Annotated in this window: 108 protein-coding genes and 1 pseudogene; 75 read left to right on the top strand and 34 right to left on the bottom strand. The window is 63.7% G+C overall.

Annotation, left to right across the window (positions count from 1 at the left end; genetic code table 11):
- Positions 1 to 20: 20 nt before the first annotated feature.
- The gene (locus AC1DX4_RS23380; RefSeq protein WP_477222654.1) at positions 21 to 881 is read left to right on the top strand and encodes a phosphorylase family protein; all 861 of its coding nucleotides are present in this window, start codon (positions 21 to 23) and stop codon (positions 879 to 881) included.
- Positions 882 to 1,261: 380 nt separating this feature from the next.
- Here the strand turns inward: AC1DX4_RS23380 and AC1DX4_RS23375 are convergent, their stop codons facing one another.
- Positions 1,262 to 2,104 carry a LysR substrate-binding domain-containing protein gene (locus AC1DX4_RS23375; protein ID WP_477222536.1) on the bottom strand — a complete coding sequence of 281 codons (843 nt, stop codon included), beginning with the start codon at positions 2,102 to 2,104 and terminating at the stop codon, positions 1,262 to 1,264.
- A gap of 48 nt (positions 2,105 to 2,152) precedes the next feature.
- Between AC1DX4_RS23375 and AC1DX4_RS23370 the strand changes: the two genes are divergently transcribed.
- On the top strand, positions 2,153 to 3,196 hold the full coding sequence (locus AC1DX4_RS23370) for a bile acid:sodium symporter family protein (protein ID WP_477222535.1): 1,044 nt from the start codon (positions 2,153 to 2,155) through the stop codon (positions 3,194 to 3,196).
- On the opposite strand, the gene AC1DX4_RS23365 is transcribed toward AC1DX4_RS23370, so the two are convergent.
- Positions 3,193 to 4,737, bottom strand: coding sequence for a GMC family oxidoreductase (locus tag AC1DX4_RS23365; RefSeq protein ID WP_477222653.1), 1,545 nt, complete (start codon positions 4,735 to 4,737; stop codon positions 3,193 to 3,195). The two genes, AC1DX4_RS23370 and AC1DX4_RS23365, sit on opposite strands and share 4 nt — an antisense overlap.
- A gap of 160 nt (positions 4,738 to 4,897) precedes the next feature.
- Positions 4,898 to 5,686, bottom strand: coding sequence for a GntR family transcriptional regulator (locus AC1DX4_RS23360; protein ID WP_477222534.1), 789 nt, complete (start codon positions 5,684 to 5,686; stop codon positions 4,898 to 4,900).
- Between the two features lie 65 nt (positions 5,687 to 5,751).
- Here AC1DX4_RS23360 and AC1DX4_RS23355 point away from each other — a divergent pair, with 65 nt between their 5' ends.
- The 10 genes from AC1DX4_RS23355 (at position 5,752) to AC1DX4_RS23310 (ending at position 15,081) form a co-directional block, all read left to right on the top strand.
- The gene (locus AC1DX4_RS23355; RefSeq protein WP_477222533.1) at positions 5,752 to 6,588 is read left to right on the top strand and encodes a 2-(acetamidomethylene)succinate hydrolase; all 837 of its coding nucleotides are present in this window, start codon (positions 5,752 to 5,754) and stop codon (positions 6,586 to 6,588) included.
- 41 nt (positions 6,589 to 6,629) lie between these two features.
- The gene (locus tag AC1DX4_RS23350; protein WP_477222532.1) at positions 6,630 to 7,769 is read left to right on the top strand and encodes an FAD-dependent oxidoreductase; all 1,140 of its coding nucleotides are present in this window, start codon (positions 6,630 to 6,632) and stop codon (positions 7,767 to 7,769) included.
- A gap of 67 nt (positions 7,770 to 7,836) precedes the next feature.
- Positions 7,837 to 8,427 (top strand): amino acid synthesis family protein, encoded by a 591-nt coding sequence (locus AC1DX4_RS23345; protein ID WP_477222531.1) that lies wholly within the window; start codon positions 7,837 to 7,839, stop codon positions 8,425 to 8,427.
- Positions 8,428 to 8,458: 31 nt separating this feature from the next.
- The gene (locus AC1DX4_RS23340; RefSeq protein ID WP_477222530.1) at positions 8,459 to 8,917 is read left to right on the top strand and encodes a YbhB/YbcL family Raf kinase inhibitor-like protein; all 459 of its coding nucleotides are present in this window, start codon (positions 8,459 to 8,461) and stop codon (positions 8,915 to 8,917) included.
- 70 nt (positions 8,918 to 8,987) lie between these two features.
- Positions 8,988 to 9,710, top strand: coding sequence for a class II aldolase/adducin family protein (locus AC1DX4_RS23335; protein ID WP_477222529.1), 723 nt, complete (start codon positions 8,988 to 8,990; stop codon positions 9,708 to 9,710).
- A gap of 116 nt (positions 9,711 to 9,826) precedes the next feature.
- Complete coding sequence (locus tag AC1DX4_RS23330) at positions 9,827 to 11,458, top strand: GMC family oxidoreductase (protein WP_477222652.1); 1,632 nt, start codon at positions 9,827 to 9,829, stop codon at positions 11,456 to 11,458.
- A complete protein-coding gene (gene fhmpcd1, locus AC1DX4_RS23325) occupies positions 11,455 to 12,384 on the top strand; it encodes a 5-formyl-3-hydroxy-2-methylpyridine 4-carboxylate 5-dehydrogenase (protein WP_477222528.1) in 930 nt (309 codons plus the stop codon). Before AC1DX4_RS23330 ends, fhmpcd1 begins: the two co-directional genes overlap by 4 nt.
- A 2-nt stretch (positions 12,385 to 12,386) precedes the next feature.
- The gene (locus tag AC1DX4_RS23320; RefSeq protein ID WP_477222527.1) at positions 12,387 to 13,220 is read left to right on the top strand and encodes an ABC transporter ATP-binding protein; all 834 of its coding nucleotides are present in this window, start codon (positions 12,387 to 12,389) and stop codon (positions 13,218 to 13,220) included.
- Entirely contained in the window at positions 13,217 to 14,032 is an 816-nt protein-coding gene (locus tag AC1DX4_RS23315) for an ABC transporter permease (protein WP_477222526.1), read from the top strand. Before AC1DX4_RS23320 ends, AC1DX4_RS23315 begins: the two co-directional genes overlap by 4 nt.
- A 38-nt stretch (positions 14,033 to 14,070) precedes the next feature.
- The gene (locus AC1DX4_RS23310; RefSeq protein WP_477222525.1) at positions 14,071 to 15,081 is read left to right on the top strand and encodes an ABC transporter substrate-binding protein; all 1,011 of its coding nucleotides are present in this window, start codon (positions 14,071 to 14,073) and stop codon (positions 15,079 to 15,081) included.
- A 38-nt stretch (positions 15,082 to 15,119) separates the two neighbouring features.
- Here AC1DX4_RS23310 and AC1DX4_RS23305 read toward each other — a convergent pair whose 3' ends face one another.
- Complete coding sequence (locus AC1DX4_RS23305) at positions 15,120 to 15,545, bottom strand: hypothetical protein (protein WP_477222524.1); 426 nt, start codon at positions 15,543 to 15,545, stop codon at positions 15,120 to 15,122.
- Between the two features lie 139 nt (positions 15,546 to 15,684).
- On the opposite strand from AC1DX4_RS23305, the gene AC1DX4_RS23300 reads away from it, so the two are divergent.
- The 7 genes from AC1DX4_RS23300 (at position 15,685) to pldH (ending at position 23,196) form a co-directional block, all read left to right on the top strand.
- Positions 15,685 to 16,674: a putative B6 ABC transporter substrate-binding protein gene (locus AC1DX4_RS23300; RefSeq protein WP_477222523.1), complete on the top strand. Its 990-nt coding sequence runs from the start codon at positions 15,685 to 15,687 to the stop codon at positions 16,672 to 16,674.
- A 77-nt stretch (positions 16,675 to 16,751) separates the two neighbouring features.
- Positions 16,752 to 18,320 (top strand): putative B6 ABC transporter ATP-binding protein, encoded by a 1,569-nt coding sequence (locus tag AC1DX4_RS23295; protein ID WP_477222522.1) that lies wholly within the window; start codon positions 16,752 to 16,754, stop codon positions 18,318 to 18,320.
- A complete protein-coding gene (locus AC1DX4_RS23290; protein ID WP_477222521.1) occupies positions 18,317 to 19,414 on the top strand; it encodes a putative B6 ABC transporter permease subunit 2 in 1,098 nt (365 codons plus the stop codon). The genes AC1DX4_RS23295 and AC1DX4_RS23290 overlap by 4 nt, the downstream gene beginning before the upstream one ends.
- Positions 19,415 to 19,417: 3 nt before the next feature.
- Positions 19,418 to 20,353, top strand: coding sequence for a putative B6 ABC transporter permease subunit 1 (locus AC1DX4_RS23285; protein WP_172233674.1), 936 nt, complete (start codon positions 19,418 to 19,420; stop codon positions 20,351 to 20,353).
- A 46-nt stretch (positions 20,354 to 20,399) separates the two neighbouring features.
- Positions 20,400 to 21,206 carry a 4-pyridoxolactonase gene (gene pldA, locus AC1DX4_RS23280; protein WP_477222520.1) on the top strand — a complete coding sequence of 269 codons (807 nt, stop codon included), beginning with the start codon at positions 20,400 to 20,402 and terminating at the stop codon, positions 21,204 to 21,206.
- A gap of 26 nt (positions 21,207 to 21,232) precedes the next feature.
- Entirely contained in the window at positions 21,233 to 22,411 is a 1,179-nt protein-coding gene (ppaT, locus tag AC1DX4_RS23275) for a pyridoxamine--pyruvate transaminase (RefSeq protein WP_477222651.1), read from the top strand.
- A 38-nt stretch (positions 22,412 to 22,449) separates the two neighbouring features.
- Positions 22,450 to 23,196 (top strand): pyridoxal 4-dehydrogenase, SDR-type, encoded by a 747-nt coding sequence (gene pldH / locus AC1DX4_RS23270; RefSeq protein WP_477222519.1) that lies wholly within the window; start codon positions 22,450 to 22,452, stop codon positions 23,194 to 23,196.
- 74 nt (positions 23,197 to 23,270) lie between these two features.
- Here pldH and AC1DX4_RS23265 read toward each other — a convergent pair whose 3' ends face one another.
- Positions 23,271 to 24,233, bottom strand: coding sequence for a dihydrodipicolinate synthase family protein (locus tag AC1DX4_RS23265; protein WP_477222518.1), 963 nt, complete (start codon positions 24,231 to 24,233; stop codon positions 23,271 to 23,273).
- A 107-nt stretch (positions 24,234 to 24,340) separates the two neighbouring features.
- On the opposite strand from AC1DX4_RS23265, the gene AC1DX4_RS23260 reads away from it, so the two are divergent.
- The 11 genes from AC1DX4_RS23260 to AC1DX4_RS23210 all read left to right on the top strand — a co-directional run bounded on the left by AC1DX4_RS23260 (position 24,341) and on the right by AC1DX4_RS23210 (position 34,594).
- The gene (locus AC1DX4_RS23260) at positions 24,341 to 25,381 is read left to right on the top strand and encodes a proline racemase family protein (RefSeq protein WP_477222517.1); all 1,041 of its coding nucleotides are present in this window, start codon (positions 24,341 to 24,343) and stop codon (positions 25,379 to 25,381) included.
- Positions 25,382 to 25,495: 114 nt separating this feature from the next.
- The gene (locus AC1DX4_RS23255; RefSeq protein ID WP_477222516.1) at positions 25,496 to 26,623 is read left to right on the top strand and encodes a serine hydrolase domain-containing protein; all 1,128 of its coding nucleotides are present in this window, start codon (positions 25,496 to 25,498) and stop codon (positions 26,621 to 26,623) included.
- A 440-nt stretch (positions 26,624 to 27,063) separates the two neighbouring features.
- Positions 27,064 to 28,113: a PilN domain-containing protein gene (locus tag AC1DX4_RS23250; protein WP_477222515.1), complete on the top strand. Its 1,050-nt coding sequence runs from the start codon at positions 27,064 to 27,066 to the stop codon at positions 28,111 to 28,113.
- Positions 28,114 to 28,115: 2 nt separating this feature from the next.
- On the top strand, positions 28,116 to 28,709 hold the full coding sequence (gene gspM / locus AC1DX4_RS23245) for a type II secretion system protein GspM (protein ID WP_477222514.1): 594 nt from the start codon (positions 28,116 to 28,118) through the stop codon (positions 28,707 to 28,709).
- Complete coding sequence (locus tag AC1DX4_RS23240) at positions 28,706 to 29,260, top strand: hypothetical protein (protein WP_477222513.1); 555 nt, start codon at positions 28,706 to 28,708, stop codon at positions 29,258 to 29,260. The genes gspM and AC1DX4_RS23240 overlap by 4 nt, the downstream gene beginning before the upstream one ends.
- Positions 29,257 to 30,183, top strand: a complete 927-nt coding sequence (locus AC1DX4_RS23235) for a hypothetical protein (protein WP_477222512.1) — start codon at positions 29,257 to 29,259, stop codon at positions 30,181 to 30,183. The genes AC1DX4_RS23240 and AC1DX4_RS23235 overlap by 4 nt, the downstream gene beginning before the upstream one ends.
- Positions 30,180 to 31,823, top strand: a complete 1,644-nt coding sequence (locus AC1DX4_RS23230; protein ID WP_477222511.1) for a GspE/PulE family protein — start codon at positions 30,180 to 30,182, stop codon at positions 31,821 to 31,823. The genes AC1DX4_RS23235 and AC1DX4_RS23230 overlap by 4 nt, the downstream gene beginning before the upstream one ends.
- Complete coding sequence (locus AC1DX4_RS23225; protein WP_477222510.1) at positions 31,823 to 33,040, top strand: type II secretion system F family protein; 1,218 nt, start codon at positions 31,823 to 31,825, stop codon at positions 33,038 to 33,040. The genes AC1DX4_RS23230 and AC1DX4_RS23225 overlap by 1 nt, the downstream gene beginning before the upstream one ends.
- Positions 33,037 to 33,507, top strand: a complete 471-nt coding sequence (locus AC1DX4_RS23220) for a GspH/FimT family pseudopilin (protein ID WP_477222509.1) — start codon at positions 33,037 to 33,039, stop codon at positions 33,505 to 33,507. Before AC1DX4_RS23225 ends, AC1DX4_RS23220 begins: the two co-directional genes overlap by 4 nt.
- Positions 33,504 to 33,878: a PulJ/GspJ family protein gene (locus tag AC1DX4_RS23215; protein WP_477222508.1), complete on the top strand. Its 375-nt coding sequence runs from the start codon at positions 33,504 to 33,506 to the stop codon at positions 33,876 to 33,878. Before AC1DX4_RS23220 ends, AC1DX4_RS23215 begins: the two co-directional genes overlap by 4 nt.
- A 68-nt stretch (positions 33,879 to 33,946) precedes the next feature.
- On the top strand, positions 33,947 to 34,594 hold the full coding sequence (locus AC1DX4_RS23210) for a hypothetical protein (protein ID WP_477222507.1): 648 nt from the start codon (positions 33,947 to 33,949) through the stop codon (positions 34,592 to 34,594).
- A 32-nt stretch (positions 34,595 to 34,626) separates the two neighbouring features.
- On the opposite strand, the gene gspG is transcribed toward AC1DX4_RS23210, so the two are convergent.
- From gspG to AC1DX4_RS23190, 4 genes are all read right to left on the bottom strand, one after another.
- Complete coding sequence (gene gspG, locus AC1DX4_RS23205) at positions 34,627 to 35,097, bottom strand: type II secretion system major pseudopilin GspG (protein ID WP_477222506.1); 471 nt, start codon at positions 35,095 to 35,097, stop codon at positions 34,627 to 34,629.
- On the bottom strand, positions 35,097 to 35,591 hold the full coding sequence (locus AC1DX4_RS23200) for a prepilin peptidase (protein WP_477222505.1): 495 nt from the start codon (positions 35,589 to 35,591) through the stop codon (positions 35,097 to 35,099). The genes gspG and AC1DX4_RS23200 overlap by 1 nt, the downstream gene beginning before the upstream one ends.
- A 2-nt stretch (positions 35,592 to 35,593) precedes the next feature.
- On the bottom strand, positions 35,594 to 37,717 hold the full coding sequence (gene gspD / locus AC1DX4_RS23195) for a type II secretion system secretin GspD (protein WP_477222504.1): 2,124 nt from the start codon (positions 37,715 to 37,717) through the stop codon (positions 35,594 to 35,596).
- A 141-nt stretch (positions 37,718 to 37,858) separates the two neighbouring features.
- The gene (locus AC1DX4_RS23190) at positions 37,859 to 38,443 is read right to left on the bottom strand and encodes a MarR family winged helix-turn-helix transcriptional regulator (protein WP_477222503.1); all 585 of its coding nucleotides are present in this window, start codon (positions 38,441 to 38,443) and stop codon (positions 37,859 to 37,861) included.
- Between the two features lie 166 nt (positions 38,444 to 38,609).
- Here AC1DX4_RS23190 and AC1DX4_RS23185 point away from each other — a divergent pair, with 166 nt between their 5' ends.
- Positions 38,610 to 40,139: an MDR family MFS transporter gene (locus AC1DX4_RS23185; RefSeq protein WP_477222502.1), complete on the top strand. Its 1,530-nt coding sequence runs from the start codon at positions 38,610 to 38,612 to the stop codon at positions 40,137 to 40,139.
- 64 nt (positions 40,140 to 40,203) lie between these two features.
- Here AC1DX4_RS23185 and AC1DX4_RS23180 read toward each other — a convergent pair whose 3' ends face one another.
- Entirely contained in the window at positions 40,204 to 41,004 is an 801-nt protein-coding gene (locus AC1DX4_RS23180; protein ID WP_477222501.1) for an IclR family transcriptional regulator, read from the bottom strand.
- A 234-nt stretch (positions 41,005 to 41,238) separates the two neighbouring features.
- Between AC1DX4_RS23180 and AC1DX4_RS23175 the strand changes: the two genes are divergently transcribed.
- The 4 genes from AC1DX4_RS23175 to AC1DX4_RS23160 are packed head-to-tail and all read left to right on the top strand — an operon-like array spanning position 41,239 to position 45,748.
- Positions 41,239 to 42,291, top strand: coding sequence for a substrate-binding domain-containing protein (locus AC1DX4_RS23175; RefSeq protein ID WP_477222500.1), 1,053 nt, complete (start codon positions 41,239 to 41,241; stop codon positions 42,289 to 42,291).
- Positions 42,292 to 42,312: 21 nt separating this feature from the next.
- Positions 42,313 to 43,818 carry a sugar ABC transporter ATP-binding protein gene (locus AC1DX4_RS23170; protein WP_477222499.1) on the top strand — a complete coding sequence of 502 codons (1,506 nt, stop codon included), beginning with the start codon at positions 42,313 to 42,315 and terminating at the stop codon, positions 43,816 to 43,818.
- The gene (locus tag AC1DX4_RS23165; protein WP_477222498.1) at positions 43,815 to 44,780 is read left to right on the top strand and encodes an ABC transporter permease; all 966 of its coding nucleotides are present in this window, start codon (positions 43,815 to 43,817) and stop codon (positions 44,778 to 44,780) included. Before AC1DX4_RS23170 ends, AC1DX4_RS23165 begins: the two co-directional genes overlap by 4 nt.
- Positions 44,777 to 45,748 carry an ABC transporter permease gene (locus AC1DX4_RS23160; protein ID WP_477222497.1) on the top strand — a complete coding sequence of 324 codons (972 nt, stop codon included), beginning with the start codon at positions 44,777 to 44,779 and terminating at the stop codon, positions 45,746 to 45,748. The genes AC1DX4_RS23165 and AC1DX4_RS23160 overlap by 4 nt, the downstream gene beginning before the upstream one ends.
- On the opposite strand, the gene AC1DX4_RS23155 is transcribed toward AC1DX4_RS23160, so the two are convergent.
- A complete protein-coding gene (locus tag AC1DX4_RS23155; protein WP_477222496.1) occupies positions 45,722 to 46,663 on the bottom strand; it encodes an amidohydrolase family protein in 942 nt (313 codons plus the stop codon). The two genes, AC1DX4_RS23160 and AC1DX4_RS23155, sit on opposite strands and share 27 nt — an antisense overlap.
- A 77-nt stretch (positions 46,664 to 46,740) precedes the next feature.
- Between AC1DX4_RS23155 and AC1DX4_RS23150 the strand changes: the two genes are divergently transcribed.
- From AC1DX4_RS23150 to AC1DX4_RS23125, 6 genes are all read left to right on the top strand, one after another.
- Entirely contained in the window at positions 46,741 to 48,066 is a 1,326-nt protein-coding gene (locus AC1DX4_RS23150) for an alanine racemase (RefSeq protein ID WP_477222495.1), read from the top strand.
- Positions 48,067 to 48,110: 44 nt separating this feature from the next.
- Entirely contained in the window at positions 48,111 to 48,455 is a 345-nt protein-coding gene (locus tag AC1DX4_RS23145) for a RidA family protein (protein ID WP_095198060.1), read from the top strand.
- Positions 48,456 to 48,458: 3 nt separating this feature from the next.
- Positions 48,459 to 49,469 (top strand): succinylglutamate desuccinylase/aspartoacylase family protein, encoded by a 1,011-nt coding sequence (locus tag AC1DX4_RS23140; protein ID WP_477222494.1) that lies wholly within the window; start codon positions 48,459 to 48,461, stop codon positions 49,467 to 49,469.
- A gap of 36 nt (positions 49,470 to 49,505) precedes the next feature.
- A complete protein-coding gene (locus AC1DX4_RS23135; RefSeq protein WP_477222493.1) occupies positions 49,506 to 50,687 on the top strand; it encodes a hypothetical protein in 1,182 nt (393 codons plus the stop codon).
- 56 nt (positions 50,688 to 50,743) lie between these two features.
- Complete coding sequence (locus AC1DX4_RS23130) at positions 50,744 to 51,763, top strand: NADP-dependent oxidoreductase (protein WP_477222492.1); 1,020 nt, start codon at positions 50,744 to 50,746, stop codon at positions 51,761 to 51,763.
- 302 nt (positions 51,764 to 52,065) lie between these two features.
- Complete coding sequence (locus AC1DX4_RS23125; RefSeq protein WP_477222491.1) at positions 52,066 to 52,449, top strand: hypothetical protein; 384 nt, start codon at positions 52,066 to 52,068, stop codon at positions 52,447 to 52,449.
- Positions 52,450 to 52,501: 52 nt separating this feature from the next.
- Here the strand turns inward: AC1DX4_RS23125 and AC1DX4_RS23120 are convergent, their stop codons facing one another.
- From AC1DX4_RS23120 to AC1DX4_RS23110, 3 genes are all read right to left on the bottom strand, one after another.
- Positions 52,502 to 53,122, bottom strand: a complete 621-nt coding sequence (locus AC1DX4_RS23120; RefSeq protein WP_477222490.1) for a helix-turn-helix domain-containing protein — start codon at positions 53,120 to 53,122, stop codon at positions 52,502 to 52,504.
- Between the two features lie 7 nt (positions 53,123 to 53,129).
- A complete protein-coding gene (locus AC1DX4_RS23115; RefSeq protein WP_477222489.1) occupies positions 53,130 to 53,309 on the bottom strand; it encodes a hypothetical protein in 180 nt (59 codons plus the stop codon).
- 201 nt (positions 53,310 to 53,510) lie between these two features.
- Positions 53,511 to 54,833 carry an MFS transporter gene (locus AC1DX4_RS23110; protein ID WP_477222488.1) on the bottom strand — a complete coding sequence of 441 codons (1,323 nt, stop codon included), beginning with the start codon at positions 54,831 to 54,833 and terminating at the stop codon, positions 53,511 to 53,513.
- A 214-nt stretch (positions 54,834 to 55,047) separates the two neighbouring features.
- Here AC1DX4_RS23110 and cyoA point away from each other — a divergent pair, with 214 nt between their 5' ends.
- The 8 genes from cyoA to AC1DX4_RS23070 all read left to right on the top strand — a co-directional run bounded on the left by cyoA (position 55,048) and on the right by AC1DX4_RS23070 (position 63,291).
- Positions 55,048 to 56,229 (top strand): ubiquinol oxidase subunit II, encoded by a 1,182-nt coding sequence (gene cyoA / locus AC1DX4_RS23105; RefSeq protein ID WP_477222487.1) that lies wholly within the window; start codon positions 55,048 to 55,050, stop codon positions 56,227 to 56,229.
- Between the two features lie 10 nt (positions 56,230 to 56,239).
- Positions 56,240 to 58,237 (top strand): cytochrome o ubiquinol oxidase subunit I, encoded by a 1,998-nt coding sequence (cyoB, locus tag AC1DX4_RS23100; protein WP_477222486.1) that lies wholly within the window; start codon positions 56,240 to 56,242, stop codon positions 58,235 to 58,237.
- Positions 58,238 to 58,246: 9 nt separating this feature from the next.
- Entirely contained in the window at positions 58,247 to 58,873 is a 627-nt protein-coding gene (gene cyoC, locus AC1DX4_RS23095; protein ID WP_183456568.1) for a cytochrome o ubiquinol oxidase subunit III, read from the top strand.
- Positions 58,870 to 59,247, top strand: a complete 378-nt coding sequence (gene cyoD, locus AC1DX4_RS23090) for a cytochrome o ubiquinol oxidase subunit IV (protein ID WP_477222485.1) — start codon at positions 58,870 to 58,872, stop codon at positions 59,245 to 59,247. Before cyoC ends, cyoD begins: the two co-directional genes overlap by 4 nt.
- Entirely contained in the window at positions 59,244 to 60,059 is an 816-nt protein-coding gene (locus AC1DX4_RS23085; protein ID WP_477222484.1) for an SURF1 family protein, read from the top strand. Before cyoD ends, AC1DX4_RS23085 begins: the two co-directional genes overlap by 4 nt.
- Entirely contained in the window at positions 60,056 to 61,402 is a 1,347-nt protein-coding gene (locus AC1DX4_RS23080) for an ATP-binding protein (RefSeq protein WP_477222483.1), read from the top strand. The genes AC1DX4_RS23085 and AC1DX4_RS23080 overlap by 4 nt, the downstream gene beginning before the upstream one ends.
- Complete coding sequence (locus AC1DX4_RS23075; RefSeq protein WP_258585623.1) at positions 61,392 to 61,928, top strand: response regulator transcription factor; 537 nt, start codon at positions 61,392 to 61,394, stop codon at positions 61,926 to 61,928. Before AC1DX4_RS23080 ends, AC1DX4_RS23075 begins: the two co-directional genes overlap by 11 nt.
- A gap of 100 nt (positions 61,929 to 62,028) precedes the next feature.
- Positions 62,029 to 63,291, top strand: coding sequence for a DUF763 domain-containing protein (locus AC1DX4_RS23070; protein ID WP_477222482.1), 1,263 nt, complete (start codon positions 62,029 to 62,031; stop codon positions 63,289 to 63,291).
- 25 nt (positions 63,292 to 63,316) lie between these two features.
- On the opposite strand, the gene AC1DX4_RS23065 is transcribed toward AC1DX4_RS23070, so the two are convergent.
- On the bottom strand, positions 63,317 to 63,517 hold the full coding sequence (locus AC1DX4_RS23065; protein WP_477222481.1) for a KTSC domain-containing protein: 201 nt from the start codon (positions 63,515 to 63,517) through the stop codon (positions 63,317 to 63,319).
- Between the two features lie 130 nt (positions 63,518 to 63,647).
- On the opposite strand from AC1DX4_RS23065, the gene AC1DX4_RS23060 reads away from it, so the two are divergent.
- Positions 63,648 to 64,262 (top strand): alpha-ketoglutarate-dependent dioxygenase AlkB, encoded by a 615-nt coding sequence (locus tag AC1DX4_RS23060; protein WP_477222480.1) that lies wholly within the window; start codon positions 63,648 to 63,650, stop codon positions 64,260 to 64,262.
- A 41-nt stretch (positions 64,263 to 64,303) separates the two neighbouring features.
- On the opposite strand, the gene AC1DX4_RS23055 is transcribed toward AC1DX4_RS23060, so the two are convergent.
- A complete protein-coding gene (locus AC1DX4_RS23055; RefSeq protein WP_477222479.1) occupies positions 64,304 to 65,089 on the bottom strand; it encodes an SDR family NAD(P)-dependent oxidoreductase in 786 nt (261 codons plus the stop codon).
- Between the two features lie 102 nt (positions 65,090 to 65,191).
- On the opposite strand from AC1DX4_RS23055, the gene uxuA reads away from it, so the two are divergent.
- Positions 65,192 to 66,376 (top strand): mannonate dehydratase, encoded by a 1,185-nt coding sequence (gene uxuA, locus AC1DX4_RS23050; RefSeq protein ID WP_477222478.1) that lies wholly within the window; start codon positions 65,192 to 65,194, stop codon positions 66,374 to 66,376.
- A gap of 3 nt (positions 66,377 to 66,379) precedes the next feature.
- Here the strand turns inward: uxuA and AC1DX4_RS23045 are convergent.
- Positions 66,380 to 67,235 (bottom strand): annotated as a pseudogene (locus AC1DX4_RS23045) (sigma-70 family RNA polymerase sigma factor).
- On the bottom strand, positions 67,235 to 67,711 hold the full coding sequence (locus AC1DX4_RS23040; RefSeq protein WP_477222477.1) for a carboxymuconolactone decarboxylase family protein: 477 nt from the start codon (positions 67,709 to 67,711) through the stop codon (positions 67,235 to 67,237). Before AC1DX4_RS23040 ends, AC1DX4_RS23045 begins: the two are co-directional and overlap by 1 nt.
- 382 nt (positions 67,712 to 68,093) lie before the next feature.
- On the opposite strand from AC1DX4_RS23040, the gene AC1DX4_RS23035 reads away from it, so the two are divergent.
- The 3 genes from AC1DX4_RS23035 (at position 68,094) to AC1DX4_RS23025 (ending at position 70,748) form a co-directional block, all read left to right on the top strand.
- Positions 68,094 to 69,113 (top strand): isopenicillin N synthase family dioxygenase, encoded by a 1,020-nt coding sequence (locus AC1DX4_RS23035; RefSeq protein WP_477222476.1) that lies wholly within the window; start codon positions 68,094 to 68,096, stop codon positions 69,111 to 69,113.
- Between the two features lie 295 nt (positions 69,114 to 69,408).
- Entirely contained in the window at positions 69,409 to 70,098 is a 690-nt protein-coding gene (locus AC1DX4_RS23030; RefSeq protein WP_477222475.1) for an SDR family NAD(P)-dependent oxidoreductase, read from the top strand.
- Positions 70,099 to 70,496: 398 nt separating this feature from the next.
- Positions 70,497 to 70,748 carry a DUF768 domain-containing protein gene (locus AC1DX4_RS23025; protein WP_172233607.1) on the top strand — a complete coding sequence of 84 codons (252 nt, stop codon included), beginning with the start codon at positions 70,497 to 70,499 and terminating at the stop codon, positions 70,746 to 70,748.
- Between the two features lie 55 nt (positions 70,749 to 70,803).
- Here the strand turns inward: AC1DX4_RS23025 and AC1DX4_RS23020 are convergent, their stop codons facing one another.
- Together AC1DX4_RS23020 and xseA are read right to left on the bottom strand one after the other, a co-directional pair.
- Entirely contained in the window at positions 70,804 to 71,922 is a 1,119-nt protein-coding gene (locus tag AC1DX4_RS23020) for a DmpA family aminopeptidase (RefSeq protein ID WP_477222474.1), read from the bottom strand.
- A 7-nt stretch (positions 71,923 to 71,929) separates the two neighbouring features.
- Positions 71,930 to 73,495, bottom strand: a complete 1,566-nt coding sequence (gene xseA, locus AC1DX4_RS23015) for an exodeoxyribonuclease VII large subunit (protein WP_477222473.1) — start codon at positions 73,493 to 73,495, stop codon at positions 71,930 to 71,932.
- A 118-nt stretch (positions 73,496 to 73,613) separates the two neighbouring features.
- Between xseA and AC1DX4_RS23010 the strand changes: the two genes are divergently transcribed.
- Positions 73,614 to 75,824, top strand: coding sequence for a bifunctional diguanylate cyclase/phosphodiesterase (locus AC1DX4_RS23010; protein ID WP_477222472.1), 2,211 nt, complete (start codon positions 73,614 to 73,616; stop codon positions 75,822 to 75,824).
- A 7-nt stretch (positions 75,825 to 75,831) separates the two neighbouring features.
- Here the strand turns inward: AC1DX4_RS23010 and AC1DX4_RS23005 are convergent, their stop codons facing one another.
- Complete coding sequence (locus tag AC1DX4_RS23005) at positions 75,832 to 76,788, bottom strand: LysR substrate-binding domain-containing protein (protein ID WP_477222471.1); 957 nt, start codon at positions 76,786 to 76,788, stop codon at positions 75,832 to 75,834.
- Positions 76,789 to 76,966: 178 nt separating this feature from the next.
- Between AC1DX4_RS23005 and AC1DX4_RS23000 the strand changes: the two genes are divergently transcribed.
- Entirely contained in the window at positions 76,967 to 77,257 is a 291-nt protein-coding gene (locus AC1DX4_RS23000; protein ID WP_172233599.1) for a DUF1127 domain-containing protein, read from the top strand.
- 156 nt (positions 77,258 to 77,413) lie between these two features.
- Here AC1DX4_RS23000 and AC1DX4_RS22995 read toward each other — a convergent pair whose 3' ends face one another.
- The 4 genes from AC1DX4_RS22995 to AC1DX4_RS22980 form a co-directional block, all read right to left on the bottom strand.
- Positions 77,414 to 78,430, bottom strand: coding sequence for a DUF937 domain-containing protein (locus AC1DX4_RS22995; RefSeq protein ID WP_477222470.1), 1,017 nt, complete (start codon positions 78,428 to 78,430; stop codon positions 77,414 to 77,416).
- Positions 78,431 to 78,518: 88 nt separating this feature from the next.
- Complete coding sequence (locus AC1DX4_RS22990) at positions 78,519 to 79,892, bottom strand: glutamate--cysteine ligase (protein WP_477222469.1); 1,374 nt, start codon at positions 79,890 to 79,892, stop codon at positions 78,519 to 78,521.
- A gap of 144 nt (positions 79,893 to 80,036) precedes the next feature.
- Positions 80,037 to 80,771, bottom strand: coding sequence for a 16S rRNA (uracil(1498)-N(3))-methyltransferase (locus AC1DX4_RS22985; RefSeq protein WP_477222468.1), 735 nt, complete (start codon positions 80,769 to 80,771; stop codon positions 80,037 to 80,039).
- 31 nt (positions 80,772 to 80,802) lie between these two features.
- Positions 80,803 to 81,450 carry a hypothetical protein gene (locus AC1DX4_RS22980; protein ID WP_477222467.1) on the bottom strand — a complete coding sequence of 216 codons (648 nt, stop codon included), beginning with the start codon at positions 81,448 to 81,450 and terminating at the stop codon, positions 80,803 to 80,805.
- An 88-nt stretch (positions 81,451 to 81,538) separates the two neighbouring features.
- Between AC1DX4_RS22980 and AC1DX4_RS22975 the strand changes: the two genes are divergently transcribed.
- Both AC1DX4_RS22975 and AC1DX4_RS22970 read left to right on the top strand, forming a co-directional pair.
- Complete coding sequence (locus tag AC1DX4_RS22975) at positions 81,539 to 82,237, top strand: type 1 glutamine amidotransferase (protein ID WP_477222650.1); 699 nt, start codon at positions 81,539 to 81,541, stop codon at positions 82,235 to 82,237.
- 294 nt (positions 82,238 to 82,531) lie between these two features.
- Positions 82,532 to 82,663, top strand: coding sequence for a hypothetical protein (locus AC1DX4_RS22970; protein WP_257784452.1), 132 nt, complete (start codon positions 82,532 to 82,534; stop codon positions 82,661 to 82,663).
- A gap of 42 nt (positions 82,664 to 82,705) precedes the next feature.
- Here the strand turns inward: AC1DX4_RS22970 and AC1DX4_RS22965 are convergent, their stop codons facing one another.
- The 3 genes from AC1DX4_RS22965 to AC1DX4_RS22955 all read right to left on the bottom strand — a co-directional run bounded on the left by AC1DX4_RS22965 (position 82,706) and on the right by AC1DX4_RS22955 (position 85,527).
- Entirely contained in the window at positions 82,706 to 83,473 is a 768-nt protein-coding gene (locus AC1DX4_RS22965) for a metallophosphoesterase family protein (RefSeq protein ID WP_477222466.1), read from the bottom strand.
- A 37-nt stretch (positions 83,474 to 83,510) separates the two neighbouring features.
- Positions 83,511 to 84,647: an alpha-hydroxy acid oxidase gene (locus AC1DX4_RS22960; RefSeq protein WP_095198017.1), complete on the bottom strand. Its 1,137-nt coding sequence runs from the start codon at positions 84,645 to 84,647 to the stop codon at positions 83,511 to 83,513.
- 76 nt (positions 84,648 to 84,723) lie between these two features.
- A complete protein-coding gene (locus AC1DX4_RS22955) occupies positions 84,724 to 85,527 on the bottom strand; it encodes a FadR/GntR family transcriptional regulator (protein WP_475452985.1) in 804 nt (267 codons plus the stop codon).
- Positions 85,528 to 85,737: 210 nt separating this feature from the next.
- Here AC1DX4_RS22955 and AC1DX4_RS22950 point away from each other — a divergent pair, with 210 nt between their 5' ends.
- The 7 genes from AC1DX4_RS22950 (at position 85,738) to AC1DX4_RS22920 (ending at position 93,567) form a co-directional block, all read left to right on the top strand.
- Complete coding sequence (locus AC1DX4_RS22950; protein ID WP_477222465.1) at positions 85,738 to 87,060, top strand: DUF3422 family protein; 1,323 nt, start codon at positions 85,738 to 85,740, stop codon at positions 87,058 to 87,060.
- A gap of 125 nt (positions 87,061 to 87,185) precedes the next feature.
- On the top strand, positions 87,186 to 88,682 hold the full coding sequence (locus AC1DX4_RS22945; protein WP_477222464.1) for an FAD-linked oxidase C-terminal domain-containing protein: 1,497 nt from the start codon (positions 87,186 to 87,188) through the stop codon (positions 88,680 to 88,682).
- A 4-nt stretch (positions 88,683 to 88,686) separates the two neighbouring features.
- On the top strand, positions 88,687 to 89,196 hold the full coding sequence (locus AC1DX4_RS22940) for an endonuclease domain-containing protein (protein ID WP_477222463.1): 510 nt from the start codon (positions 88,687 to 88,689) through the stop codon (positions 89,194 to 89,196).
- A 242-nt stretch (positions 89,197 to 89,438) separates the two neighbouring features.
- On the top strand, positions 89,439 to 90,020 hold the full coding sequence (locus AC1DX4_RS22935; protein WP_477222462.1) for an ASCH domain-containing protein: 582 nt from the start codon (positions 89,439 to 89,441) through the stop codon (positions 90,018 to 90,020).
- The gene (locus AC1DX4_RS22930) at positions 90,017 to 91,222 is read left to right on the top strand and encodes an FAD-binding protein (protein ID WP_477222461.1); all 1,206 of its coding nucleotides are present in this window, start codon (positions 90,017 to 90,019) and stop codon (positions 91,220 to 91,222) included. Before AC1DX4_RS22935 ends, AC1DX4_RS22930 begins: the two co-directional genes overlap by 4 nt.
- A 10-nt stretch (positions 91,223 to 91,232) precedes the next feature.
- Positions 91,233 to 92,531, top strand: coding sequence for a glycolate oxidase subunit GlcF (gene glcF / locus AC1DX4_RS22925; RefSeq protein ID WP_477222460.1), 1,299 nt, complete (start codon positions 91,233 to 91,235; stop codon positions 92,529 to 92,531).
- A 31-nt stretch (positions 92,532 to 92,562) separates the two neighbouring features.
- The gene (locus AC1DX4_RS22920; protein ID WP_477222459.1) at positions 92,563 to 93,567 is read left to right on the top strand and encodes a hypothetical protein; all 1,005 of its coding nucleotides are present in this window, start codon (positions 92,563 to 92,565) and stop codon (positions 93,565 to 93,567) included.
- A 9-nt stretch (positions 93,568 to 93,576) separates the two neighbouring features.
- Here the strand turns inward: AC1DX4_RS22920 and AC1DX4_RS22915 are convergent, their stop codons facing one another.
- Both AC1DX4_RS22915 and AC1DX4_RS22910 read right to left on the bottom strand, forming a co-directional pair.
- Positions 93,577 to 94,497, bottom strand: coding sequence for a bifunctional 5,10-methylenetetrahydrofolate dehydrogenase/5,10-methenyltetrahydrofolate cyclohydrolase (locus tag AC1DX4_RS22915; protein ID WP_477222458.1), 921 nt, complete (start codon positions 94,495 to 94,497; stop codon positions 93,577 to 93,579).
- 268 nt (positions 94,498 to 94,765) lie between these two features.
- Entirely contained in the window at positions 94,766 to 95,506 is a 741-nt protein-coding gene (locus tag AC1DX4_RS22910; protein WP_477222457.1) for a L,D-transpeptidase, read from the bottom strand.
- A 214-nt stretch (positions 95,507 to 95,720) separates the two neighbouring features.
- Here AC1DX4_RS22910 and AC1DX4_RS22905 point away from each other — a divergent pair, with 214 nt between their 5' ends.
- Positions 95,721 to 96,359, top strand: a complete 639-nt coding sequence (locus tag AC1DX4_RS22905) for a DNA-3-methyladenine glycosylase I (RefSeq protein ID WP_477222456.1) — start codon at positions 95,721 to 95,723, stop codon at positions 96,357 to 96,359.
- A 3-nt stretch (positions 96,360 to 96,362) separates the two neighbouring features.
- Here the strand turns inward: AC1DX4_RS22905 and AC1DX4_RS22900 are convergent, their stop codons facing one another.
- A complete protein-coding gene (locus AC1DX4_RS22900; protein ID WP_477222455.1) occupies positions 96,363 to 96,614 on the bottom strand; it encodes a hypothetical protein in 252 nt (83 codons plus the stop codon).
- 252 nt (positions 96,615 to 96,866) lie between these two features.
- On the opposite strand from AC1DX4_RS22900, the gene hisS reads away from it, so the two are divergent.
- The 5 genes from hisS (at position 96,867) to AC1DX4_RS22875 (ending at position 103,761) form a co-directional block, all read left to right on the top strand.
- Entirely contained in the window at positions 96,867 to 98,372 is a 1,506-nt protein-coding gene (gene hisS, locus AC1DX4_RS22895) for a histidine--tRNA ligase (protein ID WP_477222454.1), read from the top strand.
- Between the two features lie 178 nt (positions 98,373 to 98,550).
- Positions 98,551 to 99,672 carry an ATP phosphoribosyltransferase regulatory subunit gene (locus AC1DX4_RS22890; RefSeq protein WP_477222453.1) on the top strand — a complete coding sequence of 374 codons (1,122 nt, stop codon included), beginning with the start codon at positions 98,551 to 98,553 and terminating at the stop codon, positions 99,670 to 99,672.
- Positions 99,669 to 100,367 (top strand): ATP phosphoribosyltransferase, encoded by a 699-nt coding sequence (gene hisG, locus AC1DX4_RS22885; RefSeq protein ID WP_477222452.1) that lies wholly within the window; start codon positions 99,669 to 99,671, stop codon positions 100,365 to 100,367. Before AC1DX4_RS22890 ends, hisG begins: the two co-directional genes overlap by 4 nt.
- Before the next feature lie 319 nt (positions 100,368 to 100,686).
- Positions 100,687 to 102,459: an AMP-binding protein gene (locus AC1DX4_RS22880; protein WP_477222451.1), complete on the top strand. Its 1,773-nt coding sequence runs from the start codon at positions 100,687 to 100,689 to the stop codon at positions 102,457 to 102,459.
- Between the two features lie 198 nt (positions 102,460 to 102,657).
- Positions 102,658 to 103,761, top strand: a complete 1,104-nt coding sequence (locus AC1DX4_RS22875) for a calcium:cation antiporter (protein WP_477222450.1) — start codon at positions 102,658 to 102,660, stop codon at positions 103,759 to 103,761.
- Between the two features lie 46 nt (positions 103,762 to 103,807).
- On the opposite strand, the gene AC1DX4_RS22870 is transcribed toward AC1DX4_RS22875, so the two are convergent.
- Positions 103,808 to 104,716 (bottom strand): LysR family transcriptional regulator, encoded by a 909-nt coding sequence (locus AC1DX4_RS22870; RefSeq protein ID WP_477222449.1) that lies wholly within the window; start codon positions 104,714 to 104,716, stop codon positions 103,808 to 103,810.
- 99 nt (positions 104,717 to 104,815) lie between these two features.
- Here AC1DX4_RS22870 and AC1DX4_RS22865 point away from each other — a divergent pair, with 99 nt between their 5' ends.
- The gene (locus tag AC1DX4_RS22865; RefSeq protein WP_477222448.1) at positions 104,816 to 105,337 is read left to right on the top strand and encodes a hypothetical protein; all 522 of its coding nucleotides are present in this window, start codon (positions 104,816 to 104,818) and stop codon (positions 105,335 to 105,337) included.
- A gap of 94 nt (positions 105,338 to 105,431) precedes the next feature.
- On the opposite strand, the gene AC1DX4_RS22860 is transcribed toward AC1DX4_RS22865, so the two are convergent.
- Positions 105,432 to 106,340 carry a hydrogen peroxide-inducible genes activator gene (locus tag AC1DX4_RS22860; protein ID WP_475452946.1) on the bottom strand — a complete coding sequence of 303 codons (909 nt, stop codon included), beginning with the start codon at positions 106,338 to 106,340 and terminating at the stop codon, positions 105,432 to 105,434.
- A 163-nt stretch (positions 106,341 to 106,503) separates the two neighbouring features.
- Here AC1DX4_RS22860 and katG point away from each other — a divergent pair, with 163 nt between their 5' ends.
- Entirely contained in the window at positions 106,504 to 108,693 is a 2,190-nt protein-coding gene (gene katG, locus AC1DX4_RS22855) for a catalase/peroxidase HPI (RefSeq protein WP_477222447.1), read from the top strand.
- 72 nt (positions 108,694 to 108,765) lie between these two features.
- On the opposite strand, the gene AC1DX4_RS22850 is transcribed toward katG, so the two are convergent.
- On the bottom strand, positions 108,766 to 109,443 hold the full coding sequence (locus AC1DX4_RS22850; RefSeq protein WP_477222446.1) for an MIP family channel protein: 678 nt from the start codon (positions 109,441 to 109,443) through the stop codon (positions 108,766 to 108,768).
- 310 nt (positions 109,444 to 109,753) lie between these two features.
- On the opposite strand from AC1DX4_RS22850, the gene AC1DX4_RS22845 reads away from it, so the two are divergent.
- Positions 109,754 to 111,043, top strand: coding sequence for an RsmB/NOP family class I SAM-dependent RNA methyltransferase (locus AC1DX4_RS22845; protein WP_477222445.1), 1,290 nt, complete (start codon positions 109,754 to 109,756; stop codon positions 111,041 to 111,043).
- A 73-nt stretch (positions 111,044 to 111,116) separates the two neighbouring features.
- The gene (locus tag AC1DX4_RS22840; RefSeq protein WP_477222444.1) at positions 111,117 to 111,569 is read left to right on the top strand and encodes a TspO/MBR family protein; all 453 of its coding nucleotides are present in this window, start codon (positions 111,117 to 111,119) and stop codon (positions 111,567 to 111,569) included.
- Positions 111,570 to 111,587: the final 18 nt, after the last annotated feature.

Below are 111,587 nucleotides of genomic sequence, written 5' to 3'. Positions count from 1 at the left end.
AATCAACGGAAATCCCTCAGGTGGGGTTGGCCATCATCACCGGCTCGGCAAACTGGGGGCTTGCCTTCCCGGAAGATGTCGAATTCGAGGGTGTGCGCACCTTGCAGCGCGACATGAGTTTTGAAACGCCTTTCGGTCGCAGCGACAACTGGAAGCTGCTCGAGTTCGATGCGTCGATTACCGTCGAGGGCAAAACGAAACGTGCCCTGTGCATGTATTCGCACGGCAATCCCCGCGACCATATCGACCATTCCTGCCATCGCCGCGCGTTCTGGGTCTTGATGAACGCGGGTGTAAGGCAAGTGCTGTCCTGCTCGACCATTGGCGCCGTCAACAAGGCGATCCAGCCCGGCGACATGGTGGTCAACGCCGATATCATCGAGCTGACGCAGACCCCGTTTTCACTGCTTCCCGGCCGCCAGAGCTTCGACTGCTCGGGCAAGCAGATCGTATGTCCAAGATGTGCGGCGGTTCTGGTCGAAACGGCCCGCCGTCATTGGCCGGCCGAATGCCGGGTCCATGGCATCGAACAGCAGTTGGTGGCTGCCCACTGTTACGGGCCGCGACTGACAAGTCCGGCCGAAGCCTTGGCGTTTCGAAGCATGGGAGCGGATGTGCTCAACCACTCGATTGCCCCCGAAGCCACCTTGTCGCGCGAGATTGGCGCGTGTTTCGTGCCTCTTGCATTCGTAACAGCAGGTTTCAACGACTATATGGACCGCAATCGCCAGGCGTTGCTGCAGGATGACGTGTTGCCGAACCTGTCCATGACAGCCTCGCGGGTTGCGCTGGAGACCGCGGCACGTCTTCCGGCCAATCCTGAATGCTCTTGCCAGGGTTTGAAATCGCCTCAACCATCAGAGCGCGCCAGCCGGTTCTAAGTCACGTTCAGCGCCGCTTTGGGTGCTTAGATCAGCCGATTGAAGCGTGGAGCGCTCCCGGTTCCACGACAGGCAACATAGCTCGATAAGGTATAGTGGCCTGCTCCGCCCATTCCTCTGGGCCTACCAATTTCATGTGGAATAATGAGCGTTCAACCAAGCGCAGGGGAGTGGATAGCAGGATGCCGAGGTCTCGATGTTGTGCGAGAATGGTGCCCTGGCTTCGACACTCGCCTGCGGTCCGTTAGTTCGCCGAAAATGTGCTACATATTGTGATGCAAATTTGGCCTTTTTGACGCAAAAAGTATAATTAAAACAATGACTTGTTGAAAATCGATCCCAGCTAAGGTACCATCGGCCGACATCCCTTGCGCAATGCGTCAGCGCAGGCCTCTCGCCTTGATCAGAATGTCGTCGGAAAGCGCTGAGACGAGTGCGCGGTCCGCTCCTTTGCTGGGGATCAGGACGAATTCCACATCCTCCAGCGGCGGCAGGCGGCTGATCTCTTTCAGGCCTGAAGGCGACATGCTTTGCGGTTGCACCAGAACCCCCATGCCGGCGCGGGCGGCGGCCGTCAGCCCGCTCAGGCTGCCGCAGGTGCAGACGATACGCCATGGCATGCGGTGCTGCTCGAGCACTTCCAGCGCGATGCTGCGCGTGACGCTCGGCGGCGGGAAGGCGATCAACGGCAAGGCCGCGAGCGACAAGACGTGTTCCGGATCGCGGGCGAGCCAGACAAGCGGCTCGCGATAGACGAGCCGGCCACGGCTGTCGCCCAGCCGGCGCTTTGCCAGGACGAGATCGAGTTCGCCATTGTCCTGCATCTGGTAGAGCACGCCGCTCAGCGCGACGGTCAGCTCAAGATCAACGGACGGGTGAGACCGGACGAAATCCTCCAGCACCAGCGGCAGACGGCTGGCAACCAGGTCCTCGGATACGCCGAGCCTCAAGGTGCCCCGCAGCCGCTGCGCGGTGAAAAGCGCCTGTACTTGCCCCTCTATGGACAACATGGTCCGGGCATGGCCGAGCAGGGCTTCGCCGTCAGGCGTCAGCACCACCTTGTGCGTATCGCGGGCCAGCAACTGCCTGCCGATCACGGCCTCCAGCTTGCTGATGTGCTGGCTGACGGTGGATTGTCCGAGCCCCAGCCTCTCGGCGGCGAAGGTAAAGCTTCCCATCTGCTGGACGGTGACGAAGCTGCGAAGTTGGACCAGATCGAGCATTGATATCTCAAATGACGATAACTGTTATTCATTGTATCCCATTTCGCAATGCGCCAAAAGACGACGCCGCCACTTTGGAGCGAACATGTCATGCGCCGCTTTCTGCCGGACTCCTTTCTGATCCTCCTGTTGTGCACCGTCGCGCTTGCGTCGGTCGCGCCGGCAACCGGGGCGTTTGCGGGATGGTTCGCGATCGCCACCAATCTTGCCGTGGCGCTGCTGTTCTTCCTGCACGGTGCGAGGCTCTCGCGCGATGTCGTTGTTGCCGGCCTGATGCATTGGCGCCTGCACCTGGTGATCCTTCTGACGACCTTTGGCCTGTTCCCGCTGCTGGGTCTGGCGCTTGGCTATCTGCCTGCGTCGATCCTGCCCAAGCCGCTCTATCTCGGCATTCTGTTTCTGTGTGTGCTGCCGTCGACGGTCCAATCCTCGATCGCGTTCACCTCGATGGCCGGTGGCAATGTCCCCGCTGCCATCTGCTCGGCGTCCGCCTCCAACATCTTCGGCATGTTCCTGACGCCCTTGCTCGTCGGGCTGCTCTTCTCCATGGGCGGGCATGGCGGATTTTCGTGGGATGCGGTGAGCCAGATCCTGGTGCAATTGCTCCTGCCCTTTGCACTCGGACAGGTGCTGGAACCCCGGATCGGCAACTGGATACGCTCTCGCAAGACACTGCTGATGCCTGTCGATCGCGGCTCGATCCTGATGGTCGTCTATCTGGCCTTCAGCACGGCGGTCGCCGAAGGGCTGTGGCACATGTTCACGCTGCGCGACATTGCCGTTGTCGTGGTCGCCGACATGGTGCTGCTCGGCCTGGTGCTTCTGTGCACGACCTATGGCAGCCGGCTTCTCGGCTTCAACAAGGCCGACCAGATCACGATCACCTTCTGCGGCTCGAAGAAAAGCCTGGCGAGCGGCGTGCCGATGGCCAACGTCATCTTTGCCGGCCAGGGCGTCGGCGCGATCGTTCTGCCGCTGATGCTGTTCCACCAGATACAGCTCATGGTCTGCGCCATGATCGCCCAGAAATATGCCAGAGCGGCGCGCCGGTCTTCCCTACCGCAAGCCGAGCCGACGGCCTCGGTGGCTTAGTGTCCTCGAGCGAAGGTCTCGGCGATGGCGAGGACCGCGGCATGAATCGGTCCTGCGGTGAGGTTGGGCATGATCGACGCGTCCACGACAAAGAGATTGTCGAGCGCCTTCAACCGTAGATCTGCATCGACGACGGCATCCGCGTCCTTGCCCATCCTGCAGGTACCGCAGGGATGATGGTGTGTGATGACCGACCGCGCGATGAAGTCGTCGATCTCGGCTGCATTGTTCAGGCTGCCTGGCAGAAGTTCGCGCTCTCGCCAGCCGGCGAATTCATCCCTATGTCCGATTGTCCGTGCCGCCTCGAGTGCCCTGCGGAACAGCTCCCGGTCGCGACCGGTTTGCAGGTAGGCCGGGTCGATGATCAGGGGATCACCGAGCTCAGGACCACTTATGCGCACGCTGCCGCGGCTCGTCGGATGTGTGATGCCGAACAGCAGCGAGTAGGCCGTGCCGGCGGCGGGTGCCTGGAAGCACTCGGACACGATCGGCGCGATGCCGCAACCGACGACTATCTCAGGCTGCCCGGTGGCGGTGAAGCTGTCGGCGCGCATATAGGCCATCGACTCTGAATGTTGGAGGCGTGAGGGAGGCACCGGCTTGCGGGCCGCATAAAGGTTGCCGGCGCCAAGCAGGTGGTCCTGAAGGTTTCGACCGATTTCAGGCATATCGATCAGGCAGCCAACGCCCGCTGCATCGAGCACATCGTGCGGACCAATCCCCGAACGCATCAGCAGAGCCGGACTTTCCAGTGCTCCGGCACAAAGGACAATTTGGTTCGCAAAGATTTCGACCGAACCCTGTCGCCCTGCGATCTCAAGGCTGCGGATTTGGTTGCCCCTGAGATTGAGCCGCCGCACCCGGGATCCGGTAAGGATGGTCAGGTTTTTGCGCTCTCGAACTGCCCTGGTAAGCCAGGCGTCCGCCGCCGTGACCCGCCGCCCGTCGCGGATGTTCAAGGAGTTCGGGGTGACACCGATCATCTCGCCGCTGTTGTGGCCCTCAAGGCGAGGCAGACCCAACGCTGCACCTGCCTCGATGAAGGCACGAGCAACCGGACTGACTTCGTCCCCTGGCAAATGGATAGGCAAAGGCCCGTCCTTGCCGTGGATACCGTCGCCGCCAAGCGGGTGGTTTTCGATCGACTGGAAAACCGGCAGCAGTTCATCCCAGCTCCAGCGGCGATCCCCAGTGGCATCGACCCAGGCCTGGAAGTCGGCAGGATGGCCGCGCATATAACCCATTGCGTGCAGGCAACTCGAGCCGCCGATCAACCGCCCGCGCGCCCAATGATGCACCCGGCCCGCGGTGCCGGCTTGCGGCTCCGTGCGATAGTCCCAATCGTAGCTGCGGCCCTGAAGCGCCGGCCAGGCAGCGGGGTTCCAGATGTCGGGATCCGTCGCCTCTTCGCCTGCCTCGATCAGCAGAACGCGGCGATCCGGCTCTTCACTCAGTCGCGCGGCAAGCAACGTGCCGGCCGACCCACCGCCGACGATGACGATATCGCAATCCGGCTTGCGCTCGACATTGGCCATGGTCATCATCACTCCATCTGCCACTTTGCTGGCTTCGATAACCGGCATGTCCGACACCGACACGGTGAAGACCCCGCGCACTGATCCGCATCAGGCAGATAAACCCGATCCGAAAAATCATGAAGGACTTCGAGTCTTCAGACGGAACTGCAGTCTTTCGAAGACCTCAAATTCCGTTGTCCATGGATACCTTCGCTGCCGCTTTCGCTCTCAAGACATGCTGCTTCGAGGCTTTGCGGGCGGCTTTCTCGTCGCCGGCGGCGATGGATTCGAATATCTCCCTCATCTCCGCCAGGCTGCTTTGTGCTCTGCCTTCCAGGGACATAGATCGTCCTCGAAAGAAGCTTATCCTGGCCACCAGACCGCGATGGACTTCCTCCAGGATCGGGTTCCCGCAATTCGCGAGAATGATCGAATAGAAGTCCGCAGCGGTCATGACCTGCGCCAGGCTGTCATTGCTGGATGCCGCTTCTTCGAATGCGGAAAGAGATTTCTCGAGTTCACGCAGCTGTTCAGGCGAAATTCTCAACGCACATCGTCCCGCCGCCTCGACTTCCAGCAGCTCTCGAACCTCGTAGATGGCGGTGGCCACCTCCCACGAAAGTGCCGGTACCGATGGCCCGCGATTGGGTACGATCTCGATCAGGCGCTCGGCCTCAAGACTGCGCAAAGCCTCCCTTAACGAGGGGCGGCTGATGCCGAGTTGTGTGCACAGTTGACTTTCGATGAGGCGGCTTCCCGGCTGAAACAAACCGGAGAAGATCGCGAGCCGTAACTTGTCGACGGTCTCCCGTTGCACCGTCCGTGGCGAAATTCGCAAATTCAAATCTGGGGGCATCGACAACGTCTCATGGGCTTTTGAGTCGCAAGCTGAAGCAGCATACGCCACGCCATGGAAATTTGACAGCATGATAGCCAGATTGTCAAATCTCAAGATTGCAAGAATGTCAGACAATCCGCTTGACGGCCCCCCGGCTGATATGATCCTTTTGCAGGAGAAGGGCAGCGGAGGCGAGGATCATGGACATGGCGGCGGACATACCTTCCGACCACATCATCTCGCGCCGCGTCGACATTGGCCGCATCACCTTGAACGTGCGCGAGAAGGGCAACGGCCCGTTGATGCTGTTCTTCCACGGCATCACCTCCAACTCCGCGGTCTTCGAGCCGTTGATGGCCCGGCTCTCGGATCGGTTTACGACCATAGCGGTTGACCAGAGGGGGCACGGCCTCAGCGACAAGCCGGAAACCGGCTACGAGGCGAACGACTATGCAGACGACATCGCCGGCCTGATACGCACGCTCGATCGCGGCCATGCCATCCTCGTCGGCCATTCGCTCGGTGCTAGAAATTCCGTCACCGCCGCGGCGAAATACCCGGATTTGGTGAGGTCGGTCATCGCAATCGACTTTACGCCGTATATCGAGACCGAAGCGCTGGACGCGCTGGAGGCGCGAGTGAATGCGGGGAGCCAGCTTTTCGAGGATGTAAAGGCCGTCGAAGCATATCTCGCTGGCCGCTATCCGAATATTCCCGCCGACGCCATCAGGATCAGGGCTGAAAGCGGCTATCAGTCGGTCGATGGCGGATTGCGTCCGTTGGCCTCGCCTGCGGCCATGGCGCAGACCGCCAGGGGCCTGCGAGCGGACCTGGTGCCCGCCTACCGCGACGTGACCAAGCCAGTCCTCATCGTTCGAGGCGAGACGAGCAAATTGGTGTCGGCGGCGGCGCTGGCGAAGACAAGCCGGCTGCGGCCCGATCTGCCTGTCGTCGTCGTTCCGGGCGCCGACCATTACGTCAACGAGGTGTCTCCCGAGATCACGTTGAAAGCCATCACCAACTTCATAGACGCCTGACGGCCAAGCGCCGTCTTCTTGTACGCAGCAGGATCCAGAAAATGGCCAACGTAAACAGAACTCCGGGCAAAACGCGTCGTGCCGAGGTCGCCGGCGGCGGCTTTGCCGGCCTGACAGCCGCCATCGCGCTCAGGCAGAACGGCTGGGATGTCAGGCTGCACGAAAAGAGCTCGGAGCTGCGGGCATTCGGCGCGGGCATCTATCTCTGGCACAATGGCCTTCGCGTGCTCGAAGGGCTGGGCGCCCTGGACGAGGTTCTCCATGGCTCGCACACGCCTCCGACCTACGAGACGTGGATGCACAACAAGTCGGTTTCCAAAGAGACGTTCAACGGTCTCCCTTGGCGCATCATGACCCGCAGCCACCTGCACGATGCCCTGGTCAATCGGGCCCGTGCCCTGGGTGTCGACATCCGCGTCAATTCCGAAGCAGTCGCCGCCGATCCGGAAGGCCGCCTGACCCTCCAGAGCGGTGAGGTTCTCGAAGCCGACCTGATCGTCGGCGCCGATGGCGTTGGCTCCAAGGTCAGGGATTCTATCGGCTTCAAACAGGATCGGTGGGTTTCGAAAGATGGTCTCATCCGACTGATTGTCCCGCGCATGAAGAAAGATCTCGGCCATGGCGAGTGGGACAATACCATCGACATGTGGAACTTCTGGCCGCGTGTTCAGCGCATTCTCTACTCGCCCTGCAATGAGAATGAGCTCTATCTGGGCTTGATGGCTCCGGCCGCCGATCCTCGCGGCTCAAGCGTTCCGATCGATCTCGAGGTTTGGGTCGAGATGTTTCCTTTCCTGGAGCCATGCCTGATCGAGGCGGCCAAGCTGAAAACCGCCAGATACGACAAGTACGAAACGACCAAGCTGGATAGCTGGACAAGAGGCAAGGTCGCGCTCGTGGGGGATGCCGCGCATGCAATGTGCCCGGCTCTTGCCCAGGGCGCCGGTTGCGCGATGGTCAATGCCTTCAGCCTGTCGCAGGACCTGGAGGAAGGCTCTTCGGTCGAAGATGCGCTCGTCGCGTGGGAGACGCGCATTCGCCCGATCACGGATCGCTGCCAGGCCCTGTCCGGCGACTATGCGGCGAACCGTTCGCTCTCGAAAGGAAACATGTTCACGCCAGCGGCGCTGGAAGCCGCCCGCTACGACCCTCTGCGCCGTGTCTTTTCATGGCCGCAGTAAACGTCGGGCAAGCCGGCCAACGAATTAATCGGTGCATGCGCAAGCGCGCGCCCTTCAGGAGATAAAGATGAACTATTCCAGTGAAGTCGAAAGAGACTATGATGTCAGGGGATGGTACTCTTCCGTCCAGGAAAGCCGGCATGACGGCGGCACACCTGGCGAGACCCTCGTCAAAGTCGCGACAGGCGTTGTCATACGCAATCCCTTCGCCGGAAAATTCGTCGCCGAACTGTCCGATCTGACAAATCCAAGTGCAGCGATCGGTCATGCGCTCGGCGAGCGTGCCGTGGCGCTGCTCGGCAACAGGCCGGTCGAAAGCTATGGCAAGGGCGGCATCGCGGGCACATCAGGCGAACAGGAACATGTCGTCGCTTGCATCACCACGGTATTCGGAGACCCGCTGCGGCAGCAGGTGGGTGGTGGCAAGGCCTGGATCTCGTCGGTCAGCAAGGTCGCGGTCGCCGGCACGACCATCGATATTCCGCTTGCCCACAAGGACGAGCTCTACATCCGTTCTCACTATGATGCCGTCACCTTTTCCGTGCCGGATGCCCCGCGCCCGGACGAGCTTTTGATCTGCATCGCAGTTGCTTCCGGTCCGCGCGTGCATCAGCGCGTCGGGGGCAAATCCGTCGCCGACCTGAAGGCCGGTGCCTAGTTCGATCGAAATTGCTGAAGGACGAAATTGCATGCCCCTGAACATCAAGGACCTCAAGATTACCTCAGCGGATTTCAAGCCGCTCGGGAAGCTGCGCGACGAACATGCCGGCGACAAGGGCAACGTATTGCCCAGGCTTACCGTCAGCGGCGTCCCGGCAGGGACGAAAGAACTCGCGGTCATCTGCCACGATCCGGACGCGCCGCTCGCCAACGGTTTCACGCATTGGGTGGTCTACGGCATCGATCCCTCGGCCACCGATCTTTCGGACGCGCAGGAGAAGTTCCGTGTCGGACCCAATGGCGCCGGCGGCAAGCAATATTACGGACCGCAGCCGCCCGCGGGCCATGGAGAACATCACTACTATTTCTGGGTCTATGCTCTCGACACGAAGGTCGAAGGCACGCCCACCCGGGAAGAGTTCCTGCAGAAATATGCCGGGAACATCATCGAGCAGAACCGGATCGTTGGCATCTACGAAAACAAGTGAAATCCGCGGCCCTGGCGACCGATAACAAAAACAAGAATGGCCGCCATCGCCGCAATGGGAGAATTTGGAAATGACAGACAACAGCCCAGCGCGCCAGAAGGTCTTCGAGGAGCTTGTTACAGCAACGAAGATCCTTCTGAACGAAGGTGTCCTGGATACGTTCGGGCACATCAGTGCCCGTGACCCCGAGGATCCTGAGAGCTTCTTCCTGGCGCAGAAGCTTGCTCCAAGCCTGATAACGGCCGGCGACATGCAGCGTTTCAACCTCGACGGCGAGACCTCGGACAACCGGCCGTCCTATCTGGAGCGCTATATCCACAGCGAGATCTACAAGGTACGGCCCGACGTCCAGTGCGTGCTCCACAGCCATTCGCCGGCTGTCCTGCCCTATTGCTTCACCGACCAGCCGCTGCGGCCCGTGACCCATATGGGGGCTTTCCTCGGCGACGCCGTCCCGGTCTACGAGATACGCGACAAGCAGGGAGACGCTACCGATCTCTTTGGCGGCAGCCGGAGCGTCTGTGCGGACATCGCTGAAAGCCTCGGGACCTATCCCGTAGTCCTCATGGCGCGGCACGGCGTCGTCAATGTCGGCAGTTCTGTCCGGCAGGTGGTGTTCCGGGCTTTCTATCTTGAACAGGAGGCGGCAGCGCAGACCGCCGGCCTGCGGATCGGCACGATCAAGTATCTGTCGCCGGGCGAAATCAAGGCCGCGGGAAATCTCGTCGGCGCCCAGATCGACCGTGGATGGGATCACTGGTCGCAGCGCCTCAGGGAGGCGGGCCTGGCCTAGGGTTCGCCGATGTTTGAACATACCCGGAAGACCTTGGTCCTGGCCCCGGTTTTCCAGGCTCGATCGCAATGGGTTCCCTGACGCCACGGCGTCAGACGAAGGCAATGAAACGCACCATGCCGCACGCTGAAAGCTACGACTACATCATTGTTGGGGCCGGATCGGCCGGTTGCGTGCTCGCCAACCGGCTGAGCGCCGACCCGAAATGTTCGGTGCTGTTGCTGGAAGCCGGCGGCTGGGACCGCGATCCCATGATCCATATACCGCTTGGCTGGGGCAAGATTCTGACCGAGCGGCGTCATGACTGGATGTATTTCTGCGAGCCGGAAGACAATGTCGGCGGACGCAAGGTCGAATGCGCGCGCGGCAAGGTTATCGGCGGATCATCGTCGACCAACGCCATGGCCTATGTGCGGGGAAATCGCGGCGACTATGATCGTTGGGCAGCCACGGGGCTCAGCGATTGGTCCTATGACAAGGTGCTGCCGTATTTCCGCAAGCAGGAAAGCTGGGAAGGCGGCGAGAACCAGTATCGTGGCGGCAACGGCCCGGTCAGCACCCAGTTCTGCCGCTACAAGGACACGCTGATCGACGCCTTTGCGCAAGCCAGCGTGCAGGCCGGTTACGAGCAGACGAAAGATTACAATGGCGAGCGGCAGGAAGGGTTCGGCCGCCTCCAGATGACGATTTCAAAGGGCCGGCGCGCCTCGACCGCGACAGCCTACCTGCGGCCGGTGCTGAAGCGGCCCAACCTGACCGTTCTGACGGAAGCGAGCGCTACGAAGATCGTGCTGGAGGGTGCGCGTGCCACTGGCGTCACCATCAACCATCGCGGCGGCGAACGCACGGTTCTCGCCCGCAAGGAAGTGCTGCTTTCCGGCGGTGTGATCAACACGCCGCAACTCATGATGCTGTCGGGCATAGGGGCGCAGGACGAGCTTGCCGCCTACGGCATCCAGACGCGGGTCAACCTGCCGGCGGTCGGCAAGAACCTGCAGGATCACGTCTCGGTCATCCTCATGTACCGTCGCCGGGCTCCGAGCGGCCCGTTCCTGCGCAACATGCGTGCCGATCGGATCGGGCTCGATTTCGTCAAGACCTACTTCACGGGACGCGGTTTTTCCGGCGATGTGCCCGGAGGCGTTGTCGCCTTCCTCAAGAGCGGTCCGTCGCGACCATTGCCGGATGTGCAACTGCTCTTCACGGCGGCGCCGCTCGCCGCATGGCCATATTTCAAGCCATTCAAGGCGCCGTTTGCGGACGGCTTCGCAACGCGCATCGTGGCCACGCAGCCTGAAAGCCGGGGCGCGGTGAAACTGGCGTCGGCCGATCCTTTGACGGCGCCCCTGATCCACCAGAATTTCCTGGCCTCGCCGAAGGATTGGGAGTCGCTGCGCGCCGGCTTCCGGGTGGCGCGGGATCTCGCGTCTCAGCCCTCCATGCAACCCTTCATCGAGGCGGAGTTTTTTCCCGGCCCGAATTGCCAGAGCGACGACGAGATCGACGAGCATATCCGCAAGACCTCCATCACCGTGCATCATCCGGCCGGGACTTGCCGGATGGGCACCGACGAAGCCTCGGTCGTCGACCCGCAATTGCGCGTTCGCGGCGTCCAGGGTCTCAGAGTGGTGGACGCTTCCGTCATGCCCGACCTGGTCTGCGGAAACATCAATGCGGCAGTGATCATGATCGCCGAGAAGGCCGCCGACCTCATCGCCAGTTCGAAGGAAAGCAGGGCAGTGTCATGATCCAGCGTATCGCCATCATCGGTATGGGCACGATGGGTCCGGGCATGGCCGCCCGGCTCGCCAGAGGCGGCCTTCAGGTGGTCGCCTACGATGTTGCCCCGGCAGCGATCGAGCGCGCGCGATCCATGCTGGGCGTGGCCGAGGGCGTTCTCGACGCCTTGGGCATCGCGCCACCGTCGGCCGGCGTTGGAACGGTTCGCTTCACGGATGATATCGGCGACGCGGTATCCGGCGCCGACCTCGTCATCGAGAACGTTCCTGAAAACATTTCGGTCAAGGCCGATGTCTATCGCACGATAGACGGCCTGATCGCCTCGGACACGATCGTCGCGTCCGACACGTCGGGTATCCCGATCACCAAGCTGCAGGCGCATATCTCGCATCCCGAGCGGATGGTGGGCATGCACTGGTCGAACCCGCCGCACATCATCCCGATGATCGAGGTGATCGCCGGCGAGAAGACTGCGCCGCAAACCGTGGCCACGATCCGCGATCTCATCCGGTCGATCGGCTTGCTGCCGGTGGTGGTGAAGAAGGATGTTCCGGGCTTCGTCGAAAACCGCGTGCTCTATGCGCTGCTGCGCGAGGCAGTCGACCTTGTCGAGCGCGGCGTCATCGATCCGGAGGATCTCGACACCTGCGTGTCGTGGGGCATCGGCTACAAGATCGCCGTCATCGGACCGATGGCGCTGCTCGATATGGCCGGCCTCGATATCTACAAATCCGTTTCTTCCTTCCTCAACGCGGATCTTTCCAATCGCGATGATGTCGCCCCTATGGTGCTGGAAAAGACCAACGCGTCGAAGCTCGGCATCAAGTCGGGCGAGGGCATGTTCTCCTATACGCCCGAACAGACCAAGGCGCTGCAAGGCGAACGGGCGCGCAAACTCGTCGCGGTGCGGCGTATCCTGGAGGGCCGGGAGTAGCCATGCGCATGGAACTCATTCGAGCAGCAGGTGGTCGGCCAGCCCATATCCGCCACGATGACGACCTGATCTCCGCCAAGGGTGTTTCGGTGGTCATGGCCAGCCAGCTGGTTCTGCAGAACATCGATCTTTCGGTACCGAAGGGGTCGTTTGTCTCCCTCATCGGTCCTTCTGGTTGCGGCAAGAGCACCTTGCTCAAGGTTCTGGCCGGGCTTGTAAATCCGACGAGCGGCAGCGTTTCGATCGCCGGACTTCCGCCGGTCGAGGCGGCACGCAAGCGCATGATCGGCCTCGTCTTCCAGGACGCCAATTTGCTTCCCTGGAAGAATGCCGTCGACAACGCATCGATGCTGCTTGGCATCGCCGACAGATCGCTCTCGCGCGCGGATTTGCGGGCGCGCGGGCAGGAGATGTTGGAACTGGTCGGGTTGGGCGACAGCGCCCACAAACGCCCCAATGAATTGTCCGGCGGCATGCGCCAGCGCGTCGCTATCGCCCGGGCCCTGGCGCTCGATCCGGCGGTGCTGCTGATGGACGAGCCATTCGGCGCGCTCGACGCCATTACCCGCGATTCGATGGGCCAGTCGCTGTTGGAGATCTGGCAGCGCACCGGCAAGACCATCGTCCTCGTCACCCATTCCATAGACGAGGCCATTCACCTGTCGCGCCATGTCCACGTGATGGGGATCAAGCCTGGCCGGATCACTGAGAGCCTCGATATTGGTCTGCCCTATCCGCGCGATCTGTCAGTTACGGAAGATCCGGAGTTCGTCCGGCTGGTGGTTCAACTGCGGATGATGCTGCGCGCCAGCCATCAACCGGGAGGCGCATCGTGAGCGATCAACCCATCACCAATCTCTCCGAGCAGCGGCTTGCCTCGAACTGGGCTGCGGCGACAGGCAGCTGGCTTCCAGCGGTCATCCTTCTGCTGGCGACGATCGTGGTGTGGGAAGCCGTGGTGCGGATTTTCGCCATATCCGCCTTCATCATTCCCGCCCCGACAGAGATCGCGCAATCGCTGGTCGCGCAATGGGCAACGCTGATGCAGGCGACGCTGGTGACGGCAGGCGAGATCCTTTTCGGCTTCCTCGTCTCTGTCGTGGTCGGCATTGCCATTGCGCTAATCATCGTGCGCTTCGACTGGCTGGGGCGAGCGCTTTATCCGCTGGTGGTGCTGTTCCAGAACGTGCCCAAGGTGGCACTGGCGCCGATCTTCATCCTCTGGTTCGGCTACGGGCTCGCGCCCAAGATCGGCCTGATCCTGGTCATCGCCTTCTTCCCGGTGACATTGTCGATGCTGGCGGGCATGCAGTCGGTCGATCGCTCGCTGCTGTCGCTGATGAATTCGGTCGGCGCCAGCCCGACCCAAATCTTGTTCAGGATCCGCGTCCCGCATTCGCTGCCGAACCTGATGGCCGGCACCAAGATCGCCGCGACGCTCAGCGTCATCGGCGCCATCGTCGGCGAATTCGCCGGCGCTTCGGATGGGCTCGGCTATGTCATCCAGTTCGCCTCGACCCAGCTCGACACCGCGCTGGTCTTCGCGGCCCTGCTCCTCGTTTCGGTGTTGGGCATCGCCTTCTACTACGCAGCCGAAATTCTCGAACGCATCATGGTGCCATGGGCACCGAAATTCAGCCACGCCTAGGCCCCTAGGACAAGTCAACGACAGGAAGGATCGAATCAATGCTGAGACGCTCACTCATCAAGGCGGCCACGCTCGCAGCGTTTGCCGGCGCGCTTGGCTTCTCCGGCGCGGCGCTCGCGGCAGACAAGGTCAGCGTCCAGCTCGACTGGGTGGTGCGCGGCAACCACGCCATGTTCTTCGTCGGCAAGGAGAAGGGCTTCTTCGCCAAGAACGACATTGACCTGGCCGAGATCCGTAAAGGCTCCGGCTCGCCGGACGCCATGCGGCTGGTCGGCAATGAGAACGCGGATTTCGGTTTCGGCGATCTTCCCACGCTTGCCGTCGCGCGGTCGCAGAATGTCCCGGTCGTGGCGCTGGCCGCCGTCAACCAGCACTCGCCGCTGGCGATCATCTCGCTGGCGAAGACGGTGAAGCTCACCAAGCCGGCTGATCTCAAGGGTCTCACCATCGGCATCCATCCTGCCGGTTCGACCTATATCTTCTTCAAGGGCTTCCTGGCGGCCAATGGCCTGACGGAGAAGGACATGACGCTGAACAGCGTCTCGCCGCCCTATGAAAGCTATCTGCTTCTGGGCCGGGTTCAGACGGTGGTCGGCTATGTCGACGCCGAGGTTCCCGAACTGGAGGCCAAAGCGGGCGGTCCCGGTTCACTCAGCATCATGATGGGCGCGGACCATGGCTGGCAGGCTTACGGCTCGGGCCTGTTCACCTCTCAGGCCATGATCAAGGACAAGCCCGAAATCGTCGCCCGCTTCGTCAAGGCATATAGCGAGGCATTCGACTATGTCGTGGCGCACCCCGAAGAGGCCGCCGAGATCACGGCCAAGGCTGCACCCGGTTACGCGGACAAGAAGGATGTGCTGCTGGCGCAGATCAACGCCGATATCGCGTCGACCTTCACCAGCCCCGACACCAAGGAACACGGCCTCGGCTGGATGACGAAGACGCAGTGGGAGGAAACGCTGAAGACGCTCACCGATCAGGGCGTGCTCAAGACGGCTCCCTCGGCGGATGATGTCTTCACCGACCAATTCCTGGCAAAGAAGTAAGAGGCGCGCGGTGTTGGGCGGGGCAAGTCGATGAGCGCCTACCGGCAGACCAGACTGTCCTGCTCCATGACGCAGGACACGGCGCGCTCGCCTTTCGCCGCGTCGGTGCGGTCGAGCGTGATCTGCACGCGGGTCGCATATGCGCGGCCGGCCAGGCCGCACCACAGCCGCTCGACGGGCAGGTTCTCGCGCTTGTCGTTGAGGATCGTGAACGTGCCCGTCTTGGGGTCGAACCAGAGTTCGAGGCGAGCGCTCTTGCCCGGCTCGACCGTCGCGATCCCGGCCGAATACCAGTGGGCGAAGTCGGCATTGCAGGACAAGCCTTCATTGCCCGCATTCGAAATCGTCAATGGCACCATGTCGAGTCCGTCAGTTCCGGTGCGGACGGTGACATGGTGCAACTCAACCGCATTGGCGAAAGACGTGAACGCCAGCATCACCGGGAGAATATAACGAATCTTCACTTTGCCTGAGCTCCGTAGGGTGGGTTTGTGCAGGCAGTCTATCTCGCTTCCGCGCAATAACAATAAGAATAATGATTGGCAGTCAACCAGAGAGGGTAAAATGTTAAAGCTCCTTAAAAGCAGTGTAAGCGCATTTATATTGAGCAGTGTCTTTCTTGGCGGCGCGTTTGCTGGCGAAGTTAAGTCGATCGCCATCCTGACGCCCGAAGAAGGCACCGACTACGGCTGGAATCAGCAAGGCATCGATGCCGCCAAGGCGGCGGGCAAGGCCGCCGGCGTCGAAGTGGTCGTGGCCCAGGGCCTCGGCTATGGCGATGTTCGTCCGACCTTGCGCGAGCTTGCGTCCGACGGTGCCAGCCTGTTGATCGCGCATGCCAGCGGCTACAACACCTCGGCGCCTGAAATCGCCAAGGAATTGAAGGTTCCGGTGGCGATCGTCGATACGCCGAACGGCCTGGAGAAGGGTCTCGTCGCCGACTACACGCTGAGCGGTCACCAGGGCGCCTATCTCGCCGGCCGTCTTGCCGCCAAGATGTCGCGTTCCAAGTCGGTCGGCATCGTCGTCTCGGGTGAACCGCCGTCATGGAACTCGCAGTCGGCGGCGTTCGCGCAAGGCGTGAAGGCCGAGAACCCAGCCGTCAAGATCACCTACGCGGTGATCGGGCCGGCTGCCTATAGCGACGCGGCTGGCGGCAAGCGCGTCACCGAAAGCGTGATCGCGTCGGGCGCCGACATCATCTTCGGCCAAGGCAACGGTTCGAGCTTCGGCATGCTGCAGGCGGTCGAGACGACCAAGGCAGCCGATGGCGGCAAGGTCTATTTCATCGATGTCATCGGTGACAAGTCGCCGATCGACAAGGGCTTCCTGCTGTCGTCGGTGGTGTGGAACATCGAGCCGGTCTATGCGGCAATGATCGCCGACCTGAAGGCCGACACGTTCGGCACCAAGCACTATACGATCGGCCTCAAGGACGACTCGGTGAAGCTGCTGAAGACCGCGGCCATTCCGGACAATGTCTGGACGGAAATCCAGGCACTGCGCGAAGACGTCATTTCCGGCAAGATCAAGGTCGATCCGGTGTTTGACGCGGCCGCCGTCAGGGCATTGATGACCAGCGTCGCCCAGTAAGGCGATCACGGTCGGCTGCCGGAGGGGTGATCCGTTCACCTCTCCGGCCGATTACCATTTTTTGGTGTTGGGCTTTCATGAGCAGTTCTTCTTCATCGTCCGTTGCCGGGCGCGACATCGTCGCGCTTGAAGGCGTGACCAAACGGTTTCCCGGCATCGTCGCGAATGACAGCGTCGATCTGTCGATCCGCCCGGGCGAGGTGCATGTTCTCCTGGGCGAGAACGGTGCCGGAAAATCGACATTGATCGGCATGCTGTCGGGACTGCAGCAGCCGGACGACGGCCGCATACTGGTCGATGGCAAACCGACCCCGATCACCTCGCCGCGCCATGCGCTGGCGCTGGGCATCGGCACCGTCTTCCAGCACATGATGCTGGTGCCGACGCTGACGGTGGCGGAAAACCTGTTGCTTGGCGGACCCTGGTGGCAGCGCCCCAGGACCGAAGAGCTGGAGGCGCGCGTCGCCGAGATCACCCGCAGCCTCGGCATCACGGTGAAGCTGCATGCCAAGGTGTCGGAGCTTTCGCTCGGCGAGCAGCAGCAGGTCGAAATCCTGCGCGCGATGGTGCGCAACAGCCGGTTGCTGATCCTCGACGAGTCCACCTCGATGCTGACGCCGAAAGGCATCGACGAACTGGGCGCGCTGATGCGCCGCCTTGTCGAGCAGGGCCTGGCGATCGTCTTCATCACCCATAAGCTCAAGGAGGCGGCGGCCTTCGGCGACCGCATCTCGGTGCTGAAGCTCGGCCGCAAGGTCGGCGAGATTCCGCCCGAGCGGTTTCGCGCGCTGGGTGAACAGGCGATCATCTCGGAGATCGTGGAATTGATGTTTGGCAAGCAGAAAGATGATCCGGAAGCGGTCGAGCGCCCGGTCCGTACAGTCCGCACGGATGCCGCTCCGCTGCTTCAGGTCGCGGATCTCGCGGTTGCGCCAACCGACAATGCGCCAGGCCTGTCGTCGATCTCCTTCGACATTCGCCCTGGCGAGATTCTGGGCATCGCCGGCATCGACGGCAACGGCCAGAAGCAGCTGGCGGAAGCGCTGGCCGGCCMGCGCGCGGCGACCGGCGGTTCGGTGCGGCTGGAGGGCGTTGCCATCGAGGCGCTGAGCGTCGGCGAACGCCGCCGGCGCGGTCTGCGCTACCTGACCGACGACCGGCTCGGCGAGGGCACTGTCGGCACCTTCCCGGTCTCGATCAACTTCTTCCTCAAACAGGTCGGCGCGGCCCCGTTCTGGCGCAACGGCGTCGAGCAGCGCGGCGAGATCGACAAGCGCGCCGCTGAGCTCGTGCGCGAATACGACGTGCGCACGCCAAGCCTGAAGACGCCGGTCGCCCGGCTGTCCGGCGGCAACATCCAGAAGGTGCTTCTGGCACGCGAACTGGCAGAGGGCGCCAAGGTGGTGATCTTCAACAAGCCGACCTATGGGCTCGATCTCGCCAACACATTGGCGTCGCGCCAGCGCATCCGCGACACGGCCGCTCGCGGCCTTGCCGTGCTGCTCATCTCCACCGACCTCGAGGAGTTGCTCAGCATGTGCGACCGCGTCGCCGTCATCGCCAATGGAGCGCTCGTCGGCACCGTAGAGAACACCGACGACGCCCGCACCAAGGTCGGTCGCCTGATGATCGGACTTGCCGCATGAGCATCGACACCGCACCCACAGCCAATGCCACCGCACTCGATGCCACGAGCGCGGCGGCAACGCGCCGCGACATCCTGCATCGGCTGCTGATGACGCTCGGCCCGATCCTCATCGCGCTCGTCTTAGCCGGCTGTATCCTGCTTGCCGTCGGCGTCGACCCGCTCGCCTATTACGGCTTCGTGCTGGAGAAAGGTCTGTTCTCGCCGCTTGGCATCCAGCAGACATTGACGCGCATGGCGCCGCTGCTGTTTCTTGCCGCCGGCCTGATCGTGGCCTTTCGCGCCGGCATGTGGAATCTCGGCGGCGACGGCCAGTTCCTGCTCGGCGCGGTGACGGCCGCGGCCAGCGCTCCGGTGTTGGTTCAGATCATGCCGTCCTGGCTGGCGCTGACCTGCGCGTTCCTCATCGCCATGGCAGTGGCGATGGTCTGGTCGTTGGTGCCGGCGCTGCTGCGGGCCTATCAGGGCGTCAACGAGATCATCACCACGCTGATGATGACGTTCCTCGGCACCTCGCTCGCCAATGTGCTGGTCAAGCTGGTGTTTCGCGATCCCAGCACCACCGTGCCGCAGACCCGCACGCTGCCGGTGGAAGACCGGCTGCCGCGCCTGTTCGAAACGACCATCACCAGCGGCCTGCTGCTTGGGTTGGCGGCGATCATCATCGTGCATCTGGTGATGACGCGCACGGCGTTCGGGCTGAAATTGCGGATCGTCGGCGCCAATCCACGCGCGGCGGTTCATGCGGGTCTGGGGGTGCCTGGCCTGACGGTTGCCGTCTTCGCCATTTCCGCCGGGCTGGCCGGCCTTGCCGGCGCCGTCGACATCATCGGCGTGCAGGGCAATGTCCGCGCCGACTGGAACCCTGCCTACGGGCTTGCCGTCATTCCCGCCGTGTTTCTCGCCCGCATGAACGGCTTTGCGGCCATCGGTTTCGTGTTCCTGCTCTCGGTGCTGTCGATTGGTGGCGAGAGCGCGGCTCGGCGGCTCGGCGTGCCCAATCATTTCACTCTGGTGCTGGTCTCCATCGTGCTGATCGTGCTCGCCCTCGCCGAATATTTCGATCATCGATACAACCAGTCGCGGAGGGCTTGAGCCATGACCGGCCTCTTCAGCGAAGTCTTTCTCAGCGCGCTGCTGTTCGGCGCCGTCACCGCGGCGATCCCGCTGCTGCTGGCCGGCCTCGGCGAGCAGATGTCGGAAAAAGCCGGCGTGCTCAACATCGGCATCGAAGGCATGATGCTGGCTGGTGCTTATCTTGGCTTTGTCGGCGCCTTCTATTCCGGGTCGCTGTGGCTGGGGTTCCTCACTGGTGCCGCCGGCGGCGTCGCGGTGGCGCTGATCATGGCGCTGCTCTGCGTGCGCATCGGGCTGAACCAGATCGTCATCGGCATCGCGCTGACGCTCGGTCTCGAAGGCCTGACGGCGCTGCTTCATCATTTCCAGTTCTCGCGCAGCTATCCCCGCCTGCCGGCGGCGGATGCCACCGTCATTCCGCTGCTGTCGGATATTCCTGTCATCGGGCCCGCCTTCTTCAAGCATCATTTGATCGTCTATCTGGCGGTCGCGCTGGTGTTCGCCATGGGCTACCTCTACCGGCGCACGCAGCTCGGCCTCAATTTGCAGGCAGCGGGCGACAAGCCGGCCGCGCTCGACGTCGCCGGTATCGACGTCATCAGGACCCGGACCATCGCGGTGCTGACGACCGGCGCGTTGGCCGGGCTCGGCGGCGCCTACCTCGCCAATGTCGGGGCCGGGCTGTTCATTCCGTTCATCACCAATGGCGCGGGCTTTCTCGGCATCGTGCTGGCCATGCTGGCGCGCGGTCGCCCGATCTGGGTGCTGTTCGGTGCGTTGCTGTTCGGCGTTTGCCTGTCGCTGACGACGGCCATGCAGGTGGCGGGCATCAACATACCGACCGACATCATCCAGATGCTGCCATTCCTGGCGGTGATGATCATGCTGGTGCTGTTCGGCCGGCGCGCCAGCCTGCCGGCGGCACTTGGCATTCCATACGAGCGCGGAGCGCGCTGACAAATCAGATGCGCGGAAGGGACCCGCGCCAAAACAGGAGGCAAGAATGTCGGATACCAAAGTCTACCTGCTCGACGGCGGCTCGCTCGTTCTCGACGGCTATCATGTGTTCTGGAACCGTGGTCCTGGCGGCGAAGTGCGCTTTCCCGTCTATTCGATCCTGGTCGAGCATGCCGAGGGCCGTTTCCTCATCGACACCGGCTACGACTACGACCATGTCATGAAGGTGCTGCCCTTCGAGAAGCCGATCCAGGAAAAGCACCAGACAATCCTCGGCGCGCTTGGCCTTCTCGGCCTCGAGCCCAGGGATATCGACGTCGTCGTCAACTCGCATTTCCATTTCGACCATTGCGGCGGCAACAAGTATTTTCCACACGCCAAGAAGATCTGCCACCGGACCGAGGTGCCGCAGGCGTGCAATCCGCAGCCTTTCGAGCATCTCGGCTATTCCGACCTGAGCTTCTCGGCGGAAGCGGCCGAAGCGCGTGGCGCGACCGCGCAATTGCTGGAAGGCACGACGCGCGCCAACTCGACCTTCGAAGGCGTTGACGGTGACATCGAGCTCGCCAAGGGGGTCAAGCTGATCTCGACGCCCGGCCATTCGATCGGCCACTACAGCCTGCTGGTCGAGTTCCCCAAGCGCAAGCCGATCATGTTCACCATCGACGCCGCCTACACGCAGAAGAGCCTTGAAACGCTCTGCCAGGCGGCCTTCCATATCGACCCGGTGGCGGGCGTCAATTCGATGCGCAAGGTGAAGAAGCTGGCCGAGGACCACGGCGCCGAGCTGATGTACTCGCACGACATGGACAACTTCAAGACCTACAAGACGGGCACGCAGTTCTACGGCTGAACCCAGCCCAATTCGGAGACAAGATGATGCGCTATCCCGAACACGCCGATCCGGTCATCACCCTGACCGCGGGCCCGGTGAACGCCTATCCAGAAGTGTTGCGCGGCCTCTCGCGCACGGTGCTCTATGACTATGATCCGGCATTCCAGCTCTTCTACGAGAGGGTGGTCGACAAGGCGCAGAAGGCGATGCGGCTGTCGAACAAGCCGGTCATCCTGCATGGCGAGCCGGTGCTCGGCCTCGAGGCGGCGGCGGCGTCGCTGATCACATCGGACGACGTCGTGCTCAACCTTGCCTCGGGTGTCTACGGCAAGGGCTTTGGCTACTGGGCGAAACGTTACTCACCGCATCTGCTCGAGATCGAAGTGCCCTACAATGAGGCGATCGATCCGCAGGCAGTCGCCGACATGCTCAAGGCGCACCCGGAGATCACCATCGTGTCCATCTGCCATCACGACACGCCGTCCGGCACCATCAATCCGATCGACGCCATCGGCGCGCTGGTTTCGGCGCATGGCGGTTATCTGATCGTCGACGCGGTCTCGTCCTTTGGCGGCATGAAGACGCATCCCGAGGACTGCAAGGCCGATATCTATGTCACCGGCCCCGGCAAGTGCCTTGGCGCGCCGCCGGCGCTGACGATCATGGGCGTCAGCGAACGCGCCTGGGCCAAGATGAAAGCCAACAAGGCAGCCCCGCGCGCATCGGTGCTTAGCATCGTCGATTGGGAAAACGCCTGGTCGCGGGACAAGCCGTTCCCGTTCACGCCCTCCGTGGCGGAAGTGAACGGCCTCGATGTCGCGCTCGATCTCTATCTCAACGAGGGACCTGAGGCTGTATGGGCGCGTCACGCGCTGACGGCAAAGGCCATGCGTGCGGGCGTCGTTGGCATGGGCCTGTCGATCTGGGCCGCGAGCGACGCAATCGCCTCGCCAAGCACCACGGCCGTGCGCACGCCCGACGGTGTCGACGAGAAGGCGCTTCGCCAGGGCGCGCGCGCCCGCTACGGCGTGGTGTTTTCGTCGGGCCGCGGCGAGACATTGGGAAAGCTGACACGCATCGGCCATATGGGGCCGACCGCCCAGCCGATCTACGCGATCGCGGCGCTGACGGCGCTTGGCGGCGCCATGAACGCGGCCGGCCAGAAACTGGCGATCGGCAAAGGCATCGAGGCGGCGCTGGCCGTCATCGACGCCGACGCCTGAACAGACACCATTGGATCACGGATTGAGGGAGTATTTTCATGACTGAGCGACTTGCGGGAAAGACGGCCCTGGTTACCGGCGCCGCGCAGGGTATCGGCAAGGCGATCGCCGCGCGGCTGGCCGCCGACGGGGCAACCGTCATCGTCAGCGACATCAACGCCGAAGGCGCCAAGGCGGCCGCCGCGGCGATCGGCGGAAAGGCCAGCGCGATCGCCGCCGACATTTCCAATCCGGCATCGGTCAAGGCGCTCTTCGCCGAAATCCAGGCGCTGACCGGGGGCATCGATATTCTGGTCAACAATGCCAGCATCGTGCCGTTCATCGCCTGGGACGATGTCGATCTCGACCATTGGCGCAAGATCATCGACGTCAACCTTACAGGCACCTTCATCGTCACCCGCGCCGGCACCGACCAGATGCGTGCGGCAGGCAAGGCCGGGCGGGTGATCAGCATCGCCTCCAACACCTTCTTTGCCGGCACGCCGAACATGGCCGCCTATGTCGCGGCCAAGGGCGGCGTCATCGGCTTCACCAGAGCGCTGGCCACCGAGCTCGGCAAATACAACATCACCGCCAATGCGGTGACGCCCGGCCTGATCGAGAGCGACGGCGTCAAGGCGAGCCCGCACAATGAGGCGTTCGGCTTCGTCGAAATGCTGCAGGCGATGAAGGGCAAGGGCCAGCCGGAACACATCGCCGATGTCGTGTCGTTCCTAGCGAGCGAGGACGCGCGCTGGATCACCGGCCAGACACTGAATGTCGACGCCGGGATGGTCAGGCACTGAATTAGATTGCCGCCTTCTCAGCCCCGCAATGCGACCGGCGGCCGTACCATGGCCGCCTTGTCGCACTTGCCGGGTCAGGCTGCGTATCTGGCAATCACGCCGGGTTGCCTCGACCACTGGGCATACCAGCTGTCGAACAATTTGAGCTGCGCCTCGGCATAACCGCGCTGGCTGTCGCTCAGGGCATCCGTCTCGTTGAAGTGCAGCTCGTATTCGGGAGCTCCCTTCAGCACCATCATGTGCTTGAAATAGAGCACCAGGTCAGGGCCTTCGTCGAAGGAGGACAGCACGGCGAGCGCGGCGTCCAGTTCCAGCGCGCTCTGGCGGGCCTCGACGTCGCCCTTGGCCGCCGCCTGGCTCAAGCCCACAAGGTGCAACACCTCCTTGGGCAGGACGTTGCCGATGCCGGTGATGGCGCCGGACGCACCGCAATTGACGAAGCCGTGGAAGACGGCGGTGTCGACACCGATCATCAGCGCCACCTCATCGTCGCGGCTGGTGATGTTTTCCGCCGCATAGCGCAGATCCGACGGGCCGCCGAACTCCTTGAAGCCGACCAGGTTAGGATGTTCGGCGCGCAGGGCAAAGAACAGCTCGGCGCGTGTGGCAAAGCCGTAATAGGGGCTGTTGTAGATGACCGCTGGCAGGTCGGGTGCGGCCGCCAGGATCGCCTTGAAATGATTGCGCTGCGCCGTCACCGAGGGCCCGCGCGACAGAACGCGCGGGATTACCATCAGGCCCCGGGCACCGACCTTCTGGGCGTGCGCCGCATGGGCCACGGCCTTGGCAGTGTTCACCGCGCCGGTTCCCACGATCACCGGCACGCCGGCTTTCACCAGGCGCTCGACGCCTTCCATGCGCTGCTCGTCGGTCAACAGCGGCCAGTCGCCCATCGAGCCGCAATAGACGACGGCCGACATGCCGGCCGCGATCAACTCGCGTCCCTTGCGCACCAGCGCGTCGAAGTCGGGTTGGCGGTCCTGCGTGCACGGGGTCATCAACGCCGGCATGCAGCCGGAAAAAACATTAGAGGTCATTTCGGATTCTCCTTGAGGCTGGCACGCAGATTGACCAGTTTGTCCCGAGCGGCATGGCTTGCCAAGCAAAATAGTTGTGGCCGCCAGGGACCAACGCAGGAACAACAATGCGCAGCAAAACCAGCATTCATGTCATCGGCTGCCATGCCGAAGGCGAAATCGGCGACGTCATCGTCGGCGGTGTCCTGCCGCCGGCGGGCCGCACGATGATGGAGAAGATGATCACGATGGAACGTGATCATGACCATATCAGGCGCATGCTGATCTGCGAGCCGCGCGGCAGCGTCGCGCGCCACGTCAACCTGCTCGTTCCCTCGACGCGCGAGGATTGCGTCGCCGGCGCCATCATCATGGAGCCGACGGAGTATCCGCCGATGTCCGGTTCCAACACCATATGCATCGCCACGGTGCTGCTCGAAACCGGCATGGTGCCGATGCAGGAGCCCGAGACGCGCTTCAAACTCGACATGCCGGGTGGCGTCATCGAGGTGCGTGCCGAATGCCGCGACGGCAAATGCGTCTCGATCACCTTCCGCAACGCGCCCGCCTTTGCCGAACGTCTCGACGCTGCCATCGAGGTCGAAGGGCTCGGCACGCTCATTGTCGACATCGCCTATGGCGGCATGTTCTACGCCATCGTCGATGCCAAGGCGCTCGGCTTCTCGGTCTCCCCCGACGAGGCGCGCGAGATCGCGGTGGCCGGTGAGAAGGTCCGCCGGGCCGCGCGCGAGCAACTCGACGTCGTCCATCCGGACTTCGAGCATGTGCGCGGCGTGTCGATCGTGCAGTTCGCCATGCCGTTCCAGGGGCCGGGCAACGTCACGCGCAACACCTGCATCGTCTCGCCGGGCCGCTCGGACCGCAGCCCGACGGGCACCGGCACATCGGCGCGCATGGCCGTGCTGCAAGCCCGGGGCTTGATGGACGTTGGCGACGTGTTGATCCATGAATCGATCATCGGCTCGCGCTTCACGGGTCGGATTGTGGATCTGGCGGAAATCGGCGCCCGCAAGGCGATCGTTCCGGAGATCACTGGCCGGGCCTGGATCACCGGTGAGCACAGCTACTATCTCGATCCGACCGATCCTTATCCCCAGGGCTACGTGCTGTCGGATACCTGGGGCACCTCCACTTCGGTGAAGCAGTAGTCAGAGCCGGCCTTCTCAAGCGTCGGGCAATTCGCTGGACTGGCGAGTTCCCGCCAGGCGAGAATGGTCTCAACGGCGGCATCCGTCGCGTTCGCACTTGGTGAGAATTCGCGCATGAACATAGATGGTATCTGCGATCCGCGCTTTGGCGCCGTGCGCGAGGCGTTCGCCGCGTGTTTCGCGCAAGGGCTGGAACATGGCGGTGGCGTAAGCGTCGTCGTTCACGACAAGACTGTCGTTGATCTGTGGGGCGGTCATGCGGATGCCGCTCGAACCCGCCCGTGGCGGCAGGACACGCTGATCAATGTCTGGTCCTCCACCAAAGGCGTCGTGGCGCTGGCGATCGCTATGTTGGTGGAGCGCGGCAAGCTGGATTATGCCGCACCCATTGCCCATTACTGGCCGGAATTCGCGGCCGGCGGCAAGGAACGCATCACGCTCGATCAGGTGATGTCGCACCAGGCTGGGTTGAATGGCCTTGCCGTGCCGATGGACGAAGCGGGTCTGCTCGCATGGACGCCCTTTGTCGACGCGCTTGCGGCCATGTCGCCCCTATGGGAGCCCGGCAGCCGCTCCATCTATCACGCGCTTACCTACGGCCATCTTGCTGGCGAAGTGCTGCGACGCGTGGACGGGCGAAGCATCGGCCGCTTCATCGCGGAAGAGATCGCAGGCCCGCTCGGAGCCGATTTTCATGTCGGTCTGCCGGACCGCGAGGATTACAGGGTGGCCGAGATGATCGAGGGGCCCAGGACTTCGGACTGGGTCGAGTTTGTCCGCGCCTCGCCATTTCCGCACGCAAGCGACAATCCGGTGCCGCGTGCATTGGCCCCCAATGACCGCGTCTGGCGCGCCGCCGAAGTGCCGGGCGGCAACGGCCAGTCGACGGCGCACGCACTGGCCCGCATTTACGGCATGATGGCAGCCGGCGGTGTCTGCGAGGGCAAGCCTCTGATCAGTCGCGCGGCAATCGAAGCGGCGGTGCGACCGCGGTTTCGCGGCATGGATGAAAGCTTTGCCGCACCGGCCGCCGTCGCCGCCGGCTATCAGATGGAGGATCCAGTCTATGCCGGCCGCGCATCGCCGCAAACGTTCGGCCACTCTGGCTGGGGCGGCGCCATCGGCTTTGCCGATCCCGGCGCCGGCGTCGGTTTCAGCTACGTCACCAACCGCATGCTGGGTTTCGACGACATCGACCCACGCCGCAAGGTGTTGATCGACGCCGTTTACGACTCGCTCTGACGGGAATAGAGACAGTGCACTTTGATCGCTATTCGCCTTTGCTGCGGCTGCGTGTAGATTGACCGAATGGCTCGCCTCGCTCACAGTATCGTTCCCGGACTGCCGCATCACGTGCCACAGCGCGGCAACGGGTGAGGAAAAATTAGTGCACTGTCACCGTAACTCCCAGCCGCGGCGAGATTGGGCGATAACTGCGAATTACGGTGACAGTGCACTTTTTGTCGTATTTACCCGGTCATCGCTGATCTGACGCCGGTGGAAAGGACCGGCTGCCGTCGTCGCGGCTTTCGATGCCCTGCGCAAGGCGGAACATCGGCCAACAAACCTGTGGCTAATCCCTCTCCCACACCCCCGCAAATCTCCGCATCGCACCACCATCTGTAGTAGTCTCACCCTGAAAACCCCGGTTGAGAATCAGCCGGGGTGGCGGGTGGTTGATTGTGGCGACACTCAACGCGCAATTTCTGGATTTTTTCGACTGGTGGCTCGGCGAGCTGCGAGGGGTCTGGGCGTGGCTTACACCCAGGCGGAAGCAATCTTCCACCGCCGACTGGATCGTCAGCCTGGCGGATGACGGCATTCGCGTGCGCGAGGCCAATGCGCCGGAATTCCAGTCGATCCCCTCGGCGCTCACGGCCTCCTCGGACGAGATCCTGGCGCTGCTCCAGGGCGGAGCTCGGCGCAGGCGGCCGAGCTTCGATATTGCGATCCAGCCCGGCCTGTTCCTGACCCGGCAACTGGCGCCGCGGCGCCTGCCTGTTCGACAGGCGCGCGACATGGCCGAACTCGACCTTCTGGCCGCGACGCCGATCGACCCGGCGCAGGTGCATGTCGTCTTCGCCGCGACGGCGGAAGAAGACAGTTCCTACCATGTCGTCAAGGCGAAGACGCTTGCCGCCGTGCTGGACGCGGTTCGCCGTGCCGGTGGCTCGGTCCGCAGCCTGTCGCTGTCGCAGCCGGCCGGCACGCTGCGTGCCGATCCGCTCAGCCTCGCCGCCATCTGGCCACTGAGCCGGCGTGACCGGCGCGCCAGGACCGCGTGGGTTACCGCCCTGTCGATCCTGGCCGGGGCAGTGCTGGTGACCTTCGCGCATGCGCATTGGCGCGCCTGGCAGGCGGAGGCCGAACTGGACACGCAGATCGCCGATGCGCAGGTGCTGGCCAAGGCGGCGCGCACCTCGCTGCAGAAGCGCCAGGCCGGCATCGAGCGTATCGAAAAGATCCGTCAGGAAAAGAAGACGACGGCATCGCTGGTGCGCGTATGGGCTGAGCTGACGCATCTGCTGCCCGACACCGCCTGGCTGACCGATCTCTCGGCCAAGGGCGACGACCTGACCATTTCAGGCTTCTCCACCTCGGCTGCCGAACTGATCCAGCCGATCGACGCCTCGCCGCTGTTTTCGGCGCCTGAATTCGCGTCACCGGTGGTCAAGGTCCCCGGTCAGGACGGCGAGCACTTCACCATTTCGGCCAAGATCGGAGCGCTCTGACGATGCTCTCCGCCATCCTCAACACAAGGCCGACGATCCGCCGCCTGATCGCGCTGGCACTGGCCGTGGTCGCAGCCTGTGTCCTCGCCTGGGTGGTGTTCGCGGCATTCGACAGCGTCGCCTCCGCACAGGCCGGGATCGAGGAAAAGCGTGAGCTTCTCGGCCAGCTGCAGAGCGTGGCCGCCTTGGCAAAGCGCCTCGACAGCGCCGCCAGTCCGGAAGCGGCGGCCAATCCCGAATTTCTCACCGGCGGGAGCGAAGCTATCATCCGCGGCGGGCTGCAGACCCGGCTCAACGCGATTGCCGCCGCCAATGGGGTCAGCGTGCTGTCGGCCGGCAATGCCCCGGTGCTGAGCGAAGCCGGCGTCGATTTCATCGGGCTGCGGGCCAATCTTTCAGGGCCGCTGGAGGGCATCCACAACGCCATCCTCGCCATCGAAACGTCGCTGCCGGTGCTGTTCATTCGCGAGGCCACCTTGCGCACCACCGATGTCGGACCCGCGGCGGGACGGACCGGGGATCCGGAGATCTTTGCCGAGCTCCTGTTTTACGGGCCGCTGCAAACGCAGATGGCGCCCGCCGGGGTCAAGCCATGACCGGGAAATTCGCTGGCCTGGCGATTGCGGCCGTGGTCGCGGCCCTCGCTTTGGTCAATGTCGCGCTCTACGATACGCCTGTCGACATCACGCCCGTCGCCTCCGGCAAGGGGCATGATGGTGGCCCGGCTTCCGCATCGGGGTCACTGCAATTTCCCGAAGCCGGCGATTTCAGCGAGACGTTCCAGCGTCCGCTGTTTACGCCGACACGCCGGAAATTCGTGCCGCCGCCGGTCGCGCCGCCGCCGCCGGTCGAGGTTGCTGTCGCACCCGTCGAACAAGCGCCGCCGCCACCTCCGCCCGAGGTGCCGGTCGTTGCGCCGTCGCTTCTGGGCATCAGCATTCACGGCGGAGCGGCCAAGGCGCTGCTGCGCGTCGCCGGCAGCGAGACCGCGCTCTGGTATGGCAGTGGCGAGACCGTCGACGGCTGGACGGTGTCGGCGATCGACAAGGATCAAGCCGTGCTGGAACGGGATGGCAAGGTAGCGCGTGTGCCGCTTTATCCGCCCTGGAAGAATGTCCAGCCACCCCCAAATGTCCCGCAATTATGAGCGACCGCGCACGCCATGACAGCGCGAATGCGAGCGCAGCGGACGAAGGCGCCAGCGCCGGCTTTTCGCTGGTCGCCGTGCTGGTGTTCATGCTCGTCGTTTCGGCGATCGTCGTTCCGTTTGCCGTCACGGCCAAAACGCGGCTGATGATCGCCAACAACGAGGTCGAGCAGGAGCGTCTGTCGCTGCTTGCCGAAGGCCTCGGCAATGTGGTTGCCAGCCAATTGAGCGGAGGCGAGGGCGCAAAAAAGTTTCCGCTGGATTCCACACCGACAGCCTGCCGGTCGGGGGCATTCAGTTTCAATGTGCGCGTCCAGGATCATGGCGGGCTGATCGATCTCAACGCTGCCGATGACCGTTTGCTGGGGCTTGGCTTTGCAGCGCTCGGCTTTCAGCAGCAGGCATCGGATGAACTGGCCAAGGCCGCGATCCGGTTTCGCGACAGCGCCAAGCTGTTCGCCGGCTTGCCGCAGTCCAGAAGCGCCGTCGGACCGCCGGAAGACAAGCAGGCGCCGTTCGAATCGGTGTCCGAACTGCAGGAGTTTTCGGCCCTGACGTCGATACCGCTGCAGACCCTGAATGGTGTTTTCACGGTCAACTCGAAGCGTGGCACGATCAGCGCCGACCGCGCGCCAAGCCGTCTTCGCGCGGCCCTTGCCGGCGGCTCCAGCGCTTCGGTCGTAGAGGCGTCGGCCGACGCATCGGCCTACACGGTCGACGTGGTGGTGAGACGCGACGGTTCCGGGATCACGGGCGAGGCCGGGTTCATCATCGAGAAATCTGCGACAGGCGCGGCATTCTCCCGCGTCGCCCGAAGCCCGGTCACCGAAGCCGACGCCCTGCCGCCAGTCGCCGATACCGCCGACTGCGAAGTGCTTTTCGGCACCGAGGCGGCGCAGATCCTGCGGGGATGGAGCTCATGAACGCTTCCGCCCAGACAAAGGGGATAGAGGCGTTTCTCACCTTTCTCGAGGGCGAGAAAGTACTGAGCGCGCATGCCGCCCAACGCGCGCTCGGGGCATCGCGAACATCGGGGCATCCGTTTGATACGGTGATGACCGAACTCGGGCTGATCGGCGAACAGGAGCTCGCCAACAGCCTCAGCCGTTATCTCGAGGCGCCGATGCCGGTCGAGATTCCCGAACAGATCAGCCCCGAAATGCTGGCAAGCGTGCCGCTGGCCTATCTCCGGGAAAACGCCATCCTGCCGCTGCAGATGGACGCCGAGCGGCTGGTCGTCGCCGTCGCCGATCCTTTCTCCTCGGCCACCATCGACGCACTGGCCTTCCACTATGAGCGGACACTGGCGCTGCGCATCTTGCCAAGACGCATGATCGCCGAACACATCGATCGCATCGAGCAATCGGCCATGGCTGCCGTTTCGAACGGCGGCGGCAGCGGTGAAACCCTGGATTTCGGCCCTGACGACCTCGATCGGTTGAAGGATTTCGCCCGTGAGGCGCCGATCGTGCGCTTCGTCGCCGAGACCATCCACAAGGCGGTCGACGCAAGGGCCACCGACATTCACATCGAGCCGCTCGAGGATCACGTCCGCATCCGCTTCAGGCATGACGGCATGCTGTCCACCGTCGATACCGCCTCGATCGCGATGCTGTCCGGTATCTCCACCCGCATCAAGATCCTGTCGCGGCTCAACATTGCCGAACGGCGCCTGCCGCAGGACGGTCGCATGCGCATTGCCGTGCGCGGCAGGGATGTCGACCTGCGCGTCTCGGTCATTCCCTCCATCCACGGCGAGGCCATCGTGCTTCGCATTCTCGACCGCTCCGGCGTTGAACTGAAGCTGGAGAAACTCGGCTTCGACGGCGCCGCGCAAGCGAAGATCCGCAACATGTCGCAAGCCGCCAACGGCATCGTGCTGATCACCGGGCCGACCGGCAGCGGCAAGACGACGACGCTCTATTCCATCCTGGCCGAGCGTTCGCGGCCGGATGTCAAGATTTTCACGGTCGAGGATCCGGTCGAGTACCGCATGGCGGGCATCACCCAGTTGCAGGTCAATCCGGCGATTGACCTCGACTTCGCCGCCGCCTTGCGCTCGATCCTGCGCCAGGATCCCGACATCATCCTGCTCGGCGAAATCCGCGATCGCGAGACGGCGCAGGTCGCGGTCCAGGCGGCGCTCACCGGCCATCTCGTGTTCTCGACGCTGCACACCAACAGTGCCGCCGGCGCGCTGACGCGCCTTCGCGACATGGGCATCGATGGCTATCTGCTCGGCGCGACCATCCGCGGCGTCATCGCGCAGCGGCTGTTGCGCCGCGTCTGCCCGACCTGCCACGGTGCGGTGCAGGCCGGCCCGGCCTGCCGCACCTGCAACGGCTCCGGCTACAGCGGCCGCACGGTGACCTATGAAATGCTGCAAGTGTCGCCGCGCATCGCCGAGCTTATCGACCAGGGCGCCGGCGAAATGGAGATCGGCCGCATCGCCGCCGAGGACGACCTCGTGCCGATGTCGGTCCACGCAACCGCCCTTGCCCGATCGCAGGTCACCACGATGGACGAAGTCCGGCGTGTTATCGACCTCGCGGGAGGTGGCTGATGCCGGCCTTTGCCTATCGCGCCTACCTGGCCGACGGCTCGACGGAGGCCGGCGTTCTCGATGCGTCGACCAAACAGGACGCCGCCCGCAAACTGGCGCAGCAGGGGCGCCGATCCTACCATCTTGCGCCCGTGAACAGCGAAAGGCCGCAGCTTCGCCTGCCGGGACGCAGCGCGCTGACTCTTACCAGAAAGGTCGACCTCAGCCGCTTGTTCTCCGAACTCTCGGTGCTTCTGAATGCCGGCTTCACGGTCGACCGCGCCCTGGGCGCGGTCATCTCCGGCGAAGCCAACCGGCAGCGGCGCCAGCAACTGCAATCGGTGCTCGATCTGACGACCGGCGGCCGGCCGATCGCCGAGGCCTTTGCCAGCCTGCCGGGCATCACCCCCGATATTGCCGCCCTGCTTGCCAGCGGCGAGCGCAGCGGCAAGATGGCCTATATCTGCCAGCGGCTGGCGGACACGTTCGAGGCGACGGCCGAGCGCCGCGCGGCAATCGGCGAGGCGCTGGCCTATCCGGCTTTCCTGCTGCTGGTGATGAGCGGGGCGCTGGTCATTCTGGCGACGGTCCTGGTGCCTGCGCTGGAGCCGATCTTCGAAGGGTCATCCGCCCCCAAGCCGTTCACCATGACAGTGCTGTCGGCCTTCGGCACGGTGTTTCGCGACTACCCCTTCGTTTTCCCGCTGGCGGCGGTCCTCGGCTTGCTTTGTTACCTTCTGGTGTCGCGGTCTGCTGGCGCCAGACGACAGCTTTCGCACTGGCTGTTGAAGATCCCGCTGATCGGCGCGCTGGTCAGGGATGCCGTGGTCGCGCGTTATCTCGAAACGCTTGCGCTGCTGCTCGGCAATGGCGTGGCGATGACCGAGGCGCTTGGCCTCGCCGCCAACGTTTCCCGGCAGAGTTCATTGGCCGCAAGCTTTGCCACGATCGAAGAAAACGTCGCCAATGGCGCGCGCCTGCACAGCGCGATCGTCAAGGCGGGGATTTTCGGCCACGCGACAATGTCGCTGGTCTCGCTTGGCGAAGAGGCCAATGCGCTTCCGGTGGTGCTGGATCGCGCCGCCAAGATGCTCCAGCTGACGCTGACGCGGCGGATCGACACCGTGCTGAAGCTGTTGACGCCGGCGCTGACGATCTCGCTCGGCTTTCTCGTCGGCAGCCTGGTCATTTCGGTGATGACGACGATCCTCAGCATCAACGATCTGGCGCTGCAATGACGGCCGCGCCTAAAGACACACAGGCGGGTGCAACGGCCGGATTCACCCTGGTCGAAATGCTGGTGGTGTTGGCGATCATGGCGCTTGTCGCCGCAATCGCTGCGCCAGGGCTGGTAAGCCACTATCGCACCAGGAGCCTGGAGACGGTGGCCGGCGAGATCACCATGCGGCTGCGCCTGTCGCGCACATCGGCCATCGCCACCGCCCGGCCGAGGCAGGTCGTTGTCGATCTCGGCGCCCGTCTCATCCGCTTCGGCGAACGAGACAATGTCGCCCTGCCGGACGATGTCAAAATGACCGTGACCACTGGTCGGGAAACTGTTGTCGCCGACCGGCAGACGGTCCTGACCTTCCTTCCCGACGGCAGCGCTTCCGGCATGGATATCGCCCTCGAGCAAAAAGGCCGGACCGCGCGCATCGCGGTCAACTGGCTGACCGGGCTTTCGACATGGCGGACACTGCCATGACCGGGTCATCTGTGACCGACCCATCGTCCCAGATTTCTTCCGAAGACGGATTCTCGATCCTGGAGATGATCGTCGCCATGACGATCCTGGCGCTCGTGCTTGGCGTCGCCAGCCAGTCGATCGTGCTGGCCAGCCGCAGCATTGCCGCGGCCAAACGCCAGGTCGAAACGGCCAGAACCGTCCGCGTGATGCTGGCCGACTACGAGGCCCGGGCGCAAACCGTGGCGCAGCCCGGCTGGACCCTGAAGACCCGCACGATAGACGTGGCGAAGGCGAGGGTGACCGCCGTTCTCATCGAGAAGCCGGGCGGGGCGTCCCCAGGCGGACCGTTTTTGACCTTTGTGCCGGCGCAAGGCCCGGCTGCGCCATGAGCTGGCTGTTCTCCTGGGCTTTGACGAAGGCCCGCGCCGTTTGCCGTCGTCTTGCAGGCGCTGCTTCGTTGGACGGCAAGTCGCGTCCGGAACCCTCGGCATCCGCAGCGGGGTTTGCGCTCATCGACGTGCTGGTGGGGCTGGCGCTCATCGGCGTCATCTCATCGCTGATGATGGTCTTTCTCGGCCAGGCGCGAACGATGATGCGCATCGAAAAGGCAACCGAGTTCCAGATGGAGGTCGACGCCGCATCGCGGTTCCTCGAGACGGCGATCAGCCACGCCGAACCTTTGCCTCTGTCGAAATCGTCGCCGGACCAGGTGCTTTATCTCAGCGGCGACGGCGCCCGGATCGAGTTCAATGCGGTTCAGGCGATCGGCTTCAAATCCTCGGCACTGCGCGAGATTGTCGTGTCGCTGGGCGGCCAGTCGGGAGGCGCTCTGGCCATCGTCCAGAAGACGCGGCGCGGCAGCAAACCCGGTGCCTCGATATCGAGCGAACCGGTGCGGCTGATCGGCGGCGTGAGCGCGATGAAATTCGAGTATCTCGACAGCACGCAGGCATCGCCATCCTGGCTGCCGGGTTGGAATGCGCCACGGCGGCTGCCTGCCGCCGTGCGGTTCACCGTCTCGGTTGTGCGCGATGGTGCGGCCTATTCATCGCGCGGTTTTGCCCGCCTCGATCTGGCGAATGCCCAGGTGCCGCGCACGAATTGAGCACCGATCCGCCGGCGGAGTTCCGATTGCCGTCAGTTGCTGACGTCCTGGTCTTCTCCGGTTCCGTCGGGCTTGCCGTCCTTGCCAAGGGTGCGGATGACCACGCCGCTGGCATCGGCCTTCACTTCGTAGGTGTAAGGCCTGCCCCACGGATCCTTCAGGCCGGTGCTTCCCTTGAGATACGGCCCGTTCCAGCGCGCCTCGCCGGCCGGCTGCGCGACCAGGGCATTGAGCCCCTCTTCACCGGTCGGATATTTCGCATTGTCGATATAGTAGAGCTCGAGCGCGCTTTCGATGTTTCGGATTTGCGCCTTGGCCGCATTGGTCCTGGCCGCGCCGAGATAGCGCAGCACCTGCGGTGCCGCGAGCGTGGCGATCAGCGCGATGATGGCGAGTACCACCAGCAGTTCGACCAGCGTGAAGCCGCTTTCGCTATCATCACGTTTGCGGCGCGATTCTTCGGAAGATTGAAGTCTTTCGGAGGGTTGAAGAAGGCGCATCATCAGAGCAGTCCCATGTCCAGACCTGCAAATTGCTCCAGCGCCCAGCTTGAGCCGAGGCCGATGGCGATAAACGGGCCGAAGGCGACGCGCGCCCGCGCTGCCGCCGGCCCTGTCGCCACCACCAGTCCGCCGACGAACAAAAGAGCGCTGGCGCTGGCGATGAACAGCAGCACCGGCAGCAGCAGCGGGCTGATCCAGCATGAAGCGGCCGCCAGCATCTTGACGTCGCCGAGGCCGAGTCCGATCCGGCCGGTCAACAGAAAATGGCCGCGCCGCAGCAGCCAGGCAGCGGTGAAAGTCACTGCGGCGAACAGCAGGTGCATCGGCAGACCGGCGGCGTCCGCCGCCGCCTGATAGGAAAGGCCGATGCCGGCCAGCGCCAAATTGAGCCCGTCCGGGATGATCTGCCGGCGGAAATCGGCGATCGCAATGGCGCAGAGAATGGCCGTCAGGGCGATCGTCGCAGCCAGCACGAGAGAAGGGTGCGCAGCCATCGTCAATACGCCAGCCTCTTCAGATCCTGCTGCAGCTTGGTGCCGCCGCGCCGCTTCTGGATCGGCGTCTGCAGGCTGATCTTGCCGCGGAATTCATCGGTCACTTCGCGGGCTTCGTTGATGTCGCGCACCACGCGCGGCCGGATGAAGATGATCAGTTCGGTGCGTCCAATGCTGTCCGTCTTCTGCTTGAACGCATTGCCGATAATCGGGATGTCGCCGAGGATGGGCACCTGGGTGCGGTCGACATTGTTGCGCGACTGGATCAGGCCGCCCAGCGCCAGGCTTTCACCGTCATTGACCAGCACCCGCGTCTGGATCTTGCGCTGCTGGATGGTCGGGGAATCGATGCCGGAGCTGGTCGTCTTCGTCACATTGCTGACCTCCTGCTCGATGTCGAGCATGACCCTGCCGGCAGCATTGATGCGTGGCGTCACCGTCAGGATGACGCCGGTGTCCTTCATCTCGACGGAGACGACCGGCGAACTGCCGAGCGTCTGGTCCACCACTTGCCGCGTGGCGATCGGCACCTGGTCGCCGACCTGCAAGACCGCTTTCTGGTTGTTGAGTGCCATGATGGTCGGGGCCGAGATGACATTGACGTCGGTGATGCTGGACAGCGCGTTCAGCGTCACCTGGATATTATCGGTCGCGTAGCTCCAGTTGAATCCGGGGAGTGCCGCCGCAGCCGCTCCCTTTGCTACGTCCGACAGCGAGATCTTCATGCCGCCATTCTCGAAGAACCAGCGCAGGCCGTATTTCAAATCGTCATTGAGCGTCACCTCGGCGATGACGGCTTCCAGCATGACTTGCGTCGGCAGCACGTCGACCTTGGCCAGGATCTGCTCGATGCGTTCATAGTCGCGCGCGGTGGTCTGGATCAGCAGCGCGTTGTTTTCGATATCGGCGACGACCGTGGCATGCGCGGGCGGCTGCCCGTCCTGCAAGGGCAGCGAAGGCGAGGGACCCGTCAACGGTGCCGGCGTCACGCCATCCGACTGCATGGCGATCGGCGTCTGGTCGGGCGACACGTTCGAGCCGCCGGATTCGCCTTCGGTCTTCACCGTGGTGCCGAGAACCGAGCTCAGCACCGCGGCCAGTTCCTTGGCCGGACGGTTCTGGATCTGATAGACGAAAAGCTGGTTCTCATTGGTCTCGGCCAGCCTGTCGAGCTTGTTGATCCAGGTCGAGGCGCGCGCCAGATAGGCCGGGCGCGAGGTGATCACCAGCACCGAGTTCAGCCGGTCGTTGGGGATGAACTGGATGAGCTTGGCGCCCGGCCCCTCCTTGGTGCCGAAGATCGAATCGAGCTCGGCGGCGACCGCTTCCGGCTTGGAGGTCTTCAGCGGATGCAGTGCCACCGACATGCCGCGCATCCAGTCGACATCGAACACCGAAACTGCTTCGCGGATGGCATTGAGGTCGCTGTCGCTGCCGGCGACGGTGATGATGTTGCGGGTGGAATCGACGCGCAGCACCGAGCCCTGGCGGGTGATCGGTTCGAGAATGGTCTTCATCTCGTCGGCGGCGATGAATTGCAGCTGCAGCACCTGCACCTTGACGCCGGGGCCGGACGGCGAGGTCGACGGCACGCTGACCGGCGGCGTCGAGGCCATGATCTCGGACAGCGGCACGATCTGGTAGGTGCCGCCGCGGCTGGTGATGCCGGCGGCGTTCACCGCCAGCGCCGATTGCAGGATGTCGACCAGCGCGTCCTGCGACACCGGCTGCGAGGTCTGCAGCGTCACCGTGCCTTGCACGCGCGGGTCGACGATGTAGTTGAGGTGCAGCGCGTCACCCAGCACCGCCTTGGCCGCGTCGGCGATAGGCGCATTGACCAGATTGAGCTCGAACTTGCCGGCGCCGTCGCTCGTCACCTTGGTGACGGGCGCGCCCGACGACACGAACTGGCCCGACCCCTGATACTGCGCGCCGTTGAAGCGCTGTGCGGCACTCTGCGCCGAGGTGACGGTGGCCGGCCCGGTATAGCCCGCCCGCAGCGGCGAGTTCTTGGCATGCAGGCTGTCGATGGTCTCGGTGAAAAAATCCTTGCCCGGCGAAGACGTGCAGCCGGCAACAGCCAGCAGCGTGCACAACACGACGCAATGACTAGGCTTGCTCGACATCCACCCGATTCCCCTAGGCTTTTACTCTAGGGCTTCTTGCAGGCCGATGTCGGGAATGATGGCGATGTTTAGGGTCTATCCACAGGGTAGGTGGTGGAGGGGTAGTAAACTGCTGGGTAAAAATGGGAGCGTCACGGATATCTACACCGGTTCCGTCTCGTCCATCATCTGCTTGACCGCATCCGCCGACTTGCGCATCTCCGCTTCGTCCGTGGCCCAACCCGCGAAGCGTTCCAACAGGGTGGCGAATGTCACCAATTCCTGTTCATCCCATTGCGCCAGTGATCCGGCGAAAATCCGCCATTTGGTCTGACGCACCGCCGTCACCAGGCGTTCGCTCCTGGTGGTGAGTTTGAGGCAAATGCGCCGGGCATCGAGTTGCGATGCGACGCGGACGGCGTAGCCGCGCTCAACGAGGTCGGCAGAGATGCGGCTGGCGCGGGAGGGGTCGATCCCCATGCGCTCGGCGATGATGCCGACCGTCACCTCGTCGCGTGAGGTGTCGCCGACGCCGGCGCTGAGTGCGATGATCGCATCGAGATGGCTTACTTCCAGCGAGGGATCGATGCGGGCCAGGATCAAACGGCCGAAGTCCCGGCGCTGGATCGAGCGGCGCACCTTGGTCATCACCGCATCGATGGCGGCGACGGCGTCGGCTGCCGCTTCGGACAGGCCACTGCTGCGCGCCAGGTCTGCGAGGTCCTGATCACCCTGTGTTTGACACAAGGAGGAAAATCGGTCCGGATTTCCTGGCTCGGTATGGTTGCTGCTCATACCCCAGCGCGCTAGCAAAAATATATGCTGGCGTCAACTATGTGCTACTAGCATATATTTGATATTGACATATATCTGCCCTGGGCACATAAACCGCGCCCAGTCTACGGAGATAGCAATGAGCCTCGACTCGACCCTTCCAGATGCAGCGCCGTTAGAGGCCGAAGCCGGACCCGACTTGACGACATTGATCGTCTATTTCGGCGCGCTGATCGCCATGTTCATGGCCACCATCGACATGCAGATCGTTGTCACCGCCTTGCCGACCATTGCCGGCGAATTGGGCAATCTGCACCTGTTCGGCTGGGTCGGCGCCGCCTATCTGCTGTCGACGGCCGCCGTCTCGCCCTTCTACGGCAAGCTCGGCGACATGTATGGCCGCAAGAACGTGGTGTTGACGGCGATCACCTTGTTCCTGATGGGGTCGCTGGTCTGCGGCATGGCATGGTCGATGGAGAGCCTGATCGCGGCGCGTGTCCTGCAAGGTCTTGGCGGCGGCGGCCTGATGGTCTCGGCCTTCGCCATGATCGGCGAACTGTTCGGGCCGCGCGACCGCGCCAAATATCAAGGCTACAGTTCGGCGGTGTTCGCGCTGTCGTCGGTCCTCGGTCCGCTGGCCGGGGGCTATATCACCAGCCTGTTCGGCTGGCGCTGGGTGTTCCTGGTCAATCTGCCGATCGGCATCGTCGTGCTGGCAGTGCTGGCGTTCGCCATGCGCAGCCGGTTCAATGAGAAGAGGCACCGCATCGATTATCTCGGCGGCTTGCTGCTGGCCATCGGCACCACGGCAATCGTCTATTGGGGCTATCATCTGCTCGACCCGGCCGGGCTGGATCTGCTCACTTTCGTGCTGCCGATAGTCGCGCTCGCCGCCATCGTCTCGTTCATCATGGTCGAGCGGCGAGCCGAGGAGCCGATCGTGCCCTTGCGGCTGTTCGACATTTCGACGGTCCGCGTCGTCACCGGCGTGTCGGTGGTCGCCGGATCGGTGACGCTGGGCATGTTCTTCTATTTCGCGCTTTACATGCAGACGCTGACGGGCTTGAGCCCGGCCGAAGTCGGCTTCCTGTTCCTGCCGGCTTCCATCACCTCGATGATCATCTCGATCGTGGCCGGACGGGTCATTGCCGCAACCGGTCGCTACAAATGGATGCCGGTGGTGGCGATGGGGATTGGCGGGCTGTTGATGATAGGTTTTGTCCTCATCACGTCGCACACGCCGATCTGGGTGCTGGCGGCGATGATGGCGGTGTTTGGCATCAGCATGGGCCTGCAGTTCCAGGTGCTGATCGTGGCGATCCAGGCCGCTGCACCACTGCAGGACATCGGCGCGGTGACGTCGCTGATCACCCAGGCGCGGACGATAGGAGCATCGCTGGGGCTGGCGTTGAACGGCGCGGTGATGACCTGGGCCCTGAACCGGCAGACGGCAGAACTCCCGGCCGACGCCGCAGCTTTGTTGCCGGACGGCTTGACCGGGCTGAACCCGCATCTGGCGTCGAGCCTGCCGCCGACGATCCGCGACGTGGTGCTCGGCCACTATTCCAGTGGCTTCAACGTGATGTTCATCTGGGTGGCGGCGCTCTACTTCGTCGCCATGGCGCTGACGCTTCTGCTCGAAGACATACAAATCCCGAAGCGGGGCTGAGGCCGAGCAAGTCGAGCTGATCGGTCCGGCAGGCTGACGGTATCCTGGCGTGACGGCGGCTCGTTCAGCTGTCGGTCAGCGACAGCGCGCGGGCGCGTTCACGCAGCAGGTCGAGCAGATGGTTGCGCCGCGGCTCCGGCGTGTCGATGGGCAGCACGAAGCAAAGCGTCTTGCTGATGGCGCCGTTTCCATCGCGGATGGGCGCGGCCATGCACCAGGTGAAGCGGTCGGCCAGAGCCGCGGTCTCGCTGTAACCCTGCCGGTGTGCCGCAGCGACGTCGGCGAAGAATTCGGCCGGCGCGATGACGCGGCCGTCGGGCAGCGTGTAGTCACCGGGCGGGATGAAATCGCGCAGTTCCTTTTCGCTCATATGGCCGAGCAGCAGCCGCCCCGATGCCGTCCACGGGATCGGCACCTCGACACCGACATCGCTCGAGATGCGGAACGGGCCGGGCGAGTCGCGGCAGTCGAGCACGACATATTTGTTGCCGCGCAGGCCGCACAGCTGGACGGTCTCGCCGGTTTCCACGGCCAACCGGTCCAGCGTCTCGATGATGCGGCGGTAGTGCGCGTTGTGATGCGAATAGGCCCAGCCGAACAGATGCATCGAACGGCCGAAATAGACGTAGCCTTCCGCCCCGACATTTTCGAGCATCTCGGCCTCGAGCAGGCTGTTGACGATCTCGTAGGTGGTCGAGCGCGGCGCGCCGATCATCTTGGCGATGTCGCCGACACGCATCGGCGCGCGGTGCTTCAAAAGGGCCTCGAGCAGCATGATGACGCGGTCGATGCCGCGCCGCCGTTCACCGGGGCGCGCATCCTTGCCGGCGTCCGTCTCGATCAAATCAGCCACGCCATCGCTCATGTCAGCCGTCCAAAATCATTTCGGTCCTCGTCTCAAGACGCTTGAAAGATGTCAAGGCTCAGTCTAGCATCCCTTTTGTCCGATATACAGACACTATGTCTGAAATATCGGACAAACTAACGAGCCTGACGCAGAAAGTCCTGACGAAAAACAGACGGTTTCCGAGCCCGGCAACCGACGGGTTTGCTCGTCCCGACCCCGCACGTCCGGACATAACCTCAGAAGGGAAGAGTCATGATGAAATCGTCGTTTTTCGCATCCGCCAGCGCCCTTTGCCTCGGTCTCGTGCTGAGCCTGGGCGCGGGCTCGCAGGCCAATGCCGCCGCCAACTGCATCAAGGGCGACCGCAAGGCCCCCTACACGATCGGCTGGGCCAACATCTATTCGGTGCCGACCTGGATGAAGCAGACGCAGGGCACGATCGAAGCCGAGGTCGAGACGCTGAAGAAGCAGGGCCTGGTCGACAAGCTCGTCGTTACCGACGCCCAGGGTGACGCCAATGTGCAGATCCAGCAGATCCAGTCGATGATCGATTCCAATGTCGACGCCATCATCCTGATCGCCGGCTCGTCGACAGCACCGGCGCGCGTGCTCGCCGACGCTTGCGCCAAGGGCATCGCCATAATCAATTTCGACAGCCTCGTCGACACCGACAAGGTGACCGCCAAGGTCAACACCGATTCCTCGCAGTGGGGCGACCAAGCGGCCAAATTCCTGATCGACGCCATCGGCGGCAAGGGCAAGATCCTGATCCTCAATGGCCCGGCAGGCGTTTCGGTCAGCGACGACCGGCGCAAGGGTGCGGATGCCGAGCTAAAAGCCCATCCCGATGTGAAGGTGCTGGCCGAGACCAACACGCCCTACAATGTCGCGCCTGCCCAGGAAGCCGTGACCAGCCTGCTCTTCGCCAATCCCGAGATCGACGGCATCCTGTCGCTCGGCGGCGCGCTGTCGGCGGGTGCCGTGCTCGCCCTCGACAAGCAGGGCCGCGAACAGGTGCCGATCACCGGCGAGAACGCGCGCCAGTTCCTCGAACTGTGGAAGGACAAGGGCTTGAAGAGCTGGGCGACGATGCAGCCGAACTGGCTCGGCGCCTTCGCCGCCTATACCGCCGTCCAGGCGTTGGAAGGCAAGGATGTGCCGGCTTTCATCAAGATCCCGCTGCCGGTCATCGACAATTCCAACATCGACGAATATCTCGCCCGTGCGAAGGATTTCCCGGCTGACGGTTACATCTATTCGCCCTACGATGAGGAGCTGTTCAAGAAGCTGCTGGCCCGGAAATAAGCCTGAAGGGTTTTAGCATTGATGACCACGGCTCCGCTGCTCGCGGCGCGGGGGGTGTCGAAGTCGTTCTTCGGCAACCCCGTCCTGCGCGACGTCTCCATCGCTCTCCAGCCGGGCCGCGTGCATGCGCTGCTCGGCGAGAACGGCGCGGGAAAGTCGACGCTGATCAACCTGCTGTCCGGCGCTCTGCGCGCGGACGGCGGGGCGATCGAAGTCGAGGGGCGCGCCGTGTCGCGCATGACGCCGGCGCTTGCCCGGCAGGCAGGCATTGCCGTCGTGCAGCAGGAGCTCAGCCTGACGGCCAGCCTGTCCATTGCCGAAAACATTGGCCTCGGCGCCTATCCCAGGCGGTTCGGCCTGATCGACTATACCGCGCTTGCCGCCCGGGCCAGGGCGGCATGCGAACTGGTTGGGCTGCACGAGCCGCTGTCTACGCCCGTCGGGCATCTGTCACTCGGCCGCCGGCAGATGGTCGAGATTGCCAAGGCGCTTTACCGCAAGCCGCGCGTGCTCATCCTCGACGAACCCACTTCGTCGCTGTCGTCGACGGAGACGAAAATCCTGACCGACCTGCTGGAACGGCTGCGCGGCGAAGGCATCGCCGTTCTCTACATCTCGCATCGGTTGAACGAAGTGATGGCGCTGTGCCAGCATGTCACCGTCCTCAAGGATGGCATCTGCACGGCGGACCGCTCGCTGGCGGGAACCGACGCCGCCGGGCTGGTGCGCCTGATGGTCGGCCGTGACCCCGGCGATCTCTTTCCGCAATGGCAGACTTTAAAATCTCCGGCCGACGCCATTTCCGTCCGCAATTTTTCGGCCGGCCTGATGCGCGACGTCGATCTCGACATCAGGACGGGCGAGGTGCTGGGCATTGGCGGCCTAGTCGGGCAGGGGCAGGAGGATCTGCTGCTCGGACTTTACGGCGCGATTCCAGCCAGGACCGTATCGGCGAGCGTTAACGGCGTCCCGGGGCTGCCCGGCGGCGTGCCGAAAGCCAATGCGCTTGGCCTCGCCTATGTGCCGGCCGATCGCAAGCGCGAAGGCCTGCACCTGATCCATCCCATCATCACCAACATGATGCTGCCCACCTTCGCCAGGCTGCCGGCGCTGAAGCTGCGCAGCCGCCGGGCCGAACGCGAGACTGCCAGAGGCCTTGCCGCCCAGCTCGGCATCAAGGGCGATCTCGCCCGAGCGGCGCAGGCTCTCTCCGGCGGCAACCAGCAGAAGGTGGCGTTGGCGAAATGGATGCCGCACGACCCGCTCGTGCTTCTGCTAAACGATCCGACGCGCGGCGTCGATGTCGAGACCAAGCGCGAAATCTACCTAATGCTTCGCGCCTTCGCCGCCGCCGGCAAGGCCGTCGTGCTGCTCAGTTCCGACACGCCGGAACTGGTGCATCTGTGCGACCGCGTCGCCGTGGTGCGTGACGGGCGTATCGTTGCCACGCTTGAGCGCGGAGCACTGAGCGAGGAGGCTATCGTTTCAGCGGCGATGGGCGCCGAAAACCGGAAGGTCGCGGCATGAGCATTGTTTCAACCGCAAGATTAGCCGGCGCGCTCTACTGGCCGGTGCAGATGCGCCGCAACATCGGCGTACGCAGCCTGTTCATCGTCGTGCTGGCGTTTCTCGTCGCTTACGGTGTTCTGTTCCCGGGCCTGTTTTCGGCTTCCGGCTTCGCCAAATTCACCCAGAGCTGGTTCCCGCTGGCACTGGTCGCGATGGCACAGGCGATCCTCATGCTGACCGGCGGCATCAGCCTGGCGATCGGCGCCACCGTCAGCCTTGGAGCGGTCATCGCCGCCACCACGATGGCCGGCCCGCTGGGTGTCGTCGGCGGCGCCGCCGCGGTGGCGCTGACAGGTCTCGGCATCGGCGCGGCGACCGGCTTCATCGTCGTCAGGCTTCGCCTCCCGGCAATCGTTGTCACGCTCGCGGGTTCCTTCATCATCGGCGGCGCGGCACTGCTGGTCCTGCCCAGGCCCGGTGGTGCCATTCCGGTGTGGCTGTCCGACCTGCTCGCCGGCAACACGCCCGCGGCCTTCGTGCTTTTGGTGGCGATCGTCTTTCTGTGGAAGCTCTATCTCGCCACTCCGCTTGGGCTGAGCCTCTATGCCGCCGGCGAAAATCCGGTCGGCGCCTATCGCTCCGGCGTGCCGGTCGATGCCGCGCGGATAGCGGCCTATGCGATCAGCGGCTTGCTCTCGACGGGTGCCGGCCTGTTCGTCGCCGCGCAGACGGGATCGGGAGATCCGGTCATCGGCGCGGCCTTCACGCTGAACTCGATTGCCGCCGCCGTGCTCGGCGGCATCGGCTTCCTCGGCGGGCAGGGCACGATGCGTGGCGCGCTCGCCGGCAGCCTGCTGCTCAGCCTGATGATCAGCGTCATGTTCTTCCTCGGCTTCACCCCGGTTGCGCAATATGTCGCCCAGGGCCTCATCATCATCGGCGCGGTCGCCATCCCGCAATTCCGCAAGGTGCAGCAATGACGGCATGGAATGAGAGTGCAGGCGGCAAACGCGCCTTGGCGATCCTGCGCAGCCGGCCGTTCCTGACAGTTGTCATCGTCGCCGCCGTCTGGATCGGTGCCAGCTTTGCCTCGCGCGGCTTCGGCGCCTATGGCCATCTGCGCTATCTGGTCGAACTCGGCGCCGTCATCGGGCTGGTCGCGGCCGGCCAGACCTTCGTCGTGATCGCCGGCGGCATCGACCTTTCGGTCGCGGCGATCGTCACCGTCAGCGCCATCAGCCTGCCGCTGCTGTCGTGGCCGGCGGATCCCACCGGGCTTGCTTCCATCCTCGCGGTGCTTGCGCTGACCACCGTGATCGGCGCGGTCAATGGGCTCGGCGTGGCGTTGCTGCGCGTTCATCCGATGATCATGACGCTGGCCATGGCGACCTTCCTGCAGGGCCTGCTGATCATCATTGCCGGCGGCAGCGCCGTGACCGCCGAAAACCCATTGGTGCACTGGCTTGGCAATGCGCGGCCTGCCGGCATTCCTGCCGGCATTGTCCTGTGGGTCATCGTCTCGGCTGGTGTGCTGACGGTCATGCATGCGACGCCGTTCGGCGCACGCATCTTTGCCATGGGTGCCAATCCGCTCGCCGCTTCGCTGTCGGGGGTGCCGGTGGCTTCGACGACGCTCGCCGTCTACGGCATCAGCGGCTTCACCTCGGGCCTGGCAGGCGTGCTCGTGCTGGGCATGAACGGACAAGGCTATGTCGGGATCGGCGATCCCTATCTCTTGGCTTCGATCGCCGCCGTGGTGCTTGGCGGCACCTCGATCCTCGGCGGGCTCGGAACCTATGCCGGCACCATCCCGGGCGCGGTCCTGCTGGTTACGATCACCGCGCTGATCACCGTCGTCAACGCATCGCCCGGCTGGCGCAGCATCCTGTTCGGGTCGCTGATCCTCGGCCTGCTGCTGCTCTCAGGCCGGGAGCAGGCCCGTCGATGACAGCTTGTCCAACCGGTAGATCCGTTTCGCATTGCCGAAGAACAGGGCTGTCTGCTCGTCCGAGGAAAGGTCCGCCGCAATGGTCTTGAAGCCGTCATATATGTCATCGAACGAAGCGTGCAGGCCGGCGACCGGAAAATCGCTGCCGAACATAGCGCGGCCGCTGCCGAAGCAGTCGATGCAATGCAGCACCACCGGGCGCAAGCTGGCGAGCGTCCAGTGATGATCGTAGGCGACCAGGTCGGAAATCTTGATGGCGACGTTCTCGTGGCGCGCCAGGTTTCGCAACCCTTCGCGCCAGAGCCGCGTTCCGTCGGCGTCGCGGTCGATCGGGCTGCCGCAATGGTTGAGGACGAATTGCTGTCCGGGAAAGGCCGCCGCCAGCCGTGCGGCATCGGCAAGCTGGCGCGGGAACACCATCAGGTCGAAGGCGAGCCGGTGGGCGCCAAGCAAGGCCAGGCCGGCGCGCCAGGCCGGCTCGTCCATGATGCGGTCGCGGGCGGCGAAGCGCCGGGCCGGATCGGGATCCCAGCTCAATATGTCGCGCACGCCGACAACCCGATCGAAGGCGGCCTGCGCCTCGATCAGCGCCGGCGCCTCAGGGCTCGCCAGCGGCACGTGGACGACATAGCGGGCCGCCACGCCTTGCGACTTGTCGAGCGTTTCCAGCCAGCGTGTCTCGCCGACACAATCATCGCTCGCCCAGCCGGCTTCGACGTGGACCGTGGCAACGACATCGTGACTGGCGGCGTCGCGGGAATAATCGTGCGGAAGATAGTTGCGGCGCAACGGTCCGAGTTCGCCCAGGCCACCGCGTTCGCCGGCGGTCGCCGCCAACCACGGGTGCCGGCCAAGGCCGAGATCCCAGAGATGATGGTGGGCGTCGACGATCGGTCCGGTATAGGGTTTCGGCACGGAATTTTCTCATGGCATGACCAGGATCGGGAGTCGGTCCAGGTGTCGTTTCGCGACCGCGAAAGGGTTAGCATCGGATGACGCAAAACTCACCAGTCCCGCCGCTTGGCGTGCGCGAAAATTTTGTTCTCGACGACCGCATTCGCGGCGTGCCGCCCGGCACGGCGGGGCTGGACAGCAGCCTTGTCGGGCGGCAAGGCTGGCATCCTGCCGATGGCCGCATGGCTCTACCTGTGCTCACCCTCGACGAAGCGGCCTTCGCCGCCAATCGCGACCTGTTCCTGCGCTATATCAGCGAACAGGGTGTTGCGGTTGCGCCGCATGCCAAGACGCCGATGGCACCCGATCTGGCCCGCTCGCTGGTCGAGGCCGGTGCCTGGGGCACGACGGTCGCCGATATCCGCCAGGCGACGGTGATGCTCAAGGCCGGCCTTTCCCGGCTGATCATTGCCAACGAGGTTGGCGGCAGCGGCGGCGCAAGCCGCCTGGCAACGCTCGCAGGCGCCTGGCCGGATGCCGAGATTCTCGTCTTCGTGGACTCGGTCGACGTCGTCAATGCGCTGGCCGGGGCCTGGCGTGCCAATGCATCGCTCGCGCCCTTGCGCGTGCTGGTCGAACTGGGCGCGGGCAGGGCAGGTGCGCGCACCACGACCGAGGCCGAGGCGATCGCCGATGCGGTGATGGCGAGCGGCGGTCGCCTGCTGATCGCCGGCGTCGCGACCTATGAAGGTGCCGCCGCGCAACCGGATGCCGGCCGCACCGACGCGGCGATCGCCGAGCTGCTGGCAAGGACGTCCGACATGTTCCTGCGGCTGCGCGCCCGTCTTGGCGGCGAAGTGCCACTGATCGTGACGGCTGGGGGCTCGATCTTCTTCGACAGGGTTGTCGCCGCGCTGTTGCCTGTCGTCTCGCGCGACGGCAATGCGACGCTGGTGCTGCGCAGCGGCGCCATCTTCTTCCACGACCACGGAACCTATGACCGCTCGCTCGGTGTGCTTGACGCGCGCCAGGGGTTTGCGATCGGCGGCGAGAAGGCATCCGCCCGGCAATCGTTTCGCCCGGCGCTGCGGCTGTGGGCCGAAGTGCTGTCGCGGCCGGAACCGGGCCTGGCGATTTGCGGCATGGGCATGCGCGATGTGTCGTTCGACCAGGGATTTGCCATACCGCTCGCGGTCTATCGCGCCGGCAAGTTGCAGGCTGGCGCGCTGGTGAACGCCAAAGTCGTCAAGCTGAACGATCAGCACGCCTTCCTGGCGCTGGAGCCGGACAGCGAGCTCGCCGTCGGCGATGTCGTCGAGTTCGGCATCTCGCACCCCTGCACCTGCCTCGACCGCTACCGCGTCATCTTCGGCGTCGACGAGGCCGGGCATGTCCGCCATGCCTTCCCAACCTATTTCGGCTGACCGGATCCGCGGCGGCCCCGCAAAACGAACTGAAAGGATGCGATATGATCAAGTATTTCCAGTCCGGCTCCCGCATGTCGCAGGCGGTCGTCTATGGCGGTCTCGTGCACATAGCCGGCCAAGTGCCCGACAACCGCAAGGCCGGCATCGAAGCCCAGACCAGCGACGTGCTGGCCAAGATCGACGCGCTTCTCGCCGAGGCTGGCACCAGCAAGTCGAAACTGGTGGCCGTCAACATCTTCCTGCCGCAGATCGGCGATTTCGATGCCATGAACAGCATCTACGACGCCTGGGTCGACCCCGAGCGCCTGCCGGCCCGCGCCTGCGTCGAAGCGCGCCTTGCGGATCCTGATCTGCGCATCGAAGTCACCGCGGTGGCGGCGGTCTGAGCCATGCATACCGGCCTCGCCCACACGCTCGACTTCGGCCGCGATGGCAAGACGTCGGGCCATCTCAGCATTCCGTTCTCGATCGACCGCTCGCCCTATTACCAGGTCAAGGTTCCGATCTGCCTCGTCCGCAACGGCGACGGCCCGTCGCTGCTTCTGATGGCCGGCAATCACGGTGACGAATATGAAGGTGAGCTGTCGCTGGCCAAGCTGGTGCGCCGGCTCGACCCGAAGCGGATCAGGGGCCGCATCACCATCCTGCCGATGGCCAATATACCGGCGGTGATGGCCGCCAAACGCTGCTCGCCGCTCGATGGCGGTAATCTGAACCGCGCTTTCCCCGGCGACCCGTCGGGTACGCCGACAAGCCGGCTGGCGAATTTCCTGGAGAGCGAACTCTTCCCGCGTCATGACGTCGTCTTCGACATCCATTCGGGCGGCACCTCGATGGAACATCTGCCGACCGCGCTTGTCGAGCACAACACCGATCCTGGCCGCCACCGTCGCGGGGTGGAATTGATGCGCACGCTCGGCATGCCGTACGGCTTCGTCGCCGACAATGGTGAGGCCTCGCCGACCTCCATGGGCGCGGCCCGGCGTGCCGGCGCTATCGGCGTCAGCGGCGAGTTCGGCGGCGGCGGCACCGCCACCGTTGACACGATGGCGATCACGGCTCGTGCGCTCGACAGTCTGATGATGGCGCTGGGTGTGATCGACGCACCGGTTCTGGGCGCGGGCGAAAAGCCTTCGATGCCCACGCGGCTGCTTTCGCTGTCGCGGCACAGCCAGGGCATCTACGCCACACGCCGAGGCTGGTTCGAACCTGCCGTCAGGCTGGGCGACAGCGTCGACGCCGGACAGTTGGCCGGCTGGTATCACGACCTCGAACGGCTCGATGTTGCCGAGGAATCCCTGCATTTCGCCGAAGCCGGCATCGTGCTGTCGCGCCGGCTGCACACGATGTGCGAGGCGGGTGACTGCCTCATGCAGGTCGCCGAGCCGGTCGACGGCTGACAGAATAGTTACGCACAACATCCACGAGGATATTCCATGCAACAACTGTCCATGTGGACTTACCCCTGGGATGTCCAGGACCTGGGCCTGGAGACGGTCGAGCGCGATCTTGTCCAACGTGCCGGGCTCAACATGATCAGCCTTGCGACTTCGTATCATGCCGGCCGCTTCCTGCAGCCGCGCAGCCCACGCCGCAAAGCCTATTTTCCTGAGGACGGCACGATCTATTTCAAACCGACGCCATCGCGTTGGACCGGGCTCGCGATCCAGCCGAAGGTTGCCGACGTGATCACCGAAGGCGGCGACGTGCTTGGCGACCTCGTCCGCAAGCGCGACGCCGGCGGGCTCGGCGTTTCCTGCTGGACCGTCTGCCTGCACAACACGCGCCTCGGCATGCTGCATCCGCAGGCCGTTACCCGCAACGCCTTCGGCGATGCCAACTACTACAATCTCTGTCCCTCGCATCCGGATGCACGCGCCTATGTCCGTGCGCTGGTCGCCGATATCTCGCACAGTTACAGGCCGGACAGGATCGAGCTCGAAAGTCCGTCCTTCATGGGCTTCGCCCACGAATACCATCATGAGAAGGACGGCGTCGGGCTGACGCCGGAAGACGATTTTCTGCTGTCGCTGTGCTTCTGCCCATCCTGCCTCGGCCGTGCCGCTAGCGCCGGCATCGATGGCGAGGCGGCGCGCCGACTCGTCAAGCAATGGATCGTCGAGACCTGCGAGCGCCCTGTGCCGCAGCGGCGGTTTCCGGATTTTCCGGCGAGCGGCCTCAAGACATTCCGGCCCTGGCCGGAACTTCACGCCTATCTCACCTGGCGGTCCGAGCCGGTGACCAGCCTGGTTGCGGAATTGCGCGAAGTTGCTCACCCCAGGACGGCCGTCGTCATCATCGACCTCAAGGACGGCTGGCTTGGCGGCTGCGATCTGGCCGCACTCGGCAAGGTCTGTGACGGGGCGATCCTGTGTGCTTACGACATGCAGGCCACCGATGTCGCGGGCCTGATGGCGGCTGGTCGTGCGGCACTCGGCGCGGAAAAATTCCTCGGTACCGGCTACCGGCTGTTCTATCCGGAAATGGCCGGTCCCGACATCCTTGCGGCCAAGGTGAAGCCGGCGCTGGCGTCCGATGTCGACGGCATCAATTTCTACAATTACGGCCTCATCCCAGCCGCGCGGCTCGATTGGATCGGCGCTGCCCAGCGGCCTTGAGCCCATCGTCATCCAATCGGTTCTTCGCGTAGAACCTCCTTCGAAGGGAGTATCCAATGTCGACTGAGACGAACACCCGCATCGTGCTGGCGGCACGACCGCAAGGCCGGCCGAAGCCGAGCGATTTCCGCATCGAGTCCGTGGCGATCGCCGAGCCGGGCGAGGGCGAGTTGCTGCTGCAGATCCTCTATCTGTCGCTCGACCCGTATATGCGTGGCCGCATGAACGCCGCCAAATCCTATGCCAAGCCGGTAGAGATCGACGGCGTGATGGAAGGCGGCACTGTTGCCCGTGTCGTCAGATCCCGCCATGCCGATTTCGCTGAAGGCGATATCGTGCTGTCCCACTCGGGATGGCAGGGTTTTGCCCTGTCCGACGGTGTCGGGCTGCGCAAGCTCGACCCCGCGGCGGCGCCGATTACGACCGCACTTGGCGTGCTCGGCATGCCGGGCTTCACCGCCTATGCCGGCCTGCTCACGATCGGACAGCCAAAGGCCGGTGAGACTGTGGTCGTGGCGGCGGCCAGCGGCGCGGTCGGCTCGGCCGTCGGCCAGATCGCACGCATCAAGGGCGCACGCGCCGTTGGCATCGCCGGCGGTGCCGACAAATGCGCCTTCGTGCGGCAGGAACTCGGCTTCGACGCGGTCGTCGATCACCGGGCCGAGAATTTCGCCGAGCAGTTGAAGGCGGCCTGCCCCGATGGCATCGACGTCTATTTCGAAAATGTCGGCGGTCCTGTCTGGGATGCGGTGTTTCCCCTGCTGAACGAGTTCGCGCGTGTGCCGGTCTGCGGCCTGATCGCGCAGTACAACACCATCGCTGCTTCCGGCACCGACCGGTTGCCGACGCTGATGCAGCAGGTGCTCCACCGCAGCCTGACGATAAGGGGTTTCATCCAGCGCGAATTTGTCGACCAGCGTCCGGCCTTCTATCGCGAGATGGCTGGGTGGATCGCGTCCGGGCAGGTTCGCTACAGGGAAGATATCGTGGATGGCCTGGAGAATGCACCGCAGGCCTTCCTCGGCCTTCTCGACGGCAAGAATTTCGGCAAGCTCATCGTGCGGGTCGCGCAATAATTGCGTCTCGCGAAGCTAGACGAGCGTTATGCGCCGGTTTCTACGGCGGCCTCGTTTGGTAAAATTCCGTACCAATCCTGTGACGGCTGCGGGCAATCAATGCTCAATTGGAAGGCATATTGAGCATGGGAAACGTCGGCGAAAGGGCGTTTTTCCAATGCCGCGGACATTTCCTCCGTTGTAGCGGAGGAAAGCGACGGGCGGCCTGGAATTGATGTTGTCGAAGCGCGATTTCGCGGCGTAGAGCTCCGCCATCGACGGCCTGCCGCTGCGGGACGTCTCTCAACCAGACGGAGCAGATCATGAATCCCGCAATGCAGATGCAGCCGATGCCGATGATGAACAACATGATGCCGATGATGATGAACCCGATGATGAATGGCATGATGCCGATGATGAACGGCATGAACCCCATGATGGGTGGCATGATGCCGATGATGGGCGGCATGCAGATGAACCCGATGATGATGGGCGGCATGCCGATGCAGGGCATGATGCCCGCGATGATGTGCATGATGACCTGCAAGATGACCGCCACCGGCATGGTCTGCGAAATGCCCCCGATGAACGACGCTTCGAAGGACATGTTCATGGAATGCTGCAAGCGCATGATGGCCATGAATGGCGCCGGCATGCCGATGATGATGATGTGCGGCGGCATGATGATGATGGGCTCGATGGCCTGATCGCTACCGCTTTGTCTTTGAGAAGGGGTCGGCCAGCCGGCCCCTTTTTCGTTCAGCCGACAGCCTCGACATAAGTCATGACGAGGTAGGCGATCGCCTCGCTGTCGCCGGGGTTCCGGTAGCTGTGCGGCACATCGGCTTCGAACAGGATGGCATCGCCTTCGGACAGGTGATGTGGCGCCTCCTGGCCCGCTTGGATTTCGAGCCGGCCTTTGGCCAGGATAAGGTTCTCGATCGTGCCCGGAGCATGCGCGTCGGCGTTTTCGGTGTGTCCGGCCGCGAAGCGCAATTCGTAGAACTCGACCTTCCGCTCCGCGTCGAAAGGAAACAAGGCCCGCGATGTGAACTTACCGTCGACCGACGTCAGGATCTTCGCATGCTGGCGGCGCAGGACCAGCGTTCCCTGCACCTTTTGACTGTCGAGCAATGTTGCGAAGGGAACGCCCAAAGCCGTCGTGATCTTCCACAGCAGGCTGATGCTGGGAGCGCTCCTGCCGGTCTCGATCTGGCCCAGCATGGCGCGGCTGACACCCGACAGTTTCGCCAGTCGTTCAAGCGAATGGCCTTGTCGTGTTCTCAACCTGCGCAGATTTCGTCCCAGGATCTGCGGCAATTCACTGGCGACGTCCCCGCTGTCGGCAAGTTCGATGACATTCGAGAAGGCGTCCGCCACGGCGATGTCAATTCAGCGTCGACGGCGCACTGACCCAATAGACCGGCATGAACCAGACCGGCACCCAGGCGACCGGCGCCACGCCGGGCATCATGACCGGCGCCTGCGGCGTTGGCGTCGAATGCCCCGCGTTGCGGGCATGACGGAAGGCATCCAGACTGACGACATTCGCGGCTTGCGCAGACATTGTGTGCTTCCTGCATGGTCCCGGGGCAATGTCCGATACTAGCCTTTGGCCGATTGTCCGGCAGGGCGCTCCATTCCATTTTTGTGCCGCTAGGGAAAATACGAATGCCGCATGGGGCAGGCAGGCGAGCATAGCTATGCGAGGACCGGCTGGTTCGCCCGTGCGTTTGGCCGCATCAACCGCAATCGCGGGACTGCCGAATTAGTCGGGTTGGCGGTCAGCGGCCGGACGGCGCCCGTCGATCCACAGCGCAAGCAATGTGCAGGCAGCACCCGACAGCAGATAGGCACCGGCGGCGATGAGGCCGAAATTGCCGGCCAAAAGCAGGGCTGCCAGCGGCGCGAAGCCGGCGCCGAACATCCAGGCCAGATCCGAGGTGATCGCCGAGCCGGTATAGCGATGCTGGCGGGAAAAGCTCGAGGCGACGACGCCCGACGATTGCCCGAAGCTCAGCCCCAGCAGGATGAAGCCCAGCACCATGAACAGCGCTTCGCCGATGGTGCCGCCATCCAGAAGCTGTGGCGCAAAGCCGCTGAACGTGGCGATGGCGATCGCCGAACCGCCGAGCAGCGCACGGCGTCCGACGCGATCGGCCAGCGGGCCCGAGGCGACGATGGCCGCAATCCCGAACAGCGCGCTCACCGCCTCAATGGCCAGGAAGCGTGCCGGCCCCTCATTGGTGAACAGGAACACCCAGGAGAGCGGAAACACCGTCACCATGTGGAACAGGGCGAAACTCGCCAGTGGCGCGAAGGCGCCGACGACGACGTTGTGGCCTTCGGCCCGGATCGTGTCCCTTATGCGCGTCGGCTGCAGGTCGCCGCTCTCGTACAGTTTCGAGAATTCGGGCGTGACGACAATGCGCAGCCTGGCGAACAGCGCCACGACATTGATGGCGAAGGCGACGAAGAAGGGATAGCGCCAGCCCCAGGCAAGGAAGTCGTCGGCCGACAGATTGGCGACGAAGAAGGCGAAGAGAGCGCTGGCCACGATGAGGCCGATCGGCGCGCCCAGTTGCGGGATCATGGCATAGAAGCCGCGCCGATTCTCAGGTGCATTCAGCGCCAGCAACGAGGGCAGTCCGTCCCATGTTCCGCCGAGCGCCAACCCCTGCCCGATACGGGCAAGCGCGAGCAGCCAGATCGCGACCGCACCGATGTCGCCGTAGCCCGGCAGAAAGGCGATGGCGACGGTCGAGGTGCCGAGCAGGAAGAGCGCGATGGTCAGTTTCGCGCCGCGGCCATAGGCGCGATCGATCGCCATGAACAAAACTGAGCCGAATGGGCGCGCGACGAAGGCGAGTGCGAAGATCGAGAAGGAATACAGCGTTCCGGCAAGCGGATCATGCGTCGGAAATATGAGCTTGGGGAACACGATGACGGACGCGATTGCATAGACGAAGAAGTCGAAGAACTCCGACGTCCTGCCGACAATCACGCCGACCGCGATATCGCCGGCGCTGACCTGGCCATGATGCGAGCCGATCAGCTCGCTGTTCGTTTCGGCAGTCGAAGTCTGAGCCATCTTATCCGTCGCCACCCCGTGGAATGAAGTGTCCGGGACCCAATTCTGGGGATTCCCCAATGGTCCTATTGTGCACTGCACACTGCGCCAAAGCCATGCCAGCTGGGCATTGGACAAATTGTCCAATGTTGCCGTGCCTCCGCGAGCAGTAGCCCTTGATCGATACCGCACTGCAACATGAACGGTTGCGGCGGTCCATCGAGGGCAGCGTTTGATGAAACGATTTGGAGCCTTGCTTCTGTTCCCCCTGGCCGGGCTGTTGAGCGGCTGCGATCTGGTCGTGCTCGCGCCCGCCGGCGATGTCGCCGCCCAGCAGCGCGACCTGCTCGTGGTCTCGACCCTGCTGATGCTGATCATCATCGTGCCGGTCATGGCGCTGACTGTTTTTTTCGCCTGGCGCTACCGCCAATCCAACGCTTCGGCGACCTACGCGCCGGACTGGGATCATTCGACGAAACTCGAACTGGTGATCTGGGCAGCCCCTCTGCTGATCATCATATGCCTTGGCGCGCTGACCTGGCTCGGCACGCATTTGCTCGACCCCTATCGCCGCATCGACCGCATCGAACCCGGCCAGCCGGTCACGGAGCTGCACAAGCCGCTGCGGGTCGAGGTCGTGGCGCTCGACTGGAAATGGCTCTTCATCTATCCGGACTACGGCATCGCCTCCGTCAACGAGCTGGCGGCGCCGGTCAATCAGCCGATCGACTTCCGCATCACCTCGTCGGCGGTGATGAACTCCTTCTACATTCCGGCCCTTGCCGGGCAGATCTATGCCATGCCGGCGATGGAGACGAAGCTGCACGCCGTCATCAATCGGCCGGGTACCTATATGGGCTTCTCGGCCAATTACAGCGGTGCCGGCTTTTCCGGGATGCGCTTCGCATTCCACGGCCTGTCCGAGCAGGCCTTCGACCAGTGGGTGGCGCAGACCAGGACCGCGTCGGCGGCGCTCGACCGCGAGACCTATCTCGACCTCGAAAAGCCGAGCGAGAACGAGCCGGTCCGCCACTATGCCTCCGTCGATCCTGACCTCTACGGCGCCATCCTCAATCTGTGCGTCGAGCGCGGCAAGATGTGCATGAGCGAGATGATGTCGATCGACGCCAAGGGTGGCCTCGGCCTTGCGGGTGTCCGCAACACGCTGCCGCTGCAATACGACAAGCTCGCCCGGCGCGGCGCGGTGTTCGGCAACGAACCGTCCTATGTCGCCAGCATCTGCACGGCTGAGGAAGCGGCTGCCGCGGCGCGCGCGGCCGGCGATGCCACGCCGACGGATTGGCCGGCCAGGAATCTTTCCCCGCTGCGTGGGGCGGGGCTGCTCAGGCCCGGGACCGAGAGCCGCCGCGCCGAGGCGGATGCGCCGTCGCTCGGCCTGCTGCGGCAAGAATTGTGAGAGACAGAAGATGCCCGACACGCTGACCAAATTCATCTTCGGCCGTCTCACCTTGGACTCGCTGCCGCTGCACGAGCCGATCGTCGTCGCCACCTTCGCCGCGGTGGCGCTCGGCGGCATCGCCCTTCTCGGCATCATCACCTATTTCAAGCTCTGGACCTACCTGTGGCGCGAGTGGTTCACCAGCGTCGACCACAAGAAGATCGGCATCATGTACATGGTGCTCGGCCTGGTCATGCTGCTGCGCGGCTTCTCCGACGCCATCATGATGCGCCTGCAACAGGCCATCGCCTTCAACGGTTCCGAGGGCTACCTCAACTCGCATCACTACGACCAGATCTTTACCGCACACGGCGTGATCATGATCTTCTTCGTGGCAATGCCCTTCGTCACCGGGCTGATGAACTTCGTCGTACCGCTGCAGATCGGCGCGCGTGACGTCTCCTTCCCCTTCCTCAACAATTTCAGCTTCTGGATGACGGTCGGCGGCGCCATCCTGGTCATGGCATCACTGTTCGTCGGTGAATTCGCCCGCACCGGCTGGCTCGCCTATCCGCCGCTCTCCGGCATCGGCTACAGTCCCGACGTCGGCGTCGATTATTACATATGGGCGCTGCAGGTGGCGGGTGTCGGCACGACGCTGTCGGGCATCAATCTGATCTGCACGATCATCAAGATGCGCGCGCCCGGTATGACGATGATGCGCATGCCTGTCTTCACCTGGACGTCGCTGTGCACCAACGTGCTGATCGTGGCGTCCTTCCCGGTGCTGACGGCGGTGCTTTCGCTGCTGGCTCTCGACCGTTATGTCGGCACCAATTTCTTCACCAACGACTTCGGCGGCAACCCGATGATGTATGTGAACCTCATCTGGATATGGGGTCACCCGGAAGTCTACATTCTCATCCTGCCGCTGTTTGGCGTCTTTTCCGAGGTCACCTCGACCTTCTCCGGCAAGCGCCTGTTCGGCTACACCTCGATGGTCTACGCCACAGTGGTCATCACCATCCTGTCGTACCTTGTCTGGCTGCACCACTTCTTCACCATGGGCTCGGGCGCCAGCGTCAATTCCTTTTTCGGCATCACCACGATGATCATCTCGATCCCGACCGGAGCGAAGATATTCAACTGGCTGTTCACAATGTATCGCGGCCGCATCCGCTTCGAACTGCCGATGATGTGGACGATGGCCTTCATGCTCACCTTCACCGTCGGCGGCATGACCGGCGTGCTGCTTGCCGTGCCGCCGGCGGATTTCGTCCTGCACAACAGCCTGTTCCTGATCGCCCACTTCCACAACGTCATCATCGGCGGCGTGCTGTTCGGCCTGTTTGCCGGCATTGCCTACTGGTGGCCCAAGGCCTTCGGCTTCAAGCTCGATCCGTTCTGGGGCAAGGTGTCGTTCTGGTGCTGGGTGGTCGGCTTCTGGTTCGCCTTCATGCCGCTCTATGTCCTCGGCCTGATGGGCGTGACGCGCCGCATGCGCGTCTTCGACGACCCTTCGCTGCAGATATGGTTCGTGATCGCCGCCTTTGGCGCGGTGCTGATCGCCTTCGGCATCGCCGCCTTCCTGATCCAGATCTTCGTCTCCATTCGCAAGCGCGAGGCTCTGACCGATCCGACCGGCGATCCCTGGGACGGCCGCACGCTCGAATGGTCGACCTCGTCGCCGCCGCCTGCCTACAACTTCGCCTTCACGCCGGTCGTGCGCGACAACGACGCCTGGTGGGACATGAAGAAGGCCGGCTACACCAGGCCGCTCTCGGGCTTCAAGCCGATCCATATGCCAAGCAATACCGGCACGGGCGTCATCCTGGCCGCCTTCAGCGTGGCGCTCGGCTTCGGCCTGATCTGGTACATCTGGTGGCTGGCGGCGCTGAGCTTCGTCTGCCTGATCGCCACCGCGATCGGCCACACCTTCAACTATATCAGAGACTTCCACATTCCGGCTGCCGAGGTCACGCAGGCGGAGGAGGCGAGGACGACGCTCCTCGCCGCTCAGGGCTAGGGTTTGAGCATGGCTTCGATTGCAACCACGGCGGGCACCGAACCGGTGTTTCATCTGGAAGAAGAGCATGCGCACGCCGAAGGCAGCAGCACCATGCTTGGCTTCTGGCTCTATCTGATGAGCGACTGCCTGATCTTCGCCATGCTGTTCGCGGCCTATGGCGTGCTCGGCGGCAACTACGCGGCGGGGCCTGCGCCGAAGGACCTGTTCGACCTCGATCTGGTAGCGGTCAACACCGCCATGCTGCTCTTCTCCTCGATCACCTATGGCTTTGCCATGCTGACCATGGACAAGGGCCGCGTGGCGGCGACGCAAGCCTGGCTTGCCGTGACCGGCCTGTTCGGCCTCGCCTTCCTGTCGATCGAACTCTACGAATTCTCGCACATGATCCATGAAGGCGCGACGCCGCAGCGCAGTGCCTTCCTGTCGTCCTTCTTCACCCTGGTCGGCACGCACGGCCTGCATGTCACCTTCGGCATCGTCTGGCTGGTGACGCTGATGACACAGGTCGCACGGTTTGGCCTTACCGAGGCCAACCGCCGCCGGCTGATGTGCCTCAGCATGTTCTGGCATTTCCTCGACGTCGTCTGGATCGGCGTCTTCACCTTCGTCTACCTGATGGGGATGTTGCGATGAGCGCTCATGATCATGCCGAGGGTCACGGCCACGCCCATGGCGGAGCCGCGCACGGGTCGTTCAAGGGCTATCTGATCGGCTTCGTCCTGTCGGTGATCCTGACCGCCATCCCGTTCTGGCTGGTCATGAGCGGCGCCATCGACAACAAGCAGGCCACGGCCATCGTCATCATGGCCTTCGCGGTGGTCCAGATCGTCGTCCACATGGTCTTCTTCCTGCATATGAACACCGCCTCCGAGGGCGGATGGTCGATGCTGGCGCTGATCTTCACGATGATCCTCGTCGTCATCGTGCTGACCGGTTCGCTCTGGGTGATGTACCACCTCAACGCCAACATGATGCCGGGGCTTCACGACATGCGCGAGATGCCATGAGCCCGGCGCCGGGCGCGGAGGAGACCACGATCGAGGCACGGATGGGGCAGGCCGACATCAGCTTGCGTGCCGAGCCACGAAAGGAAGCCGGCAGATCGCCCACGTCACGGCTTTTCCTCGCACTGCTCGGGCTCCTCGGCGTGCTGGTGTTTCTCGGGCTTGGCATCTGGCAGCTGGAAAGGCGGGTCTGGAAACTCGACCTGATCGCCCGCGTCGACCAGCGCATCCACGCTCCGGTTGCCGATGCGCCCGGCCCAGCGAACTGGAACGGTATGACCGCGGCCGCTAACGAGTACAGCCACGTCCGATTGGCCGGTCGATTTCTGGGCGGCGAGAACACACTGGTGCAGGCGGTGACGGAACTTGGCGGTGGCTATTGGGTGCTGACGCCGATGCGCACCGACCTTGGCTTCGTCGTGCTGGTCAACCGCGGCTTCATTCCCCAGGAGCGCAAGGCCGAGTTCGAACAAGAGAGTGGCAGCCTTGCGTCGTCGACCGTCATTGACGGCCTGTTGCGCATGAGCGAGCCCGGCGGCGGCTTCCTGCGCAACAACGATGCCGCGGCCAATCGCTGGTATTCGCGCGACGTCGCCGCCATCGCCAACGCCCGCGGCCTGACCAAGGACGTCGCCCCCTATTTCGTCGACGCGGAAGCATCCGGCGGCTGGCCGCGCGGCGGCCTGACCGTCGTGACTTTCCGCAACAGCCACCTCGTCTACGCTTTGACCTGGTTCACGCTCGCTGCGATGCTCGCCGTAGCCCTGGCCGCGCCGATGATCGGCGGCCGCTGGCGGCGAGGACCGGCAAGATGAGCGCCCCGTCGCAAACGCTTCGCAACGACAAATCCTTCGCGGTATCCCTGGCGGGCAGCGGCGCCGTCTCGGATCCAGACGCGGCGAACAGGAAGAACCTGCTCCTGCTTATCCAGTTGCGTTGGCTGGCGGTGGCCGGTCAGGTGCTTACCATTCTGGCGACGGAATACTGGTTCGACATCCCGCTGCCGCTGGCGGAGATGGCCGGCGTGGTGCTTTTCCTGGTCGGGCTGAACATCTTCAGCCTGCTCGCTTCGCGCGGCCGGCGCCCGATCAGCAACGCGCAGCTCTTCGTCGCGCTCATCTTCGACATGGCGGCGCTGACGACCCAGCTCTACCTGAGCGGTGGTGCCTCGAACCCGTTCGTGTCGCTCTACCTCTTGCAGATCACGCTTGGCGCCGCGCTGCTGACGCCCTGGTCTACCTGGATCCTCGTGGCGGCCGCTTCCGCCTGCTTCGTTTTCCTCACCTTCCAGTTCCAGCCGATCGCCATTCCTCATCACGGCGGCAGCGACCTGCTGGCCCTGCATATCAGGGGCATGTTCATATGCTTCGTCCTGGCGGCGGGCCTGATCGTGATCTTCATGACGCGCATCAACCGCAATCTGCGCGAGCGCGATGCCTATCTCGCCGATCTGCGCCAGCACTCTGCCGAGGAGGATCACATCGTGCGCATGGGTCTGCTCGCCTCCGGTGCCGCGCATGAACTGGGCACGCCGCTTTCGACCATCTCCGTCATCCTCTCCGACTGGCGCCAGATGCGCAGCGTCACCCGCAACCGCGAGCTGGCTGGGGACGTCGCCGAAATGCAGGCGCAGATCGAGCGTTGCAAAAGCATCGTGTCGGGCATCCTGATGTCTTCGGGGCAGGCGCGCGGCGAAGGCACGATCCGCACCAGCATTCGCCATTTCCTCGACGATCTGGTCCAGGAGTGGCGCGGCAGCCGCCAGCCGCTCAATCTGGAGTACAGCAACGATTTCGAACCCGACGAGCAGATCGTCTCCGACACGGCGCTGAAGCAGGTGATCTTCAACGTCTTCGACAACGCCCAGGAAGCCTCGCCCGATTGGGTCGGCGTCACTGCCGAACGGCAGGGCGAGACACTGGTGATTGCCGTGCGCGACCGCGGGCCGGGTTTTGACGAGGCTATTCTAGCGGCGCTCGGCCAGCCCTATATGTCGAGCAAGGGACGGCCGGGCGGCGGCCTTGGCCTTTTCCTCGTCGTCAACGTGGTTCGAAAGCTGGGAGGCGACTTTTCGGCGCGTAACATGGAGCAGGGGGCCTGTGTTACGCTCTCGCTGCCGCTGGCGGCACTGACCGATGGAGATGATCATGAGGCCTGATCGATCCCTGTTTATCGTCGAGGACGACGCCACCTTTGCGAAGACGCTGAAACGCTCCTTCGAAAAGCGCGACTACGACGTCGTGGTCTGCCACGGCAGGGAAGAGTTGGCTCGCGCCCTTGAAACAGCGGTTCCGGCTTACGCCGTCGTTGATCTCAAGCTTGGCGCCGGCGGCTCCGGGCTGGAATGCGTCAAACTGCTCAGCGCCCGCGACGCTTCGATGAGGATCGTCGTGCTGACCGGCTTCGCCAGCATCGCCACGGCGGTCGAGGCGATCAAGCTCGGCGCATGTCACTATTTGGCCAAGCCCGCCAATACCGATGACATCGAAGCCGCCTTCGGCCGGGCCGAGGGCGATGTTTCCGTGTCGCTGAGCAGCCGTCCCACCTCGATCAAGAACCTCGAATGGGAGCGCATCCACGAGACGCTCGTCGAGACCGGCTTCAACATCTCCGAAACCGCGCGCCGGCTTGGCCTGCACCGGCGCACCTTGGCCCGCAAGCTTGAGAAACGCGTGGTGCGATAGCCGGAAGCGCTGCGGCCAATTCGAGCGGTAGCATTCAAAGCTTTCCTGCGTGGCCCGGGATGCCTATCTGTGTGGACAAACACCGGAACAGGCAACAGGCGTGGCGCAACGATCGGGCAGTGCGGATCTTCCACTTCACGGCGGACGCGTGCCGAAATGGCTGGGCGACCGCATGACGCGCCTTGGCGCCGTCATGTGCGAGGCGATCATCCATCACTATGGCCGCAACGAATTGCTGCGGCGGCTGGCGCATCCGTTCTGGTTTCAGTCCTTCGGCGCCGTCATGGGCATGGACTGGCACTCGTCCGGCATCACGACCAGCGTCGTCGGCGCCTTGAAACGGGGTCTGACGCCGCTGTCTGGCGAACTCGGCATTCATGTCTGCGGCGGCCGTGGCGCGCATTCGCGCAAAACCCCGCATGAACTGGCCGCCATCGGCGAGCGCATCGGCTTCGACGGAGCGCGCCTTGCGACCGTCAGCCGGCTCGTCGCCAAGGTCGATAGCGCCGCCGTTCAGGATGGTTTCGATCTCTATCTGCACGGCTTCATCGTCACCGACGACGGCGACTGGGTGGTGGTGCAGCAAGGCATGAACGGCGACAGCAAGGTGGCACGCCGCTACCATTGGCTGTCCGAAGGGTTGAAGAGTTTTGTTGATCAGCCGCATGCCGCAATCGAGGGCGCCAACCAGGGCGAGATCGTCAACCTGACCGACCGCCGCGCCGAGGCCTCGCGCCAGGGACAACTGGACCTGCTCCACGACCTTGGCCCGGACCGCATCCTGCGCGAATTCGCTGCTTTGCATCCCAACACCGCCCCAGCTTCGGAGCAGCCGCTGCTGCCGCATCTGGTCATGCCGGCTCACCATGATGTCCGCGAAAGCGATGTCGTCATGCGTCGCCTGCATGGAAACATGGCGGCGGCCGCGGAGCGTGGCCCGGCGGATTTCTCCGAGCTTCTGCTGGTTCCCGGTGTGGGCGCGCGCACCGTGCGCGCATTGGCCCTCGTCGCCGAAGTCGTCCACGGCGCGCCGTGCCGTTTTTCCGATCCGGGCCGTTTCTCGCTCGCCCATGGCGGCAAGGACAGGCACCCTTTCCCTGTTCCGCTCAAGGTCTACGACGAGACGATCGGCGTGCTGAAGTCCGCCGTGCAGAAGGCCAGGCTTGGCCGCGACGAGGAAATCGGCGCGTTGAGACGGCTTGACGATCAGTCGCGGCAGGTCGAGCGATACGTCACCGGCCCCAGCTTGAAGGAAATCGTCGCCGGCGAATTCGACCAGTCGCATCTGCTTGGCGGCCGCAGTGTCTTTGGCTGGGAACCGGCGCCGGACCAAGCGCCCGCGGAGCTGAACAAGAAGGCGTGACGGGCCGACCGTGCTCACCGCATCATCATGCCACGCGACGGTAGCTGTAATGGTCCCGGATGAATTCGTTGAAGAAGCGGCCTTTCGAGGCAGCTTTCCGGAAAGCGGCATAGGTTGCCGGGGCAACGTCCGCATAATCGTAGCGATGGCCGCTCGGCACGAACCAGACGGAGAGGGTCCTGGTCGCGAGATCGTACTGTGTGTTTCGGATCGCGGTCGACGGCATGTTGGCACCTGACGGCTCAGCCAGATAAATTCGCCAGACATGGTGCGGTTCCCTGCCATTGCCGCCGCTGTCACGTACGCTAGAGCGGCTGGATATTGCCTTGCAGTCCTGCGTTCACCATCTAGGCGGGATGTCGCAGCTCAAATCGAAAGCCATCGGCCACACTTCGGCATTCCAGCATGATCTCTTTGGTGCCGCGGAGGATCTGCCCGAAGGTTTTGCCTACCAGCCCGGATTGATCACGCCGCATGAAGAGACGGAGCTCGCCCGGCATCTTGAGGGACTGCCGTTCCAGGCGTTTGATTTCCACGGCTATCTTGCAAACCGGCGTGTCGTCGGGTTTGGCCTGCGCTACGATTATGACCGGCGCGAAGTGGTCGAGGCGCTGCCGATTCCCGACTTTCTGCTGCCTTTGCGCGAAAGGGTCGCGGCCTTTGCGCGCCGGCCCGTCGAGGCTTTCGCGCAGGTGCTGATCAATGAATACCGGCCGGGCGCTGGTATCGGCTGGCATCGCGACAAGCCGCATTTCGAAGATGTCGCCGGCGTTTCGCTGCTGGCGCCCTGCAGCTTCCGGCTGCGGCGAAAGAGCGGCGACAAATGGGAGCGCCGGACCATCGTCGTCGAGCCAAGGTCGGTCTATCTCATGACCGGCCCTTCGCGCACACAATGGGAGCACAGCATCCCGCCGCTTGCCGAGCATCGCTACTCCATCACCTTGCGGACGCTGCGCCCCCAAAACCCCTGAGCATCGCGCCGGCGTAAAGGCCAGGGCCGATCTCGATGGCTCTACTTCACGCCGATGCCGGCGGTCAGACCGCCATCGATCTTGTAATCGGCGCCGGTGCAGAAGCCGGCCTTTGACGAGCACAGGAAAGCGATGAGTTCCGCCACCTCCTCGGGCTCGCCGATGCGGCCAAGCGGATGCGCCGCGCCGAAGCGCATGTAGGCCTCTTCGACATCGGCATCGCTGCCATTGTCGCCGCGCGCGGCCTTCTCCAGGATCGGCGTGCGGATCGAACCGGGGCTCACCGAATTCACCCTTATGCCTGATGCTGCGTAGTCGAGCGCCAGCGAGCGCGTCAGCGTGTGGATGGCGCCCTTGGTCGTGGCATAGGCGGCGACGTTCTGCTGGCAGGCGAAACCTTGCACCGAGGCGACATTGACGATGGCGCCGCCACCCCGCCTGATCATTTCCGGGATGCCGAAATGCGCGGTCAGATAGATCGAGCCGACATTGACCGTCATTGCCCGGTTCCAGGTTTCCCAATCGGTCGTCGTCGCGGTTCCGTAGGGATGCACCGCGGCGGAATTGACGATGACATCGATGCCACCGAATTTCGCGACGCCGGCCGCGATCGCGTCGCGCACCTGGTCGGAAACGGAGACGTCAACCGTTTGCACCAGCGCATCCGCTCCGGTTTTGGCAAGGCTTTCCTGCATGGCGGTATTGGCGGCCCGGTCGATGCCGCAGGCGATGATCGCAGCACCCCCCTGCGCCAGCCGTCTTGCGGTGGCGAGCGCGATGCCGGTTGTCCCCGTCACCAATGCCACCTTGCCGTCGAAATCCTTCATCGCGGAAGCTCCTTCATGCGCTATCGAAAATCTCGTTCTGAGTTTGACACTCATCGTAGTCAAACAATAGGTTGCCGGTCTCTCGCAAAAAGGAAAGCGGTAATGGAACAGTGCTGGCGCTGGTATGGTCCGGATGATCCGGTGACACTCGATCATGTCAGACAGGCTGGCGCCACGGGCGTGGTTTCTGCGCTCCATCATATCTACGATGGCCGAGCCTGGCCCGAAGCCGATGTCCTCGAGCGCAAGCGTATCATCGAGGCCGCCGGCCTGACATGGTCGGTGGTCGAAAGCATCCCGGTCCACAATTCCTTCAAGATCGGCGCGCCCGAACGCGAGCGCTATGCCGGCTACTATCGCGACAGCATCCGCACGCTCGCCAAGGCCGGCATCAAAACAGTTTGCTACAATTTCATGCCGGTGGTGGACTGGACGCGCACCGACCTCATGCATCGCCTGCCAACAACCGGCTACGCCTTGCGTTTCGATGCCATCGACTTTGCCGCCTATGATCTGTTCGTGCTGCAACGCAAGAACGGCGCTGCCAGCTATACGCCGGCGCGGATCGCCGAGGCCGAGAAGCGGCTGAAGGCGCTGACGTCAGAGCAAATCGACCAGATCGAGCGCAACCTGATCGCCGGCCTGCCAGCGACCGAGCGCAAGTACGACCGCGACAGTTTCCGCGAGGCTTTGGCGGAATATGATGGGATCGGGCCGAAGGAATTGCGCGACAATCTTGCCTGGTTCCTGCGCGAGATCATTCCGGTGGCGGAAGAGGAAGGGGTGCGCATGTGCATCCATCCCGACGACCCGCCCTTCTCGCTCTATGGCCTGCCGCGCGTCGTCTCGACCGCGCAGGATGCGCGTTTCATCCTCGACGCCGTCGACAGCCCGGCCAATGGCCTGACCTTCTGCACCGGCTCCTACGGCACGCGCGCCGACAACGACATTGTCGCCATGGTCAAGGAATTCGCCGGCCGCATCCATTTCGTCCATCTGCGCAACATCACTATCGAGGAGGACGGCTCGTTTTACGAAGCCGAGCATCTCGAGGGCGGTACCGACATGGCGCATGTCATCCTGGCCCTGATGCAGGAGGAGACGCGCCGCCGCAAGGAGGGCCGTGCCGACTGGCGCATCCCGATGCGGCCGGACCATGGCCACCTGCTCGCCGACGATATCGGCAAGAAGAAGATCAATCCCGGCTACTCGTTGATCGGCCGGCTGAAAGGCCTCGCCGAGCTGCGCGGCATCATGCGCGCCGTGGAGAAGTTCGGATTGGCTTGACGCTTAGTGGAGGTGCCTGAGCTTGTCGGGATTGCGCACGACATAGATCGCCGCGATCTTCCCGTCCTCGATGTCGAGTGCGGTGGTCTGGAGTTCGCCATCGGCTTCCAGGGTGACGAACCCCGGCAAGCCGTTGATGAAACCGACGCGGACAAGTTTCGAGGCATGCGTGCGCAACCAAGCCGCCACACGCTCGTACTGCGCCATCACGGCATCGAAACCCAGGGCCGGCTCGGTGGCCGCCGGACGCTTGCCGCCACCGTCGGCATGGGCAATGACATCGGCTGATAACATGGCGCCAAGCGCCTTCATGTCACCGCTGCGCGACGCCGTGAAAAAGGCCTCGGCGAGTTCGAGGCCGTGTTGTCTTTCCACCGCAAAGCGAGGCCGCGCCTCGCGGACATGGCCGCGTGCCCGGGCCGCCAGCTGACGGCAGGCCGCCGGCGCGCTCGACGGCTGCCGCGACCTGGTCAAATCCCAAGCCGAACACATCGTGCAGCAGAAAGGCGGCGCGCTCGAGCGGAGACAGGCGCTCCAGCGCCAGCATCAGCGGCAAGGTGACGTCTTCCAGCTCGTCCTCTTCCACCACGGGATCGGGAAGCCAGGGGCCGACATAGGTCTCACGTTTGTGCCGCGCGGATTTGAGCTGGTCGAGGCAGAGACGCGTGACCGTGCGGCGCAGGAAGGCTTCGGGCTCGCGCACCGCGCTGCGGTCGGCCTTCATCCAGCGGATGAAGGCCTCCTGCACGGCATCCTCGGCGTCCGACACCGAGCCGAGCATGCGGTAGGCGACGCGCATGAGCTTGGGGCGCAGCGGGCCGAAGCCTGCTGCGGCATCGTCGTCCGCCGTGCCCGTCATCAGGCTGCGGCCACCCGGGCGGCCTTCACGGCCGCCGGATCGGCATACAGGCCGAAACCGACAGCGATGCGGTTCCAGGCGTTGATGATGTTGATCGTCAAGGTGAGTTTGATCTGCTCCTCCTCCGTGAAATGCGCCTTCAGCTCTTCGTAGGCGCTCGCATGGCCAGCACCTTCCGACAGGCGGGTCAAGGCCTCTGTCCAGTTGAGTGCCGCGCGTTCGCGGTCGCTGTAGCAGGGTGCCTCGCGCCAGGCCGGCAAAAGGTAGATGCGCTGCTCGGTCTCACCGTTCTCGCGCGCCTCGGTGGCATGGAGATTGATGCAGTTGGCGCAGCCATTGATCTGCGAGGCGCGCAGCTTCACCAGTTCGGTGAGGCTGTGCTCAAGGCTGGCGGCTGCGGAGAGCTCGATCGAGAAGCGCTGCCAGTTCTTCATCAGCACAGGGGCGGCGGCGAAGAGGTCGATTTTTGCGGTCATGGTTGGCTTCCTTCTGTTGGTGCCAATCCCATGACGAGTGAGGAAATGCTGGTGTGACATAGACGCCAGGTTTTTTGATGCCGCCGATCTTTCACGCACGCCGGTTGGACGGCAACGGACCCAGCAGGGTTAAGCGCGATTGGCCGCGCCCAGCGCCGGTCTGATCGCGATCATCATCCGCTTGCCCCTGCGAATGGAAAAATTGTTCGTCACGGCCGCAACGAAGGGCTGATCGTTTCTTTCCCGGCAATCTGAAGTCGATGAGACTTGCGCGCGTTATGGCGGCTTCGGTCGCGAAAAAGTGCCTGCATGTTCAATCGGCTGGGTTTTCCGGGCGGAGATTTCAAGCAACGCCCTGAACGCGCCAGGAAAGGAGCCTGATATGCCCAGAATAGTGCCTGTGCTCGATCTGAGCCGTCTTGAGCAAGGCGCGTCGGAACGCCGGACATTTCTGGCGGACTTGCGCTCCGCTTCGCGCGACATCGGCTTTTTCTATCTGGCCGGACATGGCATCTCCTGGGCGGAGATCAGCGAGGTGCTTACCGCGTCGCGCCAGTTCTTTGCCTTGCCGGAGGCTGACAAGCTGGCGATCGAGATGGTCAAGTCCTCGCAGTTCCGCGGCTACACCCGCGCCGGCGGCGAACTGACCAAGGGCAAGGAGGACTGGCGCGAACAACTCGACATCGGCGTCGAGCGCCAGGCCATCGCGCAAGGGCCGGGAATTCCCGCCTGGACGCGGCTGCAGGGCCCGAACCAGTGGCCCGCGGCGCTGCCGGATCTCAAACCGGCGCTGCTCGCGTGGCAAAGCAAGGCCACGGCCGTGGCGATCCGGCTGCTGAAGGCCTTCGCGCTGTCGCTCGATCAGCCCGAGGACGCGTTCGACCCGATCTACAGCGCAGAGCCCAACCATCGCATGAAGATCGTGCGCTACCCCGGCCGCGATGCGACCGGCGGCGACCAGGGTGTCGGCGCGCACAAGGACGGCGGTTTCCTGACGCTGCTGCTCCAGGATGACAATAAGGGGCTGCAAGTCGACTATGACGGTACCTGGGTGGATGTGGACCCCATTCCCGGCACGCTCGTCGTCAACATCGGCGAATTGCTCGAACTGGCCTCGAATGGCTATTTGCGCGCAACCGTACATCGTGTGGTGACGCCGCCCGCCGGCGTCGAGCGCATTTCGGTGCCGTTCTTCTTCAGCGCCAGGCTCGATGCGACGATCCCGCTGCTTGGCCTTTCCGAGGAATTGGCGGCGCAGGCGCGCGGGCCGGCCAGCGATCCGGACAATCCGTTGTTTCGCGATGTCGGAACCAATGTGCTGAAAAGCCGGCTGCGCTCGCATCCCGACGTCGCGCGGCGCCACTATGCCGATCTGCTCGAAAGGGAAAGCCGGGTTGGCTGAGCCTTTGGCCAAGAAAGGACAGGATTTTTGCCATCCTGGCCAATTTTTAGAAAATCGTTCGTCGTATCTAGCCGAGAATCGGTCCAAAAGAGAAAAATCCGTTCGGTGTTTTCCTCCCATTTCACCGAGCGGTGTTCCCCTCTGAAGGTTATGACCTTCTTTTTGGCCGGGCCGTTTTCGCGCCCGGCCTTTTTCTTGGCTTGCGCGTTGCCGTCGCCGTGCTGATCCGGCAAGTTTCAAGACAGCTCATTCGCCAGCCATCGATCGCAGTCCCGTTGAAAGAAGGAGAGGTCTCATGACATCCAATGTCGCCGTCATCGCCGGTGCGGGCTCCGGCCTGAGCGCCTCGCTGGCGCGCCTTCTGGCGAAGGAAGGGTTCAGCGTCGTTCTGGCCGCGCGCAATATCGAGAAACTCAGTGCCTTGCAGGCTGAGACCGGCGCGCAAGCGGTGGCAACGGATGTCTCCGACCCCGCATCGGTCGAGCGTCTGTTCGATGTCGCCGACAAGGCCGGCACGCTTTCGCTGGTCGTTTTCAACGCCAGCGGCCGTGCCCGTGGGCCGGTAGCCGAGCTCGATCCAGAGGCGGTCCGGCAGGCTTTGCTGGTTGGCGCCTATGGCGGGTTCCTGGTCGGCCAGCAGGCGGCCCGACGGCTGGTCGCTCTGGGCTCGGGTTCGATCCTCTTCACCGGCGCGACGGCCAGCGTAAAGGGGTTCGCCGGCTCCGCCGGTTTTGCGATGCCCAAATTCGGCTTGCGCGGGCTGGCGCAGTCCATGGCCCGTGAACTGGCGCCGAAGAACGTCCACGTCGCGCATTTCATCATCGACGGCGGCATCGCTTCGGCCGCGTCCGGACAGGAGTCCGGGCCGCCGGATCGCCGTTTGTCACCGGATGCGATCGCCGAAGCCTATCTTTCCATTCATCGCCAGCACCGCAGCGCCTGGACCTGGGAAATGGAGCTCAGGCCCTGGGTCGAGACCTTCTGATGGGGTGCGCAGGGGTGCGACTTTGGTGCAAGCTGTGGGCACCGTTGGGAGGAGTCGACATTGGATGAGGATATCACTATATACCGGCGGCTTCGCTGGCTCGCGCCTAGAAGCGAAACGTCAAAAGGCGGCTGTAGCGACAGCCATTGAGATTACTAAACGGACTGAAAGCCGTAAAAGGTAGAAGCAATTGCTCGGAGCGGGCCAGATCCCGCCAACGGTACAGTCCTTCAGAATCAGAAAATGTTTTTCACCCCTCGATTTCCTTCAGCTCTGTGGACCCTGGACGGCATTGACTTGCCGGGCGGCCGCGACTCGGCTGGAATGGGAGAATGCATCCTTTGCGGGATGCCGACGTTTATGATTACCAACCGGCTTTGCCGCCAGGGAACAGCAGTATGAGTGAACACGCGATCGAGTTCTTGCGGGGATGGATCGGCGAAAAGGTCCATTGCCAGTCCCAGGCCAGAATCGACAAGCAGGCCGAGACATTGGCCAAGGAATGCGCCGCCAAGGCTGCGGAAGTCGGTATTCCCCTGGAGGACATCCAGGAAGAAGTCGGTGATATCCAGGAACTCATTGCGTCCCGGCTCGAGGAAGCAGCCGAGGCAGACGAGCACCAGCAGGCGTCCAGCAAGGCAGCGGAATAGATTTTAACGGCCACTCGGTTTGAATGCGCGGGCCTTTCGGCCCGCGTTTTTCGTCTCAGCCGAACTTTTCTTTCAGCCACACCTTCGGCAGCGCCGGCACGAAATTGCCGTCGCGGCCGGTCATGTCGTTATTGGCGATCAGGGCGTTGAGGATCGATTCCTCTACGGTCTGGATCACGGCATCGAAAAACGGATCGATGTCTGTATCGGGAATGAAGTCGGCATTGGCGAGCCTGCCCGACGGCGCCAGCGCCGCGGCAGGGTTGGCGGTCGAGAAGGCGATAAAGATGTCGCCCGAGCTGTGGTAGCCGAAGCCGCCGGTCATGGCGACGCCAAGCGGCACGCGGCGAGCCAGCCGCTTCATCTGGTGCGGCAGGAATGGCGCATCGGTGGCGATGACGGCGATGATCGAACCCTTTTCGGCACGTGGCGTGCCTTCGCGTATCGCCGGCTCCGCGAGTTCGAGCCCAGCGCGCAGGCCACGAAGGGTAAAATTGCGCCGTTTGCCGAAATTCGACTGCACGAACGCGCCGACCGTGTAAGCTTGGCCCTGCCATTCAACGACACGCGAAGCCGTCCCCGAGCCGGCCTTGAAGCCGAAGGTGATCATGCCGGTGCCGCCGCCGACGCTGCCTTCCTCGATCGCGCCGCTAGCGGCACAGTCAAGTGCCTGAGCCACATGCTCAAAGGTCAAATGGTGGCCGTTGATGTCGTTGAGGAAGCCGTCATAGGTTTCGGCCGCCACCGGCAGGCCCCAGCCGCTGTCGAGCGCCTCCGGCAGCACGCGTTGCATCCAGCGCAGCGTGCCGTCGCGCGAAACACCACAGGAATGGGTGTTGGTGATGGTGATCGGAAAGTTGAAGGCGCCGGTTTCCTCGACGATGTGCGAGCCGGTCAGCTCGCCATTGCCGTTCTGGCTGAAAATACCGGCGAAGACCGGCGTGGCCAGATCAGCAAGTGGCCTGGGCAGGATCGCGGTGACACCGGTGCGCACCGGTCCCTTGCCGACCACCAGCGCGCCATCGCCTGAAATCAGCGTCGCATAGCCGACCGCGACGCCGGGCACATCGGTGATGGCGTTAAACGAGCCCGGCGTGCCGTCAAAACCGATCCCAAAGCTTCGGGCGCGCGGTTTGCCTGACGGCGTTTTCCGGTGATGCGAACTATCGGTCATGGGTGTCTCAGAATAGGGAGCCTTGGTTGCCAGGTTCCTTGGTCTTGGTCGCAGGCTTCGCAACCGGCTTCGGCCGCGCCGCACCGCTGGTTGCCACCGCATCCGCCGTGCCGTCGGCGAACTCCAGTGAAAGCGCCATCCCCGATGCCACGTCAGCCGCCTGCTTGATGACGGCGCCATCGGCATCCTTCACCAGCGCGAAGCCGCGCGCCAGGACGGCCTTGTGCGAAAGCGTGGTCAGCAGGCGCTCGGCCTGGCTCAACTGGCCGCGCAGGCGCTCGAGCCGCAGCGAGATGACCCGGTCTTGCCGCCTGGCGAGCGCCGCCAGTGTGTCGGCCTGCAGTTTCTGGCGGCGCGCGATCGGTGCCGGCGACAGCCGCGTCGCGGTGCGCGCAAAGCGCGTGCGGCGCTCACGCACGATGGCAAAGAACGCCGCTTGCGCCCGGGCGAGATCGCGGCCGGTCAGCGTGCGCGCCTCGTTTATGCGCCGCGACAGCGTGGCCGGCGTCAGCCTTTGGCCCTGGAGCCGCGCCCGCTTGCGATCGACGCTGACGGACAAGCCGCGGCCGAGCCTCGATGTCGCCTCGTCGAGGCGCCGGCGCGGCAGCGCCAGCAATTGATCGGGCGAGGGCAGAGCGCGCGCTGCCGCACGGGCAGCCTGCCGCTTGCGCTCGAAATTGCGCAGCACCGCTGCCTTGAGCCGTGCGCCAAGGCTGGCCAGCGTCGCTTCGAGGTCGGCCTTCACCGGGACCGCGATTTCGGCGGCGCCCGTCGGTGTCGGCGCCCGCACGTCGGCGACAAGGTCGATCAGTGTCCAGTCGGTTTCGTGGCCGACGGCGGAAATCACCGGAATGCCGGAGGCGGCAACGGCGCGGGCCAGGCCCTCGTCGTTGAAGCCCCACAGATCCTCCAGGCTGCCGCCGCCGCGCGCGACAATCAAGAGATCAGGGCGCTGGATAGCGCCGTCCCATGCCAGTGCGTTGAAACCGGTGACGGCGTTGGTCACTTCCACGCCTGATGTCTCACCCTGAACGCGCACCGGCCAGACCAGCACATGCAGCGGAAATCGATCCTTGATGCGGTGGATGATGTCGCGGATGACGGACCCGGTCGGCGAGGTGACGACACCGATGACGCGCGGCATGAAGGGCAGCCGGCGTTTGCGGCCGGCCTCGAAAAGCCCTTCCGCCTGCAGTCGGCGCTTGCGCTCTTCCAGCAGCGCCATCAGCGCCCCGGCGCCGGCCGGCTCCAGATTGTCGATGACGATCTGGTAGTTGGACTTGCCGGGATAGGTGGTGAGCTTGCCGGTGGCGATCACCTCCATCCCTTCCTCGGGACGGAATTTCAGCCGGCTCATCGTGCCTTTCCACACCACGGCGTCAAGCCGGGCGCGGTCGTCCTTCAGCGCGAAATAGGCATGGCCGGAGGAATGCGGGCCGCGATAGCCGGAGATTTCGCCGCGCACCCGCACATTGCCGAAGACGTCCTCGACCGTGCGCTTCAGCGCGCCGGAAATCTCGCTCACCGTATATTCGGTGGCGTTGGTGCGTGATTCGGATGCTGCGTCGCTCATCGGCCGATTGGGGGACGGTTGGGCTCCCGCGTCAAGGCGCCAGTGCCTGCCCAGATGTTATAACGCGATCTTAAGGCTGGTTTGGTTGACTGCGCCCAACGAAGCTGGCCAAGGACGCATGAGCGCACGCGCACATCGCAGCCCACTGACGTATCAGGTCACGCTGACCGTGCTGGCGCTTGCCGCTTTTGCACTGGTCATGGTCGTGGGCTTCGGCTTCTACGCCGCCGTGCAGGCTGACCGCGTTTCGTTGGAGCGCCAAAAGATATTCTTCGCCAACGGCTTGCAGGACCAGATCGCCGCCGTCGAGCGCGAGCAGGAAAGTGTCGCGGTCTGGGACGATTCCGTCACCAACGCCAAATCGGGCAATCAGGCGTGGATGGCCGAAAACCTCAGCGTCTGGATGTCTTCCTACTACGGCCACAACCGGGTCTATGTGCTGGATGATGTCAACCGTCCGATCCACGCCATGCAGGAAGGCAAGGTGGTGCCGGCTTCCGTCTATGGTGCGGATGAGCCCGCGCTGCTGCCGACCATCGAGAAGCTGCGCCAGCTGATCGCGCAACCGCCGAAAGAGAACGCATCAGGCGGCCCGGCCAAACTGGTCGCCGAGGACCTGGTGTCGCTTGACGGGAAGCCCGCCATCCTCAGTGTCATGCCGCTGGTGCCGAGTTCGGATCGGGTCACCCAGGTGCCGGGAAGCGAATATCTGCATCTCTCGGTGGAGTTCATCAACGCTGCCGTCATCGGCAAGATCGCCGAAAAATATCTGCTCGATGGCGCCCATCTGCTGCCTCTGTCGCAATCGGTCGGCTCGGCTGCCATTCCGCTGATGGATTCGCGCGGTGTCATTCTCGGCTATATCGGCTGGGATCAGGAGCGCCCCGGTCTGACACTGATACGCAAGGCCGGCCCGGCATTGATCGCCGGCATGCTGCTTGCCGCCGGTGCGCTGGCTTTTCTCTTGCGGCGCCTGCGCCGGACATCGCTGGCGCTGCAGACAAGTCAGGCGGACGCACAGTATCTCGCTTTTCACGATACGCTGACGGGGCTCCCCAATCGGGCGCTTTTCGAGGATAGGCTGCGACGGGCTTTGCTCACGACCGGGCGCGATACGGCAAGGACGGCTCTCCTCTATCTCGACATAGATCGCTTCAAACATGTCAACGATACGCTCGGTCATCCCGCCGGCGACGAACTCGTGCGCCAGACAGCGGCCAGGCTGCAGAGGACGATCCGCGAGATCGATACGGTGGCGCGGCTCGGCGGCGACGAGTTCGCGATCATCCTGGTCGATATTCGCGACACCAGGGTGGCCGAGGATATTTCGGAACGGCTGCTGCGGAAATTGCAGGAGCCTTTCCGGCTGATGGATGACCAGGTCTTCGTCAGCGCCAGCATCGGCATAGCCTTGGCGTCGGGTCCAAAAGTCGATGCCGACGATCTGCTGCGCAAGGCCGATATTGCACTCTACGAAGCCAAGAAGAATGGCCGCGGCCGCTATCAGGTCTTCGCCGGTGACATGGACGACCTGTTGTTGCGCAAGCGCAAGGTCGAGAATGCGCTCCGTCGCGCCCTCCGTGGCGGGACCGAGATCAAGCTGGCCTATCAGCCGATTTTCGCCGCCGACGGCAGGACGATCGTCGGGGCCGAGGCGCTGATCCGCTGGGCGCATGAGATTCATGGCGCCCTGCCGCCGCAACAGTTCATCGCCATTGCCGAGGAACGCGGCATGATCGGCGAGCTTGGCCAATGGGTGCTGCGCGAGGCCTGCCGCTTCGCAGCCGACACGCAATTGCCGTGGGTGGCCGTCAACGTCTCGCCGCTGCAACTGCGCGACGCAGGTTTTGCCGAGCAGGTCGCGTCGATCCTCGCCGAGACCGGCCTGCCGCCGGCGCGATTGCAGCTCGAGATTACCGAAAGCGTGCTTCTGGAAAATAACGACACGACCAGGATGGCTCTGGAGGCCTTGCGCCGATCGGGCGTTGGCGTGGTGCTCGATGATTTCGGCACCGGCTATTCATCATTGAATTACCTACGCCGTCACCTGATCGACAAGCTCAAGATCGACCGTTCCTTCGTGCGCCTTCTCGACGAAGACTCCAGTTCCGCCGCGATCGTCAAGGCGTTGATTGACCTGGCGATAGCGCTCGATGTCGAAGTTACCGCGGAGGGCGTCGAGACCGAGGAGCAAAAGGCGCTGCTCGTCGGCATGGGCTGCCATCAGATGCAGGGTTACCTGCTGGCGCCGCCGCTCGAGCCTGCCCAGTTGCTGCTCTTGCCGGGCTTGTCGCCCATCCAGAGCGGACCAGCGTCGATGCGCGCGTAATTCTTTCCTACCAGCCCGGCAGGATCTGGTTCGGTCTGGTCCGCTTCATCTTGGCGAAGGCGAGGGCCGCGAAGTCGAACGTTCCCGTCTCCTCGCCAAGCGGCACCGAGATGTTGTCCAGGCTTTCCGAGATGTGGCGGGCAAGCGCATCGACGATCTCCGGCCGCGAGGTCTGGCCGCGCATGATGCCGATGCGGCAGTCGGGCAGGGCGCCGAAGCCGTCGGCCTCGCCCAGCACCCGCATGCCGGGTCTGAGCGCGCATTCCGGCAGCACTGAGATCGCCAGGCCCGAGAGCACGGCGGCGGTGATGACGGTCGCCGAGAAACTGGTGAACAGGATGCGGTAGTCGCGGTTCTGCTGGTCCAGCACATCGACGGCGGCGCGCCGCCAGATGCAGTTCGGACGGCCGAAGGCCATCGGCAGCGTCACCTGTTCATGCGTCGCATGGTTGGCCGAGCTGACCCACAGCAGCGGCTCGCGCCGCACCACTTCCGACTGGCCCCGCACATCATTGTGCGTCACCAGCGCCAGGTCGAGATTGCCGCGCTTGATATGCTCGACCAGCCCCGGCGTCGGCTCGCAGATGACGGTCAGTTCGACGCGGGGATTGGAGCGCGTGAAGCGTGCCATGATCTCCGGCAGGAAACGGTCGGCATAGTCGTCCGGCGTGCCGATGCGGATCGTGCCTTCGAGCCGCTGGTCGTCGAAGGCGGCGAGCGTTTCGCGGTTGAGGTAGAGCAGCCGCCTGGCATAGGAGAGCAGCTTGTCGCCTTCCTCGGTCAGCTTGTTGTTGCGCCCCTCCTTCTCGAACAGCGGCTTGCCGATGCGCTCCTCCAGCCGGCGCATCTGCATCGACACCGCCGACTGGGTGCGGTGCACCTCTTCAGCTGCCCGCGTGAAGCTGCCGGTATCGGCGATCGAGATGAAGGTTTGCAACTGATCGAGATCGAGCGGCGCTTTCATCGGCGTGATCCATCACTAGTGTTGATGCTAAAGATTAGAAACATTCGTTGGATTAATCAATCGGCTGATGGCAAATTGGTATTGTCCACATGAAGGCATGTGAATCGAAGCCGGAACGGCCGCTGTTGCCAGCGCCGATCGTCGGGTTTTGTCCGTTCGAGTCTGAAGGAGACCGACAATGACCACGTTTGATTTCGCCACCGAGACCTCGCGCATCACCTCGCGTCCGGCCGTTGCGACGCGCGTGGCCAATACCGTCTCCAACGTCTACCGCGCCTGGAAAAATCGCCGCGCCTTCTATCGCCTTGGCGAGATGTCGGATGCCGAGCTCGCCGATATCGGCCTGACACGCGCCGACCTGCATGTCGCCATCGATGTGCCGTTCGGCCGCGATCCGACGGTGATCTTGCGTCAGATTGCCAGCGATCGCGTGGAAACGATCGAGGATCTCGCCCGCCAGGTGGCCTGATTGATTCAGTTTCGGTCCTGTTGAACCTTTTCAGGGTTCAGCGCGACCAAGGATTATGCAGGCTCCCCACTCCCTGCCGGTTCCCCGCCGGCCTGCCTGCACGTTGCCCGGTCCTCCCAAGGACCGGGCTTTTCTTTTGGAGCCGTGCGGCCCTGCCTACCGCCGGTCCATGTCCCGCTTGAACTGGTCGAAGATGGTTTCCACGCCCTTCTGGTAGTCGTCGCGCTGCTGGGCGCCGGTCTCGAACATCTTGCCGAAGATATCGTCGAACGGGTTCCTCGGCCTGCCGTTCGGATTGGCCTGCGGCTGCGGTGCCTGGCGCTGTTGCGGTGCCTGAGGTTGCGGCGCCGGCTGGCCGCCGGGCATGCCGAAGCCGCCGCCGCCGCGCAGCATCTCCTCAAAAATCTTCCCAAGCGGATTGTCGCCGTAGGGGCTCTGTGTCTGCTGGGGTTGCGGTTGAGCCTGGCCTTGTGGCTGCGGTGTGCCGCCGCCGAACATGTCCTGCAGCACCTTGCCGAGCGGGTTGTCGCCGTAGGGATTGGGCGCCGGCTGCGGCTGGCTTTGCGGTTGCGGCGCACCGCCGCCAAACATGTCCTGCAAGACCTTGCCGAGCGGGTTGTCCATCGGGTTCTGAGGCGGCGGCGCCTGGCGCTGTTGTGGCGCCTGCATGCCGCCTTGCCGCATCATCTGCTCGATGATCTCGCCAAGCGGATTGTTGCCGCCGCCGCCGAAACCGCCGGTGGCCTGCATCTGATTGGTCGTCTGCTTGAACAGTCCGCCCATCACCATCGAGGCGATCGCGGGCAGCATCTGCTGCAGGACCTGCTGGCTGACGCCGCTCGCTTGCGCCGCCTGGCTGGCCACGGCGCGCGACAGGTCCTTCGAGCCGAACAGGTGTCCCAGAATGCCATTGCCTTCATCGACGCCTTGCGGCGAGAAGGCGCGGGTCGCGTCCTCGAAATATTTGGCGTGCTGGCCGCTTGCCATCGCCGTCATAAAGGCGCCGAGCCCGTAAGGATCGGCGGTGTTGCGCTGCAAGCCCTGCGAAAAGGCCGGCAGCAGTGCTGCCACCGCTGCCTGTGTCTGCTGCATCGAAAGCCCATATTGTTGGGCAAGCGCCTGCATGCCGTTGCCGTTCTGGGCCTGCGTCAGCATGTCGAACAAGGTAGGCATCGGCTTCTCCTCCTGAATTCCTCGGAAGAGAGCCTAATTCGTTTCAACGCCCGATTGAAGCGGCTTTTGCCCCCGCGACGGCTAGCGGTTAATAGGCGTATTCCATAAATACCGGCTCGATCGAGCCGCCCCAGCGCGTGTGGTAGGCCGAAAGCATCTCCTCGGCGCTGGTCGTGCCGCGCGCCACCACTTCGTCCAAAGTGTTGAGGAACGAGGTTTCGTCGTAGCCGTCGCGGTTCTTCTTGCCGCGGTTCTTCAGTCCTGTGCGCGAAATGGCCATGACGTCGCGCGCGATCTCGCGCAGCGTCGTGTTGCGGAAGGGCGCGCCGATGCCGAGTTCCGGCACGGCGTTGCGCATGGCCAGCGTTTCTTCGTACGTCCAGCTCGAGGTCAACGCCTCGGCCGCGCCGAGCGCCGCTTCGTCGTAGAGCAAACCGACCCAGAAAGCCGGCAACGCGCAGATGCGCCGCCACGGGCCGCCATCGGCGCCGCGCATTTCCAGGAACCTCTTCAGCCGTACATCGGGGAACAGCGTCGACAGATGGTTCGCCCAGTCGCCCATGGTGGGCAGGCCGTCCGGCACCTCATTGCGCGCGGCACCGGCCATGAACTGGCGGAAGGTGATGTGCGTCATGTCGTGATAGCGGCCGTCGCGAATGACGAAATACATCGGCACATCGAGCGCCCATTCGACATAATCGGCGAAGCCGAAATCGGGCGAGAAGCAGAATTCAAGCAGGCCGGAACGCTGGTTGTCGGTGTCGCGCCAGATGTCGCCGCGCCAGCTTTGCAATCCGTTCGGGTGGCTCTCGGTGAACGGTGAATTGGCGAACAATGCCGTCGACAGCGGTTGCAGCTTCAGCGACACCTGCATCTTGCGGCGCATGTCGGCTTCGCTCTCGAAGTCGAGGTTCACCTGGATCGTGCAGGTGCGATACATCATGTCGAGGCCCTTGGTGCCGACCTTGGGCATGTAGCGGGTCATGATCTCATAGCGCGACTTCGGCATTTTCGGCGTCTCGGCCAGCGACCATTTCGGGCTGCCGCCGAGGCCGAGGAAGCGGATACCCATCGGCTCGGCGATCTCGCGCACCTGCGCCAGATGCGCATTGCCTTCGCGGCAGGTCTGATGGATCGTCTCCAGCGGTGCGCCGGACAGCTCGAACTGGCCGCCCGGTTCGAGCGAGATGGCGCCCTGGCCCGTCGGCTCGACCAGGCCGATGATGCGGCCGTCGTCCATGATCGGATCCCAGCCGAGTTTGTGCTGCATGCCTTCGAGGATGGCGCGGATGCCGCGCTCGCCGCCATAGGGCACGGGCGCGTTGCCATCGACATAGAAGGGGAATTTCTCGTGCTCGGTGCCGATGCGCCACTTGTCGCGCGGTTTGTTGCCTTCGGCCAGGTGCTCGACGAGTTCGTCGATGTGTTCGATCGGCCGGAAATCGGTTGTGTCGCGCGCCATGATCAAGCCCTCAAAAGCGGCTGAAGGGGCCGCCGGCGGTAAATGGACGAAATGTCAGCAGCCGATCAAGCGAAAAATCCTGAGCCAGAGGTCAAGAGGAATTGAATGCTACGATCGGGACCGCCTCTTGCAAGAAATGACCCCCTACCAGTCTCCGACAGTTGCCTGCATCACCGCAAGTGCCGCGACAGCTGCGGTATCGGCGCGCAGGATGCGTGGGCCGAGCGGAATGGCGGTCACGAAGGGCAGGGCGCGCAGCATCTTGCGCTCGTCGTCGGAAAAGCCGCCCTCCGGCCCAACCAACAGCCCGAGCTTCCTTTCCTTTACCGCCTGCAAGGCAGAAAGAGGATTGTTGGTCGAAGCGTCCTCGTCGCAGAAGATCAGCCGCCGCTCTCTGTCCCAGCCGGTCAGCAGACGGTCGAACTTTTCCGCTTCGCGCACCTCCGGCACCGCCAGTATGCCGCATTGTTCGGCGGCCTCGACGACATTGGCACGCAACCGATCGATGGACGGCTTGGCCACTTGCGTATGCTGGGTGATCACCGGCTGCAGCACGCCGGCGCCCATCTCGACCGCTTTCTGCACGAGATAGTCGAGCCGGCCCTGTTTCAGCGGCGCGAAACAATAGACGAGGTCGGGCAGGGGCGGCTGCGGCCGTTGCAGCACCAGCACTTTCAGCCGCACCGCTCTTTTCGTCTTTGCCGCGATGGCCGCCGACCATTCGCCGTCGCGGCCATTGAACACCAGGATCTCGGCGCCTTCGCCCAGCCTCAGCACATGCAGGAGATAGTGGCTTTGCTGCTGGCCGGCGTCGAACTCGATCTCCGGGCCGAGATCGTCAGGCACGAACAGGCGTTGCATCTTGTAATTGGCGCGCATGGCCGAGGAATGAGCGAGCCGACCGCCGGCGTCAAGCCTCGGCGGAGGGATGCCACACCGGACGAAAGCCATGCCGGAGGACATTGAGCGTTGTCGCTGGCGTCAGCAGTACAAGCGCCTTGTCTTCCAGTTGGCCAAGGTCGGCGGGTGGCCGATATCCGGCAAAGGACCATTGCAACGCCTTGCCGTGGCGCAAGGCATAGGTGTTGCCGCCAGTAGCGATCACCGCGCCGTCTGGCAGGTCGGCCAGCTCGCCCATCGCCACAGTCGGACGTTTGCCCCCTGAAGCCAACCGCTCCTTGTGCAGCCTTTTGTCGACTTGCGGCGCCCGTGGCTCGACGATGCCGAAAGCTTTGCCGAATCGGCCGACGAAATCCTTGGCCCGTTCGCGCTGGCAAAAGAAGCAGGGGCGATGCCCCGCGGTCAGCGCCGTCACCTCGTCGAGGAAGAACAGCTCGGTCCAGCCTGCCTTGCCGCCGGCACGGTTGCGGCCCATAGGCTCGCGCCGCACATTGCGGAATTGGCACACGCAGATGATCCATGCCTGAAGCGCCCAGCGCTTCTTCAACAGTGTCTTGGTCTCGGGATCGTGGATGATGCCGCGATTGCCGGTGAACAGACCGCGCTCGGGCACGGCATGGATGGCGCCGAACGGATCGACCCGGTTCTGCAGTGGCATAGTTTTCTCCTGGGATACGCATCTTGGCTGCAACGCGGGCGGCATGATATCGCTCGTGGCGTCATTTTCATGTCAGCAGGGTTTTGCGATGCGGGTGCTGGTGGTCCAGAACTACGACAATACCGGCCTCGGCCAGGTTGGTGCCGCGCTTGCCGAAGCCGGTGCCGATCTCGATCTGCGCCTGCCCTACAAGGGCGATCCGCTGCCGGACGATGCCACGGAGCACGATGCCATGGTGGTGCTCGGTGGTGGTCAGAATGCGCTGGCCGACGATGAATATCCCTATTTTCCGGCGCTGCTCGAACTGACCCGCGATTTCGCCGGCAAGGATCGCGCCGTGCTCGGCATCTGCCTCGGCAGTCAGCTCGTCGCCCGCGCCTTCGGCGGCGAGAACCGCATCGGCGGCGCCAATGAGTTCGGCTGGCGCGGCGTTTCGCTGACGCCGGACGCCAAGGCCGATCCGGTGCTGGGCGCCCTGCCGCAAAAGTTCCCGATCTTCCAGTGGCATGACGACACCTTCGAGCTGCCGGAAGACGCCGTGCGGCTCGCCGGCAATGATGTCGCCGAAAACCAGGCGTTTCGTGTCGGCCGCGCCGTCTACGGCTTCCAGTTCCATTTCGAGGCCGACCGGCCGATGGTGAAGGGCTGGAGTTCCTCCTTTGCACCGCTCATTGCCGCGCGCCATCCCGATTGGGCGGGCAAGCTCGATGGCGAGATGGCCAGCAATGGACCCGACGCCGATGCTGCTGGTCTCGCCATTGCCCGCGCCTGGGTAGCCACAATCTAGGCGTTCGCGCCTCCGCGCTCTGCCGCGTGACATTATTGGCACGCAGCCGTGAAACCGGCTGGGGAAAACCCCCTTCATCCTTGGCTTGTGTCCGTCCGCCATCCTAGAAGGCGCGCGCTCTGCATCTTCAGTGCAACCGGGATGAACCTTTTGTGTGACCCGCGCGACACACCACCGATACAGAACGCGCTTAGAAGCGCGAAATCGTCGAAACTTTGAAGCGAATTCTCCGTTTCAACGCATTGGTAACCGCCTGGTGCACAGATGCAGCAAGCTCAACAAGAGATGACGTCCGTGAAAGCAGCGCTTCTGTCCTTTGCCATGTTGTCCGCCATCGTTCTGTGCGGTCTCGGTATCTATTCCGCCGATGCTGCCAACAACCACAACGCCGTCGACGGCTACGGCGTCACCGCCTCGCTTCGCTAAAAGCCGGCCCGCTCGCGACGCATCCCTGCGCCGCGCCTGGGCTCAAGCTTCCTTTATCGCCATTTCCAGGATGCGTTTGTCCGCTCCGTCCACGACGAGGGCGGTCAGCATGCCTGATTGCCAGGCAAGCGTGTCGACATTGACGCGGTTGGCCATCACTTCCGCCTCGGGGACGGGTGTGTGGCCGTGCACCACGATCTTCGGGAACAGGCCGGTGTGATCGTGGAAAACGTCGCGGATCCAGATCAGGTCCTGCTGGCTCTGCTTGTCCAGCGGAATGCCTGGCCTGATGCCGGCATGGCAGAAGAAGAAGTCGCCGAACGTTACTGAGAACGGCAGCGAGCGCAGGAAATCGACATGGCCCGGCGGCATTGCCTCGAGCAAGGCCTGATGTCCCCGCCTCATCGTCTCCATCTTGCCGAACCAGCTGGCGTCGGCGGTCAGCGACACGCCATAGGACAGCGCCGTCTGCACGCCGCCATAGCGCATGAAAAGCCCTTCCGGGTCGGGGGTTCCCAGAAAATCGAGAAACCCGATGTCATGGTTGCCGGCGAGCATCAGATGGCGTGGATCGCGTTCCCGCGCCGCGATCAGGAAATCGATGACGCCCTTGGAATCCGGTCCGCGGTCGACATAGTCGCCGAGATGGATCACCCGCCAGTCGCGAGCCGGTTTCCATTCCAGCTCGCTCTCGATCCGCTGGTGCATGGCGGCCAGCAGGTCGAGCCGGCCATGCACGTCGCCGATCGCGTAAAGACGCACACCCTCCGGCCCATGTGCGTCGAGAAAATGGATGCCGGGTTCCGCCAACGCCTCGTGGTCTCCGTGGTCAGGCTGTCACCGGACCCTAGCGTCGGAGCTGGTCCTTGCCCATGTCGGTGACCAGACGCTTTCCGCACAGCGCCAGCGTGATGTCCATCTCCTTGCGGATGATTTCCAACGCTTTGGTAACCCCTTCCTTGCCGAGCGCGCCGAGGCCGTAAAGAAATGGCCGGCCGATATAAGTGCCCTTGGCGCCGAGGCAGAGCGCCTTCAGCACATCCTGACCGGAGCGGATGCCGCCATCCATATGGACTTCGATCTTGTCGCCGACCGCGTCCGCGATCTCTTCCAGCGCCATGATCGAGGATGACGCGCCGTCGAGTTGGCGCCCGCCATGGTTGGAAACCACGATCGCGTCGGCGCCGGTCTTGGCCGCCATCAGCGCGTCTTCCTTGTCGAGGATGCCCTTCAGGATCAGCTTGCCGCCCCAGCGTTCCTTGATCCAGGCGACGTCCTTCCACGATAGCTGCGGGTCGAACTGCTCCGTCGTCCAGGACGACAGCGAAGAGACGTCGCCGACACCCTTGGCGTGGCCGACGATGTTGCGGAAGGTGCGGCGCTTGGTGCCCGCTATGCCCAGGCACCAGCGCGGCTTGCTGGCCAGGTCGATGATGTTGGCCAGCGTCATCTTGGGCGGCGCTGAAAGCCCGTTGCGCACGTCCTTGTGGCGCTGGCCAAGGATCTGCAGGTCGAGCGTCAGCACCAGCGCCGAGCATTTCGCTGCCTTCGCCCGGTCGATCAGATCGAGCACGAAATCCTTGTCGCGCAGCACATAGAGCTGGAACCAGAAAGGCTTCTTCGTCACCGAGGCGACATCCTCGATCGAGCAGATGCTCATTGTCGACAAGGTGAACGGCACGCCGAATTCCTCGGCCGCCTGCGCCGCCAGCATCTCGCCATCGGCATGCTGCATGCCGGTCAGGCCGGTCGGCGCCAAGGCCACCGGCATCGACACTTTCTGGCCGATCATGGTCGATTCCAGCGAGCGGTTGCTCATGTCGACCAGCACGCGCTGGCGGAACTTGATCTTCTGGAAGTCTTCCTCATTGGCCCGATAGGTGCTCTCGGTCCAGGCGCCGGAATCGGCATAATCGAAGAACATCTTGGGCACGCGCCGGCGGGCGAGGTCCTTGAGGTCTGCGATGGTGAGAATGTCGCTCATGATGGTTCTCGCTTGATCGAATTGACTAAAGCATGATGCCGAAAAGTGTGAAGCGGTTTTCGGATGACATCATGCTCTATGAACGTCTGCGTGCCGGTTCGGTATCACCGGCCTCCGAACGCTGCCGCAGCCTCAGCCGCGACACGCGTTGCCAGTCGCCGCTGCGCTCGGCTTCGGCCATCGACCGCTCGACATAGGTCATGTGATCCATTGCCGCCTGGCGGGCGCCGGCCGGATCGCCGGCCTTGACCGCGGCGTGGATTGCCTTGTGCTGCGCCAGCAGCGCCTCGCGCGCGCCGGGCACGGTGAACACCAGGAGCCGGTTCTGGAACACGCCTTCCGACAAAAGCCGGTAGCAGGAGCGCAGCGTGTGCAGCAGCAGGATGTTGTGCGCGCACTCGCAGATCGCGTGATGGAATTCGACGTCGATTTCGGCTTCGTCGTCGAAATCGCCGGTGCGGTGCGCCTCGTCCATGCGCGCCATGATGCGGTCGAGCAGCGCAAGGTCCTCCGGGGTAGCGCGCCGCGCCGCATATTCGGCGGCTATGCCTTCGATCTCGCGGCGGTACTCCAGATAGTCGGCCACCGCCTTGCGATGCATCGAGATCAGGTCCGCCACCGGCTTGGTGAACAGCTGGCCGATAATGTCTGCGACATGGGTGCCGCCGCCGGCCTTGGTCGTCAGCAGCCCGCGCCCTTCCAGCGCCTTCAGCGCATCGCGCAGGATCGGCCGCGACACGTCGAACTGGCGTGCCAGCTCGCGCTCGCCCGGCAGCCGGTCGCCGGTGCGCAGCACGCCTTCGAGGATGAGGCTCTCGATCTGCTGCACCACCTCGTCGGCGGTGCGCGAATGCTCGATCCTGGAAAAAATGTCGCTCAACAGCTGTGCCTGGGAATTGAACCGGTGTCGCACAGGATAAAGCCTGCGTCGCCAACTGGTCAAATTATTTATCCAATTGGTCGAAGCGGGTCGGTTTTGCCGCCCGGCGTAATATCATCTTCGGCTAAACTTTGCTGTTTGCGTCATCTGGCTATTGGCTCTAGAGGGACGCCAACGCAAGAGGGTTGACAGAAACCCGGGGGACAAGCCGTGTCAGACGACCCGTCCAATCTGGAGTTCCAGCCGCGCGCCAAGGGCAGCGTCATGGGTTTCCCCGCGCATGAGGGCCGGCCAGGCGCGCTGGGCGAGGTGCATGCAAGGCCACATCCGCTGATCGAAAAGCCCCGCGTCCTGGTGCAACTCGCCTTCATGACCGAGGGCGGCTCCGGCGTTGACCATGCCGTGCTTTCCGAACTGTCGCGGCGTCTCGGCATTGCCGCACCCGATCGCCAGGCGCGCCATCACGCCATGAAGTGGGGCAAGGGCTCGCTGCGCTGGGAGCGGCATACGGAATTCTCGACCTATCTGTGGGAAGGCCCGCTTTCCGAAAGCGGCAGGACGCAGGAGGATACGCCCTTCGGCAATGGCTTTTCGCCGCCGGGCACCGTCATTTCCGGCATCCGGCTCGAAATCCGCAAATGGACGCAGGCGAGCGAACGGCTGATCGCCGCTTTCGATCCCACCAGCCTGTGCTACTCGCTGGTCGAGCGCGGCAATGCGGCCATCGTCACCGATTTCCGCCAGGATGGCGACGGCATGACCCGCATCCTGGTGCTCGATCGCGGCCTGACGCCGGCGCGCACCGGGGCGCTGTCGCAGCGGCTGATCGACATCGAAACCTACCGGACGCTGGCCATGCTAGGCCTGCCGCTGGCGCTGACCTTGTCGGGCCGTGCCCGCCGCATCGAGGACAGGCTGGCGCAGACCACTCTGGAAATGAAGGTCGCCGAGACCCGCGACAGCCAGACGTTGCTGGCAGACCTGACGGAACTGGCGGCCGAGTTGGAAGCAGACGCCGCCTCCAGCCTTTATCGCTTCGGCGCCAGCCGCGCCTATGACGGCATCGTCGTCGAGCGGCTGGAAGCGCTGGAGGAGGAGGCTGTGCCCGGCTACGACACCTGGGGCGGGTTCCTGCAGCGCCGCGTCGCGCCTGCCATGCGCACCTGCCGCTCGGTCGAGGAGCGACAGGCCAATCTGTCGCGCAAGCTGACCCGCGCCACGACGCTGCTGCGCACCTGGGTCGATGTCGAGGTCGAGAAGCAGAACCGCGACCTGCTTGCCTCGATGAACAACCGCGCCCGCCTGCAACTGCGCTTGCAGCAGACCGTCGAGGGCCTTTCGGTTGCCGCCGTCTCCTACTATGTCGTCGGCCTCATCGGCTATGTCGCCAAGGGCGCCTCGATCTTCGGCCATGCCTTCGCGCCGGAAGTCGTCACCGCCGCCTCGGTGCCGGTCGCCATCCTGCTGGTCTGGTGGGGCGTGCGGCGCGTGCGCCAGATGCATTCCGAACCAACGAAGCATCCCGGCGAATAGCGGCAGATTGCCGCTGCGGAAGGTTGTCCCGACCTTGATGCCGGAGGCCGCATCACCGCAGCGTTTGCAAAGAATGCGCCTCACTGGTAAAAGATTTTGACCAGTCAAGCAAAGTGAGGCTGCAGATGTCCGGCCTGGCCATGCCGAAACCAGACGACGCCACGCTGCGCCGGCGCGACGAGATCGTCGCCGACATGCGCATCATCGTCCCGGGCGAGGGCGTCGTCGACGCCACCAACCAGATGCGTGCCTTCGAGAGCGACGGCCTGACCGCCTATCGGCAATTGCCGCTGGTCGTCGTGCTGCCCGAAACTGTGGCGCAAGTCTCCCGCGTGCTGAAATACTGCAACGACCGCAACATCCGCGTCGTGCCGCGCGGCTCCGGCACCTCGCTGTCGGGCGGCGCGCTGCCGCTGGAGGACGCGGTGCTGCTGGTCATGAGCCGCTTCAATCGCATCCTGGCGATCGACTTCCCCAATCGCATTGTGGTTGCCCAGCCGGGCGTCACCAATCTCGGCATCACCACCGCCGTCGAGCAGGAGGGCTTTTACTACGCCCCCGATCCATCCTCCCAGATCGCCTGCTCGATCGGCGGCAACGTCGCGGAAAATTCCGGCGGCGTGCACTGCCTGAAATACGGCCTCACCGCCAACAATGTGCTCGGCATCGAGATGGTGCTGATGAACGGTGAAGTGGTGCGGCTCGGCGGCAGCCATCTTGATGCCGAAGGCTACGACCTGCTTGGCGTCATGACCGGTTCGGAAGGCCTGCTCGGCGTCGTCACCGAGGTCACAGTGCGCATCCTGAAGAAACCGGAGACGGCACGTGCCCTGCTGATCGGCTTTCCGACCAGCGAACAGGGCGGCCAATGCGTCGCCGACATCATCGGCGCCGGCATCATCCCGGGCGGCATGGAAATGATGGACCGGCCGGCGATCCACGCGGCCGAGGATTTCGTCCATGCCGGTTATCCCCTCGATGTCGAGGCGCTGCTGATCGTCGAACTCGACGGGCCGGGTGTCGAGGTCGATCATCTCATCGGTCTCGTCGAGGCGATCGCCTACAAGAACGGCTCGACCACCTGCCGCATCTCGCAATCCGAGCAGGAGCGGCTGAGCTTCTGGGCCGGCCGCAAGGCGGCCTTCCCCGCGGTCGGCCGCATCTCGCCCGACTATTACTGCATGGACGGCACCATCCCGCGCAAGGAACTGCCGCGCGTGCTCGCCGGCATGCGCGAACTCTCTGAGAAATATGGCCTCGGCGTCGCCAATGTCTTCCACGCCGGCGACGGCAATCTGCATCCGCTGATCCTCTATGATGCCAATGTTCCGGGTGAACTCGACAAGGCCGAGAGTTTTGGCGCCGACATTTTGCGGCTCTGTGTCAAGGTCGGCGGCGTCCTGACCGGCGAACATGGGGTAGGGGTCGAGAAGCGCGACCTGATGCCGGAAATGTTCAACCAGGTCGATCTCGACCAGCAGATGCGCGTCAAATGCGCCTTCGATCCCAACCACCTGCTCAACCCGGGAAAAGTCTTCCCGCAACTGCGCCGCTGCGCCGAACTCGGCCGCATGCATGTGCACCGGGGGCAGGTGGCGTTCCCGGACATTCCGAGGTTTTGAGTTGATGGCGTCTCAGAATGGGGGTTCCTCGCCCCCGCAAAGCGGGGGAGAGGTGGCTCGGGCGAAGCCCGAGACGGAGAGGGGGACGCCCGACGTGCCCAGCCGCCGCTCGCCCGAAAAGATCGCCCGCGCTCGCGTGCTACGCCACGGGGACAATCAGGCTGAGGCAATCCTCTGGAGCGAGCTGAAGGCAAAACGTCTCGGCGGCTACAAATTCGTTCGGCAAATGCCGATTGGCTCATATTTCGCAGACTTTGCCTGTCGCAGCGAAAAGCTGGTCGTCGAACTGGATGGAAGTCAGCACGCGGAGAGCACCTACGACAGACGACGCGATGAGTTCATGCGCGCCGAGGGGTTTTCGGTGCTGCGTTTCTGGAACATCGTTCTCAAGAGCCGCCGAAGTGTCTGCGAAACCATTCTTGCGGCACTTGAGGGACAATTGGCAGAAGACGTGGTCGCCACAGATCTGACGTTCGTTTTCGCAGCCAAGATGTCCGGAGGTGGCACTCTATGATGGCCCCCTCTCCGTCTCGGGCTTCGCCCGAGCCACCTCTCCCCACTTTGTGGGGTCGAGGAACCCAAGCTTTCCGAGGCCGCGACCTCCGCGGTTGGCGTTTCCTCGCCCCCATGAAATGGGGGAGAGGTGGCCGCGTAGCGGTCGGAGAGGGGGCTGGCGCTGCCATATGCGATTGCCTTGCGGCTCACGGGAGCGAGGAACCCAGATCTTCCGGCGCCAATTCCCGAGTGAGGCCTGACTTGCTGTTCAAACAATCCTCGCTGGACAAGATTGCGTGCAACGAAGTGACGCTCGCCTTTCGCCGCTGGAAACGTCCGACGGTAAAAGCCGGCGGGCGAGTCCGGACGGCTTCGGGCGTAGTGCTGATCGGGAACATCACCGTCGCACACATTCCCGCACTGACGGAAAAAGACGCGATCTCGGCCGGCTTTCCGACACTCGGAGCCCTTCAAGAGATGCTTGGCCCCGATGACGGCACATCACTCTACCGCATCGAACTCAAAGGCATCGAACCCGACGAACGCGTTGCCCTGCGTAACGAGGGCCTTTCCGATGCGGACTGGCATGCGCTGACTGCACGCTTTGCGCGCTGGGACAAAGCGGCGCCCGGCTACTTCCCGTCCATCTTACGGGTAATCGGCGCCCATCCGGAAGTGCGTGCGGCTGATCTGGCTGCGATGGCCGGCGTCGAAACGCTGAAATTCAAGCAGGATGTCCGCAAGCTCAAGGAATTCGGCCTGACCGAGAGCCTCGATGTCGGTTACCGGCTGTCGCCGAGGGGCGAAGCCGTGCTCGAAAAGCTCAGGGAGCACAGGCTTTGACGACTTTCACTCCGGCCACGTCAGACGAAGTCCTGTCCTCTGTCGCCTGGGCGGTGGCGGAAGAGGCGCCGCTCGAAATCCTTGGTCACGGCTCCAAGCGGGGCATCGGCCGCCCGCTGCAGACGGAGCATACGCTCGACCTGTCGAAGCTCACCGGCGTCACGCTCTACGAGCCCGCCGAACTGGTGCTGTCGGCGAAGGCCGGCACGCCGCTGGCCGAGATCGAGAAGCTGCTGGCGGAAAACGGCCAGCAGCTGGCGTTCGAGCCGATGGACTATGGCCTGCTGCTCGGCGGCGAGCCGGGCAAAGGCACGATCGGCGGCGTTCTCGGCGCGAACCTCTCCGGTCCGCGCCGGCTGAAGGCCGGTGCGGCGCGCGATCATATCCTCGGCATCAATGTCGTGTCCGGCCGTGGCGAGGCCTTCAAATCCGGTGGCCGGGTGGTCAAGAACGTCACCGGCTATGACATGTCGAAGCTGATGGCCAACAGCTGGGGCACGCTGGCCGTTTTTACCGACGTCACCTTCAAGGTTTTGCCTGCCGCCGAGACCGAAGTCACGCTCGCCATCCGTGGCCTGCTCGACGATGCCGCGGCAAGCGCCATGGCCTTGGCGCTCGGTTCCAGCACGGAAGTATCAAGTGCCGCCCATCTGCCCGAGCGGATCGCGGCGCGCGTTGCCGGCGGCGCGCTTGGCAGTGAGGCCGCAACGCTGCTCCGGGTCGAGGGTTTTGGCCCGTCCGTTGCCTACCGTATCGCCGCGCTGAAGACGCTGCTTGGCAAGGCCGGGCCGCTGGAGGAGATTGCCGATGAGGCTTCAATCGCCATATGGCGCGATGTGCGCGATATCAGGCCTTTCGCCGATGGCACCGAAAAACCGGTCTGGCGCGTCTCGATGACCCCTGCCCAGGGCCACCAGATGGTGCTGACCCTGCGCATGCAAGCCGCCGTCAGCGCCTTCTATGACTGGCAAGGCGGGCTGGTGTGGTTGCGCATGGAAGAGGGCGACCCGGAAGCCGCGCTGCTGCGCGGCCTGTTGCGCAAACATGGCGGCGGCCATGCGACGCTGGTGCGCGCCGCACCTGCCCATCGTGCCGCTCTGCCTGTCTTCGAGCCGCAGCTGCCGGCATTGGCCGCGCTTAGCCAGCGGCTGAAGCAGGAATTCGACCCGAAGAACATCCTCAATCCCGGCCGCATGGCCTAGGACATCAGCGATGCAGACCAATTTCTCGCCCGCCCAGCTTGCCGATCCCCACGTCGCGGAATCGGAAAAGATCCTGCGCAAATGCGTGCATTGCGGCTTCTGCACCGCCACTTGCCCGACCTATGTGACATTGGGCAACGAATTGGATTCGCCGCGCGGGCGCATCTATCTGATCAAGGACATGCTGGAAAACGGCCGTCCGGCCGACAAGGAGATTGTCACCCATATCGACCGCTGCCTGTCGTGCCTTGCTTGCATGACCACCTGCCCGTCGGGCGTCAACTACATGCATCTGGTCGATCACGCGCGCGCCCATATCCAGGAGACCTACAAACGGCCGCTGCTCGACCGCCTGACCCGCGCCATGTTGGCCTTCGTGCTGCCCTATCCCCAGCGTTTTCGCGCCGCGCTTAAGTTGGCGAAATTGGGCAAGCCGTTCATCGGCCTGTTCGAGAAGGTCCAGGCGCTGAAGCCGCTTGGCGCGATGCTCAAGCTCGCCCCGGCATCGATCCCGGCAGCGTCGCCGATGGCCTCGCCGGGCGTCCATGCCGGGCAGGGGGTGAAAAAGGGCCGGGTCGCCATCCTCACCGGCTGCGCGCAATCGGTGCTTGATCCCGCCATCAACGACACGACGATCTCGCTGCTCACACGCCTCGGCGTCGAGGTCGTGGTGCCGCCGGGCGAGGGCTGCTGCGGCGCGCTGGTTCATCATATGGGGCGGGAGCAGGCAGCCCTTGCCTCGGCCAGGCAAAATGTTGACGCCTGGACACGTGCCATCGACCAAGGCGGGCTCGATGCCATCATCATCACCGCGTCCGGCTGCGGCACGACGATCAAGGATTATGGCTTCATGCTGCGGCTCGATCCGGCCTATGCCGACAAGGCTGCACGCGTGTCGGCTCTGGCCAAGGACATCACCGAATATCTGGCCGCTTTCGACTTGCCCGAACCGGTGCGCAAGCCGGGCACCATCGTCGCCTATCACTCGGCCTGTTCGATGCAGCACGGCCAGAAGATCATCCGCCAGCCGAAAGAGTTGCTGGCCAAGGCCGGCTTCATCGTGCGCGAGCCGCGCGAGGGTCATCTGTGCTGCGGCTCGGCCGGCACCTACAACATCCTGCAGTCCGAGATTTCGGCCAGGCTGCGCGACCGCAAGGTGAAAAACATCGAGGCGACAGGTGCCTCGATCGTTGCCACCGGTAACATCGGCTGCATCACGCAGATCGCGTCGGCCGCGAAGCTACCCGTGGTGCACACGATCAAGCTGCTCGACTGGGCCTATGGTGGAGAGCCGCCAAAATTGCTTTGATTGCGGCACACCCATTGATGGGACTGCCGGCATGCCCAACTCAGAGTCCGAGGAAATTGAAACGATCGTTCGGCTGCTGTCGGATCGATCGCCCGCGACTTTTCAAGCCCATTATGCCGAATGCGAAGCAATTATCGCTCGACATTTTAGGGACGGGTCCGAATTCCTGTTTGCACTGATCAAAGCGGCGGTAGAAGCTGATGTTCAGCAAATCACTCTGATTAACGACGCCGTTTCATTTCTCGACGACGCCCATCTGGCCCGCCTGGCATTTTTTCTGCAAGGGGAAGCGAAACGCGGCACAGATGTTGAAGACCTATTGTCCCATGCCATGCTGCAGGCATCAGACTTGTTTCCAGACAGTGTGCTGGCCACCAGTTACGATTTTGCAGATTGGCAGGAACACGCCGATCCGCGTTCACCGCCAATCTGTCAACACTTTGTCTTCGAAGGCGGCTCTCCGGGCGACTCGCCCTTTCCCGCGCACCACAATCACCCTACCTGGCATCTGCCAACTATCGGACGGCCATATGCTGTCGGCGGCATGGGTTCGGCAACGTGCCCGATCTGCCGGCAGAAATTGACACACCTGATTACCCTGGACGATTTTGGAGACCCAACGATATCTGTTCCTCGGCTCCGCATCGAAACCTGTACGAATTCTCTCGAACTGACCTACTATTCGCATGACGCCGTAGGCGTGCCGACACCGATAGCGCCGTTCCATTCCGCCTATGATTTCACATCGGATCCGGCCACAGAGGAAAGCACTGTCCGCCTTGCACCCACGCCGCCGCGCTGGCTCAGGCAGTCGTATGGGGTAAGCAATTCACGGCAAAATCTGTTTCGGCTTGGCGGGTTGCCGTCATGGGTTCAAGGGCCACAGTTTCCGCTTGTTCCCGGAACGGACAGGCAAATGAAATTTCTTCTCCAGTTCGATTCGATGGCCGGATTCTTCTGGGGCAGCGGCGGCATGCTTTACGTCTTCTGGGACGAAGAAAGCCGTATCACCTGCCACGTACCGCAATTCACGTAACGAACGAAGCTACTCGGCTGCAAGCCTGTCGGCCGTGCCGTAAGTCGCCTCATAGAGCGCGCGCTGGCGGCTGAGCGCCACCATCGTGTTGCGCAGCAGGATCGCCACCGTGATCGGACCGACGCCGCCCGGCACGGGCGTGATCCAGGAGGCGACTTCACGCACGCTTTCGGTGTCGACATCGCCGACGATGCGGCTCGTGCCGTCCGGTCCGATCTCGGAATTGATGCCGATATCGATGACGGCGGCACCCGGCTTGACCATATCGGCCTTGATCAGCCGCGGCTTGCCGACGGCGACGAACAGCGCATCGGCGCGGCGCGCATGGGCTGCGACCGAGCGCGTCATGTGGTGGCAGACCGTCACCGTTGCGCCTTCGCTCATCAAAAGGAAGGCGATCGGCTTGCCGACGATTTCCGAATGGCCGACGATGACCACTTCCAGTCCCTTGAGATCGAGCCCGGTCTCCTTGAGCAGTTCGACAGAGGCCGCCGCCGTGCAGGGCGCGAGGTCGAGCTGGTTGTAGACGATGTTGCCGATCGAGGCCGGGTGCATGCCTTCGACATCCTTGAGCGGATGCACCGCCGCCTGCAATGTCCTGATCGGAATGTGCGCCGGAACCGGCCGCTGGATGATAATGCCGGTGACGCGCGGATCGGCGTTCAGGCCATGGATGGCGGCTTCCAGTTCACCCGACGTGATGGTGGCGGGAAAACGCCGTTCCTCGAAATCGATGCCGGCAAGCTGAGCCTTGGCGCGCTGGTTGCGCACATAGACATCCACGGCATCGGTATCGCCGACGGTGATCGAGATCAGTTTGGGCGGAAAACCCTCGGCTTTGGCAATTGCCGCATCCTCGCGCACGGCGGCGATGATGCGCTGGGCAACCGGGCCGCCCTTGAGGTAGCGGCTGTCGTCGGACAGGGACATGGGGTGGACTCTTTTCTTGCGTTGGCGCCGACATAGCAAAAGACCGTTGAAAATGGCAGCACGAAAGCGAACCGCCATGCCTTCTGCGCGGCGCAACGACGCGGGGCCATGTCGCAGGCACTGGACGCCGATCAAAAAAGAAGGGCAGCGCGGTTTCCCGTGCTGCCCTTCTTGACCGACCGCATCCCCATACGGCCCGTCCCCCGTTATCTCTGGACTGGCCTCGAAAAGCTCAATGCTTTGCCGGCCAAGTGATTCGCAATTCGAACTATATCACCTCGACCGTGGTTCCGACATTGACCCGTTCATAGAGGTCGACCACGTCCTCGTTGCGCATGCGGATGCAGCCTGACGACACCGCACCGCCGATCGTCCATGGCTGGTTGGTGCCGTGGATGCGGTATTCGGTGGTGCCGAGATAGAGCGCCCGCGCGCCGAGCGGGTTCTCCATCCCGCCGGCCAGATAGGTCGGCAGATAACGGCCCTTGGCGGCTTCGCGCTTGATCATCTCCGCCGGCGGGCGCCAGTCCGGCCACTCGCGCTTGTTGGTGATCTTGTGCGTGCCCGACCATTCGAAGCCCGGCTTGCCGGTGCCGACGCCATAGCGCCGTGCCTTGCCGTTCTTCTCGATGAGGAAGAGGAAATTCTGCGTCGTGTCGATGACGATGGTGCCCGGCTTCTGCCCGCCGTCATAGTTGACTTCCTGCGGCAGGTAGATCGGGTTGATCTGCGGGCGCATGACCATGCGCTTGGTCTGCGCCTGTACGGCCGCCGTCTGCACGCGGTCGGGCTGCGCCGGTTGCGCATAGCGCAGGCGCGGCTGCTGCACGATTTGGCGGTTCTGCCGCACGATGCCGGGCGCTTTGCCAAGCTGTAGCACCCAGGGGGCGGAAAGGTCGGGGCTCACCATCACCGGCGGCCTGTCGGCATAGCGGTCGCCAGCGGCTGCGGGGGTGACGCCGGCAAACACAGCCACGGCGCCGAGCACGGAAAACAAAACTCTCTTCATCGGGAACGCACCTTGATCGTCTTGATACAACCGGGTGGAAACGCTCCCCGGTTCAGCGATCATTGGCGCGCAAGCAGCAACCGAAACATGAATCGGAATGCGTAAAATGCGGTTCTGTCAGTAAACCTTTTGGTGTGGTTACCGCCGGGTTCAGGAATCTGGTAAAGCCGCAGTAAATGCAGCGCGAAAGCGCATTAACGAACGGATTTTGGCTATGGAAAAAGAAAACACCGGCCTGCTTGCCGGTCCCGACGGTGTCGCGCGCTGCTTCTGGCACGGCAATCTGCCCGATTATCTGCACTATCACGACCATGAATGGGGCCGGCCAATGGCCGACGACCGCAGGCTGTTCGAAAAGATCTGTCTCGAAGGGTTTCAGTCGGGACTGTCGTGGCTGACCATCCTACGCAAGCGCGAGAATTTTCGCGAGGCCTTCGCCGGCTTCGACTACGACAAGGTCGCCGCCTTCACCGACAAGGATGTCGAGCGCCTGCTTGGTAATGCCGGCATCATCCGCCATCGCGGCAAGATCGTCTCGACCATCAACAATGCCAAGCGCGCCCGCGAAATGGCCGACGAGTTCGGCTCGCTGGCCGCCTGGTTCTGGAAGTTCGAACCCGGCAAGGACGAGCGGCCCAGGATTGTCGACCTCGCGCATCTGCGCGCCAACCCGACGACTGCAGTTTCGACCCGGATTTCGAAGGAATTGAAGAAGCGCGGCTGGAGTTTCGTCGGCCCGACCACGGTCTACGCCTTCATGCAGGCCATGGGCTTGGTCAACGACCATCTCGAAGGCTGCGTTTGCCGCAAGCAGGTCGAGAAGGAACGGAAGGCCTTCACGCGGCCGAAGTAGGGTTCAGGTGCCGTTGACGCTGGCCAGGAACAGCCCGGCAACGATCGCCACCACCGTGGCCACCGTCGGATAGATCACCAGCAGGCCGGTCACCAAGGCGTCGCGCATGGAAGGCCCCTTGCCGGTTTCGGCCGGTACATCGAACGGTCCGGCAGCCTGGCCAACCAGTTTCGGCGCATGGATACCGGCCGGGCGCAGGCGTGCTGGCAACGCGCCGGCTTTGCTATTGGCGTGGAATTTTGCTGCGCTGATCATGTCCCGAACCCCTTCGTGTTGGTGCGCTATATCGGCTTCGATTGTGTCGGCACGATGCCGTGCTCATGGCGGGATTGTTTCATTTTCGGTGCGTTGTTGTTTCAGGGAGGTTCGACTCTGTCCATTTCGGATCCGGACAGGCCCTGGGGTGCCACCCTTGCCGCTATCGGCTGCATCGGTTAGGAAACGCGCGCTGTGGGACGCGGTAAATTTACCGCGCCACGAAGTCACGAGACATCAGGTGCCCAATTCATGGCCGAAAAATCGGAAAAGACGAAAGCGCGATTGCCGCGCGGTTTTGCCGACCGCAGCGCCGAGGACATTCGCGCCGTCGAGAAGATGATGGCGACGATCCGCTCGGTCTATGAGCTCTACGGTTTCGAACCGGCCGACCAGCCGCTGATCGAATACACCGATGCGCTCGGCAAATTCCTGCCCGACCAGGACCGGCCGAACGAAGGCGTGTTCTCCTTTCAGGACGATGACGAGCAGTGGCTGTCGCTGCGCTACGACCTGACCGCGCCGACCGCACGCTTTGTCGCCGAGAATTACGAGCGCCTGCCGAAACCCTATCGCAGCTACCGCTCCGGCTGGGTGTTCCGCAACGAGAAGCCCGGCCCCGGCCGCTTCCGCCAGTTCATGCAGTTCGATGCCGACACGATCGGCACGCCGGGCGTCGCGGCGGACGCCGAAATGGCGATGATGATGGCCGACGTAATGGAAGCGCTCGGCATCAAGCGCGGCGACTATGTCATCCGCGTCAACAACCGCAAGGTGCTGGACGGCGTGCTGGAGGCGATCGGCCTCGGCGGCGACGAAAATGCCGGCCGCCGGCTGACCGTGCTGCGCGCGATAGACAAGCTGGACAAGCTCGGGCCGGAAGGCGTGAAGCTTTTGCTCGGCCCGGGGCGCTGGGATGGCGGCAAGGAAGGCGAAGGCGACTTCGCCAAGGGCGCCGGATTGAACAATGGGCAAGCCGAGGCAGTTCTTCTCGCGACAGCGAGGAATGTTCAGGCCGGCCAGGATTCCAGCGTCAGTTCGAACGTGACCTATCAGGAAGGCGTCAGCGAACTCGCGACCATCGAAGCCCTGGTCAGGGCGGCGGGATATGGCGACGACCGTATCGCCATGGACCGCTCGGTGGTGCGCGGCCTCGAATATTACACTGGTCCCGTCCTCGAGGCCGAACTGCTGGCCGAAATCCCCAATGAGGACGGCCAGATCGTGCGCTTCGGCTCGGTCGGCGGCGGCGGGCGCTATGACGGCCTGGTTTCGCGCTTCCGCGGCGAGCCGGTGCCGGCGACCGGCTTTTCCATCGGCGTCAGCAGGCTGATGACCGCGCTGAAGAACCTCGGCAAGCTCGACAGCGCCGACGTGATCGCGCCGGTCGTCGTGCTGGTGATGGACAAGGACACCGACAGCCTCGGCCGCTACCAGAAAATGGTCGGCGAGCTGCGCGCCGCCGGCATCCGTTCCGAAATGTATCTCGGCGGCGCCGGCATGAAGGCGCAGCTGAAATATGCCGACCGGCGCAACTGCCCGGTCGCAATCATCCAGGGCGGCGACGAGCGCGCCAAGGGCGAGCTGCAGATCAAGGATTTGATCGAGGGCGCGCGCATGTCGGCGGAAATCACCGACAATGCGGAGTGGCGCGCGGCACGCCCTGCGCAGGTCACCGTGGCGGAAAGTGAGCTGGTCGCCGAGGTGAAGAAGATCCTGGCGGCGCAAGCTGCCGATCGCGCAAAGGGTGGCGCTTGAACACCCCCCTCTGGCCTGCCGGCCATCTCCCCCGCAAGGGCGGAGATTGGATGTCGTTTGGGCTTTGGCCAATTTCCAGCGTTGAAGAAGAGGCGCCGAGCCTCAAGCTGCCGATCTCCCCCCTTGCGGGGGAGATGTCCGGCAGGACAGAGGGGGGTGCCTCGCGCCCATCCTATCCATGACCTCCCGCTACCCCGCCATCGCCGCAGACATCACCAAGCTCTTCGCCACCCGCAACACGCATGCGGTCGAGGTCGCCATCCTGCAGCCAGCGGACCCGTTCCTCGACATGGCCGGCGAGGATCTGCGCCGCCGCATCTTCCTCACCGAAAGCGAGACCGGGCAGACACTCTGCCTGCGGCCGGAATTCACCATTCCAGTCTGTCTCGACCACATAAGTTCGCAGGCCGGCACGCCGCGCCGCTATTCCTATCTCGGCGAAGTGTTTCGCCAGCGCCGCGAAGGCGGCAATGAATTCTTCCAGGCCGGGATCGAGGATCTCGGCGACCGCGACACGGCTGAAGCCGACGCCCGCTCGGTGGCCGACGCGCATGCGCTGCTGTCGCTGGTGCTGCCCGGCCAGGCGCTCACGATCACGCTCGGCGACCAGGGCGTCTTCGAAGCGGTGCTGGCGGCGCTCGGCCTGCCGCGCGGCTGGCGCATGCGGCTGGCGCGTGCCTTCGGCTCGGCGCCGATGCTTGAGGCGGCACTCGCCGATCTCGCCAATCCGCCGCGCAACGGCCAGCTTTCCGGCGATGTCGCCGCACTTGTCCTCGATGGTGATCTCGAAGGTCTTTCCGCCCATATCGCTGGCGGCATGGAGGAAGCCGGTCTGTCGGCATCCGGCGGGCGCTCGCCCACGGACATTGCGCGGCGATTGATCGAGAAGGCCGAATTGCGCAGCGTGCGGCTGTCGAATGAGGCCTTCGCGGCGTTGAAGAGTTTCCTGGCGATCGACGTGCCGCTCGATGGCGCGGCCGAAGCGCTGGAAACATTCTCCGCCGGCGCCGGGCTGTCGCTGGGTGCCGCGCTGGAAAAATTCGCCGCGCGGGCCAGGGCAATCGGGGCACATGGTTTGCCGGTGGGAAAAATCCGTTACGATGCGGCTTTCGGCCGTCCGCTCGATTATTACACCGGTGTGGTCTTCGAAATCGCGGCGCAGGATGGCGACCGCCCCCTAGCCGGTGGCGGCCGCTACGACCGGCTGCTGACGCTGCTTGGCGCCAAGACCGCCATTCCCGGCGTCGGTTTTTCCGTCTGGCTCGATCGCATCGAGGCGTTGCGGGAGGCGGCACCATGATCACGCTGGCGATCCCCTCTAAAGGCCGGCTGAAAGAGCAGGCGCTGGAAGTGCTGGCGAAAGCCGGCCTAGCCATCAGCTTGCCCGGCGACGAGCGCAAATATCACGCCCGCGTCGAAGGGCTGGACAATGTCGAGGTCGCCTTCCTGTCGGCTTCGGAAATATCGGGCGAAATCGGCCAGGGCGCGGTCGATCTCGGCATCACCGGCGAAGACCTGGTGCGGGAAAACCTCGCGGACTGGGAAGCGCGGGCCGAAATCGTTGCTCGTCTCGGCTTCGGCCATGCCGATGTCGTGGTGGCGGTGCCCGAAATCTGGCTCGATGTCGACACCATGGCCGATCTCGACGACGTTGCCGCCGATTTCCGCCAGCGCCATGGAAGGCGGCTGCGCATCGCCACCAAATACTGGCGGCTGACGCAGCAGTTCTTCTCGCAGAAGCACGGCATCCAGGTCTATCGCATCGTCGAAAGCTTAGGTGCCACCGAAGGCGCGCCGGCGGCGGGGCTTGCCGATGTCATCGTCGACATCACCAGCACCGGCTCGACGCTGCGGGCGAACCACCTCAAGGTGCTGGGCGACGGGGTTGTGCTGAAGTCGCAGGCCTGTCTGGTGGCGTCGAAGAAAGATCGTTCGGTGGCGGATGAGGCGCTCGTGCGCGATATCGCTGCGAAGATGGCTTCCATAATCGCCTAACGGCGGCGCTATCCCCCTCTCCGTCTCGGGCTTTCGCCCGATCCACCTCTCCCCCATTTCATGGGGGCGAGGAAACGCTAACTGTCGGCGTTGCACCCTTTGAAAGCTTGGGTTCCTCGCCCCCACGAAAGTGGGGGAGAGGTGGCTCGGCGAAGCCGAGACGGAGAGGGGGCCGGCGCTGCCATATGCGATTGCCCTCCGGCAGAGCAGAAAAGTGGATCCGGGATGGAGGCGCGCCCTATGCCTTCCAGTACCATCGACAGGATTTCCACTGCCCCGCCGGGCTGATAGACTCGGGCGCGCCTGGGAGGAGACAGCGATGCCGGTCAATCTCGACGAGCTGAAGAACGCCACCAATCTGCGCGGCCGCGGCGCGCGCGCCGGCAGCGTCTTTGTCGCGCCCGTCGACGGCCGGGCGGATGTCTCGGGCGAGCGCAAGGTGCCGCTGCTCGACAAGACAATCCCTGCACTTTTCTCCGACACCGCCAGCAGATACGCCACACAGGATGCCGCCGTCTTTGTCGGTCAGGACAAGCGTTTCACCTGGAGCGAACTGTCGGACACTGTGGATGCGCTCGCCGCCGGTTTCTTGGCGCTCGGCCTCGAAAAAGGCGACCGCGTTGGCATCTGGTCGCCCAACCGCTGGGAATGGCTGGTTACGCAATTCGCCACCGCCCGCATTGGCCTGATCCTGGTCAACATCAATCCGGCCTACCGGCTGACCGAACTCGACTATGCGCTGAACAAGGTCGGCTGCAAGGCGCTCGTCACCGCGGCCAGCTTCAAGACCTCGGACTATCTCGGCATGATCGAGACGCTGGCGCCGGAGATCACGAAGGCCGCGCCCGGCAAGCTCAAGGCGCAAAAATTGCCTGATCTGAAGATCGTCATCCGCATGGGCGAGGACAACTCGCCAGGCATGTTCAATTTCGCCGACGTGCTGGCCATGGCCGGTCGCGACGAGCATGACAGCCTCGACCGCATTTCCGAGGGGCTGAAACCTGGGGATGCGATCAACATCCAGTTCACCTCGGGCACGACCGGAGCACCGAAGGGTGCGACGCTGACGCACCACAACATCGTCAACAACGGCAATTTCGTCACCTCGGCGATCAAGCTCACCGTGGACGACCGGCTCTGCATCCCGGTGCCGCTCTATCATTGCTTCGGCATGTCGATGGGCACGATGGGCTGCGTGTCGAAGGGCGCGACGATGGTTTTCCCGGGCGAGGGGTTCGACCCCGGCGCGACACTGAAGGCCGTGGCGCAGGAGCGCTGCACGGGCCTCTATGGCGTGCCGACCATGTTCGTCGGCATGCTCGACCATGCGGATTTCGCGACCTTCGATCTCTCCAGCCTGCGCACAGGCATCATGGCCGGCTCGCCATGCCCGATCGAGGTGATGAAGAAGGTGGTGTCGCTGATGCATATGTCGGAGGTGACCATCGCCTACGGCATGACCGAGACCAGCCCGGTGTCGTTCCAGAGCGGCGTCGATGATCCGCTGGAAAAGCGCGTCTCGACCGTCGGCCGCATCCATCCACATGTCGAGGTCAAGGCGGTCGACACCGATGGCGCCACCGTCGCCGTCGGCGCGCCGGGCGAACTCTGCACACGCGGTTATTCGGTGATGAAGGGCTATTGGGACGACGAGGAAAAGACCCGAGAGGCAATCGACAGCGACGGCTGGATGCACACCGGCGACCTCGCAACAATAGACGCAGAGGGCTATTGCAACATCGTCGGCCGGGTCAAGGACATGGTCATCCGCGGCGGCGAGAACGTCTATCCCAGAGAGGTCGAGGAGTTCCTCTACCGCCATCCCAAGGTCCGGGAAGTCCAGGTTTTCGGCATTCCCGACGCCAAATATGGCGAGGAGCTGTGCGCCTGGATCGTGCTCAAACCCAACCAGATCGCCACCGAACAGGAGATCAAGAACTTCTGCGCTGGCCAGATCGCCCACTACAAGATCCCGCGCCACATTCGCTTCCGCACCGAATTGCCGATGACAGTGACCGGCAAGCCGCAGAAATTCCTGATGCGCGAAGCGATGGTGGAGGAGCTGGGGCTGGTGACGCAGAAGACGGCGTGAGGGGTGGGCGCCTCGGTTTTGTCGTTGCGCTCAATAATGCCAGGGCCGCGCGACCTTGCGGCATCTTCAGGAGCCGCGGGTCGGTGTCGTTTGTCGGAGTAGAACGCTGCGCGATGGGCTTGCCGGCTTCGCGATGACATTGGCTGAGGGGCTCCCCACAGGCTTTCCGCTAGGTTCGCAGAACACATGGGGGCTTGAATGACTGGTTTCGGACGATCGGCGATTTCCTACGCGATGCCCCTCGCTGCGCTGGCGATGGCTGTCGCGGTCCGAGGCAGCGGACTGTCGGTAGACCAGGGTTTGCCGAGCACCCGGATCCTTGTCGGTTCGCTGTCGTGTGCGATCATGTTCGTCACCATTTTCGTGGTGCTCGACCACGCCGAGGCGGTGGCTCGGCGGGTAGGGGAGCCGTACGGAACGCTGGTGCTGACATTTGCCGTTACCGCAATCGAAGTGTCGATCATTGTTTCCATGATGCTGCATGGAGAGAACAACCCGACACTGGCACGCGAGTCCGTCTTCTCGACGGTGATGATCACATCCACCGGCGTTGTCGGCATGTGTCTCGCGTTTGGCGGCTGGCGTCATCGCAAGCAGGCCATCGTGCGGCAAGGGACCAGTGCCTATCTGGCGGTTCTGGCCGCGCTGACCGTCATGACGCTTATTTTGCCGACCTACACCCAGACCACGGATCCCGGCACGTTTTCGGCAGCCCAACTTGGTTTCGTCAGTGTCCTTTCAGTGCTGCTCTATGCAAGCTTCGTGTTCGCGCAGACCGTCCGGCACCGGGAAGACTTTACCCAGGCACAACCACACGACGTTTCGGTGCGCGCTGCCCCTCACGAGAACATCTCTGCCAGCGCTCTGTTGCTGATCGCCGGGCTGATCGGAATTGTCATGCTCGCCGAGCAGGTCGCGGCAAGCGTCGAAGATACGCTCGTTGCCTACCAGGTGACCCAGACTGACAGCATTGTGGGGGCAATGATCGCGGGGCTGGTGTTGATGCCGGAGGCCATTTCGGCGGTGCGCGCTTCACTTAACAACGAGCTGCAGCGTGGCTTGAATGTCGCGATGGGTTCGGCTTGCGCCACGATCGGCCTTACCATACCGGGAGTCGCAGCCGCCAGCCTGCTGACGGGGAGAGGACTGACCCTGGGGCTGCCGGCTGCTGATGCGGTCCTTTTGGTCTTGGCGCTTTTCACATGCAATGTAAGCTTCAGCACCGAAAGAACGACGTTCTTGACCGGAATGGTCCATCTTGTGGTATTTTTTACTTATGCATTTCTGATATTTATACCATGAGAGCTTTGGTGCAGGCGAAGCGCCAAGGGAGGCATCCTTCGCTACCTCAGACCGCGGATTTGAGGTGGTCGATGAAGGCGCGCAGCTTCGGCAGGATCTGGCGCTTGCCGGGATGATAGAGGAAGACGCCCGGCGTCGTCGCGGCGATAGAGGCCAGCACAGGCTCGAGTTTTCCCTGGGCAATCGGACCTTCGGCGACAGGTCGAGGAAGCTGCGCCAGCCCAATTCCCCGCATGGCGGCGCCGACCAGCGTTGGATAGTCGTGGGCGATCAGCGGACCTGAGACCATGGCCTCGATCGCCTCGTTGCCGTCGACGAACGTCCAGGGCGCAATGGCGCCGTTCGAGCGGCGCAGGCGCAAGCAGGCGTGGTGGCGCAAATCGTCGACACGCTCGGGGCGGCCGTGGCGCTCGAGATAGTCGGGACTGCCGACGACCACGAACGGGAATGACGGGGTCAGCCGCACCGCGACCATGTCGGTGGCAATGAACTGGCCGAGGCGAATGCCGGCATCGAACCCGCCGGTCGCCAGATCAACCATCTCGTCGCTCGCGGCGATCTCCAGTTCGACTTCCGGATAGGCCTGGCAGAACGACGCGATCACCGGCTCCAGGATCAACGGCACGACGGCGCGCGGCACTGACAGGCGCAGCAGGCCGGTCGGTCGTTGGCCGACATCACGCGCGGCCTCGCCGGCGGCGACGATCTCCTCAAAGGCAGGGCCGGCACGGTCGAGGAACCGCTGCCCGGCTTCGGTCAGGCCGACGCTGCGTGTCGTGCGGACAAACAGCGCCGCACCCATGCGGGCCTCCAGCGCGCGCACCGCCTGGCTCACGGCCGACGGCGTCACGCCGAGATCGGCGGCGGCGCGGCGGAAGTTGCGGCGCCTGGCGACAGCCAGGAACACCTCGACGCCCTCCAGCGCCCCATGCAGAACTGTGTAGCTGTGCTTCATAGGTTGTAGTGATTACAGCGGCTAGTCGAACTATGGAAGCGGGTTTAGGTAATCGCCTGAAGCCAGGGGGCCGCGCACCAGCTGCCGACAGGAGGCCAAATGCCTACGGAAATACTGTTCCAGATCCATCTCGTTCTCGGCTATGTCGCCTGGCTGCTTTGCTTCGGCGCCTATGGCCTGCCGTGGCTGAGGTCGATGGACCGGCTCGCGGCGCAACGCGCCATTGCCACCCTGCACAGCTTCCGCTTCTTCGGGCTCGTCTTCATCCTTCCAGGCGTCGTCAGCCCAGATCTGCCCGCAAGCTTCGCCACCTTTGCCGCCTATGGCGACTTCGCGACAGGCGTGCTGGCCATGCTGGCGCTGCTCACCGTGAGGATACGCCCGCTGTTTTGGTTCTTCATCGTCGCCTTCAATGTCGTCGGGACGGTCGAACTCGTCTTCGACTACTACCACGCCATCCAGGCCGACCTTCCTGCCCATGCGGGACTGTTTGGCGCCGGCTACGCGATCCCGATCATCTACGTGCCGCTGCTGATGATCACGCACATCGCCGCATTCTATTTCCTGCTGCGACCTCATCAGAAAGCGACGTGCGCCGTCACAGGTGATGCGGCTTCCTAGCTTGTCTGGGAGCGTGAGATGATCGCCGGCCCGATATCGCTGCGAACCCGCAGGTTCCTACCCCGGGGTTCTCTGACGCCGGTTTGATTGCCTGTCACGCCGCCAACACCGCCGCGCCGAGGCTGCGAATAATCTTCGCCAGTTCCACGCACTCCCCATGCCTTGCATTGTTCCGTCGCCAGGCAAGGCAGATCATGCGTTGCGGCATCGGCTCCTGGAACGGCACGATCTTGAGATCGGGGATGGTGCCGGCAGGCCCCGTCGCCATTTCGGGGATCAGCGTCACGCCGAGCCCGTGCGCCACCATCTGCAACAGCGTGGTCAGGCTGGTGGCGCCGTAGCTTGCCATTGCCACCGGTCGCACATTGCCGCAGACGGCGAGCGCCTGTTCGCGCAGGCAGTGGCCTTCCTCGAGCAGCATCAGTCGTTCCAGCGCCGGGCTTTCAGGCGGAACCGGCGGCGAGGCGAAGGCCGGATCACCAGCCGGCACGGCGAGGAAGAACCGGTCGGGGAAGAGCGCCTCGGTAACCAGGCCGGGATGGTCGAGCGGAAGGGCGGCGATGAAGGCGTCGAGCTTTCGCGATGCGATGTCCTCGACCAGGGCGGCAGTGACTGCCTCGCGCAGTTCGAGCTGCAAGGCTGGAAAGTGCTTCTTCAACTCGGGCAGGGCGCGCGGCAAAAGATAGGGCGCGACGGTCGGGATGATGCCCAGCCGGAAGCGCCCCTCCATGGCCGTGCGGCCGCGCCGGGCCGTCGTTTCGACGTCGCGTATGTCGGCCAGGATGCGCTCAATGCGCGGCAACAGTGCGACCGCCTCGTCGGTCATGCGCACCGATTTGCCGCCGCGTTCGAACAGCCGGCAGTTCAGCCGCTGCTCCATTTCCGCGATCTGCGAGGACAGCGCCGGCTGGCTGACACCGGCAAGTTTGGCCGCACGCCCGAAATGCAGCGTCTGCGCCAGCGCGTCGAAATAGTGCATCTGGCGAACTGTCAATCCGATCATAAGAAAATCCTATCGAAATGAACAGGAAAGGCAATTTGTTTTTATCGCAAATGCGGCCTAGTCTGGAATCGTTCCAGATTGGTGCGGTCGCTGGCCGGCCCCAAAATCCTGGCAAAAAATCAACCTCGGCAAAAGCAAACCTCGGCAAAATCGGAGACTGAAGATGGACGCGAACACCGATGACAAAAGCGCGGGCAAATGCCCGGTCGCGCATGGATCCGCCGGCCGGATCAACCGTGACTGGTGGCCGAACCAGCTAAATGTCCAGATCCTGCACCAGCAGTCGTCTCTGTCCGACCCGATGGGCGAGGCGTTCGATTATGCCGAGGAATTCAAAAGCCTCGACCTCGACGCCGTGATCAAGGATTTGCATGCGCTGATGACGGATTCGCAGGAATGGTGGCCGGCCGATTTCGGCCATTACGGTCCGCTGTTCATCCGCATGGCGTGGCACAGCGCCGGCACCTACCGCATCGCCGACGGCCGTGGCGGCGCCGGGGCCGGCCAGCAGCGTTTCGCGCCGCTCAACAGCTGGCCGGATAACGTCAACCTCGACAAGGCCCGCCGGCTGCTGTGGCCGATCAAGCAGAAATATGGCCGCAAGATCTCCTGGGCCGACCTTCTGATCCTCACCGGCAACGTTGCGCTGGAATCGATGGGGTTCAAGACCTTTGGCTTCGCCGGTGGTCGCGCCGACGTCTGGGAGCCCGAGCAGGACGTCTACTGGGGTCCTGAAGGCAAGTGGCTGGCCGACGAGCGCTACAGCGGCGACCGCGACCTGCAGAACCCCCTCGGCGCCGTGCAGATGGGCCTGATCTACGTCAACCCGGAAGGGCCGAACGGCAAGCCTGATCCGCTGGCCTCGGCGCGCGACATCAGGGACACTTTCGCCCGCATGGCGATGAATGACGAGGAGACCGTAGCGCTCATCGCCGGTGGCCACACCTTCGGCAAGACCCATGGTGCCGGCGACGCAACGCTGGTCGGTGTCGAGCCGGAAGGCGCCGACATCGAGCAGCAGGGCCTCGGCTGGGCCAACAAGTTCGGCACCGGCAAGGGCGGCGACGCCATCGGCAGCGGCCTGGAAGTGACCTGGACGACGACGCCGACCAAGTGGAGCAACGACTTCTTCGACAATCTGTTCGGCTTCGATTGGGAATTGACCAAGAGCCCGGCCGGCGCGCATCAGTGGACGCCGAAGGATGGCGCCGGCGCCGGCACCGTGCCGGACGCGCACAATGCGTCCAAGCGCCATGCGCCCGCAATGCTGACCAGCGATCTGGCCCTGCGCTTTGATCCTTCCTACGAGACGATCTCGCGCCGCTTCCATGAGAACCCGGATCAGTTCGCCGACGCCTTCGCCCGCGCCTGGTACAAGCTGACCCACCGCGACATGGGCCCGGTCGTGCGTTATCTCGGCCCGTTGGTTCCCCGGGAAGAGCTGCCGTGGCAGGACATCATCCCGGCGGTCGATCACGTGCTGATCGACGAGCAGGATGCGGCGGCGCTCAAGGCCAAGATCCTGGCCTCCGGCCTGTCGGTGTCGCAGTTGGTCTCGACGGCGTGGGCGTCGGCCTCGACCTTCCGTGGCTCCGACAAGCGCGGCGGCGCCAATGGTGCGCGCATCCGCCTCAGCCCGCAGAAGGACTGGGCCGTCAACCAGCCGGCCGATCTCGCCAAGGTGCTCGAGAAGCTTGAGGCGATCGCCAAGGACTTCAACGCTGCGCAGACCGGCAGCAAGAAAGTCTCGCTTGCCGACCTGATCGTTCTTGGCGGCAATGCGGCCATCGAGAAGGCCGCCGGCCACAGCGTCGACGTTCCGTTCTGGCCCGGCCGCATGGACGCCTCGCAGGAGCAGACCGACATCCACTCCTTCGCGCCGCTGGAGCCGACGATTGACGGTTTCCGCAACTATGTCAGCGGCAAGCAGCGCCAGACGGTAGAGGAGGCGCTGGTCGACCGGGCGCAGTTGCTGACGCTGACGGCGCCTGAGTTGACCGTTCTTGTCGGCGGCCTGCGCGTTCTCGGCGCCAATACCGGGCAGTCGAAGCATGGTGTCTTGACCACCAAGCCGGAAACGCTGAGCAACGACTTCTTCGTCAACCTTCTCGACATGGGCACGGAGTGGAAGGCAGCGTCGGACGCCAAGGACGTGTTCGAAGGCCGCGACCGCAAGACCGGCGAAGTCAAGTGGACCGGCACCCGCGCCGACCTGATCTTCGGCTCGCACTCGCAGCTGCGGGCGCTCGCCGAAGTCTATGCGACGGCGGATGCCAAGGCGAAGTTTGCGAAAGACTTCGTCGTTGCCTGGACCAAGGTGATGAACGCCGACCGCTTCGATATCGCCGGCTGATCCAGACAGAAGTCGATTCAACAAAAAAGGCGCGGGCCGTGGCCCGCGCCTTTTGCATTCAGGCTTTCGAGATCAATCCTTCTCGAAGATACGCGCCTTGGCGACGACGCCGGCGATGGCGCCGCCGATCAGCGGTGCGACGATGAACAGCCAGAGCTGGCTGAGCGCGGCACCGCCGGTGAACAGTGCCGGGCCGATTGAGCGGGCCGGATTGACCGAGGTGCCGGTGACCGGGATCATGGCGAAGTGAATGCCGGCCAGCGTCAGGCCGATGACCAGGCCGGCAAACGCCGTCGAGTGCTTTTCAGCGGTGACGCCGAGGATCACGGTGACGAAGGTGAAGGTGCCGATCAGCTCCCACAGGAAGGCCGAACTCATGCCCCATTTCGTCACATCCCAGCCATTGGCACCGAAGTTGGTGATGGGTTCGCCGGCCTTGCCGGAGACGATGATCCACAGCGCCAGCGAAGCCAGGATGGCGCCGATGATCTGCGCGATCCAATAGGGGATGACGTCCTTTGCCGGCAGCCGGCCGGCGAGGAAGACGCCGAGCGTCACCGCCGGATTGAGATGCGCGCCCGAAATCGGGCCGATCGCATAGGCCGCCGCGATGAGGCCGATGCCGAATGCCAGACCGATGCCTTCCTGACCAAGCGGCAGCGCGCCGCCGAAGCCGCCCGTCACCACCGACGCCGTGCCGATGAACACCAACAGAAATGTGCCCAAAACTTCCGCAAGATAAGTTTTCATTGCCCTCTCCTCGTAGCGATCCGCCGGTCCGCGTTTTCCGCGCCGCGAATCATGGTGTGAAGAGTATTCCCAACGCAAAAACTTGGGAAGCAGAGCGGTTGCGCCACACGCCGTGCTTGCAGTCGCCAGGTGTGAACATTAGAGACCTGTCATCTATTGATCGATTTGCTGTTGCCGGCCAGGGATATTCACTGGTCGAGCGGATTCGTCGGCCTCGGTCAGGATTGCCTTCGCGGGCGCAAGCGGGGTTCAATCCGGACGCGAAAGGCTCTAAGAGCAGGCGATAGTTCTCGATTTGATGGAATGATGAATGCGACTGGGCGGACGGCTGGCTGCGGCCATCGAAGTGCTGGAGGACATTGGCCGGCGTCACCGGCCGGTGGCCGATGCGCTGAAGGATTGGGGCCTGTCGCACCGCTTCGCTGGCGGCGGTGATCGCGCGGCAATCGGCAACATCGTCTACGACGCGCTGCGCCACAAACGCTCCGCCGGCTGGCTGCTCGGCGAAGACACGCCGCGCGCCATCGGCTTCGGCGCTTTGCTGCTTGAATGGGGGCAGACGGCGCAGTCGCTCAACGACGCGCTCGACGGTGACAAGTTCGCGCCGCCGCTGCTCAGCGACACCGAGCTGCAGACGATCGCCGGTCGCCGGCTTGCCGCCGCGCCGCCCGCGGTGCGTGCCGACATACCCGACTGGTGCGAACCGCTTTTCGAACGGGCTTTTGGCGAGACATGGGTCGAGGAGGGCGCGGCGCTGGCGACCCGCCCGCCGCTCGACATCAGGGTCAACACGCTGCAGGCCGATCGCGCCAAGGTGCTCAAGGAACTGGCCGAGACCGGGGCGCAGGCGGCGCGGATCGCGCCGCTCGGCATCCGCATTCCGCCGATCGACGGTGACGGCAGGCACCCGAACGTGCAGTCCGAACCCGCTTTCCAGAAGGGCTGGTTCGAGGTCCAGGATGAGGGCTCGCAAATAGCAGCGACACTTGCCGGCGCCGAGGCCGGCATGCAGGTGCTCGACTTCTGCGCCGGCGCCGGCGGCAAGACACTGGCGCTGTCGGCTGCAATGGACAACCGCGGCCAGATCTTTGCCCACGATGCCGAAAAGGCGCGGCTGGCGCCGATCTTCGACCGCATCCGCCGCTCGGAAAACCGCAATGTCCAGGTCGTCACCAAGCCGGCTGAACTCAGCCCCCTCGCCAATCATATGGACATCGTGCTGGTCGATGCGCCCTGTACCGGCAGCGGCACCTGGCGGCGCCGCCCCGATGCCAAATGGCGGCTGACGCAAAGGCAGCTCGACGCCCGCAAGGGCGAACAGTCGGCGATCCTCGATGCCGCCAAGTTGTATGTCAAACCCGGCGGTCTGCTGGTCTACATCACCTGTTCGGTATTCGACGAAGAGAATGGCGAGCAGATCGCGGCGTTTCGCGAGCGGCACAAAGGCTTTGCCCTGGTCGATCACCGCACGCTCTGGGACAATCGTTTTCCAGGCCACGCGGCAGCCGCGCGGATCGGCGCTGGCGGGGATATTTCGTTATCGCCGGCGTTGAGCGGCACTGATGGGTTTTACTTCTGCGCCATGCGCAGGGCGAATTGACGCTGCCGTTGACAGCTGGCGACAGCGCTCCAGTTGCAGATGCGCGGCGTCGGGCCGCCACGGGGTGGAATTCTTGCATAGATATCTGTCGCTTCTGCTGTTCCTCGTCCTGGTGCTGGGCGGTGGCCTAGCGATCGGTTACGCAACGTTGCCGGGCGCTTGGTATGCGTCGCTGGCCAAGCCGCCCTTCAATCCGCCCAACTGGGTCTTTGGGCCTGCCTGGACCCTGCTCTATGTGCTGATCGCTGTGGCTGGCTGGCGAACATGGAGAAGAGAACCTACAGGATCGGCGATGAAGGTCTGGGGCATCCAGCTCGTCCTGAATTTCGCGTGGTCGCCAACCTTCTTCGGCGCCAAGATGATGGGGCTTGCCTTGGTCGTCATCGTCTTTCTCTTCGCCAGCATCGGGTTGTTCATCACCAGCGTCTGGAACCGAGACAGGCTTTCCGGCTGGTTGTTCACGCCTTACGCGGCATGGGTGGCCTTCGCCACATTGCTCAACGCCTCGCTGCTCTGGTTGAACTAGGGAGGCGGCGATGTCGTT

Source organism: Mesorhizobium sp. P3_A8, from assembly GCF_056402995.1.
Note: the sequence above shows the minus strand (reverse complement) of the source record. Positions and strands in the feature narration are given on the sequence as shown.

Excerpts from the sequence above, each read along its gene's own strand:
- gspG (WP_477222506.1), bottom strand. The coding sequence starts at position 35,097 with ATGATGCGCCTTCTTCAACCCTCCGAAAGACTTCAATCTTCCGAAGAA.
- AC1DX4_RS23335 (WP_477222529.1), top strand. The coding sequence starts at position 8,988 with ATGACAGACAACAGCCCAGCGCGCCAGAAGGTCTTCGAGGAGCTTGTT.
- AC1DX4_RS22980 (WP_477222467.1), bottom strand. The coding sequence starts at position 81,450 with ATGCCACTGCAGAACCGGGTCGATCCGTTCGGCGCCATCCATGCCGTG.
- AC1DX4_RS22910 (WP_477222457.1), bottom strand. The coding sequence starts at position 95,506 with ATGAAGAGAGTTTTGTTTTCCGTGCTCGGCGCCGTGGCTGTGTTTGCC.
- AC1DX4_RS23085 (WP_477222484.1), top strand. The coding sequence starts at position 59,244 with ATGAGCCCGGCGCCGGGCGCGGAGGAGACCACGATCGAGGCACGGATG.
- cyoB (WP_477222486.1), top strand. The coding sequence starts at position 56,240 with ATGCCCGACACGCTGACCAAATTCATCTTCGGCCGTCTCACCTTGGAC.
- AC1DX4_RS23185 (WP_477222502.1), top strand. The coding sequence starts at position 38,610 with ATGAGCCTCGACTCGACCCTTCCAGATGCAGCGCCGTTAGAGGCCGAA.
- AC1DX4_RS23170 (WP_477222499.1), top strand. The coding sequence starts at position 42,313 with ATGACCACGGCTCCGCTGCTCGCGGCGCGGGGGGTGTCGAAGTCGTTC.
- katG (WP_477222447.1), top strand. The coding sequence starts at position 106,504 with ATGGACGCGAACACCGATGACAAAAGCGCGGGCAAATGCCCGGTCGCG.
- AC1DX4_RS23110 (WP_477222488.1), bottom strand. The coding sequence starts at position 54,833 with ATGGCTCAGACTTCGACTGCCGAAACGAACAGCGAGCTGATCGGCTCG.
- AC1DX4_RS23150 (WP_477222495.1), top strand. The coding sequence starts at position 46,741 with ATGACGCAAAACTCACCAGTCCCGCCGCTTGGCGTGCGCGAAAATTTT.
- gspM (WP_477222514.1), top strand. The coding sequence starts at position 28,116 with ATGCTCTCCGCCATCCTCAACACAAGGCCGACGATCCGCCGCCTGATC.
- AC1DX4_RS23020 (WP_477222474.1), bottom strand. The coding sequence starts at position 71,922 with ATGACCGATAGTTCGCATCACCGGAAAACGCCGTCAGGCAAACCGCGC.
- AC1DX4_RS23165 (WP_477222498.1), top strand. The coding sequence starts at position 43,815 with ATGAGCATTGTTTCAACCGCAAGATTAGCCGGCGCGCTCTACTGGCCG.
- AC1DX4_RS23130 (WP_477222492.1), top strand. The coding sequence starts at position 50,744 with ATGTCGACTGAGACGAACACCCGCATCGTGCTGGCGGCACGACCGCAA.
- AC1DX4_RS23215 (WP_477222508.1), top strand. The coding sequence starts at position 33,504 with ATGACCGGGTCATCTGTGACCGACCCATCGTCCCAGATTTCTTCCGAA.
- AC1DX4_RS22915 (WP_477222458.1), bottom strand. The coding sequence starts at position 94,497 with ATGTCCCTGTCCGACGACAGCCGCTACCTCAAGGGCGGCCCGGTTGCC.
- AC1DX4_RS23030 (WP_477222475.1), top strand. The coding sequence starts at position 69,409 with ATGACATCCAATGTCGCCGTCATCGCCGGTGCGGGCTCCGGCCTGAGC.
- AC1DX4_RS22995 (WP_477222470.1), bottom strand. The coding sequence starts at position 78,430 with ATGCCTACCTTGTTCGACATGCTGACGCAGGCCCAGAACGGCAACGGC.
- AC1DX4_RS23240 (WP_477222513.1), top strand. The coding sequence starts at position 28,706 with ATGACCGGGAAATTCGCTGGCCTGGCGATTGCGGCCGTGGTCGCGGCC.
- AC1DX4_RS22985 (WP_477222468.1), bottom strand. The coding sequence starts at position 80,771 with ATGCGCGCCAATTACAAGATGCAACGCCTGTTCGTGCCTGACGATCTC.
- AC1DX4_RS22880 (WP_477222451.1), top strand. The coding sequence starts at position 100,687 with ATGCCGGTCAATCTCGACGAGCTGAAGAACGCCACCAATCTGCGCGGC.
- AC1DX4_RS23180 (WP_477222501.1), bottom strand. The coding sequence starts at position 41,004 with ATGAGCGATGGCGTGGCTGATTTGATCGAGACGGACGCCGGCAAGGAT.
- AC1DX4_RS22905 (WP_477222456.1), top strand. The coding sequence starts at position 95,721 with ATGGAAAAAGAAAACACCGGCCTGCTTGCCGGTCCCGACGGTGTCGCG.
- AC1DX4_RS23260 (WP_477222517.1), top strand. The coding sequence starts at position 24,341 with ATGCGCAGCAAAACCAGCATTCATGTCATCGGCTGCCATGCCGAAGGC.
- AC1DX4_RS23040 (WP_477222477.1), bottom strand. The coding sequence starts at position 67,711 with ATGACCGCAAAAATCGACCTCTTCGCCGCCGCCCCTGTGCTGATGAAG.
- AC1DX4_RS23115 (WP_477222489.1), bottom strand. The coding sequence starts at position 53,309 with ATGTCTGCGCAAGCCGCGAATGTCGTCAGTCTGGATGCCTTCCGTCAT.
- AC1DX4_RS23355 (WP_477222533.1), top strand. The coding sequence starts at position 5,752 with ATGGACATGGCGGCGGACATACCTTCCGACCACATCATCTCGCGCCGC.
- AC1DX4_RS23345 (WP_477222531.1), top strand. The coding sequence starts at position 7,837 with ATGAACTATTCCAGTGAAGTCGAAAGAGACTATGATGTCAGGGGATGG.
- AC1DX4_RS22890 (WP_477222453.1), top strand. The coding sequence starts at position 98,551 with ATGACCTCCCGCTACCCCGCCATCGCCGCAGACATCACCAAGCTCTTC.
- AC1DX4_RS23160 (WP_477222497.1), top strand. The coding sequence starts at position 44,777 with ATGACGGCATGGAATGAGAGTGCAGGCGGCAAACGCGCCTTGGCGATC.
- AC1DX4_RS23265 (WP_477222518.1), bottom strand. The coding sequence starts at position 24,233 with ATGACCTCTAATGTTTTTTCCGGCTGCATGCCGGCGTTGATGACCCCG.
- AC1DX4_RS22875 (WP_477222450.1), top strand. The coding sequence starts at position 102,658 with ATGACTGGTTTCGGACGATCGGCGATTTCCTACGCGATGCCCCTCGCT.
- glcF (WP_477222460.1), top strand. The coding sequence starts at position 91,233 with ATGCAGACCAATTTCTCGCCCGCCCAGCTTGCCGATCCCCACGTCGCG.
- gspD (WP_477222504.1), bottom strand. The coding sequence starts at position 37,717 with ATGTCGAGCAAGCCTAGTCATTGCGTCGTGTTGTGCACGCTGCTGGCT.
- AC1DX4_RS22945 (WP_477222464.1), top strand. The coding sequence starts at position 87,186 with ATGTCCGGCCTGGCCATGCCGAAACCAGACGACGCCACGCTGCGCCGG.
- AC1DX4_RS22900 (WP_477222455.1), bottom strand. The coding sequence starts at position 96,614 with ATGATCAGCGCAGCAAAATTCCACGCCAATAGCAAAGCCGGCGCGTTG.
- AC1DX4_RS23365 (WP_477222653.1), bottom strand. The coding sequence starts at position 4,737 with ATGACCATGGCCAATGTCGAGCGCAAGCCGGATTGCGATATCGTCATC.
- AC1DX4_RS23225 (WP_477222510.1), top strand. The coding sequence starts at position 31,823 with ATGCCGGCCTTTGCCTATCGCGCCTACCTGGCCGACGGCTCGACGGAG.
- pldH (WP_477222519.1), top strand. The coding sequence starts at position 22,450 with ATGACTGAGCGACTTGCGGGAAAGACGGCCCTGGTTACCGGCGCCGCG.
- AC1DX4_RS23125 (WP_477222491.1), top strand. The coding sequence starts at position 52,066 with ATGAATCCCGCAATGCAGATGCAGCCGATGCCGATGATGAACAACATG.
- AC1DX4_RS23340 (WP_477222530.1), top strand. The coding sequence starts at position 8,459 with ATGCCCCTGAACATCAAGGACCTCAAGATTACCTCAGCGGATTTCAAG.
- AC1DX4_RS23235 (WP_477222512.1), top strand. The coding sequence starts at position 29,257 with ATGAGCGACCGCGCACGCCATGACAGCGCGAATGCGAGCGCAGCGGAC.
- ppaT (WP_477222651.1), top strand. The coding sequence starts at position 21,233 with ATGCGCTATCCCGAACACGCCGATCCGGTCATCACCCTGACCGCGGGC.
- AC1DX4_RS23145 (WP_095198060.1), top strand. The coding sequence starts at position 48,111 with ATGATCAAGTATTTCCAGTCCGGCTCCCGCATGTCGCAGGCGGTCGTC.
- AC1DX4_RS23290 (WP_477222521.1), top strand. The coding sequence starts at position 18,317 with ATGAGCATCGACACCGCACCCACAGCCAATGCCACCGCACTCGATGCC.
- AC1DX4_RS23065 (WP_477222481.1), bottom strand. The coding sequence starts at position 63,517 with ATGCCGTCGACCGCGATCCGAAACACACAGTACGATCTCGCGACCAGG.
- AC1DX4_RS23175 (WP_477222500.1), top strand. The coding sequence starts at position 41,239 with ATGATGAAATCGTCGTTTTTCGCATCCGCCAGCGCCCTTTGCCTCGGT.
- AC1DX4_RS23200 (WP_477222505.1), bottom strand. The coding sequence starts at position 35,591 with ATGGCTGCGCACCCTTCTCTCGTGCTGGCTGCGACGATCGCCCTGACG.
- xseA (WP_477222473.1), bottom strand. The coding sequence starts at position 73,495 with ATGAGCGACGCAGCATCCGAATCACGCACCAACGCCACCGAATATACG.
- cyoC (WP_183456568.1), top strand. The coding sequence starts at position 58,247 with ATGGCTTCGATTGCAACCACGGCGGGCACCGAACCGGTGTTTCATCTG.
- AC1DX4_RS23000 (WP_172233599.1), top strand. The coding sequence starts at position 76,967 with ATGACCACGTTTGATTTCGCCACCGAGACCTCGCGCATCACCTCGCGT.
- AC1DX4_RS23080 (WP_477222483.1), top strand. The coding sequence starts at position 60,056 with ATGAGCGCCCCGTCGCAAACGCTTCGCAACGACAAATCCTTCGCGGTA.
- cyoD (WP_477222485.1), top strand. The coding sequence starts at position 58,870 with ATGAGCGCTCATGATCATGCCGAGGGTCACGGCCACGCCCATGGCGGA.
- pldA (WP_477222520.1), top strand. The coding sequence starts at position 20,400 with ATGTCGGATACCAAAGTCTACCTGCTCGACGGCGGCTCGCTCGTTCTC.
- AC1DX4_RS23310 (WP_477222525.1), top strand. The coding sequence starts at position 14,071 with ATGCTGAGACGCTCACTCATCAAGGCGGCCACGCTCGCAGCGTTTGCC.
- AC1DX4_RS23055 (WP_477222479.1), bottom strand. The coding sequence starts at position 65,089 with ATGAAGGATTTCGACGGCAAGGTGGCATTGGTGACGGGGACAACCGGC.
- AC1DX4_RS22860 (WP_475452946.1), bottom strand. The coding sequence starts at position 106,340 with ATGATCGGATTGACAGTTCGCCAGATGCACTATTTCGACGCGCTGGCG.
- AC1DX4_RS23230 (WP_477222511.1), top strand. The coding sequence starts at position 30,180 with ATGAACGCTTCCGCCCAGACAAAGGGGATAGAGGCGTTTCTCACCTTT.
- AC1DX4_RS23320 (WP_477222527.1), top strand. The coding sequence starts at position 12,387 with ATGCGCATGGAACTCATTCGAGCAGCAGGTGGTCGGCCAGCCCATATC.
- AC1DX4_RS23135 (WP_477222493.1), top strand. The coding sequence starts at position 49,506 with ATGCAACAACTGTCCATGTGGACTTACCCCTGGGATGTCCAGGACCTG.
- AC1DX4_RS23350 (WP_477222532.1), top strand. The coding sequence starts at position 6,630 with ATGGCCAACGTAAACAGAACTCCGGGCAAAACGCGTCGTGCCGAGGTC.
- hisS (WP_477222454.1), top strand. The coding sequence starts at position 96,867 with ATGGCCGAAAAATCGGAAAAGACGAAAGCGCGATTGCCGCGCGGTTTT.
- cyoA (WP_477222487.1), top strand. The coding sequence starts at position 55,048 with ATGAAACGATTTGGAGCCTTGCTTCTGTTCCCCCTGGCCGGGCTGTTG.
- AC1DX4_RS23075 (WP_258585623.1), top strand. The coding sequence starts at position 61,392 with ATGAGGCCTGATCGATCCCTGTTTATCGTCGAGGACGACGCCACCTTT.
- AC1DX4_RS22940 (WP_477222463.1), top strand. The coding sequence starts at position 88,687 with ATGGCGTCTCAGAATGGGGGTTCCTCGCCCCCGCAAAGCGGGGGAGAG.
- AC1DX4_RS23330 (WP_477222652.1), top strand. The coding sequence starts at position 9,827 with ATGCCGCACGCTGAAAGCTACGACTACATCATTGTTGGGGCCGGATCG.
- AC1DX4_RS23035 (WP_477222476.1), top strand. The coding sequence starts at position 68,094 with ATGCCCAGAATAGTGCCTGTGCTCGATCTGAGCCGTCTTGAGCAAGGC.
- fhmpcd1 (WP_477222528.1), top strand. The coding sequence starts at position 11,455 with ATGATCCAGCGTATCGCCATCATCGGTATGGGCACGATGGGTCCGGGC.
- AC1DX4_RS23285 (WP_172233674.1), top strand. The coding sequence starts at position 19,418 with ATGACCGGCCTCTTCAGCGAAGTCTTTCTCAGCGCGCTGCTGTTCGGC.
- hisG (WP_477222452.1), top strand. The coding sequence starts at position 99,669 with ATGATCACGCTGGCGATCCCCTCTAAAGGCCGGCTGAAAGAGCAGGCG.
- uxuA (WP_477222478.1), top strand. The coding sequence starts at position 65,192 with ATGGAACAGTGCTGGCGCTGGTATGGTCCGGATGATCCGGTGACACTC.
- AC1DX4_RS22850 (WP_477222446.1), bottom strand. The coding sequence starts at position 109,443 with ATGAAAACTTATCTTGCGGAAGTTTTGGGCACATTTCTGTTGGTGTTC.
- AC1DX4_RS22865 (WP_477222448.1), top strand. The coding sequence starts at position 104,816 with ATGCCTACGGAAATACTGTTCCAGATCCATCTCGTTCTCGGCTATGTC.
- AC1DX4_RS22920 (WP_477222459.1), top strand. The coding sequence starts at position 92,563 with ATGCCCAACTCAGAGTCCGAGGAAATTGAAACGATCGTTCGGCTGCTG.
- AC1DX4_RS22845 (WP_477222445.1), top strand. The coding sequence starts at position 109,754 with ATGCGACTGGGCGGACGGCTGGCTGCGGCCATCGAAGTGCTGGAGGAC.
- AC1DX4_RS22975 (WP_477222650.1), top strand. The coding sequence starts at position 81,539 with ATGCGGGTGCTGGTGGTCCAGAACTACGACAATACCGGCCTCGGCCAG.
- AC1DX4_RS23255 (WP_477222516.1), top strand. The coding sequence starts at position 25,496 with ATGAACATAGATGGTATCTGCGATCCGCGCTTTGGCGCCGTGCGCGAG.
- AC1DX4_RS23140 (WP_477222494.1), top strand. The coding sequence starts at position 48,459 with ATGCATACCGGCCTCGCCCACACGCTCGACTTCGGCCGCGATGGCAAG.
- AC1DX4_RS23370 (WP_477222535.1), top strand. The coding sequence starts at position 2,153 with ATGCGCCAAAAGACGACGCCGCCACTTTGGAGCGAACATGTCATGCGC.
- AC1DX4_RS22990 (WP_477222469.1), bottom strand. The coding sequence starts at position 79,892 with ATGGCGCGCGACACAACCGATTTCCGGCCGATCGAACACATCGACGAA.
- AC1DX4_RS23010 (WP_477222472.1), top strand. The coding sequence starts at position 73,614 with ATGAGCGCACGCGCACATCGCAGCCCACTGACGTATCAGGTCACGCTG.
- AC1DX4_RS22870 (WP_477222449.1), bottom strand. The coding sequence starts at position 104,716 with ATGAAGCACAGCTACACAGTTCTGCATGGGGCGCTGGAGGGCGTCGAG.
- AC1DX4_RS23220 (WP_477222509.1), top strand. The coding sequence starts at position 33,037 with ATGACGGCCGCGCCTAAAGACACACAGGCGGGTGCAACGGCCGGATTC.
- AC1DX4_RS23375 (WP_477222536.1), bottom strand. The coding sequence starts at position 2,104 with ATGCTCGATCTGGTCCAACTTCGCAGCTTCGTCACCGTCCAGCAGATG.
- AC1DX4_RS22960 (WP_095198017.1), bottom strand. The coding sequence starts at position 84,647 with ATGAGCGACATTCTCACCATCGCAGACCTCAAGGACCTCGCCCGCCGG.
- AC1DX4_RS23060 (WP_477222480.1), top strand. The coding sequence starts at position 63,648 with ATGTCGCAGCTCAAATCGAAAGCCATCGGCCACACTTCGGCATTCCAG.
- AC1DX4_RS23025 (WP_172233607.1), top strand. The coding sequence starts at position 70,497 with ATGAGTGAACACGCGATCGAGTTCTTGCGGGGATGGATCGGCGAAAAG.
- AC1DX4_RS23005 (WP_477222471.1), bottom strand. The coding sequence starts at position 76,788 with ATGAAAGCGCCGCTCGATCTCGATCAGTTGCAAACCTTCATCTCGATC.